This window comes from Hydrogenophaga aromaticivorans (assembly GCF_013387465.1).
In the GTDB taxonomy this organism is placed as follows: domain Bacteria; phylum Pseudomonadota; class Gammaproteobacteria; order Burkholderiales; family Burkholderiaceae_C; genus Hydrogenophaga; species Hydrogenophaga aromaticivorans.
Window position 1 is genome coordinate 1 of sequence record NZ_VYGV01000026.1, and the last position, 110,039, is coordinate 110,039.

106 protein-coding genes, 3 tRNA genes and 3 pseudogenes (1 of these 112 running past the window's edge) are annotated in these 110,039 nt (G+C 67.5%); 58 read left to right on the forward strand and 54 right to left on the reverse strand.

Annotation, left to right across the window (positions count from 1 at the left end; genetic code table 11):
- Positions 1 to 70: 70 nt before the first annotated feature.
- The 3 genes and pseudogenes from F3K02_RS23635 to F3K02_RS23645 all read right to left on the reverse strand — a co-directional run.
- A pseudogene (locus tag F3K02_RS23635) lies at positions 71 to 1,006 on the reverse strand (2,3-epoxybenzoyl-CoA dihydrolase); the annotation flags it as partial.
- A gap of 144 nt (positions 1,007 to 1,150) precedes the next feature.
- Positions 1,151 to 1,891: pseudogene (locus F3K02_RS23640) on the reverse strand (enoyl-CoA hydratase-related protein); the annotation flags it as partial.
- Positions 1,892 to 2,029: 138 nt separating this feature from the next.
- The gene (locus F3K02_RS23645; protein ID WP_177138665.1) at positions 2,030 to 2,971 is read right to left on the reverse strand and encodes a helix-turn-helix transcriptional regulator; all 942 of its coding nucleotides are present in this window, start codon (positions 2,969 to 2,971) and stop codon (positions 2,030 to 2,032) included.
- A 154-nt stretch (positions 2,972 to 3,125) separates the two neighbouring features.
- Here F3K02_RS23645 and F3K02_RS23650 point away from each other — a divergent pair, with 154 nt between their 5' ends.
- The 3 genes from F3K02_RS23650 (at position 3,126) to F3K02_RS23660 (ending at position 7,588) form a co-directional block, all read left to right on the forward strand.
- Positions 3,126 to 4,703, forward strand: a complete 1,578-nt coding sequence (locus F3K02_RS23650; RefSeq protein ID WP_177138666.1) for a 3,4-dehydroadipyl-CoA semialdehyde dehydrogenase — start codon at positions 3,126 to 3,128, stop codon at positions 4,701 to 4,703.
- A 34-nt stretch (positions 4,704 to 4,737) separates the two neighbouring features.
- Complete coding sequence (locus F3K02_RS23655) at positions 4,738 to 6,318, forward strand: benzoate-CoA ligase family protein (RefSeq protein WP_177138667.1); 1,581 nt, start codon at positions 4,738 to 4,740, stop codon at positions 6,316 to 6,318.
- Between the two features lie 133 nt (positions 6,319 to 6,451).
- The gene (locus tag F3K02_RS23660) at positions 6,452 to 7,588 is read left to right on the forward strand and encodes an ABC transporter substrate-binding protein (RefSeq protein WP_177138668.1); all 1,137 of its coding nucleotides are present in this window, start codon (positions 6,452 to 6,454) and stop codon (positions 7,586 to 7,588) included.
- Here F3K02_RS23660 and F3K02_RS23665 read toward each other — a convergent pair.
- Positions 7,582 to 8,025, reverse strand: a complete 444-nt coding sequence (locus tag F3K02_RS23665; protein ID WP_177138670.1) for a PACE efflux transporter — start codon at positions 8,023 to 8,025, stop codon at positions 7,582 to 7,584. The genes F3K02_RS23660 and F3K02_RS23665 overlap by 7 nt on opposite strands.
- Positions 8,026 to 8,250: 225 nt before the next feature.
- Here F3K02_RS23665 and F3K02_RS23670 point away from each other — a divergent pair, with 225 nt between their 5' ends.
- The 3 genes from F3K02_RS23670 to F3K02_RS23680 are packed head-to-tail and all read left to right on the forward strand — an operon-like array spanning position 8,251 to position 13,226.
- Positions 8,251 to 10,101, forward strand: a complete 1,851-nt coding sequence (locus F3K02_RS23670; RefSeq protein ID WP_177138964.1) for a type I secretion system permease/ATPase — start codon at positions 8,251 to 8,253, stop codon at positions 10,099 to 10,101.
- 42 nt (positions 10,102 to 10,143) lie between these two features.
- On the forward strand, positions 10,144 to 11,490 hold the full coding sequence (locus F3K02_RS23675) for an HlyD family type I secretion periplasmic adaptor subunit (RefSeq protein ID WP_177138671.1): 1,347 nt from the start codon (positions 10,144 to 10,146) through the stop codon (positions 11,488 to 11,490).
- 5 nt (positions 11,491 to 11,495) lie between these two features.
- Positions 11,496 to 13,226, forward strand: a complete 1,731-nt coding sequence (locus tag F3K02_RS23680) for a TolC family protein (protein ID WP_177138672.1) — start codon at positions 11,496 to 11,498, stop codon at positions 13,224 to 13,226.
- An 80-nt stretch (positions 13,227 to 13,306) separates the two neighbouring features.
- Here the strand turns inward: F3K02_RS23680 and apbC are convergent, their stop codons facing one another.
- Positions 13,307 to 14,398 carry an iron-sulfur cluster carrier protein ApbC gene (gene apbC / locus F3K02_RS23685; RefSeq protein ID WP_177138673.1) on the reverse strand — a complete coding sequence of 364 codons (1,092 nt, stop codon included), beginning with the start codon at positions 14,396 to 14,398 and terminating at the stop codon, positions 13,307 to 13,309.
- 183 nt (positions 14,399 to 14,581) lie between these two features.
- Between apbC and metG the strand changes: the two genes are divergently transcribed.
- Positions 14,582 to 16,636 carry a methionine--tRNA ligase gene (gene metG, locus F3K02_RS23690; protein WP_177138679.1) on the forward strand — a complete coding sequence of 685 codons (2,055 nt, stop codon included), beginning with the start codon at positions 14,582 to 14,584 and terminating at the stop codon, positions 16,634 to 16,636.
- A gap of 6 nt (positions 16,637 to 16,642) precedes the next feature.
- Positions 16,643 to 17,383 carry a YoaK family protein gene (locus F3K02_RS23695; protein ID WP_177138681.1) on the forward strand — a complete coding sequence of 247 codons (741 nt, stop codon included), beginning with the start codon at positions 16,643 to 16,645 and terminating at the stop codon, positions 17,381 to 17,383.
- Positions 17,384 to 17,389: 6 nt separating this feature from the next.
- On the opposite strand, the gene bamE is transcribed toward F3K02_RS23695, so the two are convergent.
- Positions 17,390 to 17,902, reverse strand: coding sequence for an outer membrane protein assembly factor BamE domain-containing protein (bamE, locus tag F3K02_RS23700; RefSeq protein WP_177138683.1), 513 nt, complete (start codon positions 17,900 to 17,902; stop codon positions 17,390 to 17,392).
- 110 nt (positions 17,903 to 18,012) lie between these two features.
- On the opposite strand from bamE, the gene F3K02_RS23705 reads away from it, so the two are divergent.
- The 6 genes from F3K02_RS23705 (at position 18,013) to F3K02_RS23730 (ending at position 25,167) form a co-directional block, all read left to right on the forward strand.
- Positions 18,013 to 19,656 (forward strand): SulP family inorganic anion transporter, encoded by a 1,644-nt coding sequence (locus F3K02_RS23705; protein WP_177138685.1) that lies wholly within the window; start codon positions 18,013 to 18,015, stop codon positions 19,654 to 19,656.
- A 181-nt stretch (positions 19,657 to 19,837) separates the two neighbouring features.
- Positions 19,838 to 19,993: a hypothetical protein gene (locus F3K02_RS23710; RefSeq protein ID WP_177138688.1), complete on the forward strand. Its 156-nt coding sequence runs from the start codon at positions 19,838 to 19,840 to the stop codon at positions 19,991 to 19,993.
- Between the two features lie 40 nt (positions 19,994 to 20,033).
- Positions 20,034 to 20,246, forward strand: a complete 213-nt coding sequence (locus tag F3K02_RS23715) for a DUF3460 family protein (protein WP_177138690.1) — start codon at positions 20,034 to 20,036, stop codon at positions 20,244 to 20,246.
- Positions 20,247 to 20,275: 29 nt separating this feature from the next.
- Positions 20,276 to 21,130, forward strand: a complete 855-nt coding sequence (locus F3K02_RS23720; protein WP_177138692.1) for a segregation and condensation protein A — start codon at positions 20,276 to 20,278, stop codon at positions 21,128 to 21,130.
- An 81-nt stretch (positions 21,131 to 21,211) separates the two neighbouring features.
- On the forward strand, positions 21,212 to 22,816 hold the full coding sequence (gene nadB / locus F3K02_RS23725) for an L-aspartate oxidase (RefSeq protein ID WP_177138694.1): 1,605 nt from the start codon (positions 21,212 to 21,214) through the stop codon (positions 22,814 to 22,816).
- Positions 22,817 to 22,917: 101 nt separating this feature from the next.
- On the forward strand, positions 22,918 to 25,167 hold the full coding sequence (locus F3K02_RS23730; RefSeq protein WP_177138696.1) for a RelA/SpoT family protein: 2,250 nt from the start codon (positions 22,918 to 22,920) through the stop codon (positions 25,165 to 25,167).
- Between the two features lie 13 nt (positions 25,168 to 25,180).
- Here the strand turns inward: F3K02_RS23730 and greB are convergent, their stop codons facing one another.
- The 4 genes from greB to hrcA form a co-directional block, all read right to left on the reverse strand.
- Positions 25,181 to 25,744 carry a transcription elongation factor GreB gene (gene greB / locus F3K02_RS23735; RefSeq protein ID WP_177138698.1) on the reverse strand — a complete coding sequence of 188 codons (564 nt, stop codon included), beginning with the start codon at positions 25,742 to 25,744 and terminating at the stop codon, positions 25,181 to 25,183.
- Between the two features lie 74 nt (positions 25,745 to 25,818).
- Positions 25,819 to 25,895 (reverse strand) — tRNA-Arg (locus F3K02_RS23740).
- Positions 25,896 to 25,924: 29 nt separating this feature from the next.
- A tRNA-Ile gene (locus F3K02_RS23745) sits at positions 25,925 to 26,001 on the reverse strand.
- A 34-nt stretch (positions 26,002 to 26,035) separates the two neighbouring features.
- On the reverse strand, positions 26,036 to 27,061 hold the full coding sequence (gene hrcA / locus F3K02_RS23750) for a heat-inducible transcriptional repressor HrcA (protein WP_177138701.1): 1,026 nt from the start codon (positions 27,059 to 27,061) through the stop codon (positions 26,036 to 26,038).
- A 214-nt stretch (positions 27,062 to 27,275) separates the two neighbouring features.
- Here hrcA and F3K02_RS23755 point away from each other — a divergent pair, with 214 nt between their 5' ends.
- The 4 genes from F3K02_RS23755 to rapZ all read left to right on the forward strand — a co-directional run bounded on the left by F3K02_RS23755 (position 27,276) and on the right by rapZ (position 31,931).
- On the forward strand, positions 27,276 to 28,271 hold the full coding sequence (locus F3K02_RS23755) for a porin (RefSeq protein WP_177138703.1): 996 nt from the start codon (positions 27,276 to 27,278) through the stop codon (positions 28,269 to 28,271).
- Between the two features lie 77 nt (positions 28,272 to 28,348).
- On the forward strand, positions 28,349 to 29,266 hold the full coding sequence (locus F3K02_RS23760; protein WP_177138705.1) for an NAD kinase: 918 nt from the start codon (positions 28,349 to 28,351) through the stop codon (positions 29,264 to 29,266).
- Positions 29,267 to 29,322: 56 nt separating this feature from the next.
- Positions 29,323 to 30,966 carry a DNA repair protein RecN gene (gene recN / locus F3K02_RS23765; protein ID WP_177138708.1) on the forward strand — a complete coding sequence of 548 codons (1,644 nt, stop codon included), beginning with the start codon at positions 29,323 to 29,325 and terminating at the stop codon, positions 30,964 to 30,966.
- Positions 30,963 to 31,931 (forward strand): RNase adapter RapZ, encoded by a 969-nt coding sequence (gene rapZ, locus F3K02_RS23770; protein ID WP_177138710.1) that lies wholly within the window; start codon positions 30,963 to 30,965, stop codon positions 31,929 to 31,931. Before recN ends, rapZ begins: the two co-directional genes overlap by 4 nt.
- A gap of 25 nt (positions 31,932 to 31,956) precedes the next feature.
- Here rapZ and mutY read toward each other — a convergent pair whose 3' ends face one another.
- The 3 genes from mutY to mutM form a co-directional block, all read right to left on the reverse strand.
- On the reverse strand, positions 31,957 to 33,054 hold the full coding sequence (gene mutY / locus F3K02_RS23775) for an A/G-specific adenine glycosylase (RefSeq protein ID WP_177138712.1): 1,098 nt from the start codon (positions 33,052 to 33,054) through the stop codon (positions 31,957 to 31,959).
- Positions 33,055 to 33,115: 61 nt separating this feature from the next.
- Positions 33,116 to 35,050 carry a dynamin family protein gene (locus F3K02_RS23780; RefSeq protein ID WP_177138714.1) on the reverse strand — a complete coding sequence of 645 codons (1,935 nt, stop codon included), beginning with the start codon at positions 35,048 to 35,050 and terminating at the stop codon, positions 33,116 to 33,118.
- Between the two features lie 46 nt (positions 35,051 to 35,096).
- Positions 35,097 to 35,912 carry a bifunctional DNA-formamidopyrimidine glycosylase/DNA-(apurinic or apyrimidinic site) lyase gene (mutM, locus tag F3K02_RS23785; RefSeq protein ID WP_177138716.1) on the reverse strand — a complete coding sequence of 272 codons (816 nt, stop codon included), beginning with the start codon at positions 35,910 to 35,912 and terminating at the stop codon, positions 35,097 to 35,099.
- Positions 35,913 to 36,005: 93 nt separating this feature from the next.
- On the opposite strand from mutM, the gene F3K02_RS23790 reads away from it, so the two are divergent.
- From F3K02_RS23790 to pth, 7 genes are all read left to right on the forward strand, one after another.
- A complete protein-coding gene (locus F3K02_RS23790; protein WP_177138718.1) occupies positions 36,006 to 37,832 on the forward strand; it encodes a tetratricopeptide repeat protein in 1,827 nt (608 codons plus the stop codon).
- The gene (locus tag F3K02_RS23795; protein WP_177138720.1) at positions 37,829 to 38,341 is read left to right on the forward strand and encodes a lipoprotein insertase outer membrane protein LolB; all 513 of its coding nucleotides are present in this window, start codon (positions 37,829 to 37,831) and stop codon (positions 38,339 to 38,341) included. The genes F3K02_RS23790 and F3K02_RS23795 overlap by 4 nt, the downstream gene beginning before the upstream one ends.
- Entirely contained in the window at positions 38,338 to 39,243 is a 906-nt protein-coding gene (gene ispE / locus F3K02_RS23800) for a 4-(cytidine 5'-diphospho)-2-C-methyl-D-erythritol kinase (RefSeq protein WP_177138722.1), read from the forward strand. Before F3K02_RS23795 ends, ispE begins: the two co-directional genes overlap by 4 nt.
- 97 nt (positions 39,244 to 39,340) lie before the next feature.
- Positions 39,341 to 39,417, forward strand: a tRNA-Gln gene (locus F3K02_RS23805).
- A gap of 85 nt (positions 39,418 to 39,502) precedes the next feature.
- Complete coding sequence (locus F3K02_RS23810) at positions 39,503 to 40,477, forward strand: ribose-phosphate pyrophosphokinase (protein ID WP_177138724.1); 975 nt, start codon at positions 39,503 to 39,505, stop codon at positions 40,475 to 40,477.
- Between the two features lie 100 nt (positions 40,478 to 40,577).
- Positions 40,578 to 41,204 (forward strand): 50S ribosomal protein L25/general stress protein Ctc, encoded by a 627-nt coding sequence (locus F3K02_RS23815; RefSeq protein ID WP_177138741.1) that lies wholly within the window; start codon positions 40,578 to 40,580, stop codon positions 41,202 to 41,204.
- Positions 41,205 to 41,297: 93 nt separating this feature from the next.
- A complete protein-coding gene (pth, locus tag F3K02_RS23820) occupies positions 41,298 to 41,945 on the forward strand; it encodes an aminoacyl-tRNA hydrolase (protein ID WP_177138743.1) in 648 nt (215 codons plus the stop codon).
- Here the strand turns inward: pth and F3K02_RS23825 are convergent.
- The 5 genes from F3K02_RS23825 to F3K02_RS23845 all read right to left on the reverse strand — a co-directional run bounded on the left by F3K02_RS23825 (position 41,909) and on the right by F3K02_RS23845 (position 46,313).
- The gene (locus F3K02_RS23825) at positions 41,909 to 42,193 is read right to left on the reverse strand and encodes a YfhL family 4Fe-4S dicluster ferredoxin (protein ID WP_177138745.1); all 285 of its coding nucleotides are present in this window, start codon (positions 42,191 to 42,193) and stop codon (positions 41,909 to 41,911) included. The genes pth and F3K02_RS23825 overlap by 37 nt on opposite strands.
- 10 nt (positions 42,194 to 42,203) lie before the next feature.
- Positions 42,204 to 42,722 (reverse strand): pantetheine-phosphate adenylyltransferase, encoded by a 519-nt coding sequence (gene coaD, locus F3K02_RS23830; RefSeq protein WP_177138748.1) that lies wholly within the window; start codon positions 42,720 to 42,722, stop codon positions 42,204 to 42,206.
- A gap of 50 nt (positions 42,723 to 42,772) precedes the next feature.
- Positions 42,773 to 43,378 carry a 16S rRNA (guanine(966)-N(2))-methyltransferase RsmD gene (gene rsmD / locus F3K02_RS23835; protein WP_177138749.1) on the reverse strand — a complete coding sequence of 202 codons (606 nt, stop codon included), beginning with the start codon at positions 43,376 to 43,378 and terminating at the stop codon, positions 42,773 to 42,775.
- A gap of 127 nt (positions 43,379 to 43,505) precedes the next feature.
- Entirely contained in the window at positions 43,506 to 44,855 is a 1,350-nt protein-coding gene (locus F3K02_RS23840; RefSeq protein ID WP_177138750.1) for a M16 family metallopeptidase, read from the reverse strand.
- A 27-nt stretch (positions 44,856 to 44,882) separates the two neighbouring features.
- Positions 44,883 to 46,313, reverse strand: coding sequence for a M16 family metallopeptidase (locus F3K02_RS23845; RefSeq protein ID WP_177138751.1), 1,431 nt, complete (start codon positions 46,311 to 46,313; stop codon positions 44,883 to 44,885).
- Positions 46,314 to 46,342: 29 nt separating this feature from the next.
- On the opposite strand from F3K02_RS23845, the gene ftsY reads away from it, so the two are divergent.
- Complete coding sequence (gene ftsY / locus F3K02_RS23850; RefSeq protein ID WP_177138752.1) at positions 46,343 to 47,398, forward strand: signal recognition particle-docking protein FtsY; 1,056 nt, start codon at positions 46,343 to 46,345, stop codon at positions 47,396 to 47,398.
- 2 nt (positions 47,399 to 47,400) lie between these two features.
- Here ftsY and F3K02_RS23855 read toward each other — a convergent pair whose 3' ends face one another.
- Positions 47,401 to 47,619 (reverse strand): zf-HC2 domain-containing protein, encoded by a 219-nt coding sequence (locus F3K02_RS23855; RefSeq protein ID WP_177138753.1) that lies wholly within the window; start codon positions 47,617 to 47,619, stop codon positions 47,401 to 47,403.
- Entirely contained in the window at positions 47,616 to 48,200 is a 585-nt protein-coding gene (locus F3K02_RS23860; RefSeq protein WP_177138754.1) for a sigma-70 family RNA polymerase sigma factor, read from the reverse strand. The genes F3K02_RS23855 and F3K02_RS23860 overlap by 4 nt, the downstream gene beginning before the upstream one ends.
- A 202-nt stretch (positions 48,201 to 48,402) precedes the next feature.
- Between F3K02_RS23860 and F3K02_RS23865 the strand changes: the two genes are divergently transcribed.
- Complete coding sequence (locus F3K02_RS23865; RefSeq protein WP_177138755.1) at positions 48,403 to 49,008, forward strand: CDP-alcohol phosphatidyltransferase family protein; 606 nt, start codon at positions 48,403 to 48,405, stop codon at positions 49,006 to 49,008.
- Between the two features lie 9 nt (positions 49,009 to 49,017).
- Here F3K02_RS23865 and F3K02_RS23870 read toward each other — a convergent pair whose 3' ends face one another.
- The 3 genes from F3K02_RS23870 to F3K02_RS23880 are packed head-to-tail and all read right to left on the reverse strand — an operon-like array spanning position 49,018 to position 50,929.
- Positions 49,018 to 49,722 carry an SDR family NAD(P)-dependent oxidoreductase gene (locus tag F3K02_RS23870; RefSeq protein WP_177138757.1) on the reverse strand — a complete coding sequence of 235 codons (705 nt, stop codon included), beginning with the start codon at positions 49,720 to 49,722 and terminating at the stop codon, positions 49,018 to 49,020.
- Positions 49,719 to 50,618: a phenylalanine 4-monooxygenase gene (gene phhA / locus F3K02_RS23875; RefSeq protein WP_177138759.1), complete on the reverse strand. Its 900-nt coding sequence runs from the start codon at positions 50,616 to 50,618 to the stop codon at positions 49,719 to 49,721. Before phhA ends, F3K02_RS23870 begins: the two co-directional genes overlap by 4 nt.
- Before the next feature lie 2 nt (positions 50,619 to 50,620).
- Positions 50,621 to 50,929, reverse strand: a complete 309-nt coding sequence (locus tag F3K02_RS23880; protein WP_177138761.1) for a 4a-hydroxytetrahydrobiopterin dehydratase — start codon at positions 50,927 to 50,929, stop codon at positions 50,621 to 50,623.
- Between the two features lie 134 nt (positions 50,930 to 51,063).
- On the opposite strand from F3K02_RS23880, the gene F3K02_RS23885 reads away from it, so the two are divergent.
- A complete protein-coding gene (locus tag F3K02_RS23885) occupies positions 51,064 to 51,561 on the forward strand; it encodes an Lrp/AsnC family transcriptional regulator (RefSeq protein WP_177138763.1) in 498 nt (165 codons plus the stop codon).
- A gap of 15 nt (positions 51,562 to 51,576) precedes the next feature.
- On the opposite strand, the gene fahA is transcribed toward F3K02_RS23885, so the two are convergent.
- The 5 genes from fahA to F3K02_RS23910 form a co-directional block, all read right to left on the reverse strand.
- Positions 51,577 to 52,857, reverse strand: coding sequence for a fumarylacetoacetase (gene fahA / locus F3K02_RS23890; RefSeq protein ID WP_177138765.1), 1,281 nt, complete (start codon positions 52,855 to 52,857; stop codon positions 51,577 to 51,579).
- 13 nt (positions 52,858 to 52,870) lie between these two features.
- Positions 52,871 to 53,413: a VOC family protein gene (locus F3K02_RS23895; protein WP_177138966.1), complete on the reverse strand. Its 543-nt coding sequence runs from the start codon at positions 53,411 to 53,413 to the stop codon at positions 52,871 to 52,873.
- A 128-nt stretch (positions 53,414 to 53,541) separates the two neighbouring features.
- A complete protein-coding gene (locus tag F3K02_RS23900; protein ID WP_177138767.1) occupies positions 53,542 to 54,531 on the reverse strand; it encodes a Bug family tripartite tricarboxylate transporter substrate binding protein in 990 nt (329 codons plus the stop codon).
- A 35-nt stretch (positions 54,532 to 54,566) separates the two neighbouring features.
- Complete coding sequence (locus tag F3K02_RS23905) at positions 54,567 to 55,739, reverse strand: CaiB/BaiF CoA transferase family protein (protein WP_177138769.1); 1,173 nt, start codon at positions 55,737 to 55,739, stop codon at positions 54,567 to 54,569.
- A 34-nt stretch (positions 55,740 to 55,773) separates the two neighbouring features.
- Complete coding sequence (locus F3K02_RS23910) at positions 55,774 to 56,730, reverse strand: hydroxymethylglutaryl-CoA lyase (protein ID WP_246309762.1); 957 nt, start codon at positions 56,728 to 56,730, stop codon at positions 55,774 to 55,776.
- Between the two features lie 93 nt (positions 56,731 to 56,823).
- Between F3K02_RS23910 and F3K02_RS23915 the strand changes: the two genes are divergently transcribed.
- The 8 genes from F3K02_RS23915 (at position 56,824) to F3K02_RS23950 (ending at position 64,594) form a co-directional block, all read left to right on the forward strand.
- Positions 56,824 to 57,744: a LysR substrate-binding domain-containing protein gene (locus F3K02_RS23915; RefSeq protein ID WP_177138772.1), complete on the forward strand. Its 921-nt coding sequence runs from the start codon at positions 56,824 to 56,826 to the stop codon at positions 57,742 to 57,744.
- A gap of 156 nt (positions 57,745 to 57,900) precedes the next feature.
- Complete coding sequence (locus F3K02_RS23920) at positions 57,901 to 58,545, forward strand: methyl-accepting chemotaxis protein (RefSeq protein WP_246309764.1); 645 nt, start codon at positions 57,901 to 57,903, stop codon at positions 58,543 to 58,545.
- Positions 58,546 to 58,549: 4 nt separating this feature from the next.
- Positions 58,550 to 59,029: a hypothetical protein gene (locus F3K02_RS23925; protein WP_177138776.1), complete on the forward strand. Its 480-nt coding sequence runs from the start codon at positions 58,550 to 58,552 to the stop codon at positions 59,027 to 59,029.
- A gap of 32 nt (positions 59,030 to 59,061) precedes the next feature.
- Positions 59,062 to 60,633, forward strand: coding sequence for an extracellular solute-binding protein (locus F3K02_RS23930; protein WP_177138779.1), 1,572 nt, complete (start codon positions 59,062 to 59,064; stop codon positions 60,631 to 60,633).
- 16 nt (positions 60,634 to 60,649) lie between these two features.
- Positions 60,650 to 61,519: a hypothetical protein gene (locus F3K02_RS23935; protein WP_177138781.1), complete on the forward strand. Its 870-nt coding sequence runs from the start codon at positions 60,650 to 60,652 to the stop codon at positions 61,517 to 61,519.
- Positions 61,520 to 61,553: 34 nt separating this feature from the next.
- Positions 61,554 to 62,264 carry a PspA/IM30 family protein gene (locus tag F3K02_RS23940; protein ID WP_177138783.1) on the forward strand — a complete coding sequence of 237 codons (711 nt, stop codon included), beginning with the start codon at positions 61,554 to 61,556 and terminating at the stop codon, positions 62,262 to 62,264.
- 11 nt (positions 62,265 to 62,275) lie between these two features.
- Entirely contained in the window at positions 62,276 to 64,117 is a 1,842-nt protein-coding gene (locus F3K02_RS23945) for an ATP-binding protein (protein WP_177138785.1), read from the forward strand.
- Positions 64,118 to 64,141: 24 nt separating this feature from the next.
- Positions 64,142 to 64,594, forward strand: coding sequence for a hypothetical protein (locus F3K02_RS23950; protein ID WP_177138787.1), 453 nt, complete (start codon positions 64,142 to 64,144; stop codon positions 64,592 to 64,594).
- A gap of 7 nt (positions 64,595 to 64,601) precedes the next feature.
- On the opposite strand, the gene F3K02_RS23955 is transcribed toward F3K02_RS23950, so the two are convergent.
- Positions 64,602 to 65,930, reverse strand: a complete 1,329-nt coding sequence (locus F3K02_RS23955) for an ATP-binding protein (RefSeq protein ID WP_177138789.1) — start codon at positions 65,928 to 65,930, stop codon at positions 64,602 to 64,604.
- Positions 65,927 to 66,649, reverse strand: coding sequence for a response regulator transcription factor (locus tag F3K02_RS23960; protein ID WP_246309766.1), 723 nt, complete (start codon positions 66,647 to 66,649; stop codon positions 65,927 to 65,929). Before F3K02_RS23960 ends, F3K02_RS23955 begins: the two co-directional genes overlap by 4 nt.
- 181 nt (positions 66,650 to 66,830) lie before the next feature.
- Between F3K02_RS23960 and F3K02_RS23965 the strand changes: the two genes are divergently transcribed.
- Positions 66,831 to 67,121, forward strand: coding sequence for a hypothetical protein (locus F3K02_RS23965; protein WP_177138791.1), 291 nt, complete (start codon positions 66,831 to 66,833; stop codon positions 67,119 to 67,121).
- A 36-nt stretch (positions 67,122 to 67,157) separates the two neighbouring features.
- Here the strand turns inward: F3K02_RS23965 and F3K02_RS23970 are convergent, their stop codons facing one another.
- Positions 67,158 to 69,881, reverse strand: a complete 2,724-nt coding sequence (locus F3K02_RS23970; protein WP_177138793.1) for a cation-translocating P-type ATPase — start codon at positions 69,879 to 69,881, stop codon at positions 67,158 to 67,160.
- 45 nt (positions 69,882 to 69,926) lie between these two features.
- The gene (locus F3K02_RS23975) at positions 69,927 to 70,688 is read right to left on the reverse strand and encodes a YiiX/YebB-like N1pC/P60 family cysteine hydrolase (RefSeq protein WP_177138795.1); all 762 of its coding nucleotides are present in this window, start codon (positions 70,686 to 70,688) and stop codon (positions 69,927 to 69,929) included.
- Between the two features lie 64 nt (positions 70,689 to 70,752).
- Here F3K02_RS23975 and F3K02_RS23980 point away from each other — a divergent pair, with 64 nt between their 5' ends.
- Both F3K02_RS23980 and F3K02_RS23985 read left to right on the forward strand, forming a co-directional pair.
- The gene (locus tag F3K02_RS23980) at positions 70,753 to 72,921 is read left to right on the forward strand and encodes an FAD-dependent oxidoreductase (protein ID WP_218179566.1); all 2,169 of its coding nucleotides are present in this window, start codon (positions 70,753 to 70,755) and stop codon (positions 72,919 to 72,921) included.
- Between the two features lie 31 nt (positions 72,922 to 72,952).
- Positions 72,953 to 73,765 (forward strand): DUF547 domain-containing protein, encoded by an 813-nt coding sequence (locus tag F3K02_RS23985; RefSeq protein ID WP_177138797.1) that lies wholly within the window; start codon positions 72,953 to 72,955, stop codon positions 73,763 to 73,765.
- 33 nt (positions 73,766 to 73,798) lie between these two features.
- On the opposite strand, the gene F3K02_RS23990 is transcribed toward F3K02_RS23985, so the two are convergent.
- Positions 73,799 to 74,695 carry a hypothetical protein gene (locus F3K02_RS23990; RefSeq protein ID WP_218179567.1) on the reverse strand — a complete coding sequence of 299 codons (897 nt, stop codon included), beginning with the start codon at positions 74,693 to 74,695 and terminating at the stop codon, positions 73,799 to 73,801.
- Here F3K02_RS23990 and F3K02_RS23995 point away from each other — a divergent pair.
- From F3K02_RS23995 to F3K02_RS24020, 6 genes and pseudogenes are all read left to right on the forward strand, one after another.
- A complete protein-coding gene (locus F3K02_RS23995) occupies positions 74,661 to 75,533 on the forward strand; it encodes a DUF3047 domain-containing protein (protein WP_246309768.1) in 873 nt (290 codons plus the stop codon). The genes F3K02_RS23990 and F3K02_RS23995 overlap by 35 nt on opposite strands.
- Before the next feature lie 23 nt (positions 75,534 to 75,556).
- Entirely contained in the window at positions 75,557 to 76,750 is a 1,194-nt protein-coding gene (locus tag F3K02_RS24000; RefSeq protein ID WP_177138799.1) for an FAD-dependent oxidoreductase, read from the forward strand.
- Positions 76,728 to 77,963, forward strand: a pseudogene (chrA, locus tag F3K02_RS24005) (chromate efflux transporter). The gene F3K02_RS24000 and the pseudogene chrA overlap by 23 nt, the downstream one beginning before the upstream one ends.
- A 69-nt stretch (positions 77,964 to 78,032) precedes the next feature.
- Positions 78,033 to 78,590, forward strand: a complete 558-nt coding sequence (locus F3K02_RS24010) for a hypothetical protein (protein WP_177138802.1) — start codon at positions 78,033 to 78,035, stop codon at positions 78,588 to 78,590.
- Between the two features lie 50 nt (positions 78,591 to 78,640).
- Positions 78,641 to 79,033: a VOC family protein gene (locus F3K02_RS24015; protein WP_177138804.1), complete on the forward strand. Its 393-nt coding sequence runs from the start codon at positions 78,641 to 78,643 to the stop codon at positions 79,031 to 79,033.
- A 412-nt stretch (positions 79,034 to 79,445) separates the two neighbouring features.
- Entirely contained in the window at positions 79,446 to 80,798 is a 1,353-nt protein-coding gene (locus F3K02_RS24020; RefSeq protein WP_177138806.1) for a ferritin-like domain-containing protein, read from the forward strand.
- 49 nt (positions 80,799 to 80,847) lie between these two features.
- Here the strand turns inward: F3K02_RS24020 and F3K02_RS24025 are convergent, their stop codons facing one another.
- On the reverse strand, positions 80,848 to 81,228 hold the full coding sequence (locus tag F3K02_RS24025; protein WP_177138808.1) for a COG4315 family predicted lipoprotein: 381 nt from the start codon (positions 81,226 to 81,228) through the stop codon (positions 80,848 to 80,850).
- A 183-nt stretch (positions 81,229 to 81,411) separates the two neighbouring features.
- On the opposite strand from F3K02_RS24025, the gene F3K02_RS24030 reads away from it, so the two are divergent.
- Together F3K02_RS24030 and F3K02_RS24035 are read left to right on the forward strand one after the other, a co-directional pair.
- Positions 81,412 to 82,125 carry a hypothetical protein gene (locus F3K02_RS24030; RefSeq protein ID WP_177138810.1) on the forward strand — a complete coding sequence of 238 codons (714 nt, stop codon included), beginning with the start codon at positions 81,412 to 81,414 and terminating at the stop codon, positions 82,123 to 82,125.
- A 79-nt stretch (positions 82,126 to 82,204) separates the two neighbouring features.
- Positions 82,205 to 82,522, forward strand: coding sequence for a hypothetical protein (locus F3K02_RS24035; RefSeq protein ID WP_218179568.1), 318 nt, complete (start codon positions 82,205 to 82,207; stop codon positions 82,520 to 82,522).
- Here the strand turns inward: F3K02_RS24035 and F3K02_RS24040 are convergent.
- Together F3K02_RS24040 and F3K02_RS24045 are read right to left on the reverse strand one after the other, a co-directional pair.
- Positions 82,515 to 83,615, reverse strand: a complete 1,101-nt coding sequence (locus F3K02_RS24040) for a CaiB/BaiF CoA transferase family protein (protein WP_177138812.1) — start codon at positions 83,613 to 83,615, stop codon at positions 82,515 to 82,517. The two genes, F3K02_RS24035 and F3K02_RS24040, sit on opposite strands and share 8 nt — an antisense overlap.
- Positions 83,615 to 84,613: a Bug family tripartite tricarboxylate transporter substrate binding protein gene (locus F3K02_RS24045; protein WP_177138814.1), complete on the reverse strand. Its 999-nt coding sequence runs from the start codon at positions 84,611 to 84,613 to the stop codon at positions 83,615 to 83,617. The genes F3K02_RS24040 and F3K02_RS24045 overlap by 1 nt, the downstream gene beginning before the upstream one ends.
- An 84-nt stretch (positions 84,614 to 84,697) precedes the next feature.
- On the opposite strand from F3K02_RS24045, the gene F3K02_RS24050 reads away from it, so the two are divergent.
- Positions 84,698 to 85,705 (forward strand): LysR substrate-binding domain-containing protein, encoded by a 1,008-nt coding sequence (locus tag F3K02_RS24050; protein WP_177138816.1) that lies wholly within the window; start codon positions 84,698 to 84,700, stop codon positions 85,703 to 85,705.
- Positions 85,706 to 85,732: 27 nt separating this feature from the next.
- On the opposite strand, the gene F3K02_RS24055 is transcribed toward F3K02_RS24050, so the two are convergent.
- The 13 genes from F3K02_RS24055 to senB form a co-directional block, all read right to left on the reverse strand.
- Positions 85,733 to 86,719: an MBL fold metallo-hydrolase gene (locus tag F3K02_RS24055; RefSeq protein WP_246309769.1), complete on the reverse strand. Its 987-nt coding sequence runs from the start codon at positions 86,717 to 86,719 to the stop codon at positions 85,733 to 85,735.
- A 38-nt stretch (positions 86,720 to 86,757) separates the two neighbouring features.
- Complete coding sequence (locus F3K02_RS24060) at positions 86,758 to 87,222, reverse strand: rhodanese-like domain-containing protein (RefSeq protein ID WP_177138818.1); 465 nt, start codon at positions 87,220 to 87,222, stop codon at positions 86,758 to 86,760.
- A 114-nt stretch (positions 87,223 to 87,336) separates the two neighbouring features.
- Positions 87,337 to 88,209 (reverse strand): sterol desaturase family protein, encoded by an 873-nt coding sequence (locus F3K02_RS24065; protein ID WP_177138820.1) that lies wholly within the window; start codon positions 88,207 to 88,209, stop codon positions 87,337 to 87,339.
- A 9-nt stretch (positions 88,210 to 88,218) separates the two neighbouring features.
- A complete protein-coding gene (locus tag F3K02_RS24070; RefSeq protein ID WP_177138822.1) occupies positions 88,219 to 88,878 on the reverse strand; it encodes an ArsR/SmtB family transcription factor in 660 nt (219 codons plus the stop codon).
- A 109-nt stretch (positions 88,879 to 88,987) separates the two neighbouring features.
- Complete coding sequence (locus tag F3K02_RS24075) at positions 88,988 to 89,686, reverse strand: haloacid dehalogenase type II (protein ID WP_177138824.1); 699 nt, start codon at positions 89,684 to 89,686, stop codon at positions 88,988 to 88,990.
- Between the two features lie 21 nt (positions 89,687 to 89,707).
- The gene (locus tag F3K02_RS24080) at positions 89,708 to 90,169 is read right to left on the reverse strand and encodes a methyltransferase family protein (protein ID WP_177138826.1); all 462 of its coding nucleotides are present in this window, start codon (positions 90,167 to 90,169) and stop codon (positions 89,708 to 89,710) included.
- Positions 90,169 to 90,798 (reverse strand): LysE family translocator, encoded by a 630-nt coding sequence (locus F3K02_RS24085; protein WP_177138828.1) that lies wholly within the window; start codon positions 90,796 to 90,798, stop codon positions 90,169 to 90,171. Before F3K02_RS24085 ends, F3K02_RS24080 begins: the two co-directional genes overlap by 1 nt.
- A 57-nt stretch (positions 90,799 to 90,855) precedes the next feature.
- Positions 90,856 to 91,524, reverse strand: a complete 669-nt coding sequence (gene lepB / locus F3K02_RS24090; RefSeq protein WP_177138980.1) for a signal peptidase I — start codon at positions 91,522 to 91,524, stop codon at positions 90,856 to 90,858.
- A 191-nt stretch (positions 91,525 to 91,715) separates the two neighbouring features.
- Entirely contained in the window at positions 91,716 to 92,789 is a 1,074-nt protein-coding gene (gene selD, locus F3K02_RS24095) for a selenide, water dikinase SelD (RefSeq protein ID WP_177138830.1), read from the reverse strand.
- Positions 92,790 to 92,824: 35 nt separating this feature from the next.
- On the reverse strand, positions 92,825 to 94,042 hold the full coding sequence (locus F3K02_RS24100; RefSeq protein ID WP_177138832.1) for a ferritin-like domain-containing protein: 1,218 nt from the start codon (positions 94,040 to 94,042) through the stop codon (positions 92,825 to 92,827).
- Entirely contained in the window at positions 94,026 to 94,889 is an 864-nt protein-coding gene (locus F3K02_RS24105; RefSeq protein ID WP_177138834.1) for a phosphate/phosphite/phosphonate ABC transporter substrate-binding protein, read from the reverse strand. Before F3K02_RS24105 ends, F3K02_RS24100 begins: the two co-directional genes overlap by 17 nt.
- 26 nt (positions 94,890 to 94,915) lie before the next feature.
- Complete coding sequence (locus F3K02_RS24110; protein WP_177138836.1) at positions 94,916 to 96,052, reverse strand: acyl-CoA dehydrogenase family protein; 1,137 nt, start codon at positions 96,050 to 96,052, stop codon at positions 94,916 to 94,918.
- A gap of 189 nt (positions 96,053 to 96,241) precedes the next feature.
- Positions 96,242 to 97,222: a selenoneine biosynthesis selenosugar synthase SenB gene (gene senB, locus F3K02_RS24115; RefSeq protein ID WP_177138838.1), complete on the reverse strand. Its 981-nt coding sequence runs from the start codon at positions 97,220 to 97,222 to the stop codon at positions 96,242 to 96,244.
- On the opposite strand from senB, the gene senA reads away from it, so the two are divergent.
- Entirely contained in the window at positions 97,221 to 98,516 is a 1,296-nt protein-coding gene (senA, locus tag F3K02_RS24120) for a selenoneine synthase SenA (RefSeq protein WP_177138840.1), read from the forward strand. The two genes, senB and senA, sit on opposite strands and share 2 nt — an antisense overlap.
- Here senA and egtD read toward each other — a convergent pair.
- On the reverse strand, positions 98,491 to 99,492 hold the full coding sequence (egtD, locus tag F3K02_RS24125; protein ID WP_177138842.1) for an L-histidine N(alpha)-methyltransferase: 1,002 nt from the start codon (positions 99,490 to 99,492) through the stop codon (positions 98,491 to 98,493). The genes senA and egtD overlap by 26 nt on opposite strands.
- Before the next feature lie 164 nt (positions 99,493 to 99,656).
- On the opposite strand from egtD, the gene F3K02_RS24130 reads away from it, so the two are divergent.
- The 7 genes from F3K02_RS24130 to F3K02_RS24160 all read left to right on the forward strand — a co-directional run bounded on the left by F3K02_RS24130 (position 99,657) and on the right by F3K02_RS24160 (position 105,770).
- Positions 99,657 to 100,520, forward strand: coding sequence for a putative selenate ABC transporter substrate-binding protein (locus F3K02_RS24130; protein WP_177138844.1), 864 nt, complete (start codon positions 99,657 to 99,659; stop codon positions 100,518 to 100,520).
- Positions 100,521 to 100,535: 15 nt separating this feature from the next.
- Complete coding sequence (locus F3K02_RS24135) at positions 100,536 to 101,366, forward strand: phosphonate ABC transporter ATP-binding protein (protein ID WP_177138846.1); 831 nt, start codon at positions 100,536 to 100,538, stop codon at positions 101,364 to 101,366.
- Positions 101,367 to 101,376: 10 nt separating this feature from the next.
- Positions 101,377 to 102,210 carry a PhnE/PtxC family ABC transporter permease gene (locus tag F3K02_RS24140; protein ID WP_177138848.1) on the forward strand — a complete coding sequence of 278 codons (834 nt, stop codon included), beginning with the start codon at positions 101,377 to 101,379 and terminating at the stop codon, positions 102,208 to 102,210.
- Complete coding sequence (gene phnE / locus F3K02_RS24145) at positions 102,207 to 103,034, forward strand: phosphonate ABC transporter, permease protein PhnE (protein WP_177138849.1); 828 nt, start codon at positions 102,207 to 102,209, stop codon at positions 103,032 to 103,034. Before F3K02_RS24140 ends, phnE begins: the two co-directional genes overlap by 4 nt.
- A 105-nt stretch (positions 103,035 to 103,139) precedes the next feature.
- Positions 103,140 to 103,772 (forward strand): class I SAM-dependent methyltransferase, encoded by a 633-nt coding sequence (locus F3K02_RS24150; RefSeq protein WP_177138850.1) that lies wholly within the window; start codon positions 103,140 to 103,142, stop codon positions 103,770 to 103,772.
- Positions 103,769 to 105,064: an ergothioneine biosynthesis protein EgtB gene (gene egtB, locus F3K02_RS24155; protein WP_177138851.1), complete on the forward strand. Its 1,296-nt coding sequence runs from the start codon at positions 103,769 to 103,771 to the stop codon at positions 105,062 to 105,064. The genes F3K02_RS24150 and egtB overlap by 4 nt, the downstream gene beginning before the upstream one ends.
- 514 nt (positions 105,065 to 105,578) lie before the next feature.
- Positions 105,579 to 105,770, forward strand: coding sequence for a hypothetical protein (locus F3K02_RS24160; protein ID WP_177138852.1), 192 nt, complete (start codon positions 105,579 to 105,581; stop codon positions 105,768 to 105,770).
- Positions 105,771 to 105,786: 16 nt separating this feature from the next.
- Here F3K02_RS24160 and F3K02_RS24165 read toward each other — a convergent pair whose 3' ends face one another.
- Positions 105,787 to 105,951 (reverse strand): hypothetical protein, encoded by a 165-nt coding sequence (locus F3K02_RS24165; RefSeq protein ID WP_177138853.1) that lies wholly within the window; start codon positions 105,949 to 105,951, stop codon positions 105,787 to 105,789.
- Positions 105,952 to 105,974: 23 nt separating this feature from the next.
- Here F3K02_RS24165 and F3K02_RS24170 point away from each other — a divergent pair, with 23 nt between their 5' ends.
- Together F3K02_RS24170 and F3K02_RS24175 are read left to right on the forward strand one after the other, a co-directional pair.
- Positions 105,975 to 106,292, forward strand: coding sequence for a hypothetical protein (locus F3K02_RS24170; RefSeq protein ID WP_177138854.1), 318 nt, complete (start codon positions 105,975 to 105,977; stop codon positions 106,290 to 106,292).
- Positions 106,292 to 106,675, forward strand: coding sequence for a VOC family protein (locus F3K02_RS24175; protein ID WP_177138855.1), 384 nt, complete (start codon positions 106,292 to 106,294; stop codon positions 106,673 to 106,675). The genes F3K02_RS24170 and F3K02_RS24175 overlap by 1 nt, the downstream gene beginning before the upstream one ends.
- Positions 106,676 to 106,778: 103 nt before the next feature.
- Here F3K02_RS24175 and F3K02_RS24180 read toward each other — a convergent pair whose 3' ends face one another.
- The 3 genes in view from F3K02_RS24180 to F3K02_RS24190 are tightly spaced (at most 50 nt apart) and all read right to left on the reverse strand, a layout consistent with a single transcriptional unit that may run on beyond the window.
- Complete coding sequence (locus tag F3K02_RS24180) at positions 106,779 to 107,660, reverse strand: patatin-like phospholipase family protein (RefSeq protein ID WP_177138856.1); 882 nt, start codon at positions 107,658 to 107,660, stop codon at positions 106,779 to 106,781.
- 50 nt (positions 107,661 to 107,710) lie between these two features.
- Complete coding sequence (locus tag F3K02_RS24185; RefSeq protein ID WP_177138857.1) at positions 107,711 to 109,099, reverse strand: ATP-grasp domain-containing protein; 1,389 nt, start codon at positions 109,097 to 109,099, stop codon at positions 107,711 to 107,713.
- A 21-nt stretch (positions 109,100 to 109,120) separates the two neighbouring features.
- Positions 109,121 to 110,039: the 3' portion of a PQQ-dependent sugar dehydrogenase gene (locus tag F3K02_RS24190; RefSeq protein ID WP_177138858.1), read on the reverse strand. It continues 206 nt past the right edge of the window; only the last 919 of its 1,125 coding nucleotides appear in the window; its start codon lies beyond the right edge, outside the window; its stop codon occupies positions 109,121 to 109,123.

The following is a 110,039-nucleotide window of genomic DNA, read 5'->3' on the forward strand; positions in this document are numbered from 1 at the left end:
GTGGAACCGGCTTCGCCGGGCCACTCGCATCGCCCCCTGGGGGGTGACGCGCGCAGCGCGGCGCGGGGGGTCACACCCTGTTCATATCAAACTGGGCTTTGTCGCCTTTGCCGTAGACCTTCAAGGCCCCTTTGTCGCCGACGGCGTTGGGGCGCTGGAAGATCCAGTTCTGCCAGGCGGTCAGACGACCGAAGACGCGGGTGGCCATGTTTTCTTTCTGGGCGAAGCGCAGGTTGGCTTCCAGGCCGGTCAGGGCGTCGGGCGACATGGCCGCGCGTTCTTCCAGCGCCATGCGCACCTCGTCGGCCCAGTCGATGTCGTCGGGCGCGGCGGTGATCAGGCCCAGGGCCAGCGCGGCGTCGGCGTCCAGGGCCTGGCCGATGGCGCCGCGCGCGGCTTCCATCGGACCCGCCTCTTCGTAGAAGCGGCGCTGCAGGCGCGACTGGTCGTTGACCATGGGCAGGACACCGAAGTTGAATTCGGAGAGTTGCAGCTGGGGGGCTTTGTCGGCGTCGTCGGGCAGGGCGAGCATGTAGGCGCGGTCGGCGCAGAAGGCCAGTTCGGCCAGGGTGCCGGCGAAGCAGGAACCTTCTTCGATCAGGGCGAACAGGCTGCGCGAGGACACATCCAGGCGGGCGAAGCTGCGGCGCAGGGCGCCGATGGTCTCGCGCACGAACCAGTGGCCTTTGTGCGCCAGCATCAGGGCGTCGTTGGCCAGCACGGCGGCGGCGTCGCCTTCGGTCTTGAGCACCCAGGTGCCGATGTCGAGTTCGTTGGTGCGCAGGTGGAGGATGGCGTCGTCGAGTTCGCGCGCCATCTGCAGCGGGTACCAGGCGGCACCCGCGGCTTCGATGCCGGCGATGTCGGTCGGCTGCGTGCCGCTCGGGGCTTTCAGGGTGAGGGTGGCGTTGCGTCTGGCGCGGTCGATGGCCACGTTGACGTAGGTGTAGGCGATGCCGTCATCGCTGTCGGTGCGCTCGATGCGCGGCAGTGCCACGCCCTTGGCGCCGGCCGGGCGTTCCCTCTGGGGCTATCTCGTATAAACATCTGGGCGCCAAGGAGCTTTCCAGGAACTGCAACCGCTTCTGCGGCAGACCCAGACCGGGTGGCGGAACGTGCACCAAGCGTGCGCGTCGGTGCGCTCGATGCGCGGCAGTGCCACGCCCTTGGCGCCGGCCGGGCGGTCGCTCTGGGCGGCCAGCTTGGCGGCGCGCTCGCTCACGGCGGCGGCGAACTGCTGGGGTTTGGCCACGGCGTCGACCAGGCGCCAGTCCACGGCTTTGCTGCCACGCACGCCTTCGCTGGTGGTGCAGAAGATGTCGGCCAGGTCGTGGCGCACGTGGCGCTTGTCGGTGACGCGGGTCAGGCCGCCAGTGCCGGGCAGGACGCCGAGCAGCGGCACTTCGGGCAGGCTGACCGCGCTGGAGCGGTCGTCGACCAGCAGGATCTCGTCGCAGGCCAGGGCCAGTTCATAGCCGCCGCCGGCGCAGGCGCCGTTCAGGGCGGCGAGGAATTTGAGGCCGCTGTGTTTGCTGGTGTCTTCGATGCCGTTGCGGGTTTCGTTGGTGAACTTGCAGAAGTTCACCTTCCAGGCGTGGCTGGAGACGCCGAGCATGAAGATGTTGGCGCCGGAGCAGAACACGCGGTCTTTGCCACTGGTGACGACCACGGTGCGCACTTCGGGGTGTTCGAAGCGGATGCGGTTCAGCGCGTCGTGCAGTTCGATGTCCACGCCCAGGTCGTAGCTGTTGAGTTTGAGCTTGTAGCCCGGGCGGATGCCGCCGTCTTCGTCGATGTCGATGGACAGCGTGGCGATGGCGCCATCGAAGGTGAGTTTCCAGTGGCGGTACTCGCTGGGGGCGGTGCGGTAATCGACGGCGTTCGGGTTCATGGCGGTCTCCTGTTGGCATGGCTGCAGGCTGCAGCGGGAACTGAAGGGGCGCCGACCGTCGTTCAAATCACCGGTGGGCACCGCGTGATATGAATAATATTGCACATTTTCAAAACCGTCAATGCATTTTTATGCATGTTACAAAATCCCGAGCACCTCCCGCACCTGGGTGCGCAAGGCGTCAAAGGCATCGTCCACGCTCTGCCCGCTGGTATTGAAATGCAGGTCGGCCTTGGAATAGAAGGCGGAGCGCCCGGCCAGGATGCGCTTCAGATCTTCCATGGCCTCGCGGCTCGCGGCCATGGGCCGCATGTCGCCCTGGGCCGCGACGCGGCCCATGTGGTCTGCCGGGTCGGCCTGCAGCCAGACAGTGGTGCAGTGCGTGAGCAGCAGGTTGAAGTTGGCCGCGTCCGACACCAGGCCGCCCGGCGTGGCGATCACCACCTCGGGGTAGATCTGGATCGCTTCTTCCAGCGCGCGGCGCTCGTAGCGGCGGTAGGCCGGTGTGCCATAGAGCGCGTGGATCTCGTTGATGCTGCAGCCGGCGAATTTTTCGATCTCGCGGCTGAGCTCGATGAAGGCGTAGCCGAGGTCGTCGGCGAGTCGTTGCCCGAGGGTGGACTTGCCCGCACCGCGCAGGCCGATCAGGGCGATGCGGGCCTGGCGCCCGGCGTCGTTCACCGGCGCGGCATGCCCGTCCAGCAGGCCGCCGATGGCCACGCGCACACGGCGCAGATCGGCCTCGTTGCGCTTCTCCAGCAGCTCGCGGATCAGCAACCATTCGGGCGACGAGGTGGTCACGTCGCCCAGCAGCTCGGTGAGCGAGCATTGCAGCGCCTGCGCCACCTGCAGCAGCACCAGGATGGAGGCGTTGCCGGTGCCGTATTCGAGGTTGGCCAGGTGGCGCTCGGACACGTCGGCCGCCAGCGCCACGGCCTTGCGCGTCATGCCGCGGCGCGAACGCAGGGTGCGCACCCGCTCGCCCAGCGCCACCAGAAACGGGTGGCGCGGTGGCTCGTCGGCCTCGGCGGATGGTGGTGTGGCTTCGGGCGCCAGGTCCAGGGTGGCCGGTTCTTTCATGGGCATCGGTATTTAAGGGTTATCCCTGCAGGGGCTTGCTTTTCGCCAGAACATGCACTTTAATGCATGAATCGCAAGACGCAAGATAGTGCATTTATAGCGTCAATCCCGCGCGGCGACCAGCCCTGTTGATCAACCCTCATCCCGACCCGACATGAACGCCACCCCTCTGCTTCCCAATTTCCTCGCCGGCCGCTGGCAAGACGGCTCCGGCAACGGCAGCACGCTGCACGACCCGGTGCTGGGCAAGCCCCTGGTGCGCGTGAGCAGCGCCGGGCTGGACCTGGCCGAAGGTTTTTCCTTCGCCCGTGAACAGGGCGGTGCCGCCCTGCGAGCACTCACCTACAGGCAGCGCGCCGCGCTGCTGGGCGAGATCGTCAAGGTGTTGCAAGCCAACCGAGACGCCTACTACGAGATCGCCACCGCCAACTGCGGCACCACCACCAAGGACTCCGCGGTGGACATCGACGGCGGCATCTTCACCCTGGGCTACTTCGCCAAACAGGGTGAGGCCCTGGGCGACGCGAAGCTGCTGCTCGATGGCGAGCGCATCCGCATGGCCAAGGACCCGATTTTCCAGACCCAGCACATCATGAGCCCCACGCGCGGCGTGGCGCTGTTCATCAACGCCTTCAACTTCCCGAGCTGGGGTCTGTGGGAAAAGGCCGCACCGGCCCTGCTCTCGGGCGTGCCAGTGATCATCAAACCCGCCACCGCCACCGCCTGGCTGACCCAGCGCATGGTGAAAGACGTGGTGGACGCCGGCATCCTGCCCGCGGGCGCACTGTCGGTGGTCTGCGGCACTTCCGCCGGGCTGATGGACCAGCTCGGTCCGTTCGACGTGGTGAGCTTCACCGGCTCGGCCGAGACCGCGCGCATCATCCGCAGCCACCCGGCGGTGGCGCAGCGCTCGGTGCGCTGCAACATCGAGGCCGACAGCCTGAACAGCGCCCTGCTCGACCCGGCCGCCACCGCGGGCGACGAAGCCTTCAACCTGCTGGTGAACGAGGTGGTGCGCGAGATGACGGTCAAGAGCGGCCAGAAGTGCACCGCGATCCGCCGCATCTTCGTGCCGCGCGCGCTGTTCGACGCCACCGCCCAGGCCATCGGCGCCAAGCTCGCCAAGACCACCGTCGGCAACCCGCGCAATGAAGCCACCCGCATGGGCGCGCTGGTGAGCCGCGAGCAGTTCGACAGCGTGGTGGCCGGCATCGCTCACCTGAAGACCGAAGCCGAAGTCTTGTTCGACGGCAGCGCCGCCGCGCTGGTGGACGCCGACCCGGCCGTGGCCGCCTGCGTGGCACCGGTGCTGCTGGGCCATCGCCAGCCGGCGCAGGCCAAGGTGCTGCACGAGATCGAGGTGTTCGGCCCGGTCGCCACCCTCATGGCCTACGACAGCCTGGAGCAGGCGCTGGAGCTGATCCGCCGCGGCGAAGGTTCGCTGGTGAGTTCGGTCTACAGCAGCGACCCGGCCTTCATCGCTCACGCCGCCGCCGAGCTGGGCTCCAGCCACGGCCGCGTGCACGCCATTTCGCCCGACGTGGCTGCGGTGCAGAGCGGCCACGGCAACGTCATGCCCATGAGCCTGCACGGCGGCCCGGGCCGCGCCGGTGGCGGCGAAGAACTCGGCGGCCTGCGTGCGCTGGGCTTCTACCACCGCCGCAGCGCAGTGCAGGGCAGCACGGCGGTGCTCGACATGCTCGCCGCGACAGCCACCCCACTGAAATACTGAAGTCCGACAGAGACCACAAAACAGGAGACACACCATGAGCCACACCGACACCGCCGCCCCACCCGAGCGCTTCAACTTCGCGCGCCACCTGATCGCGCTCAACGCCGGCCGCGCCGGCAAGACCGCGCTGATCGACGACGCGGGCACGCTCACCTACGGCCAGCTCGCCGACCAGGTGCAGCGCTTCTCGGCCGCGCTGCAGGCGCTGGGCCTGAAACGTGAAGAGCGCGTGCTGCTGCTCATGCACGACTGCAGCGACTGGGTGGTGAGCTTTCTGGGCGCGCTGCACGCGGGCGTGGTGCCGGTGTGCGTGAACACCTTGCTGACGGCCAAGGACTACGCCTACATGCTGGCCGACAGCCGCGCGCAGGCGGCCTTTGTCTCGGCCGCGCTGCTGCCCACGCTGCAGACCGCGCTGGAGACGGGCGGCCACGAGGTGAAGCACCTGATCGTCTCGCGCGCGAAAGACCCGCTGCCCGCGGGCGCCCACGACTTCGCGGCGCTGGCCTCCACCCAGGCCCCGGGCCAGGACGCCGACACGCACGGCGATGAACCCGCGTTCTGGCTGTACTCCTCGGGCTCCACCGGTGCGCCCAAGGGCACGGTGCACACACAGTCCAGCCTGTACTGGACAGCCGAGCTCTACGGCAAAGCCGTGCTGGGTCTGAAGGAGAGCGACACCGTGTTCTCCGCCGCCAAGCTGTTCTTCGCCTATGGGCTGGGCAACGGCTTGTCGTTTCCGCTGAGCGTGGGCGCCAGCGTGGTGCTGATGGCCGAACGGCCCACGCCGCAGGCCACGTTCAAACGGATGGTCGACCACCAGCCCACGGTGTTCTACGGCGCGCCCACCGGTTACGGCGGCATGCTCGCCTCGCCCGAGCTGCCTTTGAGGAGCGCGGTCGCGCTGCGCCTGTGTTCGTCGGCCGGCGAGGCGCTGCCGCGCGACATCGGCGAACGCTGGACCGCACACTTCGGCTGCCAGATCATCGACGGCATCGGCTCCACCGAGATGCTGCACATCTTTCTCTCCAACCGCCCGGGCGACGTGCGTTACGGCACCACCGGCAAGCCCGTGCCGGGCTACGAGGTGCAGCTGCGCGACGAAGACGGCAGCGTCATCACCGGCCACAACATGATCGGCGACCTCTACATCCAGGGCCCGAGCGCCGCTCTGCTGTACTGGAACAACCGCGCCAAGTCGCGCGACACCTTCCAGGGTGCCTGGACCAAGAGCGGTGACAAGTACACCCGCGACCCCGACGGCTACTACACCTACGCCGGCCGCAACGACGACATGCTCAAGGTCAGCGGCATCTACGTGAGCCCGTTCGAGGTGGAGGCCACGCTGGTGCAGCACCCGGCCGTGCTCGAAGCCGCGGTGATCGGCAAGACCGACGACGACGGCCTGGTCAAGACCAAGGCCTATGTGGTGCTGAAGGCTGGCGCGCAGGCGACGGAAGCCGAGCTGCAGGCCTTCGTGAAGGAAAAGCTCGCGCCCTACAAGTACCCGCGCTTCATCGAGTTCATGACCGAACTGCCCAAAACGGCCACCGGCAAGATCCAGCGCTTCAAGCTGCGCGAACTGGAGAACCAGCGCCTGTTCGTGCGCCGCTGATTCCGCCTGAAACGCCGCTCGTCCCATGCCGGACCCAAGCCCCGGGAAAACCCGGGTGTCACCGCCTTGATCTGGTTCTGAAACATAACGAAACTCGCAACCCATCGGAGACAACAGAACACAAGGGTTCAACATGGTTCACAGATGGGGACGGGGACTGGCACTGGGATTCGCGCTCGCGGCGGCGGCACACGCGGGCGACGAAGGCGTCACATCCACCGAGATCCGCCTCGGCGCCTCGCAGGTGCTCTCGGGCCCGCTGGGGCCACAGACCGTGCAGTATGGCGAGGGTGTGCGGCTGCTGTTCGACGCGGTCAACGCGGCCGGCGGCGTCCACGGGCGCAAGATCAGCTTCACCACCCTGGACGACGGCTTCGATCCCAAGCGCGCGGTAGAGAACTCCCGCAAGCTGCTGGACGAACACAAGGTGTTCATGTTCTTCAACAGCACCGGCACCGCCCAGACGGCGGCCGTGCTGCCGATGCTCAAGGAAACAAAAACCATCCTGTTCGGCCCGGTCACGGGTGCGTCCGCCCTGCGGGACACCGTCAACCCCCACGTGTTCCACGTGCGCGCCGGTTACGCCAACGAGTCCACCCGCATCCTGTCCCAGCTCAAGCAGATAGGCGTCACCCGGGTCGCCTTTTTCTACCAGGACGACGGGTTGGGAAAGGCCCTGCTGGCCGAAGTCAGGAAGTCCTCTGCAGCGGAGAATCTGCCGCTGGCCGTCGAGGTCAAGGTCGATCCGGCCGCGCCCGATTTCGCGGCCGCTGCGGCCGCCACGGCACAGGCCAGTCCCCAGGCGGTCATCGTCGGCACCGCGGGACTGACGTTCACGAACTACGTCCAGGCGGTGCAGGCGACCGCCACCCGCCCGGTGTTCTACGGCTTCTCGGTCGCCAGCTTGGACGGCATCAACCGGGTGCTGAAAGACAAGGCGCGCGGCATCGTGCTTGCGCAGATCATGCCCTCGCTGCGCAACAACGCGGTTCCCGTGGTGGCCGAGTACCTGAAGCTGCAGGCCGCCAAGTCGCCCGACACCCCACCCTCGGCCTCCCAGTTCGAAGGTTTCGTGCACGCCCGCCTGCTGATCGAAGGCCTCCGGCGCACGGGTCGGGACCTGAGCACCGCCAGCTTCATCCGGGCCATGGAAGGCGCGGGCGAAATCGCGTTCGGCCGTTTCACGGCCCAGTACTCGCCCCGATCACACAACGGCTCGAACTACGTGGAGCTGGCGATCATCGACGGCGAAGGCCACTTGCGTTACTGAAGGCGTACCTGCGCCGACGCGGGCAGGCCAAACACGCGGTCGAAGAGCCAGGTGAAAACCACCGTGTAGACCAGGAAAAACAGCAGCAGGCCCAGGTTGGCCACCAGCGCCGCCCACCACGAGAGGCCCAGCCAGGCGGCCATCACCGGCACCAGGATCATCGCCAGCCCACCCTCGAAACCGATGCCGTGCGCCGCCCGCCGCCACCGCGAGCGGCCCTTGACCACCTGCCGGGCTTCCCAGCGCTCAAAGAGGGCGTTGAACCCGTAGTTCCAGGCCAGCGCGATGCTCGACATGGTGAGCGTGAGCCCGAGCGACGACAGCGGCGCCTGATCAAAAACGATCATGAGCACCGGCGCGACAAAGGCGATGGCGAAGCTTTCGTAAAGGACCGCCTGGACGATCCGGCGGGCGCGGGGGGCAAGATGAAGTGGCATGAGGGCGCGATTGTGCCGCCTCCCGCAACCCTTGCCCGAACGCCCGCCCCCCAAAACCTGGAAAGACCGCCCGTCAAGGGGCCACCGAACAACAAGGCATTCTCATTTCAGCCAAAGTGGTGATGCATTTGACCGCATGGGGTTTACGACACAAACATGAGCAAGCATGTTGGATTAAAGTGATTGAACACGAAAGACTTCCCCGGTGAGGATCCGCTGCTGACCATGTTTTCCAGCCTGAAATTGCCCAACAACGAGATCGGACAGGCCCTGGCGGGTTTTCGGGGCGCTTTTCGCAGCGTGGGTGTGTTCAGCGCCATCATCAACCTGCTGATGCTGGTCCCGTCGCTCTACATGCTGCAGGTGTACGACCGCGTGCTCTCCAGCCGCAACGAGACGACGCTCATCATGCTCACCGTGATGGTGCTGGGCACCTACATGCTCATGAACGGGCTGGAGTTCGTGCGCAGCTTCGTGCTGATCCGCGTCGGTGCCCAGCTCGACATGAAGCTCAACAAGCGGGTGTACACCGCCTCCTTCGAGCAGAACCTCAAACGATCGGGGGGCAACGCCGGCCAGGCGCTGCAGGACCTGACGACCATCCGCCAGTTCGTCACCGGCAACTCGCTGTTCGCCTTTTTTGACGCCCCCTGGTTCCCGGTCTACCTGCTGGTCATCTTCATGTTCGACTGGGTCCTTGGCGTGTTCGCCGTGGCGGGCACCCTCATTCTGGTCATCCTGGCCTACGTCAACGAGGTGGTGTCGCGCAAACCGCTGGCCGAAGCCAACGGCATGGCCGTCACCGCCGGCACGCTGGCCACCAACAACCTGCGCAACGCCGAGGTCATCCAGGCCATGGGCATGCTGCCCAACCTCATGTCGCGCTGGTTCAAGCTGCACGGCCGCTTCCTGCAACTGCAGGCCGAAGCCAGCGAAAAGGCCGGCATCGTCACCGCCACCAGCAAATTCGTGCGCATCTCGCTGCAATCGCTGATCCTGGGCCTGGGTGCCCTGCTGGCGCTCGAAAACCGCATCACCCCCGGGATGATGATCGTCGGCTCCATCCTCATGGGCCGCGCGCTGGCGCCGGTCGACCAGTTGATCACTGTCTGGAAGGGCTGGTCGTCCACCCGCAGCGCCTACCAGCGTCTGAGCGAACTGCTGTCCAGCAACCCGGCTCGGCGCGAAGGCATGCCCCTGCCCAAGCCGCTGGGCAACCTGGCGCTGGAGTCGGTGACGGCTGTGCCGCCCGGCTCCAACGTGCCCGCCCTGCGCAACCTGAGCCTCACCATTTCAGCGGGCGACGTGGTGGGCGTGATCGGCCCGAGCGGATCGGGCAAATCCACACTGGCACGGCTGCTGGTGGGTGTCTGGCCCGCCGCGGCCGGCAAAGTCCGGCTCGATGGCGCCGACGTCTACCTCTGGAACAAGGCCGAACTGGGCCCCCACATCGGCTACCTGCCCCAGGACATCGAGCTCTTTGGCGGCACCGTGGCCGAAAACATCGCCCGTTTTGGTGAGGTGGACTCCGACAAGGTGATCCAGGCCGCCCAGCGCGCGGGTGTGCACGACATGATCCTGCACTTCCCGCAGGGCTACGACACACCGCTCGGCGACGGCGGGGCCGGCCTCTCGGGCGGCCAGAAGCAGCGGCTCGGTCTGGCCCGCGCGATGTATGACGACCCGTCGCTGATCGTGCTGGACGAACCCAACTCCAACCTCGACGACACCGGCGAACAGGCCCTGCTCTCGGCCATCAACGACCTGCGCAAGCGCGGCAAGACCCTGATCCTCATCACCCACCGTACCAACGCGATCGGCATCACCAACAAGCTGCTGTTCCTGCGCGACGGTGTCCCCCAGATGTTTGGCCCCACCAAGCAGGTGCTCGCCGATCTGGCCAAGCTCAGTCAACAGGCTCAGCAAGGTGCCAACGGCGCTGCGCTGCCGCGTCCGGCGACGCCGCCTGGGGCTGCCGCCTCCCGGGCTCCAGCTGCGGCACCCTCCACCGACCCATCTACAGACCACCCGGCTCCCACCGCCCCGACAGCGCCCACCGCAGGCGAAACCGCCTGAACCCGCTGCAGCAGACCCGAACGCTTCCAGAGTGAACACAAGATGACGACAGACGCCTTGGCCGTGACCGACGCCACCATCCGGCAGGAAGACGAAAACCCCGTCAAGACCGACGCCAGCTCCCATGCCCGTCTGGGCTGGTGGCTCGTGCTCGTGGGGCTGGGCAGCTTCCTGATCTGGGCGTTTTTTGCACCCCTCGACAAAGGCGTTCCCATGGGCGGCACCGTCACCGTGGCGGGCAACAAGAAGGCGGTGCAACACCTCACGGGCGGCACGGTTGAAGAAATCTTCGTGAAAGAGGGCGACACCGTCACCGCCGGACAAGCGCTGGTGCGCATGAACAGTGTGCAGGCCCGGGCGAACGCCGAAATCACCCGCATCCAGTTTCTGGCCGCGCGCATCACCGAAGCCCGACTGCTGGCCGAACGCGACGGGCGCCCCAGCCTGGTGTTTCCGCCCGACATCCAGGCCAGTGGCAGCGATCCGCGCGTGGCCACCACGCTCGCGGTGCAAAAGCAGCTCTTCGAGTCCCGCCAGGGCGCGCTGCGCAGCGATCTGGCCGCCACCGAGCAGAACATCTTTGGTCTGACCGCCTACGCCGCAGGGGTCGAAGAGTCGCGCCAGGGCAAGCAACTGCAACTGCGGCTGCTCAAACAGCAGATCGACGGCATGGCCGACCTGGCCAAAGACGGCTACATGCCACGCAACCGTTTGCTGGAACTGGAACGCAATGCCGCCCAGATCGAAGCCTCCATCGCGGAAGACACGGGCAACCTGGGCCGCAACCAGAGCCAGGTCAGCGAACTGCGCCTGCGGGCCCTGCTGCGCCAGCAGGACTACCAGAAAGAAGTGCGCACCCAGCTGACCGAAATCCAGCAGCAGGTGGATGCGCTGCGCAACCGGCTGGAAGGGCTGGACTACGAACTGAACAACGCCGAGGTGAAAGCCCCGGTCAGCGGCATGGTGGCCGATGTCAGCATCTTCACCGAAGGCGGTGTGGTATCGCCCGGCTTTCGCATGATGGACATCGTTCCGCTCGACGAACCCCTCGTGGTCGAGGGTCAGGTGCCGGTGCACCTGATCGATTCGGTGCACCCGAAGTTGCCGGTCGAACTGATCTTCTCGGCCTTCAACCAGAACACCACGCCGCGCATCCCCGGCATCGTCACGCAGGTCTCGCCCGACCGCCTGGTGGACGAACAGACCGGCATGCCTTACTACCGCATGCGCGCCGAGGTCACACCCGAAGGCCGCAAGATGCTGGCCGAACTGCAGGTGCGCCCGGGCATGCCGGTCGAACTGTTCGTGCGCACCGGCGAGCGAACCCTCATGAACTACCTGTTGCGCCCCCTGCGCGACAACTTCCGCATGTCCATGACCGAGGAGTGAGCACCGTGGAAGTCAATCCCATTCGCCCAAGCACCCGATCCGCGCAGCGGCGGATGCGCCTGATCTGCCTGAGCGTGGCGCTGGCTTGGGTCGCCCCGGCCGGCGCCGAAGCGCTGGACCTGGCCCGGGCTTACGAGGCCGCGCGCCTGAACGATCCCACCTTCCGCGCCGCGATCGCAGCGCTCGATGCCGGCAGGGAAGAAAAAATACTCGGACGGGCGCAACTGCTGCCCAGCATCGCCGCCACCTACACCACCAACCGGAACACCACGCGATCGACCCAGGGTCAGGTCACCGCATCCACCGAAGCCACCCAGACCAGCACGGCCACCAGCACCAGCACCATCACCAACGACCGGCTGCAGACAGCCAGCGCGTTCACTGGCCCGCTCTCCGGCCAGCCCCGGGAATCGCAACGCCGTGTCACAGATTCGGACGCCGCCACCCAAACGGACAGCACCGGGCACTCGACCGTTGACGAAACCGAGATCGAAACCAACAAGTTTCGAGACACCACCACTGCCCTGCAGCTGCGCCAGCCCCTGATCAATTTCGGTGCCATGGCCGGCTACCGCCAGGGCAAGGCCCTGAGCGCCGCCAGCGAGGCCCGGTTCCGGAGCCAGCAGCAGGAGCTCATGGTCCGCGTGGCGGAGGTCTACGCGGGCGCCCTTTTTGCTGAAGAGAGCCGGCGGCTCGCACTCACCCAGCTCGTCACCCTGAACGAACAGCAGACCACCAACGAGCGCATGCTCTCGAGTGGCGAAGGCACCCAGACCGATGTGCTCGAAACCCGGGCCAAGCGCGCGCTCGCAGAGGCTCAACTCATCGAAGCTGAAGATGCGCTGCTGGTCGCGCGCAACCGCCTGATCGCGATGACCGGCGTGCGGGCGACCTCTTTTGCTCCCCTGAAAACCGACATCGTCACCACGTCGACCCTGGCCTCCACCCCTGAAGACTGGCACGGACTGGCCATGACGCAGAACGGTCTGCTGGAAGCCCTGCGCTACCAGGTCGAAGCGGCCCACCAGGAGGTCAACAAGGCTGAGAGTGGCCACTACCCCCGGCTGGACCTGGTGGCCTCCGTCAGGCGCGAAAACTTCCGCTCCAACGTCAACCCGATCTCGAACACCACCACGAGCGTCGGCGACTCCAGCAGCACGAGCACCACCACCGGCTCCACGTCCAGCGTGTCGACCGGCTCGGCCCCCCTCCTGAACGAGAGCTCCAACTCGAACTTCACCACCACCTCCAATTCCGCCGCGACCTCCAGCTCCCGGTTCAACGCCGAACAGAATCTCGCCACCCGTCGGCGGACCACCAACCATGTGGTGGGCGTGGAGCTCAACGTGCCGCTGTTTTCGGGTGGTGCGGTGTCGGCCAGAACCCGGCAGGTGGCAGCCCGCCTGATCCAGGCGCAGGCCGAGATGGACGCCCGCGTGGACGAGGTGTTGCTGGAACTGAACCGCCAGCTCCGTCTGCAGCAATCCACCACCTTGCGTGTGCAGGCGCTTGAACAGGCCGTGGAATCCGGTCGCATCGCCGTCGACGCGACCATCAAGAGCACGGCCGCCGGGGTGCGCACCAACCTCGACGTGCTCAACGCCCGCGAGCGCCTGGTGACGGCCGAACGCGAGCTGGCAGACGCCCGCTACGCCCACCTGCTCGCCTTCCTGCGTTTGCGCTTCAACGCGGGCGTGCTCACCGAAGACGACCTGATGCAGCTGGCCGGTCGGTAGGCACCGGGCGCCAGCGCTCCCCCAGCAAAAAGGGCCCGCAGATGCGGGCCCTTTTTGCTGGAAGTGATACCCGACCGGGCTCAGGTTTCTTTGGAGATCTTGATGCTCGGAAATTTCGACGAGAAGTCCTTGGCCTGCTTCGCGATCTTGATCGCCACCTGGCGAGCCACGGACTTGTAGATCTCGGCGATCTCGCCATCGGGGTCGGACACCACCGTGGGCATGCCGCTGTCGGCCTGCACCCGGATCGACATGTTCAGCGGCAGTGCACCCAGGTAATCCATGCCGTACTCGGCCGCCATCTTCTTGCCACCGTCGGCGCCAAAGATGTGTTCGGTGTGGCCGCAGTTCGGGCAGCAGTAGACCGCCATGTTCTCGACGATGCCGAGGATGGGCACGCCCACCTTTTCAAACATCTTGATGCCCTTGCGCGCGTCGAGCAAGGCAATGTCCTGCGGCGTGGTCACGATCACCGCACCGGTGAGCGGCACGCGCTGGGATAGCGTGAGCTGGATGTCGCCGGTGCCGGGAGGCATGTCGACGATCAGGTAGTCCAGGTCTTTCCAGTTGGTCTGGCGCAGCAGCTGCTCCAGCGCCTGCGTGGCCATGGGGCCGCGCCAGATCATGGCTTCATCCTTGTCCACCAGGAAACCGATCGAGATCACCTGCACGCCGTAGTTCTCCAGCGGCTCCATGGTCTGGCCATCGACGCTTTCGGGCCTGCCTTCCACACCCATCATCATGGGCTGGCTGGGGCCGTAGATGTCTGCGTCCAGGATGCCGACCTTGGCGCCCTCGGCGGCCAGCGCCAGCGCCAGGTTGACCGCCGTGGTGCTCTTGCCCACGCCGCCCTTGCCCGACGCCACGGCAATGATGTTCTTCACGCTGGGCAGCAGCTGCACGCCGCGCTGCACAGCGTGCGGAATGATCTTGCTGGTCATGTTGACCGACACGTTTTCCACACCGGCCACCGTCTTGGCGGCCGCGATCAAAGCGCGGCGCAAGGCCGGCATCTGGCTCTTGGCCGGGTAACCCAGCTCGACATCGAACGACACGTCACCGTATTGTTCGCTCAGGTTTTTCAGCGCCTTGGTGGACACGAAGTCCTTGCCCGTGTTCGGATCGGTCACCGCCTGCAGGGCGGTGAGCAGCGCTTGGGAGTCGACGGCCATGAAAAAAATCTCCGGTGTGGGGTATGTCTGGGTGTGCAGAAGCCGCCCGAAGTCTAACGCTCCGCCGGCAGGTCGGCCGGTGGTCGGGCATAGACACAGCGGGCGTGAGGACTTGGCCCCCATAGGCGCAGCCCGCCCGGCCCGCCTAAAATCAAGGGTTCCCCCGAAAGAAAGCCCCCTGCCATGAGCCCGCGTCGCCTGTTCGTCACCACCGCCCTGCCCTACGCCAACGGTCATTTCCACATCGGCCACATCATGGAGTACATCCAGGCCGACATCTGGGTGCGGTTCCAGCGCATGCAGGGCCACGAGGTGCACTTCGTCTGCGCCGACGACGCGCACGGCGCGCCGATCATGATCGCGGCCGAAAAGGCCGGCAAGACACCGCAGCAGTTCGTGGCCGACATCGCCGCCGGCCGCAAGCCCTACCTGGACGGGTTCCACATCGGTTTCGACAACTGGCACAGCACCGACGGCCCGGAAAACCACCAGCTGGCGCAAGACATCTACCGAGCGCTCAAGGCCAACGATCTGATCGAGACCCGCACCATCGAACAGTTCTTCGACCCCGAGAAGAACATGTTCCTGCCCGACCGCTTCATCAAGGGCGAGTGCCCCAAATGCGGCACGAAAGACCAGTACGGCGACAACTGTGAAAACTGCGGCGCCGTCTACGCACCCACCGATCTGAAGAGCCCCTACTCGGCGCTGTCGGGCGCGACGCCGGTGCTGAAACAATCGGACCACTTCTTCTTCAAACTCTCCGACCCGCGCTGCATGGCCTTTCTGGACCAGTGGACGCAGAGCGGCGCGGTGCAGCCCGAGGTGCTGAACAAGATCAGCGAGTGGATCGAGCCCGGTGAAGACGGCAAGCCCAAGATGGGCGACTGGGACATCAGCCGCGATGCGCCTTACTTCGGCATCGAAATCCCGGACGCGCCGGGCAAGTACTTCTACGTCTGGCTGGACGCGCCGATCGGCTACCTCGCCTCGCTGAAAAACTATTTCGACAAAACTGGGCGCGACTACGACGCCTTCATGGCCGACCCGGGCACCGAGCAGTTCCACTTCATCGGCAAGGACATCATCACCTTCCACACCCTGTTCTGGCCCGCGATGCTCAAGTTCAGCGGCCGCAAGGTGCCCAACGCGGTGTTCGTGCACGGCTTCCTCACCATCAACAACGGCGAGAAGATGAGCAAGAGCCGCGGCACCGGCCTGAACCCGCTCAAGTACCTGGAACTCGGCATGAACCCCGAGTGGCTGCGCTACTACCTGGCAGCCAAGCTCAGCGGCAAGAACGAAGACGTGGACTTCAACCCCGAGGACTTCATGGCCCGGGTCAACAGCGACCTGGTGGGCAAGTTCATCAACATCGCCTCGCGCGCGGCGGGCTTCATCGCCAAACGCTTCGACGGGAAGCTGGGCGAAGTCTCGGCCGATGGCGATGCGCTGCTGGACCACCTGGAAGTGGCCGCCCCCAGCATCACCGAGCTCTACGCCGAGCGTGAATACGGCAAGGCGCTGCGCGAGATCATGCTGCTGGCCGACCGCGTGAACGCCTACGTGGACCAGAACAAACCCTGGGAACTGGCCAAGAAGGAAGGCATGGAAGGCCGCCTGCACGACGTGTGCACCACCTGCATCGAAGCCTTCCGCCTGCTCACGCTCTACCTCAAGCCGGTGCTGCCCGCGCTGGCGAAAGACGTGGAAGCTTTCCTGAACACCGAGCCGCTGCAGTTCGCCGACGCCAACCGCCTGCTCGGCGCCGGCCACCGCATCGGCGCCTACCAGCACCTGATGCAGCGCGTGGACGTGAAGCAGCTCGACGCCCTGTTTGAGCCGCCCCCGGCACCCGCCGTGGAACTGGTGGTGCCCGGCGGCGAACCGATCGCCGACACCATCTCGATCGACGACTTCAGCAAGATCGACCTGCGCATCGCGTTGATCGTCAACTGCGAAGCCGTGGAGGGCTCGACCAAGCTGCTGCGCCTGACGCTCGACGTGGGCGAAGGCAAGACCCGCAACGTCTTCAGCGGCATCGCCAGCGCCTACCAGCCCGAAGACCTGGTGGGCAAGCTGACCGTGATGGTGGCCAACCTGGCGCCGCGCAAGATGAAGTTCGGCGTCAGCGAAGGCATGGTGCTCGCCGCCAGCCATGCCGACGACAACGCCGAACCCGGCATCCACATCCTCAACCCCTGGCCGGGCGCCACGACCGGCATGCGGGTGCGCTGACACCCGATGTTCGAACCGATCCGCGGCTTCACCAGCCTCAAGCGCACACCGCAGGCCGACCTGAAGCTCGGCACGGTACTGGCGTTTGTGGCCGGCGCGACCAACGCGGGCGGTTTTCTGGCCGTGGGCCAGTACACCTCGCACATGACGGGCATGGTCTCTTCACTGGCCGACAACCTGGTGCTCGGCCAGTTCGTGCTGGCCGGCGCCGCACTGGCCGCGGTGCTGGCCTTTCTGCTGGGTGCTATGAGCACCGCCTGGCTGGTGAACTGGGGCATGCGGCTGCAGCTGCGCAGCGCCTACGGCCTGCCACTGCTGATCGAAGCGGCGCTGCTGCTGGTGTTCGGCATCTTTGGCGCCGCCATGAGCCTGTGGCACACGGTGTTTTTGCCGGTCACGGTGGTGCTGCTCTGTTACATCATGGGCCTGCAGAACGCCGTGATCACCAAGATCTCGCAGGCGCGCATCCGCACCACGCATGTGACCGGTCTGGTCACCGACCTGGGCATCGAGCTGGGCAAGCTGCTGTACGTGAACCGCCACCCGGACATGCAACCGGTGCGCGCTGACCGCGAACGCCTGCGTGTGCATGCCCAGCTGGTGATCAGTTTCCTGGTGGGCGGCATCGCCGGTGCACTCGGCTTCAAGCACCTCGGCTACATCAGCACCGTGCCGCTGGCGATCACGCTGCTGCTGCTGGTGATGCGCCCGGCGCTGGACGACTGGAAGCGGTTGCGCGCGGCCTGAACGGGCTCAGCGGCTGCGATCGAGATCCGGGTCGCGCACCGACATCGTGGAGACCACCCGCAGATCGGGGCTGAAGACCACCGTGAACAGTTTGGTGTCGCCCTCGTTCGGGCCATCCCGGTAACGCCAGTCGTAGTGGGTCTCCTGCTTCAGCGCGTAAGGCGTGATCTTCATCGGCTTGCCCAGCATGCGCCGCACCTGCTCCATCGGCATGCCGGGCTGGATGCGCTCGAAGTTGTGCGGTGCGAGCACCTGGCGCAACGCAGCCATCTTGCCGTCGGCCCCGATGGTGATCTGGTAGTTCTGGTAGCCGGCTGGCTGCCGGTTGTATTCATAGATCTGCGCCCCATCGTCGCCCTCCCACACCGCTTCGGGCGCACCGAAACGCTCGCGCACGTCGGCCTCGGTGGAGACCCCTTCCTCCAGCTCGCTGATGTTCTGCCGATCGCAGGCCGCGAGTCCCAGCAGGAGGCCCAGCGCGAGGGTCAGCGCAGCGAATCGGTGTGCCTGGCTTTTCATGTTCGTTCGCCTGTTGATGCCGTTTGCGACGGAAAAATCAGTGTAAACCCCCATCCGGAAGCGTTCTGTCTGTAAGTTCCGGTCATCGTCGCCAAAGGTAACATTTGCACATGCTGAAAAACCTGCCTCCGCTGGCGCCGTTCCGTCCCCGGCTGCTGAACGACCTCAAGGGTTACAACGGCGAGAAACTGGTCAAGGACATGGGGGCCGGTGCCACCGTGGGCATCGTGGCGCTGCCGCTGGCCATGGCGTTTGCCATCGCCAGCGGGCTCAAGCCCGAGGCGGGTCTGTGGACCGCCATCATCGCGGGCTTCCTCATCTCGGCGCTGGGCGGCACCTCGGTGCAGATCGGCGGCCCGGCGGGCGCCTTCATCGTCATCGTCTACGGCATCGTCGAACGTTATGGCGTGGCCAACCTGCTGATCGCCACCGCCAGCGCGGGTGTGCTGCTGTTCCTGCTGGGCCTGTTCCGGCTGGGCAACCTGGTGCGCTACGTGCCGGTGAGTGTGGTGATCGGTTTCACCAACGGCATCGCGGTGCTGATCGGGCTGTCGCAGGTGCGCGACTGGCTCGGGCTGGACATCGCCAAGATGCCGGGCGACTTCTTCGGACAGATCGGTGCGCTCAGCCAGCACCTGCACAGCTTCAACGCCTACGCCTTCGGCCTCGGCGCCCTCTGTGTGATCGGCCTGTTCATCTGGCCCCGCCTGTGGGCGGTGGATTCGCAGTTCCGCCGCCAGCTGGACCAGATCGACACCGTGAGCGCGCTCAAGGCCACCTCGCGCCTGCCCGCCCCGGTGGTGGCACTGGTCACGCTCTCGCTGCTGGCCTGGGCCCTGAGCATGCCGGTCGAGACGATCGGCTCCCGCTTCGGCGGCATCCCGCAGGGCGTGCCGGCCTTCGAGCTGCCCGATTTTTCATGGGAAACCGTGCGCCTGCTGGTCACGCCCACCCTCACCATCGCCATCCTCGGCGCCATCGAGTCGCTGCTGTGCGCCCGCGTGGCCGACCAGCTGAGCGACACCCCCAAGCACGATCCCAACCAGGAACTCATGGCGCAAGGCGTGGCCAATGTGGTGGTGCCTTTCTTTGGCGGCATGCCCGCCACCGGCACCATCGCCCGCACCGTGACCAACATCCGCTCGGGCGCGGTGTCGCCCGTGGCGGGCATCGTGCACTCCGCCACCCTGGCCGCGGTGGTGCTGATCGCCGCGCCGCTGGCGGCGCACATTCCGCTCGCGGTGCTGGCCGGCGTGCTGCTGTTCGTGGCCTGGAACATGGGTGAATGGCGCGAGTTCGGCCGCCTCAAGCAGTTCACCAACCACTACCGGCTGATGATGGTGTCCACCTTTCTGGTGACCATCATCTTCGACCTGACAGTGGCGGTGGAGCTCGGCTTGGTGATGGCCTGCTTCCTCTTCGTGCGCCGCCAGAGCGACATCTTCCGGGCCGATCCGTTGGCCAGCAACGAACACCAGCTCACCTACCGCCTCTACGGCTCGCTGTTCTTCGGCGCGGTGGCCAAGATCGACCCGATCGTGAACGCCGTGGAGCGGGGCCCCGCCGGCCTGAATGTGATGCTCGACGCCACCCAGCTGATCTCGCTCGACACCACCGGGCTCGACGCCCTGGAGCAACTGCACAAGGCAGTGGCAAAGCGCGGCGGGCACCTGGGCATGGTGGGCGTGAACCCCCAACCACGATCGCTGATTGAGCGCTCGGGTTTTGCCGCCCACCTGCACACCTTCCACTGAGGGTTTCAGCCGCAAGGTGACCGCCACGCCCAGGCGTGCGCCAGTCCCGACGCCTCTCAGGCCGGGCTGCTCCACCTGGCCCGCCACCCGACGGCCAGTCTGGTGCTCAAGTGCATGGGACGGGCGCATCCCGGACGACGGTTTCCTGCTCTTTTCGTCGGTGCCCTATGAAGACATCGGTGTGGACCGTGCCCGCGCGGTGCTCAAATCGCACTTCATGGCCCGGTTTGCCGCCGCCGTGCTGCGCGAATCCCATCCGGACCTGGTGGCACGGATGACGGTGCGTCAGACGGTGCTCAACTGGCACAGCCGGGCGGTGGAGGCCCTGGACCGCTAAAATCGCCGGTCCAGCCCAAACCCACCCACCGACGAACACCATGTCCTTCTTCGCCCGCCCGCACTACTCGTCTGACGCGACACAGTTCCTCGACAAGCTCAAGGCCGACAAGCCGCAACTGGAGCAGGAGCAGCGCGAGGGCCGTTCGCTGCTGTGGGACAAGCAGATCGACCGCGACTTCCAGTCCCAGGCCACCGCCTCGACCGTGCCCCAGCAGCCCTACGTGTACCAGACCGGTTCCGATCACACCTGAGCGCTGATCGCGCCCGCGGGTCCCACCCCATGAGCAACGAGGCCAGCACACTCGAAGCAGTCCCTGACGGGCTCGACGCGATGATGCCCGCTGTGGTGGACCAGGTGGCGCTGGCCCGCCTGTACGGTGAACCGCTGTTCACCATGCCGCGCGACCTGTACATCCCGCCGGACGCGCTGCAGGTCTTCCTCGAAGCTTTCGAGGGCCCGCTGGACCTGCTGCTCTACCTGATCCGCAAGCAGAACTTCAACATCCTCGACATCCCGATGGCGGCGGTGACGCGCCAGTACCTGAGCTACGTGGACGAGATCCGCGCCAGCAACCTGGAGCTGGCGGCCGAATACCTGCTGATGGCGGCGATGCTGATCGAGATCAAGTCGCGCATGCTGCTGCCGCCCAAAAAGACGGCCGAAGGCGAAGAAGCCGAAGACCCGCGCGCCGAACTGGTGCGCCGCCTGCTCGAATACGAGCAGATGAAGCTGGCCGGCCAGCGGCTGGCCGAGATGCCGCAGTACGGCCGCGACTTCCTGCGTGCGCAGGTTTTTGTCGAGCAGGCGCTGGCACCGCGTTTCCCGGACGTGGCTGTGCTCGACCTGCAAAGCGCCTGGCGCGACATCCTCAAACGCGCCAAGCTGGTCCAGCACCACAAGATCAGCCGCGAAGAGCTTTCGGTGCGCGAACACATGAGCATCGTGCTGCGCCGCCTGCAGGGCAAGAAGTTCGTCGAATTCGGCGAACTTTTCGACCCGTCCAGGGGACAGCAGGTGCTGGTGGTGACCTTCATTGCCATGCTCGAGCTGGCCAAGGAAACCCTGATCGAACTCACCCAGGCCGAGGCGTTTGCCCCGATTTATGTGCGCCTGGCCTACACCCCCACACCATGAGCCGCCCCGCTCCGCCGCTTCGCGGGTCGCTGACCCTGAAGACCGGCAGCGACCCGGCCGTGGCTCTTTGATCGCTCCCCCATGACCACCACCCATTCGTTCGACGTCATCATCATCGGCAGCGGTCTCGCGGGCCTCACGGCCGCCCTGCGTCTGGCGCCCACCCACCGCGTGGCGGTGGTGACCAAGCGCGGCATCTCCGACGGCTCCAGCAACTGGGCCCAGGGCGGCATCGCCGCCGTGCTGGCCGAAGGCGACAGCTACGCCTCGCACGTGGACGACACGCTGGTCGCCGGTGCGGGCCTGTGCGACCTCGAAGCCACCCGCTTCACGGTGGAAAACGCACCGGCCGCCATCGCCTGGCTGCAGGAGCTGGGCGTGCCCTTCTCCACCGAGAACGGCGCCCTGCACCTCACCCGCGAGGGAGGCCACACCCACCGGCGCATCGTGCACGCCACCGACGCCACCGGCGCGGCCGTGCAGACCACGTTGAGCGAGCTCGCCCGTTCGACACCCGGCATCACGTTCTTCGAGAACCACATGCTGGTCGACCTGATCACCGACAGCAAGCTGCCCGGCCACGAGCCGGGTGCTGCAGCCTTGCGCTGCCACGGTGCCTATGTGCTCGATGTGGACCGCGACGAGGTCGAAACCTTCAGCGCACCGCACACCATCCTGGCCACCGGCGGCGCGGGCAAGGTCTACCTGTACACCACCAACCCCGACACCGCCACCGGTGACGGCATCGCGGCCGCCTGGCGCGCCGGCTGCCGCGTGGGCAACATGGAATTCATCCAGTTCCACCCCACCTGCCTGTACCACCCCAACGTCAAGAACTTCCTGATCACCGAGGCGGTGCGGGGTGAAGGCGGTCAGCTCAAGCTGCCCCCCCATCTGGGCAGCCACCGCTTCATGCCCGACCACGATCCGCGCGCCGAACTGGCTCCGCGCGACGTGGTGGCCCGGGCCATCGACTTCGAGATGAAGAAACATGGCCTGGACTGCGTGCACCTGGACATTTCGCACCACAGCCCGGAGTTCCTGCAGGAACACTTCCCGAACATCCTGGCCCGCTGCGCCGAACTCGGCATCGACATCACCCGTGAACCGATCCCTGTCGTGCCGGCCGCGCACTACACCTGCGGTGGTGTCGTCACCGACCTCGAAGGTCACACCGACCTCAGCGGCCTGTACGCCGTGGGTGAAACCACCTGCACCGGCCTGCACGGCGCCAACCGCCTGGCCAGCAACTCGCTGGTGGAATGCATGGTGTTCGCCCAGGCTGCCGTGGGCGCGATACGCGCAGCCGACGCACCGCGGCCTCCCGAACTCCCTCAGTGGGACGAAAGCCGCGTCACCGACGCCGACGAACAGGTGGTGATTTCCCACAACTGGGACGAACTGCGCCGCTTCATGTGGGACTACGTCGGCATCGTGCGCACCGACAAGCGCCTGGAGCGTGCCGCGCACCGCATCACGCTGCTGCAACGCGAAATCCACGAGTTCTATTCGCAGTTCCACGTCACCCGCGACCTGCTCGAACTGCGCAACCTGGTGCAGGTGGCCGACCTGATCGTCATGTCGGCCATGCTGCGGCACGAAAGCCGCGGCCTGCACTTCAGCCGCGACTACCCCGATCTGCTGCCCGAAGCCAAGCCGACCATCCTGGTGCCCCCCGCCCGCTGAACACGCAGGTCCAGGCGGGCTTTCGGGCCCGCACGCCCCCTCCTGGAGCTCCCGTAGCACCAGCGCCGACCACGATATGGTTCTCGCGCTAAAGTACTGGGATGCCAACCGCCGCCGATCCGGTCATCGTCAAACCCGCTAATGGCCAGGCCAGCCCTGCGGCCAGTGCGGCTGCGGCCAGCTTTGCCGCACTGGTCGGCAAGCTGGATTACCTGAGCGCGGGCGAGATCGAAAACGTGCGTCAGGCCTACCGTTTTGCCGATGAAGCCCACCTGGGCCAGATGCGCAAGAACGGCGACCCTTACATCACCCACCCGATCGCCGTCGCCGCCCAGTGCGCCGAATGGAAGCTCGATGCCCAGGCCCTGATGGCCGCGCTGATGCACGACGCCATCGAAGACTGCGGTGTCACCAAACAGGACCTGGTGGAACGGTTTGGCGCGCCGGTGGCCGACCTGGTCGACGGACTGACCAAGCTCGAAAAGCTGGAGTTCGACACCCGGGAACAGAACCAGGCCGAATCGTTTCGCAAGATGCTGCTGGCCATGGCCAAGGATGTGCGCGTCATCCTGATCAAGCTGGCCGACCGCACCCACAACATGCGCACCATGGGCGACATGCCGCGCAGCAAATGGAAGCGCATCAGCAGCGAGACGCTGGAGATCTACGCCCCGATCGCGCACCGCCTCGGCCTGAACTTCACCTACCGCGAGCTGCAGGACCTTGCCTTCCGTTTCCTGAACCCCTGGCGCTACGAAGTCCTGTCCAAGGCGCTGAACAAATCGCGCAACCGCCGCAAAGACCTGATCGCCCGCGTCCAGGGCGAGGTGGACACCGCGTTCCGGCAATTTGGCCTCTCCGTGCGCATCATGGGTCGCGAGAAGACGCTCTATTCCGTCTACCGCAAGATGGACAGCAAACACCTGTCGTTCTCGCAGGTGACCGACATCTACGGTTTTCGCATCGTCGTGCCCGAGCTCTCCGATTGCTACACCGCCATGGGCGTGTTGCACCAGCTCTACAAGCCCTTGCCCGGCAAGTTCCGCGACTACGTCGCCATTCCCAAGGTCAATGGCTACCAGTCGCTGCACACCACGCTGATCGGCCCCTTCGGCACCAACATCGAATTCCAGCTGCGCACCCACGCCATGGACGTGGTGGCCGAATCCGGCGTGGCGGCCCACTGGCTCTACAAGGCCAGCGAGCCCAACAGCGACACCTCGCAACACCTGGGCACGCAGTGGCTGCAGTCGCTGCTGGACATCCAGCAGGAAACCCACGACGCCAGCGAGTTCTGGGACCACATCAAGATCGACCTGTTCCCCGACGCGGTCTACGTGTTCACCCCCAAGAGCAAGATCATGGCGCTGCCGCGCGGTGCCACCGTGATGGACTTCGCCTACGCGATCCACAGCGGCGTGGGCAACCGGGCGGTGGCCGTCCGGATCAATGGCGAACAGCGGCCCCTGCGCACCGAACTGAACAACGGGGACATCGTCGAAATCATCACCAGCGACAGCGCGGAGCCCAATCCTGCCTGGCTCTCGTTCGTGAAGACCGGGCGCGCGCGCTCCAAGATCCGCCACCACCTCAAGACACTGGCGCAGGAAAAATCGAACGAACTGGGCGAACGCATGCTGGGTCAGGCCCTGCGCTCCGAAGGCATCGCACCCCTGCCGACCGAAGACGGCCCCTACAAGGCCACCTGGGAAAAGCTGCTGCGCTTCACCGGCAACAAGACGCGCAGTGAACTGCTATCGGACATCGGCATGGGCAAGCGCATCGCCAGCATGGTGGGCAAGAAACTTGCGGTGCTGCTGGCAGAAACCGGGCTCAAACCCGACGCCTTGCTGATCAGCACCGAACGCTACGCCAGCGGAGAAGACGAATCGGTCTCCCAGGGCGTGGTCAGCCTGGACGGCAGCGAAGGCCTGTCGGTGCAATACGCCCCGTGCTGCAAACCCATTCCGGGGGACCGCATCGTGGGCTATCTGGGGCGCGGCGAAGGCCTGACGGTGCACGCCGAAGACTGCCCCACGGGCAAACGCCTGCTCGCGCGCGACAGCGAGCGTTTCCTGCAGGTGGAGTGGGCCGACGAACCGGTGCGCCCGTTCGAAACCATGGTGCTCGTCACCGTGACCAACGGCAAAGGCGTGCTGGCGCGCGTGGCTTCGGCCATCGCAGCGGCCGAAGCCGACATCACCCACGTGGACATGGGCGACGAACCCGCCCAGACCGCCACCGACATCCGGTTCTCGATCTCGGTGCGCGACCGCCAGCACCTGGCCGACGTGCTGCGCAGCCTCAAACGCACCACCTCGGTCCTCAAGGCCCAGCGCTACAAGCCCTGACACCCCGCTGGGCTCAGGGTGCCGCCGGGTATTCCACCGACAGTATCTCCAGTTCCTGCACCCCGCCCGGCACGACCAGACGCACCACGTCGCCCACACGGGCCTTGAGCAGGGCCCGCGCCACCGGTGAAACCCAGCTGATCTGGCCCTGGGCGCTGTCGGCCTCATCCACGCCCAGGATGGTGACGGTGGTTTCAGCGCCGGTCCCGTCGGCATAGCAGACCGTGGCGCCAAAAAACACCTGTTCACCCCCGTGGTGCATCGACGAGTCGACCACCTCGGCGATCTCCAGGCGCTGGGTCAGAAAGCGGATGCGGCGGTCGATCTCGCGCAGGCGCTTCTTGCCATAGAGGTAATCGCCGTTTTCGGAGCGGTCGCCGTTGCTGGCCGCCCAGTGCACGATCTCAACGATCCTGGGGCGCTCGTCGTCGATCAGGGTGAACAGTTCGCTGCGCAGCCGCTCGTAGCCCGTGCGGGTGATGTAGTTGATGCCGCTGGGTGCCGGGGCTGGAGCCGGCAGGTCGTCACCGTCCTGCCCGTCCTGGGAATCGGACTCGCGGGTGAAAGCCTTGCTCATGAATGCGGGGCTCCTGGTCGATGGGTGCGACAGAAACGAAAAAGCCTGCAGCTTTTGGCTGCAGGCTTTCCATTTGGTGCGGCTGGCAGGAATTGAACCCACGACCCCTTGGTTCGTAGCCAAGTACTCTATCCAGCTGAGCTACAGCCGCTAAGCTTTGAATTATAGCACGGGTTTTTTTGGTAGGCCGTGTTGGACTTGAACCAACGACCAAAGGATTATGAGTCCTCTGCTCTAACCAACTGAGCTAACGGCCCACAAGGCGACGATTGTAGGGGTTGGCTACCGGCTTCAGCCGGGCTTGCCATGGCTCAGGGCGTTGCTCACCAGCTTGGCCGTCACGTCGACGATCTGGATCATGCGGTCGTAGGGCATGCGCTGCGGTCCGATCACACCCAGTGTGCCCACCACCTGGCCATCCACCTCGTAGGGTGCGGTGACCACCGACAGGGCTTCGAACGGCACCACCTGGCTCTCGCCACCGATGTAGATGCGCACGCCGTCGGCCTGCGCCGAGACGTCGAGCAGGCGGATGAGTTGCGTCTTCTGCTCGAACAGGTCGAACATGCGCCGCAGATTGCCCATGTCGCTGGAAAACTCGCTCACCGACAGCAGGTTCCGTTCACCCGAGACCACCACTTCGTCCTGCTCTCCCTTGGCGTCCTCGCCGATGTCCACCGCGGCCTGCATCAGCGAAGCGATCTCGCCCCGCAGGGCATCCACTTCCACCTTCAGGCGCGCCCGCACCTCTTCCATCGTCAGCCCCGAGTAGTGGGCATTGAGGAAGTTGGCCGCCTCCTGCAACTGGGTCTGGCTGAAGTTCACCTGGGTGTGGATGATGCGGTTCTGCACATCGCCATCGGGCGACACCAGGATCACCAGCACGCGGCGTTCGGACAGGCTCAGGAATTCGATGTGCCGGAACACCGAGGCGCGCCGCGGCGCCATCACGACGCCCACAAAGTGCGACAGGCTGGACAGCATCTGGGCCGCGTTGCTGATGACGCGCTGGGGCTGCCCGGCTTCGATGCCGTGCGTCCCCATGTCGCTCACCGGGGGGAATCCTTCCCGCCGCACCGTGAGCATCGTGTCGACAAAAAGCCGGTAGCCCCGCGCCGTGGGAATGCGGCCCGCCGAGGTGTGCGGACTCGCGATGAGACCCAGTTCTTCCAGGTCGCTCATGACGTTGCGGATGGTGGCCGGCGAAAGCTCCAGCCCCGCGGCCTTGGCCAGCGTGCGCGAACCCACGGGCTGCCCGTCGGCGATGTATCGCTCGACGAGAGCCTTGAGCAGCAGTTTGGCGCGGTCATCCAGCATGCAGCCATTCTAAGGATGCGCAGCGACCCAACACGGTCCGGTGCGTTTTGTACACAACAACTGTATTCACTGGCACACGAATTGCTGAAAGCAACGCTAGGTCATCTGTAGCGCCGTTTCGTGCACCAAGGGTTTCCAAACGCCCTTCCCTGGTGCAGCAAGCAGATGGCTTTTGACGTATTCCCAACCTGTTGCTCATCTGGAGAAAAATCTCATGCAATCTGCTTTCAAACACCTGGCCCTGGGCTCGGCCGTTTTCCTGACCGCACTCGGCGCGCAGGCCCAGAGCTCGGTGTCGGTCTATGGCCTGCTCGACCTCAGCATGGGCTCGACCAAGGCGCCGGGTGGCTCCTCGGTCAAGACCGTGGACAGCGGCAAGATGACCACCAGCTATTTCGGTTTTGGCGGCAAGGAAGCTCTGGGCGGCGGCCTGTCAGCGGTGTTCAAGCTGGAGAGCTTCATGCGCGCCCACACCGGCGCCCAGGGGCGGTTCGACGGCGACACCGCCTTCGCACGCTCCGCCAATGTGGGCCTGTCCCACACGGACTACGGCACGATGACCTTCGGGCGCAACACCACGGCGCTGTTCGTGTCCACGCTGATGTACAACGCCTTCGGCGACTCGTTCGGCTACTCCCCCAGCATCCGCCACTACTTCACCAGCGGCACCACCACCGGCGACACCGGCTGGAGCGACTCCTTCGCCTACGCCAGCCCGACCTTCGGCGGTGTGCGTTTCGGCCTCGCCGGTGCCAACAAGAACAGCGGCTCGACCGTCAGCAACGGCGGCAACTGGAGCGCCAACGTTGGCTACGGCGCAGGCCCCGTGTCGGCCTCGCTCGTGATCCAGCGTGTGAAGAAAGACGGCGCCACCCCGGTGGCCGACACCCGCACCACCCAGCTCGGCGGCTCCTACGACTTCGGCGTGGTCAAGGCATTCGCGCAGTACGGCGAAGTCGAAAACCTGAGCACGCCCAACACCTACAAGATTAGCGGCCTGGGCGCGCGCATTCCCATCGGCGCGGGCGCGCTGCTGGCGCAGTGGGGTCAGATCAGCCCCGAGAGCGGCGCAGATCGCAAGACCCTGTCGCTGGGTTATGTGCACGCGCTGTCCAAACGCACCGAGCTGTACGCCGTGGGCATGAACGACAAGGTCGAAGGCCTGTCCAGCGGCTCGGGCTACTCGCTGGGCATCCGCCACCGCTTCTGAGCCGGGTCGCTGCACAGCGCCTGAAGACAAGGGTTTTCAGGCGCTGCCCGCCTGTGAGGCTATGTTGTAATTTGCTCATGAGCCTGCACCCCGATACCCGTTCTGCGCCCGCCGCGGTCGCGCCGAACCTGCGTTTTTCGCACGTGGCCATCATTGGCAAGTACCAGGCTCCCGGTTCACGCGACGTGGTGGACGAAGTCGCCCACTTCCTGCACGACGAAGGCTGCGATGTCTCGCTGGAGCGCGATACCGCGCTCAACACCGGCCTGATGCAATACCCCGCACTGGACGTGCCCGCCATCGGTCAGGCCTGCGATCTCGCGCTGGTGGTCGGTGGCGACGGCACCATGCTGGGCATCGGTCGACAGCTCGCACGCTACGGCGTTCCGCTGGTGGGCATCAACCAGGGCCGTCTGGGCTTCATCACCGACATCCCCTTCGGCAGCTACCGAGAAAAGCTGCACGCCATCCTGCACGGCGCATACGAAGAAGACCCCCGCGCCCTGATGGCCGCCAGCGTCTGGCGCGACGGTCGCTGCGTGTTCGAGGCCACCGCACTCAACGACGTGGTGGTCAACCGCGGTGGCGTGGCCAGCATGATCGAGCTGCGCGTGGAAGTGGACGGCCATTTCGTGGCCAACCAGCGCGCCGACGGCCTGATCATCGCCACCTCCACCGGCTCGACCGCCTACTCCCTGTCGGCCGGCGGTCCCCTGCTGCACCCGGCCATCGGCGGCTGGGTGATGGTGCCGATCGCCCCGCACACGCTGTCCAACCGCCCCATCGTGTTGCCGGCGCACTGCGAAGTGGCGGTCGAGATCGTGTCGGGCAAAGACGCCAGCGCCAATTTCGACATGCAATCCCTCACCAGCCTGCTGCACGGTGACCGCATCGTGGTGCGGCGCTCCGAGCACACCCTGCGCCTGCTGCACCCTGCGGGCTGGAGCTACTTCGACACGCTGCGCAAGAAACTGCACTGGAACGAAGGCGGCTGAAATACCGGTCAAAATACGACCGCTTCATCCACCGTTGTTCCTCTCCATTTCATGCCATGAGCCTCAGACGCATCGTTTTGCGCGACTTCGTCATCGTGCAGTCGCTGGACCTGGAACTGAACCCGGGCTTTTGCGTGCTCACGGGGGAGACCGGCGCCGGCAAGTCCATCCTGATCGACGCCCTGCAGCTGGCCCTGGGTGCGCGGGCCGACAGCGGCGTGGTGCGAGAGGGTGCCTCGCGGTGCGAGATTGCTGCTGAATTTGATCTGCCGCCCCATCTGGCGCCCTGGCTGGACGAGCAAGGCTTCAGCCGCGAAGACAGCCTGCTGGTGCGGCGCACCGTGGACACCGATGGCCGCAGTCGCGCCTGGATCAACGGCAGCGCCGCCACCATGGCGCAGCTCAAGGCCCTGGCGAACGACCTCGTGGACATCCATGGCCAGCACGCCTGGCAAAGCCTGACCCGGTCCGATGCCGTGCGGGCCCTGCTCGACGGTTATGCCGGCATCGACTCCACGGCCGCCACCCAGGCCTGGACCCAGTGGCGCCTGCGCCGCAAGGCGCTGGAAACGGCCACCGAGCGCCAGAGCACCCTGCAGCAGGAGAGCGAACGGCTGGCCTGGCAGATCGCCGAACTCGACAAGCTCCAGCCCGCGGCGGGCGAGTGGGAAGAACTCAACAGCCAGCACAGCCGCCTGGCCAATGCGCAGGCCTTGCTGGACGCGGCCAACGCGGCCACGCTGGCGCTGGAAGAAGAAGAGTCCAGTGCCGCAGCGTTGATCCACCGGGCGCTTTCAGCCTTGCAGGCCCAGGCCGGCATCGAGCCGCAGTTCAGCGCGCCGGTGGAAGCGCTGGAAGCCGCCCTCGCCCAGGTGCAAGACACCGTGCACAGCCTGCACCAGTACAGCCGCCGCACCGACCTGGACCCCGCCAGCCTGGCCGTGCTGGACGAACGGCTGGGGCTCTGGATGTCGCTCGCCCGGCGCTACCGCCGGCCCCCCGAAGAACTGGCCGCGCTGCATGCGCAGTGGAAGTCGGAACTCGCCGGCGTGGACCAGGCCCTGGATCTGGCCGCCCTGAACGCGGCCGAGCGAGGGGCCTGGCAGGCTTTCGCAGCCGAACTGCAGACGCTGAGCAAACGGCGACAGCAGGCCGCCCCCAGACTCTCCAAAGCGGTCACCGAAACCATGCAGACCCTGGGCTTGCAGGGCGGCCGCTTCGAGGTGGCGCTGCAAAAGCTCGACGAGCCCCAGGCCCACGGCTGGGAACAGGTGGAGTTTCTGGTGGCGGGCCACGCAGGCGTGAGCCCGCGCCCGGTGGGCAAGGTGGCGTCGGGCGGCGAGCTCTCGCGCATCGCGCTCGCCATCTCGGTCGTCACCAGCCAGCTGGGCCAGGCGCCCACCTTGATCTTTGACGAAGTGGACTCCGGCATCGGTGGCGCCGTCGCCCACACCGTGGGCCAGTTGCTGCGCCAGCTGGGGCAGGACCGCCAGGTGCTCGCCGTGACCCACCTGCCCCAGGTCGCCGCCTGTGCCGACCACCACCTGCTGGTGAGCAAACAGCAACAGGGCCAGCAGACCCTGAGCACGGTCGCCCCCATCACCCGCGATCACCGGGTGGTGGAGCTCGCGCGCATGCTCGGCGGCAGCGAACGCTCCGAAGTTTCGCTCGCCCACGCCCGCGAGTTGCTCACCCCATGATCGCCACCGTACGCCCGCCCACCGCAGAACCCGCCGAAGCGCCCCTCGTGATCGAGCTGGTGCTGATCACCGGCATGTCGGGCTCGGGCAAGTCGATCGCGCTGACCGCACTGGAAGACCTGGGCTTCTATTGCGTGGACAACCTGCCGCCCGAGTTGCTGGTCCCGTTCATCGCGCTGGAGCAAAGTCACCGGGCCAGCAAGGTCGCCATCGCCATGGATGTGCGCAGCGCGGCCTCGCTGCCGGGACTGCCTGACCGGCTGGAACAAATCAAGAACCAGGCTGGACAGGACGTGCACCTGCGCACCGTGTTCCTGGACGCGACCACCGACACCCTGGTGAGGCGTTTCTCCGAAACCAGGCGCCTGCATCCGCTCTCGCTCAAACAGACCGACGACCAGTACCGCGCGCTCACCGACGCCATCGAACACGAACGCGAACTGCTGTCCGAGTTGCGCGAACGTGCACTGGTGCTCGACACCAGCCTCATCCGGCCGGCCCAGCTGCGCAGCCACATCAAGGACCTGCTGGGCACGGGGCAAGCCCCGCTCACCCTGGTCTTCGAATCCTTCGCGTTCAAACGGGGCGTACCGATGGACGCCGACTTTGTCTTCGACGTGCGCATGCTGCCCAACCCGCACTACGAACCCGAGCTCAAGCCACTGACCGGGCGCGACGAACCGGTGGCGCGCTACCTGGCCGAACAGGCCGAGGTGTTGACCATGGAACAGCAGATCGGCGCATTCCTGCGCCACTGGCTGCCCCACATGCTGAGAGACCACCGCAGTTATGTCACCGTGGCCATCGGCTGCACGGGCGGGCAGCACCGCTCGGTCTACCTGGTCGAGCGTCTGGCGCAGGTCTTTGCGACCGACTGGGCCACCCGCTTGCGCCATCGCGAGATCGATGGCTGGCCGGCTCCCGCGAGGTCCGCAACACCCGAAGCGAAGACGCGCCAGACCTGAACGCGCGTTGGTTCAGCGCTGTGGTTCAGTCGGGCAATTGCACCAGCAACTGCCGCACGGGCGCCGGCAACCCCAGGGCATCGATGCCCCCCAACGCCACCCAGCGCCCGTCGGCACCCGCTGGCGACACCGATGGCGGCAGGTCCAGCAGCAGCGGGTGCAGGCGCAGTTCACGGTGCGTGAGGCTGTGGGCCACCGGCGACAGGGCCCGCATGCGGGCGGTGTTCGGGGGCAGCGTCGCCAGGGCCGCGGCTTCGTCAGCAAACACAGGCGTGCAAAACAGTCCGGCCCAGATGCCCTGGTTCGGACGCCGTTCCAGCCAGACCCGGTGTGTCCCGTCGTCCGACGGTGAACGCAGCAACAGCAGCCACCAGCTTTCGTGCCGCCGCTTGAGGGTCCGGGTCTTGACGGGATAGCGGCTGGCCGTGCCGTCCTGGCCCGACCGGCACAGGGCCAGCACCGGGCACGCCGCACACGACGGCCGGCTGCGCGAACACAGCGTGGCGCCCAGGTCCATCAGTCCTTGCGTGTAGGCCACCATGTCGCCCGCTGCGGGTTGCTCAGGCAACAAGGTCTGCGCGATCTCCCACAGACGGCGCTGCTGCGCCGCCTGCGCCAGATCACCGTCAAACGCCAGCAGGCGCGTGAGCACGCGCCGCACATTGCCATCCAGAATCGACACCCGCTCGCCATGGCAGAACGCCGCAATGGCTGCCGCCGTCGACGCGCCAATGCCCGGGAGGGTCTGCAGCTCGCTGGACGTTGACGGAAAGACCCCGGCGTGCTGCGCCACCACCACCTGGGCACATCGGTGCAGGTTGCGCGCCCGGCTGTAGTAACCCAGGCCACTCCAGAGCGCCATCACCTCATCGGGCGTTGCGCGGGCCAGGGCCTGCACATCCGGAAACCGGGACAGGAAGCGCGGGTAGTAGTCCAACACCGTGCTGACCTGTGTCTGTTGCAGCATGACTTCGGACAGCCACACGCGGTAGGGATCGTGCGTGCCCTGCCAGGGCAGCCCATGGCGCCCGCTGTGGCGCTGCCACCGCATCAGCACCGTTGCAAATCCGGTGGGCAGGGCGGCGCTGGCAACCGCAGGCTCCTGGCCCGGCGTGCCGCTCATTGGACGACCCTCCGTGCTGCGCACTGCGGGGCTGAGCGCCTTCGGAACGGCCGGGCGGCGCTCATGCCGCAATGGCTTCGGCTTCGGGCTCGGCGAGCAGGTGGTTGGTCAGTTCGGCCAGCTTGGCGTCGGTCAGGTTCAGCTGGCTCTGCTGGCTCTGCAACTCACGGATGCGCTCATCCAGCCCGCCCGCAGCCTGCTGGATGCGCGAGACGGCTTCGATGCGGCGGGTGAAGTTGCGCCGACGCTCGCGCAATTGCGCATCAAGCTGGGCCGCGGCCGACTTGTTCCAGAGCTCCACTTCGTTGACCGCGGTGTCGTACACCACGCGCAGACGGCTCATGAGCGCGCGCGCCAGCCGCTCGGCAAATTCCGGTTGCGCCAGTCGCAAGGCGTTGCCCAGGCTCAGGTATTGCAGGTGGCTTTTTTCGATCAGCGCGAGGTCTTTGTGGTAGGCCGAAAGCTGGGGCGGCGTGGGCGGTTGCAAAGAAAACCCGTATTCCGCGTTCAGGTTCTTGAAGCTGCCCTCCAACATGGACTGGATCTCTGCCGCCAACTGATCCGCCCGGTTCAGATCAACGGCCAGCCGCTCGAAGGTCTTGCCATAGGCGCGCCGCACACCGAGCTTGATGCCTGGCTGCTTGAGCGCACGCGCCAGCTCCGACACGCGGCTCTTGAGGTGTGTGTTGCCCAACTGGGCAAACAGGTCTTTGAGCAGGCGCAGGTGCACCGAACGCACCGCCTGGATCTTGGCGCCGCTGGCATCAAAGTCGGCCTGCTCCTGCTCGATGCGCAGCCGCATCTGCTTGATCACGCTGGTGTTCTTGCCACGCAGACCGTCGAGTTCCTGAACCTGCTCCAGGATGTCGCGGGCCCGCGTGTGCACCAGACGCCCGGTTTCCTGGCGCAGCGACTGGATGCCTTTGGACACCGCATCGGCCAGGATGCGCCGGCGCTGGCCCAGCAAACCTTCGCCCAGGGCGGTTTCGAGTTCCATCAGGTTGCTCGCCTGCAGCAGTTTGTCGTCCCGGCTGACCTTGGCCAGCAGACCTTTTTGCGCCGACACCGCCAGCACCTGTTGTGGCGACAGGCCCAGTATCTCGGCCGAATCGGAGCGCTGCGACGCAATCTGCAGCTGCACCTGCTCGGGTGAGCTCAGCGCGTCCCACATGGTGTCGATCTTGTTGAGCACCACCAGGCGCGTCGCCTTGTCCTCGCCCACCACGGAAAGGTGCTCCCGCCAGATGCCGAGATCGGACTTGGTCACACCGGTGTCGGCCGCCAGGATGAAAACCACCGCGTGCGCCTGGGGCAGCAGGCTGACAGTCAGCTCGGGCTCGGCACCGATGGCGTTGAGTCCCGGGGTGTCCAGGATCACCAGACCCTGCTTGAGCAGTGGATGCGCCATGTTGATCAGGGCATGGCGCCACTTGGGAACTTCGATCAAGCCGTCCGAACCGACCAGGGGGTTTTCGTTCGGCGTCTCGTCGTTCCAGAAACCCAGGGAAGCGGCCTCAGCCTGGCTGACACGGCGCACTTCGGCAACCTTCTGGATCGCACGCGCGAGTTGCTGGGGATCGTTGACGTCCAGGTCCACCCGCTCCCATTTGTCGGGCGCATTGCGCCAGTCCAGCAGCGACTGGGGTTGCAACCGGGTTTCGATCGGCAGCAGCCGCAGGCAGGGCGGTACTTCAGCGTCGTAGCCCAGTTCGGTGGGGCACATGGTGGTGCGCCCTGCGCTGGCCGGCATGATGCGCCGCCCATAGCCGGCGAAAAACACCGCATTGATCAGCTCGGACTTGCCACGCGAGAACTCGGCCACGAAGGCCACCATCATCTTGTCGTTCTTGACCTGGGCGTGCAGCTGGTCGAGCCGCTCGCGCACCCCCGCCTCCAGCAGGTCGTGGTCGCTCAGCCATTCGGACAGGAGCTTGAGTCGCAGGGCAAACTGCTTGCGCCAAACACCGTGCTCGTCAAATTCCTGATTGAAAGTCATGTAACTTTTTTTCTGCGTATTGGGCAATATAGCATCGGCCTGGCTGTCAGGAGCGCTGGCATTGTGGGCAGAAAAAAGTGGAACGCTGGCCCTGCCGGATGGCCCGGATCGGCGTCGCACAAACCCGGCAGGCCTGCCCCTCCCGACCGTACACCATGGCGTCGAGCTGGAAATAACCGGTCTGCCCCTCGGCGCTGGAAAAATCACGCAATGTGCTCCCGCCCAGGGCCAGCGCGCGCTGCAACACCGCCACGATGGCGCCATGCAGGCGAACCGCCCGGGGCCGGCTGATCCGGTCAGCCCTCAGCGTGGGGCGCAAACCCGCCATGAACAGCGCTTCCGACGCGTAGATGTTGCCCACGCCCACGACGATGTCGCCCGCCAACAGCACCTGCTTGACGCTGGCGCGGCGTTGCTGCAGGGCCTGATGGAACATGACGGGATCAAACCCGACTTCCAGGGGCTCCACACCCAGCCCGCCCAGCAACTTGAGCGCCCGCGGATCGGCCAGCGACTCGGCATGCACCACAGCGCCAAAGCGCCGTGGATCGTGCAGCCGCAGCGTGCCGCGGCTGGTCTGCAGCTCAAAATGGTCGTGCACCCCGCGGGGCGCCAGCGCCGGCGCAAACTGCAGGCTGCCCGACATGCCCAGGTGCAACAGCAACAAACCCCGATCCAGGTGCAGCAGCAGGTATTTGCCACGCCGCGTGACACTGCCCACGTTTTGCCCGATCAGTGCCTCGGGCGCACACCCCAGCGGCCAGCGCAGGGGCTTGCCCACCTGCACCCCCAGCACCCGGGCACCCGCGATGCGATCGGCAAAACTCCGGCGGGTGACTTCAACTTCGGGCAGTTCGGGCATGGAGCGAGGTGCTTTTTTCGGTGGATACCGGAACGGTTCAAAGGCCTTCGGATCAGACCCCGTACCGATCCACCCTTCCATTATCATGAACGAATGAATACCCTGCACAGCCCCGTCGCCACCCTGGCCCACGGGCGCCTGAAACCCCTCGTCTGGTGGCTTCGCGGCCTGTTGGGCGCATCGCTGCTGGCGGGCGCCTTTGCCTCTCTGGCCCAAGGCACACCGGCCCCCGTGGATCCCGCCCCTGCGGCCACCGAAACACCCGAGGTGCGCAATTCCGACCTGGATGCGCCGTTGTTCTACCAGCTGTTGCTGGGTGAACTCAACGTCGGTGCCGGTGACCCCGGCACCGGCTATTCGTACTTCCTCGACGCGGCGCGCAAACAGCATGACGCCCAGCTGTACCGGCGGGCGGTGGACATCGCCCTGCAGGCCCGCTCGGGCGAAGCGGCCCTGACTGCGGCCCAGGCCTGGTCCAAAGACCTGCCCGATTCGCTGGACGCAGACCGCTTCGTGCTGCAAATCCTGCTGGCGCTCAACCGACCCGGCGAAACCGGCCCGGTCCTGCGCTCCCTGCTCGCCCGCTCGCCAGTCGCCGAACGCAACGACACCATCAATGCGATTCCACAAACCTATGCCCGCGTCGCCGACAAAGCCCTCGCGCTGAAAGTGGTGCGCGAAGCACTGACGCCCTCGCTCAAAGTTTCCGAAAACGCAGCGGCGGCCTGGACCACGCTGGGGCGCATGGAACTGGCGCAGGACCAGCTCGCCCCGGCGCTGGAGTCGGTCCGTCAGGCACAAGCGGCCGAGCCCGGATCGGTGTTTCCTGCCCTGCTCGCGCTGGAGTTGATGGAACGGGGTCAGAAAGACGCCGAGGCCTTGGTGCGCGTGCAACTGCAGGCCAGCCCACCCTCCGCCGCCAACGGCACCACGGTGGCCCTGACCTACGCGCGCATCCTGCTCGACCTGCAGCGCAACGCCGAAGCCCGTGCCCTGCTGGAGCGCCTGACCCAGGCCCAACCCGACCTGCCCGAACCCTGGCTGCTGCTGGCCTCGCTGCAGGTGCAGGACAGCACCTCCCACGCAGCCGCCACCGCTTCGCTGCAGAAATACATGGCCCTGGCCCGCCAGTCCGGAGACGAGCGCAGCGCCCGTGGCCTGACCCAGGCCTATCTGCTGATGGCCCAGATGGCCGAGAAGCAGAAAGACTTTGTGGCCGCCAACGCCTGGCTGGACCGGATTGAAAATGCCGACGAAATCATGGCGGCCCAGATGCGCCGCGCTTCGTTGCTGGCACGCCAGGGACAGATGGCCCAGGCGCGCGCCCTGCTGCGCAACCAGCCCGAGCGCCGCCCAGAAGATGCGCGCCTGAAGCTCGTCGCCGAGGCCCAGCTGCTGCGCGACTTCAAGGACTGGCAGCAGGCCTACGAGGTGTATGGCGAAGCCGTCACCCGCTTCCCGAACGACAACGACCTGATCTACGACCAGGCCATGATGGCCGAGAAGGCGAACCGGCTGGACGCGATGGAAAGCCTGTTGCGCCAGCTGATCGCCACCAAGCCGGACCACCACCACGCGTACAACGCGCTGGGCTACTCGCTGGCCGATCGCAGCGTGCGCCTGCCCGAAGCCAAACAGCTGATTGAAAAGGCCGTCGAACTCGCACCCGAAGACGCCTACATCCAGGACAGCCTGGGCTGGGTGGAGTTCCGGATGGGCAATGTCCGTCGCGCACAGGACATCCTCCAGAGCGCCTATGTCAAACGCCCCGATGCCGAGATCGCTGCCCATCTGGGCGAGGTCCTGTGGGCGCAGGGACAACGGGAACAGGCCCTGAAGATCTGGCGCGAAGGCCTGCTGCTGTCGAGCGACAACGAGACCCTGCAAGGCACCCTCAAACGCCTGCGTGTCCAGCCATGAACCTGGACGCGGGTCGGGGCGCGTGGTCACGCCGCCACGCGGTGCTGGCGGGCCTGGTCACGGCGATCCTGTTGACCGGTTGCGCCACCCCCCAGCGCAGCGCCGCCCCGGGTGAAGCTTTCTGGAGCGGGCGGCTGGCCCTGAACGTCGAGAGCGACCCTCCCCAGTCGTATTCCGCCAGCTTCGATCTGCGTGGTTCACCCGATGCGGGCGAACTGATGCTGAACTCGCCACTGGGCAACACCCTGGCCCGGGTGCAGTGGCAGCCGGGCAGCGCCGTGTTGCACCAGGGAGAACGCGTCACTCAGCGCCAGAGCCTTGACGAACTGACCACCGAGTTTGGTGGCACGGCGCTGCCCGTGGCGGCCCTGTTTGCCTGGCTCCAGGGCCAGGCCCGCGAGGCCGATGGCTGGCAAGCCGATCTCTCGCGCCAGCCCGAGGGGCGGGTGAACGCCCGCCGCCGACTGCCGCTGCCCGCCGCCGAACTGCGCATCATTTTCCAGCCATGACACCGGTCCACACCCGCACGGTGCAGCAGCACCTGCACGGCGTTCCCGCGCCGGCCAAGCTCAACCTGTTCCTGCACATCACGGGCCGCCGCGCCGACGGCTACCACCTCCTGCAGTCGGTGTTCATGCTCATCGACTGGTGCGACCGGCTGGATGTCGAGCTGCGCACCGACGGCGGCATCAGCCGCCAGGACCTGCAGCCGGGTCTGTTGCCCGCCGAAGACCTGACGCTGCGCGCCGCCCGGGCCTTGCAGCAAGCCACCGGCTGCACCCTGGGCGCACACATCACGCTGGACAAGCGCATACCAGCCGAAGCCGGCATGGGCGGCGGTTCATCGGACGCGGCGAGCACGCTGCTGGCGCTCAACCGGCTCTGGGGCCTGGGCCTGAAGCGACACGAGCTGTCCGCCATCGGTCTTCAGCTGGGGGCCGACGTCCCCTTTTTCCTCGGCGGTCACAACGCCTGGGTCGAGGGTGTCGGCGAACAGATCACGCCCATTTCATTGCCCCCTGCGCGGTTTCTGGTGCTCAAACCGGCTGGCGGCGCGTCCACGCAACGCATTTTTGCTTCACCTTTGCTGAAGCGCGATACAAAAACTGCTACAATCCAAGGCTTTGCTGCAAACGACACACAAGATCTGCCGCGGCTCGATATCCAGAGCATTCTGGACTTCGGCCACAACGATCTTCAGCCCGCAGCCCAGGCGATCTGTCCCGAAGTGGGGCAATGCCTGGACTGGTTGTCCGCTCAGGGCCTGCAAGGCCGCATGACCGGATCGGGCACCGCGGTGTTTGCGCAAATGCCGCATCCGCTGGATGAGCATCCTGTCCCTGGTGACTGGACTGTCCGCGAATGCAGCAACATGGATGCACATCCATTGCTTGACTGGTGCAGCGATTAGAATATCGGCTTGCGCACAGCCCAGGCAGTTGATGCGCAACCTGCGACATGTTTTTGGGTTGTCTGTCCGGCTTCATCGCCAAACAGATGACCTGCGTAGGGGAGTCGCCAAGTTGGTAAAGGCACTGGATTTTGATTCCAGCATGCGAGGGTTCGAGTCCTTCCTCCCCTGCCAGATTTTTTGAAACACGTACCGGCCGGGCCGCTTCGACACACGTTAAGCGGCCACTTTTTTTGCCGTTGATGCAGCTGGGAACACCATGCAAGTTCAGCCCCCGGATTTCATGATCTTCACCGGCAATGCCAATCCGGTATTGGCCGCCGAAATCGCCCAGCACCTCGGTACCCAGCTCGGCTCGGCCAACGTGGGTCGCTTTTCCGACGGTGAAGTCACCGTGGAAATCACGCAGAACGTGCGTACCCGCGAAGTCTTTGTGATCCAGTCGACCTGCGCGCCGACCAATGAGAACCTGATGGAACTCATCATCATGGTCGATGCGCTCAAACGGGCCTCGGCCTCGCGCATTTCGGCCGTCATCCCCTATTTCGGCTACGCCCGCCAGGATCGCCGCCCGCGTTCGAGCCGCGTGCCGATCACGGCCAAGGTCGTGGCCAACATGCTGCAAGCGGTCGGTGTCGACCGCGTGCTCACCATGGACCTGCACGCCGACCAGATCCAGGGTTTCTTCGACATTCCGGTGGACAACATCTATGCCTCGCCGGTGCTGCTGGGCGACCTGCGCGCGAAGAACTACACCGACCTGCTGGTGGTGTCGCCCGACGTCGGCGGCGTGGTGCGCGCCCGTGCGCTGGCCAAGCAGCTCAATTGCGACATGGCCATCATCGACAAGCGCCGCCCGAAGGCCAACGTGTCTGAAGTCATGCACGTGATCGGTGACATCGAAGGCCGCAACTGCGTGATCATGGACGACATGATCGACACCGCCGGCACGCTGGTGAAAGCCGCCGAGGTGCTGAAAGAGCGTGGTGCCAAAAGCGTCTACGCCTACTGCACCCACCCCATTTTTTCGGGCCCCGCCATCGAACGCCTGGCCAAAGGCAATGCACTGGACGAGGTTGTGGTGACCAACACCATCCCCCTGTCGCAGGCCGCTCAGGCCTGTTCCAAGATTCGCCAGCTCTCCGTGGCGCCGCTGATGGCCGAAACCATCGCGCGCATCGCCTCGGGTGAGTCGGTCATGAGTTTGTTTGCCGATCAGGACAACCTTTTCTAAGGCCTGACAGCAACAAAAAGCAGGCCGCCCTGCACATTCAGCAAGCGGCCTTTTTCAACCGAGGCGTTCTGGTCGCGGAACCCCTCTACAGGAGTCAGTTATGCAATTTGTCGCTTTTGAGCGCGCCAAGCAGGGTACGGGTGCGAGCCGCCGTCTCCGCATCACCGGTCGCACGCCCGGTATCGTTTTCGGTGGCGAAACGCCCGCCGCCACGATCGAACTCGATCACAACGCCTTGTGGCATGCCCTGAAGAAAGAAGCTTTCCACGCTTCGATCCTCGACATGGAACTCGCCGGCACGACCCAGAAAGTGCTGCTGCGCGACGTGCAGTACCACCCCTTCAAGCCCCTCGTGCTGCACGTGGACTTCCAGCGCGTGGACGACAAGACCCGCCTGCACAAGAAGGTGCCCCTGCACTTCGTGGGCGCTGAAGAGTCGCCGGCCGTCAAGACCGACAAGTGCGCTGTCAGCCACGTGATGACCGAAATCGAAATCGAGTGCCTGGCCACCCAGCTGCCCGAGCACATCACCGTGGACCTGAGCAACGTCACCACGGGTTCGACCGTTCACACCGGCGACATCGTGCTGCCCAAGGGCATCAAGCTCGTGCTTCACGGCCGCACCAACCTGACGGTGGCCACGCTGGTCGAGCCGGTCAAGGAAGTGGTTGCCGCTCCCGTCGTGGCCGCAGTCGACGACAAGAAAAAGGGCAAAGGCAAGAAGTAAGTTCTGCCTTGGCGGCCCGGCACCGGATCGCTTTGCCCCTCGAAGGCCCGCTCACGCGGGCCTTTTTCATTCCTGCCACCCGATAATCTGCGCATGATCAAGCTCATCGCCGGCCTGGGCAATCCAGGTCCTGAATACGAACATACCCGCCACAACGCCGGTTTCTGGTGGGTGGATGAAGCGGCGCGCCTGCTCAAGGTGTCGCTGCAGATGGAGCGCAGCCACTTCGGCCTGGTCGCGCGCACCTCCGTGGGCGGGCAAAGCGTCTGGCTGGTCGAGCCGCAGACCTTCATGAACCTCTCGGGCAAATCGGTGGGCTCGCTGGCGCGGTTTTTCAAGATCGCGCCGGAAGAAGTGCTCGTGGTGCACGACGAGCTCGACCTGCCACCCGGCGAAGTGAAGCTCAAAAAGGGGGGCGGGCACGCCGGCCACAACGGTCTTCGCGACATCCACGCCCAGCTGGGCAGCGCCGACTACTGGCGGCTGCGCGTCGGCATCGGGCACCCGGGCAACAAAAATGAAGTGGCGAACTGGGTGCTGAAAAAGCCGTCGCCCGACGACCGCATCGCCATCGCCCAGGCGCTGGACCGCAGCCTCAAGGCACTGCCCCAGCTGATCGCCGGTGAAATGGACAAAGCGACAGCGCTGATCCACACCAGCAAGCCCCCGCGCCCGAAACCGCCGCGCCCTGCCCCAGCCGCAGATCAGGCCGAAGGTCCACCCTCGGCCGTCAAGGACTGACCCGCTTTCTGCAGGCGCTGGTATTTTTGCCAGAGCGTTTCGTGGCTCTCGATGTGTTCCGGGTTCACCGGGATGCAGCTGACGGGACACACCTGCATGCACTGGGGCTCGTCAAAATGTCCCACGCACTCGGTGCACTTGGCGGGATCGATCTCGTAGATCTCCTCGCCCATGTAGATGGCCTGGTTCGGGCACTCGGGTTCGCAGACATCGCAATTGATGCACTCGGCGGTGATCATCAGGGCCATAACCGGGTCCTCAGGCCTGCAAGGGCCGCGGTGCCAGGCGCTGCGCCACCGCCGGGCTCACCATCTGCGACACATCGCCACCCAGGGTGGAAATCTCGCGCACCAGCGTGCTGGAAATGCACTGCAGTTCCGCCTGCGGCAGCAGGAACACCGTCTCCACGGCCGGGTTGAGCTTGCGGTTCATCGCGGCCATCTGGGCCTCGTAGTCGAAGTCGGTCAGGTTGCGGACGCCGCGCACCACGGCACGAGCGCCCTGCTGGCGGCAGAAATCCATGATCAGGCCTTCGAACGGGAGCACACGGATGTGCCCACCCGTGCTGGCCATGGCTTCGGCGGCCATGTCCATGCGTTCCCGCAGGCTGAAGCGGGTCTTCTTGTGGTGGGCCACCGCCACGGCGATGATCACTTCGTCGAACAGCAGCGCGGCTCGGCGGGCCACGTCTTCGTGACCCAGGGTCAGCGGATCGAAGGTGCCGCTGTAGACCGCGATGCGGGAGTTTTTAGCTGCCAGAGAGGACTCGGAATTCATCCGGGAATTATGCGCGAGGGGTCTGGCCGCCGTGGGACCGCCGACGAAAGTCACTGAGGCGGCAGGGGGCGCAGCAGATGGTAGGCCACGACGCCGGCCTTGCCCTGGCGGTGCAGCTGCAGGCCCAGTTGCGCGAGCTCGTCGTCGCTCCAGACGCGCGGCGCCTCCAGGTAGATCAGGCCATCGTCGCGCAAGCACTGCCGCGCGGCCTGCAAGGCAGCGGTGAACAGCGCGTCGTTGCCCTCCTCACCAAAGGGTGGATCGAGAAACACCAGATCCAGCCCCTGGCCACGGCGTTGCTGCATAGCCGTCACCCCGTCGCCCCGCTCCACGCGCACGGCGTCGGCTTTCAGCCTGGACTTGAGGGCGCTCAGGGTCTTGATCAGGTGCGCGTCCTGCTCGACCAGCACCACCTCGGCCGCACCGCGGGATGCCGCCTCCAGGCCCAGGGCGCCGGTACCGGCAAAGGCGTCCAGGCACCGAAAGCCGGTCAGGTCCTGGCCCAGCCAGTTGAACAGGGTTTCGCGCACACGAACGGGCGTGGGCCGCAGCCCCGGGCGGTCGGCCACCGGCAGCGGCGTGCGCTTCCACAGACCACCGATGATGCGGACTTCGTGCGGCGCGTTGACGGTGGGACGGGGTACGGACTTTTTCATGCAGAGAGCTTACCAAGCCGGTGTGACCGGCGAGAAATGCCCAACCCAGGATGCGGCGGAACCGGCTCCGCCGGGCCGCACCGCATCGCCCCCTGGAGGGGGTCGCGCGCAGCGCGGCGGGGGTGGGTCATTGTCCAGCTCCGACCACCACCGTCACCATGCGATCGGGCTGCAGCACACGCGCAAAGGCGCGGCGGATGTCGGCCACGCTGACGCGCTGCACCTGGTCGGTCCAGGTGTCGAGGTAATCCAGCGGCAGCCCGTTCCACGCGATGTTGGACACGTTGTCGAGCAGCTTGCGGTTGCTGTCGATGCGCAGCGCGAAACCGTTGATCAGGTAGTCCTTGGCGGCCTGCAGTTCGGCTTCGGTCGGCCCCTGCTCCACGAACTGGCGCACGACATCCCGCGCCACACCGATGGCCTGATCGGCCTGGTCGGGCCGGGTGGTCAAGCCCAGCTGGAAAGCGCCCGCGTGCAGACCGGGCGCAAAGTAGCTGTAGACGCTGTAACTCAGGCCGCGCTTCTCGCGCACTTCGGTGGTCAGGCGGGACACGAAACCACCGCCGCCCAGGATGTAATTGCCCACAAACAGCGGGAAGAAGTCGGGGTCGTTGCGCGGCACGCCCGGCTGCCCGATCAGCACCTGGGCCTGGGCCGCCGCAAACGGCAGGCGCAGCGTCTGCTCGCGGGTCAGCGCTTGCACCTCGGGCACCGGCGGCAATGCCACACACCCGTGCGGCTGCACCGCGGTCATGAATTGCCCGACGATGCGTTCGGCCCCGGCGCGGTCGATGGCACCCACCAGCGTCACCTGCGCCCGGCAGGTCGCCACATGGCGCCGGTAAAACGCGCGCATGTCGGCCACGCCGATGGCCCCCAGGGTCTTGGCGTCGGGCTCGAAACCATAGGGGTGGTCGCCGAACACCGCGCGGGAAAATGCGCGCCCGGCGTGGGTGCCCGGGCGGTTCTCGGCCTCTTTGAGTGCCGCGATGGACCGCTCGCGGTCACGCTGCCAGACCTTCTCGGGCCAGGCCGGCGCCGCGAGCTGGCGCGCCGCCAGAGCCACCGCTCGCGCCAGCAGGTCGGGCTCGGTGAGTGAGCGCAGGGACAGGCTGAAGCGGTCGCTGCTGGCTTGCGCGCTGAACTGGGCACCCAGGTCGGCCCAGGCCTCGCCGAGCTGGTTTTCATCGAGCGCCGGCTGGCCATCGCGTGCCTGCACGCCGGCCAGCAACATCCCGGCCGTGGCGCCGGCCAGGCCGGCCTGACGGGCGGGATTGCGGCGACTGCCACCGTCAAAATTCAGCTGCACATCCAGCATCGGGATCGACGGACTCGCCACGAGGTAGACGCGCGCGCCGCTGGCATGCGTCCAGTGTTCAATTGGGATCGCGGCGCGGGCGCCGGTGAGCGCCCCCAGCCCGGCGAGCAGCAGGGGCAACCATCGGGTGCGGGTCAGGAAACGGGTGAAGGTCGGCATGCGTGGGGATCGTTCAGGTGGGACGGCTCAATGGCGCGAGAGCGCGGGTCGGGGCGTGGCCGGTGGCGCTGCCTCGCGGCGCGAGGGATCGGGCACCAGCACCGCGGTGCTGAGCTGCTCGTCGCTGAAGTAGCGCTGGGCCACCGCCTGCACCTGCGCCGCCGACACCTGACGCAAGCGGCTCATGAGGCGCTCGCCGGTGTCCACATCCATCCCCTGAACCCAGTAGCTGCCCAGCTCCTGCGCCTGGTTGAACACCGAGTCGAGTTTGTAGATTTCGCCGGCCATCCATTGCGTCTTGACGCGCTGCAGCTCGGCTTCGCTGATACCTTCCCGCGCGATGCGGGTCACCTCGGTCCGGAGCGCGGCCGCGGCGGTGTTGGCGGACACCCCCTGGGCCGGCACGGCGACCAGCATGAACAGCTGCGGACCGCGGCCCATCAGGCCATACGAAGCACTGGCGCTGTCAGCGATGCGTTTGCCGCCCCTGCCCGTGCCCTGCACCAGCGAACGCTCCAGGCGGGCACCGCTGTAGCCATCGAGCACGGCCGAGAGCACGGTCAGCGCCAGCGCGTCCTGGCTGGCGGCATCCTCACCACCGCTCCAGCGCGGCACCTTGAAGCTCAGCGCCACCAGGGCCTGGTCAGCGGCCGCCCGGTAGTCCAGCCGTCGCGGCCCGGCCTGCGCAGGCTCTTCGCGCGGCTTGCGCGGCGGCACCGCGCGCGCCGGGATGCGGCCGTAGATGCGCTCGGCCATCGCATGCACCTGAAGCGCGTCCACATCGCCGGCGATCACCACGGCCGCGTTCGACGGCGTGTACCAGCGCTGGTAGAAGTCGCGCACGTCCTGGGGCGTCATGGCCTCCAGATCGCTCATCCATCCGACCACGGGCCGGCGGTATGGGCTGGCCTGGAACACCATGGCGTTGAGCGCTTCGAACATGCGGGCGCGCGGTGACTCTTCGGTGCGCTGACGGCGCTCTTCCTTGATGACCTCGATCTCGCGAACGAATTCGTCGTCGGCCCACTGGTTGCGGGCAAAGCGGTCGGCCTCCAGCTGCATCATGGCCTCCAGCCGGCTGGCGGGCACCTGCTGGTGGTAGGCGGTGGCGTCGCGGCTGGTGAACGCGTTTTCACGCCCGCCCAGTGCCGCCACCTGGCGCGAAAACTCGCCGGGCTTCATGTCGGGCGTGCCCTTGAACATCATGTGTTCCAGCGCGTGCGCCACGCCGCTGGTGCCGTCCACCTCGTCCATCGCGCCCACGCGCACCCAAAGCATGTGGGCCACCGTGGGCGCACGCCGGTCCGGTTTGACGATCAGCGTCATGCCGTTGGCGAGCGTGAAGCGCTGCGCCTTGGATTCAGCCGGAGGCGCGGCGGCACCGGCCCAGCCCACCGGAACGGCGAGCACCAGCAAGACCAGCGCACGGCCCCAGAGAGAGTGAAAGCTGCGTTTCATAGAATGGTGAAGATACAAGAGATTCCCAAATGTTCTCGTTCTTCCGAAAAAAGCCCCCCACCCCTCCCGAACCCGCTCCTGTACCCGCTGCTCCGGCGCCCGTCACCGCCGCCGCACCGGTTGCAGCGCCAGCGCCCACCCCGGTGGTCGTGGTGCCGGCCTCGGTGGCGCCCCCAGCTGCGGAGCCCCGCAAGGGCTGGCTCGACAAGCTCAAGGCCGGTCTGCGCAAGACCGGTTCGAGCATCGCCACGGTCTTCACCGGCACGCAGATCGACGATGCGCTCTACGAAGAGCTGGAAACCGCGCTGCTGATGGCCGACACCGGCGTCAAGGCCACCGAGCACCTGCTGGCCGACCTGAAGCGGCGCGTCAAGGACAACAAGACCACCGACCCGGCCGCCGTCAAAGGACTGCTGGCCGAAGCGATTGCCGACCTGCTCACGCCGCTGCAGAAGCGGCTGGTGATCGGTGAACACAAGCCCACGGTGATCATGGTCGCGGGTGTCAACGGTGCGGGCAAGACCACCTCCATCGGCAAGCTCACGCGCCACCTGGCCAACGAAGGCGCCACGGTGCTGCTGGCCGCGGCCGACACCTTCCGCGCCGCGGCGCGCGAGCAGCTCGCCGTCTGGGCCGACCGCAACACGGTGGAGATCATCACGCAGGAAGGCGGCGACCCGGCCGCGGTGAGCTTTGATGCGGTCAGCGCCGGCAAGGCGCGCGGCAGGGACGTGGTGCTGGTGGACACGGCCGGCCGCCTGCCGACTCAGCTGCACCTCATGGAAGAGCTCAAGAAGATCAAGCGCGTGGTGCAGAAGGCCGACGCCACCGCGCCGCACGAGGTGCTGCTGGTGATCGACGGCAACACCGGGCAGAACGCGCTCATGCAGGTGAAGGCGTTCGACGAAGCGCTGGGCCTGACCGGCCTGGTGATCACCAAGCTCGACGGCACGGCCAAGGGCGGCGTGATCTGCGCGATTGCGCGTGAGAAGCCGGTGCCGATCTACTTCATCGGCGTCGGTGAAAAGCTGGAAGACCTGGAAACCTTCGACGCGAAAGAGTTCGCGCAGGCGCTGCTGAACTGAAGTCAGGACGCGGTGTCGTCGTCGGCGCTGTAGTTGCGCCACTGCTTCATGGCGTTGCGCATGGTCAGCACCTGCCGCTCGAAGCGCGGGCAGGCCTGGCACATGGCCAGGTGCAGGCGCAAGGCCAGCCGCTCGCCCAGGGGCAGTTCACGGTCCTCGCGCGCGATCAGCAGCGCGGACACTTCCTTGCAGGTGCGGCGGAACGGGTAGGCGGCTTTCATGGCGTCGGGGCTTGGGCAAACCAGTTGAGGTCCAGGCATTCGCGCAGGCGCAGACGGGCACGGTGCAGCTGGACGTAGAGGTTGGTCGGGGTCAGCGCGAGTTCCTTACAGATCTCGTCGCTGGAGAGCTCCAGCCACTCGCGCATCAGGAACAGGCGGCCCTGCACCGCGGGCAGCTTGTCGGTGCAGGCCTCCAGGATGGCAAAAAACTGGCGACTTTTCAGGTCCTGCTCGGGGTTGCCCCAGTCGGCGGGTTTCTCCGCAAAATGCCCGTCGGCCTTGAAGGCCATGTGTTCCAGCGGGTCGGCGCTGTCGTCGTCCGAGCCGCTGTCGAGTGTCACCTCGCGCTGGCGCTGGCGCATCGAGTCGATGATCTTGTGCTTGAGGATGCCGACCAGCCAGGTCTTGAGCTGTGAACGCGCCTCGAAGGCCTGCGGCCGGGCCAGCGCGGCGAGCATGGTTTCCGACACCGCGTCCTCGGCCCAGGCGTCGTTGCGAAGCTGCAGGCGAGCGAAGCGCATCAGGTAGCTGCGCTGCTCGACCAGTTGCTGTTCGAAGTCGGTGGGGATCTGGGGTGGCATGGTGGTGTGGGTTGCCCGCCAGTGTAAGGAGTGGAGCCACCGGTCGACCAAGGGGTTCTCACCGAAGCAACCCGAGGTCACTGGTTAACATCCCACCGGCCACCCGCCCACGACGCCCTCCCTCCAGACGACCAGCCCATGCACACCGCCCCCCTGCTGTACAGCGCCCGCACACCGTCAGCACCGACGGAGGCATTGCCCGATGCTGGATAAGCCCGTCCAGCAGGCGTTGCGCCCGCTCATGACACACGCCGCGCGCGGGCTGGTGCGCCTGGGCATCGGCGCCGACGCGATCACATTCACCGGCTTCGCCCTCGGCATGGCCGCCGCCGCGGCGATCGCTTTCCAGCACTTCCTGCCAGGCCTGGCGCTGCTGTTGCTCTCGCGCCTGATGGACGGCCTGGATGGTGCCGTCGCCCGCGCCACCCGGCCCACCGACCGCGGCGGGTTTCTCGACATCACGCTCGATTTTTTGTTCTACGCCGCCATCCCGCTGGCCTTTGCCATCGCGGACCCGGCCGCCAACGCCCTGCCCGCCGCGGTGCTGCTCGCGGCCTTCATCGGCACCGGCAGCAGCTTCCTGGCCTTCGCCATCGTGGCGGAGAAGCGGCGGCTGCAATCGGTCGCCTTCCCGGACAAGAGCTTCTACTTTCTTGGCGGCCTGACCGAAGCCACCGAAACCATCGCCGCCTTCGCCGCCATGTGCCTGTGGCCCGGCCACTTCGCACTCATCGCCTACGGCTTTGCCGTACTGTGCGCCTTCACCATCGCGCTGCGCATAGCCTGGGGCTGGCAGCGGTTTCGCTGAGCCTGCGCCTCAACTCAGACCAGACACCGGGATGCACGCGCCATGGATCGCGCGCGCCGCATCGGATGCCAGGAACTGCATCACGTCGGCCAGCGCCTCCGGCGCCACCCACTGCGCGGGATCGGCGTCGGGCATGGCGGCGCGGTTTTCGGGGGTGTCGATGATCGAGGGCATCACGCAGTTGACGTTGATGCCCTGCGCCTTGAGTTCGGCCGACATGGACTCGGTCAGGCGCATCAGGGCGCTCTTGGACGCCGCATAAGCCCCCATCTGCGCACCGCCTTTCAGCGCGCCCATGGCGCCGACCGTGACGATCTGGCCGCCACCGCCCGCCACCATCCGCGGCACCACGCTGGCCGCGATGGGCATCAGCGCGCGCACGTTCAGGTCGAGCAGGAAGTCCAGCGTCTGCGCGGTGGTGTCGTGCACGGCCTCGCCCATGCGGAAGCCGCCCGCCAGATGGCACAGCACGTGCACACCGCCGAAGCACTTGGCGGCATGGGCCACCGCCTGCTCCACCTGGGCCGCGTCGAGCAGGTCGAGCTCGGTGCAGCTCAGCACTTCGGTGTCCGGCCCGTACACGCGCCGCAGCGCCTCGCCGTTGCGGTCGAGCAGCACCAGGTGGTCACCGCGCGCCGCAAAGGCGCGGGCCACGGCCTGCCCGAGGTTGCCGGCTGCGCCGGTGATGAGAACGGTTCGGGCCTTCGGGTTCATGGGGTTCCTCCTGTGCGCCGGGCGCGGTGGTAGCTGCCGTCACCGCGGCTGAACACCTGGTCGGTGGGCAGCACGTCGCCGGGCTGCAGCTCGGGCGCCTGCGCGGCGCTTTCGTACAGCGGCGCGAAGTCGATGCGGGTGAATTCGAGCAGTTCGTCGAGGTCGCGGATCACAAAATAGCTCTCCTGGAAATCGTCGATGCGGTAGTTTGTGCGCATCACGCGCTCCAGCCCGAAGCGTATGCGGTTGGGCGAGGGGCTGTCCAGACAAAACTGCGACTCGGTGTAGGACGAGGCGATGCCCGAGCCGTAAAGCCGCAGGCCATCGCCCTGCTGCAACAGGCCGAACTCCACCGTGTACCAGTAGACGCGCGCCAGCTGCGCGAGTTTGCCAAGTTGCTGCGCGCGCAGGCCGCCCTGGCCATAGGCCTGGATGAAATCGGCGATGGCCGGGTTCATCAGCATGGGCACGTGGCCGAACACGTCGTGGAACACGTCGGGCTCTTCGAGGTAGTCCAGTTCGTGCGGCTGGCGGATGAAATTGCCGGCCGGGAAGCGGCGGTTGGCCAGGTGGTCAAAGAACACCTCGTCGGGCACCAGACCGGGCACGGCCACCACCTGCCAGCCGGTGCGCGGCATCAGCACCTCGCTCAGGCGTCGGAAATCGGGGATTTCATCGGCGCCGATCGGCAGGTCGCGCATGCCCTGCACGAACTCGTCGCAGGCGCGCCCGGGCAGCAGTTTCGTCTGGCGCTGAAACAGCGTCTTCCAGGTGGCGTGGTCGGCGGCGGTGTAGTGCTCCCAGCCCTGCGAGATGGTCCAGTCGGCGCTCTCGGGCTGTGCGGCGGCGCCAGCGGCCAGGCCGTGTTTGGTGGATTCGGGTGTGGTGGTTGCCATGTTCACTCCGCTCGGGGGGCCACCGGGGCGTAGGCGGCGTCGGCGCGCGTGGCCCAGGCGATGTCGCGGGTGGACAGACCGCCCGCGTCGTGCGTGGTCAGCGTGACCTCAACCCGGTTGTAGACGTTGAACCACTCGGGATGGTGGTCCATCTTTTCCGAGACGATGGCCATCTGCGCCATGAAGCCGAAAGCCTGGGCGAAGTCGGGGAAGTGGAAGGTGCGCCGGATCGCACCGCCCTCACGGTTCACCGTCCATTCGGGCAAGCCGGTCATCAGCTCGCGGGTCGTCTGCGCATCCAGGGGGGTCATGAAAGGTCTCCTTCGTTGTGGTGTTCCAGGCGCCCAACCAGCGGATCTGGACCGGTTGTGCAGTTTGCGCCGCATCGCAGACAATTTGCTCTCGTATTCACCGCCCGACCGGCGCCTTTTCAAGAAACCCTTTCATGAACACCGACATGAGCGAAGATTCCTTGCATCCGTCGTCGCTGGACCGCCTGGACCGCCGCATCCTGTCGGCCCTGCAGGCCAACGGGCGCATCAGCAACCAGGAACTGGCCCAGACGGTGCACCTTTCGCCAGCGCAAAGCAACCGGCGCCACAGGCGGCTCGAAGAGGCGGGCTACATCCAGCGCTACGAGGCGCGGCTCGACGCGCACCGGCTCGGCCTGGGTGTGACCGCGTTCGTGCATGTGTCGATGGAGCGTGGGCAGCACAAGGAGGTGCTGAAGTTCCAGCGCACCGTGGGCAAGATGCCCGAGGTGCTGGAGTGTTACGCCGTGACCGGCGATTTCGACTACGTCTGCAAGATCGTTGCGCGCGACCTCAAGGGCCTGTCGGACTTTCTGCTTGGCACGCTGGCGCAACTGCCGGGCGTGAGCGGTGTGCGTTCCAGCATCTGCCTGAACGAGCTCAAGTGCACCAGCGCGCTGCCGCTGGATTGAAACGGCACCCGAAGATCAGATGGCCCCGAGCGGTGGCAGCACGGTGGCCGTGCATTCGCCAAAGCCGATGCTCTGAAACCCGGTGCGTGTGCAGCGGCCGCGCAGTGTGATGCTGTCGCCGTCTTCCAGAAAAGTGCGGCGCTCGCCGTTGCCCAGGGTGATGGCCTGCTTGCCCCCCACGGTGAGTTCGAGCAGCGAGCCGGCCTGCTCGGGCTTCGGGCCGGAGAGCGTGCCCGACCCGAACAGATCGCCCGCAGAGAGCGCGCAGCCGTTGACCGTGTGGTGGGTCACCAGCTGGGCCAGCGACCAGTAAGCGGCCTGCGCGGCGTTGGAGCGGCTGATGACCTCGGGCTCATGGCCTTCGGCGCGCATGCGCGCGGTCTGCAGCAGCACGTCGAGATCAATGTCGAACGCACCAGCACGCTCGCTGGCTTCGGCTCGCAGGTAGGGCAGCGGCGGCGGGTCGCCCGCGGGCCGCTGCAGGGCCTGGCGGAACGGCGCCAGCGCTTCGAGCGTCACCATCCAAGGCGAGAGCGTGCTGGCGAAGTTTTTCGACAGGAAGGGGCCGAGCGGCTGGTACTCCCAGGCCTGGAAATCGCGCGCACTCCAGTCGTTGAACAGGGTCACACCGAACACATGGTCTTCCGCCTCGGCCAGCGGGATCGGGTGGCCCATGGCGTTGGGCCGGCCGATCACGTAACCGAGCTCCAGCTCCAGGTCCAGCCGCTTGGTCGGCGCGAGCATGGGTGCGTCGGTGTCGGGGCCCTTGATCTGCCCCAGTGGGCGGTGAAAGCTGTGTCCGCTGGGCTGAATGGTGGAGGCGCGGCCGTGGTAGCCAATGGGCACCCACTTGTAGTTGGGCAGCAGCGGGTTGTCGGGCCGGAACAGCTTGCCCACCGCCGTGGCGTGGTGGATGCCGACATAGAAGTCGGTGTAGTCGCGGATGTCGCAGGGCAGGCCCAGCTCCACGGCGCCCTGCGGATGCAGGTGCCGCGACCACCGGTCCTGCTGCGGACTGCCGGCGGCCAGGCCGGCGCTGATCTGCGCGCGCAGTTCGCGCCGGGTCTCGGGCTTGAGCCGGATCAGGCGGTTCATGTCGCTGAAGTGGATCAGACCGGCCGCCCGCAGGTCCAGCACCTGGTCGCCGATGGCCACGCCGATGCGCCACTCGGGATCGTCCTCGACCTTGAAGCGGCCAAACGGCAGATTCTGGACCGGGAAATCGCTCGCGGGCTCATTGGCCGTCTCGACCCAGCTGCGCAAGGCCGGGTTGTGGGTGTTGTCGATGGCGTTCATGGCGTCACCAGCTTCAATCCAGGGCCTTGAATTCCCTGTCGTGCATCCAGGCGGCGTGCTTGGGTGCGCGCTTGGTCTGCGCCCACTCGTTGAGCATGTCCCACTTCACCTCGTCGAGGTCCTTGTGCATGCGCGGCGTGCCCACGTCGGCGCACAGCTCCAGCCGGTGGCCGTTGGGGTCGAAGAAGTAGATGCTTTTGAAGATGGTGTGGTCGGTCGGCCCCAGCACCTCAACACCCGCGGCCTGCAGGCGCTCTTTGGTGGCTTCGAGCATGTCCAGGCTGCCGATCTTGAAGGCGATGTGCTGCACCCACTCGGGCGTGTTGGCATCACGACCCATCGCCGGCGCGTTGGGCAGTTCGAAGAAGGCCAGCACATTGCCTTGGCCCGCGTCGAGGAACACGTGCATGTACGGGTCGGGCGCTTTGGTGGACGGCACCTGGTCTTCGGCGATGGCCAGCACAAAGTCCATGTTCAGGTGCTTGACGTACCACTCGACGGTTTCTTTGGCGTCCTTGCAGCGGTAGGCCACGTGGTGGATGCGGTCGATTTTCAAAGTGCTCATGGTCGGTCTCCGGTGGATGCACCCTTTGTAGACGTTGTGCGTCATGGGGTCAATCAGTTTGAAGCCCTGCCACAGGGAGCGTTCAGACTGATCGACCATGGCGGTGAAAGCTCAGCCTCTCAGTCCAACTTGATGTTGGCTTTGCTCACCAGGCGCGCGTAGCGATCCTGTTCGGACTTCAGGAATTTGACCGCGGCATCCGGCGTGGTGGGATGGATGACGTTGTCCTGCTTGGCCATGGTGGCCTTGACGTCGGGGTCATTGAAGGCGGCGACCACGGCCTTGTGCAGGCGGTCCACCTGCGCGGATGGCAGGCCCTTGGGGCCGATCATCGCGAACCAGCCGGCCACGTCCACATCCGGGAAGCCCTGTTCGGCGATGGTGGGCACATCGGGCAGCGACGCCACGCGCTCCTTGCCCATGACGCCGATGGCCTTCATGCGCCCAGAAGCCAGGTGGCCCTGGGCGGCGGCCACGGCGGCCACACCGAACTCGACCTGTCCCCCGATGATGTCGGCCATCATCGGACCCATGCCCTTGTAGGGGATGTGTTGCACCTGCACGCCGGCTGCGTCCACAAACATCTCGCCCGCCAGGTGGATGATGGTGCCGTTGCCCGACGATCCCATGTTGAAACCACCCGGTTTGGCCTTGAGCAGCGCCTGCATTTCCTTGGCGTTTTTCGCCGGCACCTTGGCCGGGTTGACCACCAGCACGAAGGGCGAACCACCGACCACGGTGATGGGCGTGATGTCGGTGAGGCTGTCGTAGGGGATGGTTTTGAACACGCTGGGGTTGACCGCGTGGTTGTTCGAAATGAAGGCCACCGTGTTGCCGTCGGGCGCGGCCTTGACCAGCGCCGAGGTGCCGGTGATGCCGCCCGCACCGGGCAGGTTTTCGATCACCACGGACTGGCCGCCGAGCGCCTTGGACAAGGCGTTCTGCGCGGCGCGCACGATGGTGTCCACACCCGAGCCGGCGCCCACCGGCAGGATCACGCGCAACGGCGCACCGGACTGCGCCCAGGCCGGCGCCGAGGCAAAAAGGCACGAGGCGGCCACGGTGATGAGGGTGCGGCGGCTGACGGTCTTGGTGAAGGTCTTGGTCATGGTTGTCTCCTGGTTCTGGTGGAAATAAGCGGGGGTCAAACGGCAGCGGGAACAAAGGCGGGGGTCAGGCGGGTGAGCACTTCTTCGGTGTGCTCGCCGATGGCGGGCAGCGGGCTGCGCACGCCGGGACGGCGCCCACCCATCAGCAGCGGCAGCAGCACGACCTGCGTGGTGTCACCGGTTTCGGTGGTCATGGGCACCAGGCCGCCGGAGGCGATCAGGTGCTCGTCGTGCACCAGCTGGTCGGGGCGCACCACCTTGGCGTAGGGCAGGCCGGCAGCCTGCAGCTTCGCGCACAGGGTTTCCAGGTCCTGGTGCTGCAGGGTTTCGCCCAGTTTTTGCAGCAACTCGGGGCGCACGGCGACGCGCTGGGCGTTGGTGGCCAGGGCCGGGTCGCTGGCGAGGTCGGGACGCTCAATCACCTGGCACAGCGTGGCGAACTGCTTGTCGCTCACCGCGCCGACGAACAACTGCTCGCCACCGGCCACCGTGAAGGTGTCGTAGACGCTCCAGGCGGAAACGCGCGAGGGGAACGGCGGCGGCACCTCGCCCGTCATCTGGAACTGCTGCATGTGCTGCGAGGCCAGCAGGCAGCAGTTTTCAAACAGCGCGCTCTGGATCTCCTGGCCCTGGCCCGTGCCCCCCACGCGGTCGCGTTCGCGCAGCGCGGCCAGCACACCAATGGCGCCGAACATGCCGCCCATGATGTCGTTGACCGACGAGCCCGCGCGCAGCGGACGGCCCACCGGGCCGGTCATGTAGGTCAGGCCGGCCATGTTCTGCACCACCTCGTCCAGCGCCAGGCGGCTCTCATACGGCCCGGGCAGAAAGCCCTTGTGCGACACGTAGATGAGCCGGGGGAACAACTCGCGCAGTGCGGCACTGCCCAGGCCGAGCTTGTCCATCAGGCCGGGGCGGAAGTTCTCCAGCAGCACGTCGCACTGGCCAATGAGTTCCTTCGCCGTGGCCAGACCCTCTTCGGTCTGGATGTCGAGCACCACGCTCTTCTTGTTGCGGTTGAAGCTGCGGAAGAAGCCGATGCCCAGGCCCGGCAGGGTGCGCGTCTTGTCGCCGCCGGGCGGCTCGACCTTGATGACCTCGGCGCCGAGGTCGGCCAGGATCATGCCGCAGGTCGGGCCCATGACCATGTGGGTGAACTCGATGACGCGCACGCCTTCGAGGGGGAGTCCGGTGGATTCGGTTGGCATGGCTTGTGTTCGGTTCGTTGAATGGAAAAGGCCTTCAGTGGGCGGCCGTGGCGGCTTGCGCCGTCTTGGGCAGACCGGCGCGCCAGAGCGCACCGTGGGTGGGTTCGCCCGGCAGCCAGCCCACCACCTTGGCGCGCAGCGCCAGCAACTTCTCAATGTGAATGCCGGTCCTCACGCCGCAGGCCTGCAGCATGAAAGCGAGGTCTTCGCTGGCCGCATTGCCACTGGCACCGGGCGCGTGCGGGCAGCCGCCGATGCCGGCCAGCGAGGCGTCGAAGCGGCTCACGCCCACTTCGAGCGCCGCGTACACGTTGGCCAGGGCCAGGCCGCGCGTGTCGTGGAAGTGGCCGCAGCAGAACCGGTCACCGGCGATCTTCAGCGCCTGTTCGGACAGCTCGCGCACCGAATGCGGGTCGGCGTAGCCCACGGTGTCGGCCAGGCTCACGCGGTCGGCGCCGGCGTCGAGCAGGGCCTGCATCAGGCGCAGCACTTCGCTGGTTTTCACCTCGCCCTGGATCGTGCAGCCGAAGGCCGTGCCCACGCCGCCTTCGATCAGGGTCTGGCTGCCGGCAGCGTCGCGCGCGGCACGGATGCGCTTCATCTCGTCCACCACTTCGTCGGGCGTCTTGCGCAGGTTGGCCAGGCTGTGCGCGTGGCTGGCCGAGAGCGGCAGGATCATCAGGTGGGCGCCACCCTCGATGGCGCGCTCGGCCCCTTTGAGGTTGGGCACCAGCACGCTGGCCTTCAGGCCCGGCAAGGTCCTGGCGAAGGCCAGCACCTCGGCGGTGTCGGCCATCTGCGGCAGCAGCCTGGGCGGCACGAAAGAGCCCACCTCGATCTCGCGCTGCCCGGCGGCAAAGGCGTCGGTGATCCACTCGCATTTGTGCGCGGTGGACACCCGGGTGGGGATGCTCTGCAGACCATCACGAAGGCCGACTTCGCGGATCACGGCCTGGGCGGGCAAGGTGGAAAAATCGGACTTGTTGCTCATGGAAGCGGAGTTTATGATTTCCACAAACAACATCAAGTGACCATATGGAAGGCTATAGATTCCATTTTGGAACTCAAACACAGGGTTTCCCCCATGCGCGACCTCGACCTCAAATCCCTGCGGCTGCTGGTGGCCGTGTGCGACCTCGGCAACATGAAAGACGCCGCGGCGCAGGAGCACATCGAGCCCTCGGCCATCAGCAAGCGCATCGCGCAGCTGGAAGACGCGATCGGCACCCAGGTGCTGGTGCGCGGGCGGCGCGGCGCCGAGCCCACCCCGGCCGGCCGCGCCCTGCTGGAGCACGCCCGCAACGTGCTCTTCACCATGGACCGCATCGAGGCCGACATGGCCGCCTTCAAGGGCGGCATCAAGGGCCAGGTGCGCGTGGTGGCCAGCGCCTCGGCGATCGCCGAATCGCTGCTCGACGACCTCACGGCCTTCATGCGCGCGCCCGAGCACCTGGACATCAAGGTGGACATCGAAGAGCGCTTCTCCAGGGACATCGTGAGCATGGTGCGCGAGGGCGTGGTGTCGCTCGGCGTGTGCTGGAGCAACATCGATTTCGGTGGTCTGGAGCACCGGCCCTACCGCCGCGACGAGCTGACGCTGGCGGTGCCGCTGGACCACCCGCTGGCGCAGCACGAGGCGCTGCACTTCGAGGACACGCTGACCCACGAACACGTGGGCCTGCCGCCTTCCACCGCTGTCCACACCATGCTGGGCCGCGCGGCCGCCAAGGCCGGGCGCCACATGAGCTACCGCGTGGTGGTGTCGAACTTCGACGCCGCTTTCCGCGTCGTGGCTGCGGGCCTGGGCATCAGCGTGGTGCCGCGGCAGGTGAGCGAGATCTACGTCTCGGCAGGCCAGGTGCGCATCATCCCGCTGCTGAACGACTGGGCCCACCGCGAGTTCGCGATCTGCTACCGCCGCCACGGCGACCTCACGCCCGCGGCCGGGCGGCTGCTGGAATTTCTGGTCGATCAGGCCGCGCAGGCAGACACGCCGGCCGCCTGAGGGGCCCTTGGCTGCGCACCGGCAACGGGGTCGCGGCCTTGCCTTAAACTCCCTGCGAGTTCCCACAGACGGCCCCGTCCTGCGGCGGGAAGGGGGCTCCTGTACGGAGGCATTGCGTATGGACACCAAGCTGGAGAAGAAGAGATGAAGGGTGTGATGGGTTTCCTTGAAAAAGCGGGACTGGTTCGCATGGAGGTGCCGCACGAAGACGCCGCACCCGCGCCGCCTCCGGTCACCGAAACCACCGCCGCCCTGCCGCCCGCCGCCGCGCCCGTCCCGATCGGCGCCCCCCTGAAACTCGACGAGATCTACGCCCAGGCGGGTGTGCCGGCGTCGCTCTACCCCGCCGAGCGCCTGCTGCGGTTGATCGAGGGCCTGAGTGCGATGGACCCCGGCACCCGCTTGATGGCCATCCAGGCCATGGACGCGGCCGACGAGTCCTGGACCATCGCCGACCCGCTGGCCGACGCACAGACCAAGGACCAGGCCCTGTCCATGCACGCCGAACTGCTGCAGCTGAACCTGCAGGCGCTGGAACGCGACACGCTGGCGCGTATCGAGACCATGACCGCCCGGCGCGACAAGGTGGTGGACGACATCCGCCGGCAGATGTCCGAACTCGACGCCCTGATGAACCGCGAGGTGTCGCGCGCCGCCCAGGACATCGCCGGCCAGGAAGCCCAGCTCCAGGCCGCGCGCGAACACACCGCCGTCCAGCTGGCCAGCCTGTCGCAGCTCGGCCAGCAGCTGCAGAACCTGTCGGCGCAGTTCGGTGCGCCCGCCACCACCCCCAAGGAATGACCCCATGGCCAGCCTGACTCCCCTCTCCAAAGGCCTGATCGGTCTGGCCGTGGTCGGTGCCATGGCCTCGGCCGTGTGGCACCTGGTGCTCAAGGAACGCTTTGGCGCAGCGCCGACCTCGTCGACCGCGCCCAGCACCAGCCCGGACACGCCCACCTCCAGCGTCATCTCGACGCCGCCGAGCACACCGCCGACCGCGAGCGAACCGGCCGCCAGCGAGCCCGTCGTCGCGACCGGCGGCAACGACCTGTCCGCTGCCGAACACGCCGAACTCGGCCGCCAGCTGCTGGAAAGCGGCGACTTCGCCCAGGCGCGCGCCCACCTGTTGCTGGCCGTGCAAGGGGGCAACGCCGGCGCGGCCTGCCACCTGGGTGAGATGACGCTCAAAGGCCAGGGCGGCATCCCCGCCGACCAGGAGGCCGCCGCCAAACTCTTCCAACTGGCCCAGTCCCGCAACACCATCTGTTTCGCGCCCGGCCAGTGAACCCGCACCCACCCGCTTTCCAAGGACACCCCATGCAACTCCGCCACATCGCCCTGGCCGCCGCCCTGATCAGCGGCCTCTGGATCACCGGCACCACCCAGGCCCAGGGCTTCGTCTTCGGCACCGCCGAGCCCAAAGCCCCGGCTGCCGCGCCGGCTGGCGCGCGCAACGCCAAGGTCGAGTCCGCGCAGCGCCTGCTGGCCCGCATCGGCCTGCTGCGCGAAACACCCTCGGGCACGCTGACGCCGGCCACGCTGGACGCCATGCGCGCTTTCGCCGCGCGCACCGGCACAGCGCCCGCCAGCGAGGTCAACGACGCGCTGCTCAACGCCATCCGCCGCCACATCTGGACCAGCCAGAACTGGTCCAGCGGCAACTACAAGGGCAAGGAAAAGATCGTGGACGCCCAGGGCCTGCGCGAGGCGCAGATCCTGCTGGGCAAGCTGGGCTTCAGCGCCGGGCCACTGGACGGCACCTTCGGCCCCCAGACCCAGGTCGCGACCGAAGCCTTCCAGGAGTCGCAGGGCGTGAGCGTGGACGGCCTGATCACCTCGACCGTGCTGATGAACCTGCGCCGCGCGGTGAACGGCGCAGGCGCGGGCGCCAAGGAGACCCTGCGGGTGCTCAACTGGCCCGACTACATCGAACCCAGCGTGCTGCAGGACTTCGAGAAGGAATTCAACATCCGCGTGATCTACGACATCTTCGCGGACAACGACGACCTGCAGGCCCGCCTGGGCGCGGCCGGCACGCCCTACGACGTGGTCTTCCCCACGGCCAACGCCGTGCCCGGCATGGCGGCCAAGGGACTGCTCGGCAAACTCGACAAAGCCAGCCTCAAGAACCTGAACAACATCGACCCGCGGGTGGACGCGACCCTGCGCGCCTGGGACAAGGACGGCGCCTACAGCCTACCCTACATGTGGTACACGGTCGGCATCGCCTGGAACCCCAAGCTCACCAGCAAGGCCTTCCCGGGCCACAGCGTGGACACGCTGGCCACCGTGTTCGATCCGGCCATCGCGAAGCGCTTCCAGTCCTGCGGCATCGGCGTGGTCGATTCGGCGTCCGACGTGATCCCGCTGGCCGCCATGGCCGGTGGCCAGACCAAGTGGGCCGGCCGTTCCTCGATCGCGGCCGCCGAGAAGGTGATGGCGGGCATCGCCGGCACGGTCAAGGTCATTCCCACCGACCAGTTCATCGACTCGCTGGCCAACGGCAAGCTCTGCGTCGCCATCGGCTTCTCGGGCGACGCGGTGCAGGCGCAGGGCAAGTCGCGCGGCGCGGTCGAATACCGGGTGCCGGCCGACGGCGGCCTGCTCGCCATCGACGCCATGGCCGTGCCGGCCAACGCGAAAAACAAGCGCGGTGCACACCAGTTCATCGACTACCTGATGCGGCCCCAGGTGATCGCCAAGGTGTCCAACACCGTGGGCTACGCCAACGCCAACCTGAAGGCCGGCGAATTCATGAGCGCGAGCGTGAAGTCCAACCCGGCCGTGGTGCCCAGCACCACCTCGCTGAGCCGGTCGTCGCCGATCCCGGTGTTGTCCGAGCAGGACGAGCAGGAGATCACCCGCATCTGGTCGCGCTTCGCCAAGTGACCGCAGCGCCATCCCCTTGAACCCCAAGCCCTCCTACCTGGGCGCGTTCCTGCGCCACCCGGCCAACCGCACCGCCCTGCTCGCGGCCGGTGTGGTGGCCATCTTCGCGTCCATCCCCATGGGGCTGGCGGGGCTGGCGCTGGTCGGCACACTGGCCGTGGGCACCGAAATCCTGGCGGCGCTGATGGTGCCCAGCCTGCCGTCGTTCAAGGCCTGGGTCGACCGCGAGGCGCACCACCAGGGTCTGAGCCAGCGCCGCAAGCTGCTGATCGACGAACTGAGCGCACGCGGCGAGTCCGGCGCACTGTCCACCTACCAGCACATGTGGGAACGCGTGCAGGCGCTCTACGAAACGGCGGGTGACCGGCAGACCACGCTGACCCGGCAGGATGTGGAAAAGCTGGAGGCCCTCACCGTCGACTACCTCGGCCTCTGCTCGGTCAATGCCTCGCTGCGCCGGCGCAAGGAGCAGATCAGCGAAGACCAGGTGAACCGCCGCATCGCCAGCGTCGAGGCCCAGCTGCGCAACCCCGCGCTCGGCGACGAGGAGGCGCGGCAGCTGCGCGCCACGCTCGCCGAATACGCCGAGGTGCTGAACCGTGCGCGCCGCCTCGCGGTCCGCCGCAGCGCGCTTGAAGCCACGCTGCTGGCCATGCCCGACAAGATGGAAGAGGTGTACCAGCTGGTGATCACATCGCCCTATGCCACCGACATGGGCAGCAAGCTCGAAGACTCGCTGTCCCGCCTGCGCATCGCCGAAGAGGTGGCCGCCGAATTCGACGACGCCGATCTCGCCGCCTTCGGCAACAATGCCCCACGCGTCAGCGCCTCCGGCAGCGCAGCGAACGCGGCCGCCCGCCAGGCCTCGCAACGCCAAAGAACCTGAACCCCAACCCACCGCATTCAACCAGGAGTCCCCCATGGCCAACAACGCAATCTTCGCCCGCCTCGCCAACCTCTGGACCGGCTTCATCTCCCTCTGGGTGTCGGACATCGAGAAGGAGCACCCTGAGATCGCGTACCAGAACGCGATCGCCTCGATGATCCAGAAATACACCCAGCTCAAGGCGGCCACCGGCGCCATCATCGCGCGCCGCCAGGACATCACCTCGCGCCTGGAAGCGCACGAGCGCGAGCTCGCCGCCGTGACCACCGACCTGGAAGCCGCCCTGGCCACCAACCAGGACGACCTCGCCGTGGTGCTGATCCAAAAGAAGAACACGCTGGACGCGGCGCTCACCGAGCTGCGCGCCGACGCGGCCCAGGCCACCGCCGACGCCGACAACGCCAAGGACTCGCTGATCCAGGTGAAGTCCGAAATCGACAAGCTCAAGGCCGAGAAAGAGCGCATGCTGGCCCAGATGCACAGCGCGCAGGCCCGCATCAAGATCCAGGGCCAGCTCGACGGCCTCTCGGTGGACGCCGAAGTGCAGGCGCTGGGCGCCGTGCGCGAGCACATCAAGGGCCAGGTGGCACAGGCCAGCCTGGGCGCCGAGCTGCAGAACTCCGACCTCGACGTGCGCCTCAACAAGCTGCGCCAGAGCAGCGGCAGCGTGACGGCCAAGGCCCAGCTCGAAGCCATGAAGCAGGCCCGCGCCGCCGCGCAGGCCGCTCCGACCAAGACCCTCTGAGCCGCCCGCGCATGAACGCACCCGCATCCCCCCGTCACGATCTGCCGCGCTGGGCCGAGGTCCTGCGGCAGAAGTACCTGGCGGGCGAAGCGTCCACCTTCGTGCTCTACCGCAACGTCTTCGACAACTACCTGGTCGGCGACAAGCTGCACAACCTCGGCGCCTTCCTGGTCGAAGAACTGTTCAAGGACACCAAGCAGCACGTGTGCGAGGTGAGTCTGGAGCGCGGCATCCGGGTGCTGTCGGGGACGAACGAAGACAAGCAGCGCGCGCTGCTGCGCCAGGTGGAGGAAGGCACCGAGCCCGACCTGCTGGCCTCGCTGCACGCGCTGGAGCAGCGCATGCGCGCGCAGCCGTCCACCGCCGTCATCGTGCCCTACGCCGACGCGCTGCTGCCCGCCGGCGATCCGAGCTTCATGGCGCAGACCGACCGCCAGACCTACCTGGTGTTCCACCGCTGGTCGCTGGACCAGACGCTGACCCAGGGCGACAACATCGTCGTGCTGATCACCGAGTCGCTCAACGCGATCAACCCGGGCCTGCTGTCCAACCCCAAGGTGGCGGCGATCGAAATCCCGATGCCCGACCTGCCGCTGCGCCAGAAGGTGATCGGCTTTTTCGCGCCCAAGCTCACCGCGCACCAGGTCGAGCTGTTCTCCGAACGCACCAGCGGCCTGCGCACCGTGCAGCTCGCCAACATCCTGGCCGGTTCCAAGGGCCATGGCCTGAGCGAGGCCGAGCGCCGCGCGCTGATCGGCCGGCTGCTCGAAGGAACACCCGACGCCGCCGCCCGCGCCGACACGCTGGCCACCATCACCGCCGGCATGACGCCGGCCGAGATCACGCGGCTGATCGAGCCCGGCAAGACCCTGCCCGAAGGCGACGCCGACCAGGAGGTGCTGAAGGTTATCCACGCGCGCAAGCGCGAGATGATCGAGAAGGAATGCGCGGGCCTGATCGAGTTCATCGAGCCCAAACACGGCCTCTCGGCCGTCGGTGGCCACGAGCACATCAAACACGAGCTGATGGCGATCGCGCAGAACCTCAAGGCCGGCGAAACCACGCTGACACCCATGGGCCTGCTCGCGGTCGGTCCCATGGGATCGGGCAAGACCTTCGTCATCAAGGCCTTCCTGAAAGAGGCCGGCCTGTCGGCCGTGGCGCTGAAGAACTTCCGCTCCAAGTGGGTCGGCTCGACCGAGGCCAACCTGGAGCGCGTGCTCGCCACCGTCAAGGCCATGGGCCCCATCGCGGTGATCATCGACGAAGGCGACCGCAGCTTCGGTTCGGGCGGCGGCGAAGACAGCGACGGCGGCACCAGCTCGCGCGTGATCGCACGGCTGAAAGAGTTCATGGCCGAGCCCGAGAACCGCGGCCAGGTGCTGTTCGTCATGATGACCAACCGCCCCGACAAGCTCGACACCGACATCAAGCGGCCCGGTCGGCTCGACCGCAAGATCCCGTTCTTCTACTGCGACACCGCGGCCGAACGCGTGCAGGTGCTGCAGGCCGTGCTCTCGCGCTACGAAGAGCCCTGCGTCGCGAGCACCGAAGAACTGCTGACCCTGTGCGACACCCTGACCGGCTACTCCAACGCCGACCTCGAAGCGCTCTCGCTGCTGGCCGTGGAGCTGGCGCGCAATCAGGCCACGCCGCTGAACGCCGACGCCCTCACCCAGGCCGCGGCCGACTTCATGCCGCCACAGGAGCGCGACATGATCGAGTTCATGGAGCTGCTCGCGGTGTCCGAGACCTCGCGCCGCTCCATGCTGCCCAAACGTTTCCGCGACATGGCCATCGCCGACATCCAGAGCAACCTGGTCGCCGCCAAACGGCGCGCCCTCACCCGCTGACCCACCCCACACAAGGAGCCATTCATGCAAGCGATCCAAGACCAGAACCTGAGCGCCACCCAGGTCATCCAGCTGACCCAGGCCATGTTGTCGGTGGCCCTGGTGGACGGCATGCACCCTGCCGAAGCGGCCCTGATCGGCCAATTCTATGAAAGCTCACGTTCGGCCGACATGCCCACCACGTCGGCGATGCTGTCGGGCACCCACGCCTTCGACGCCCAGGCCATGGCCGGTTGCCCGGCGGACGTGGCCGACACCGTGGTGCTGATGTGCCTCATGACCGGCCACGCCGACGGCCGCCTGAGCGACGGCGAGCGCGCGCTGGTGCAATCGTTCGCCACCGCCCTGAACGTGGACGCCGCGCGCTTTGATGCCCTGCTGGGCCAGGTGCGCGACGAACTCATTGGCGCCCTCTCGCACCTGCCCGACGCCGGATCGGTCGCCAACGTGGTGCGCGAACTGGGCGCTGGCGGCTGAATTTTCGCTAGACGGAAGGCGGGCGACCCGCCAACGGGAACCGCAGGCGCACCGCCAGGCCCGGTGCGGCGTCGAGCAGCTGCATCTCGCCCCCGTGCCGCCGCACGCAGCGCTCGACCACCGGCAGCCCCAGCCCGGTGCCGGGCACACCCCGGTCGCTCGCACCGCGGTAAAAAGGCCTGAGCAGGGTTTCGCGCTGCTCCGGCGCAATGCCGGGGCCGTGGTCGCGCACCGTCAGCGTGGCATGGGAATCATCGGTTTGCAGGCGCACGACCACCGGTGGGCGGCCGTGGTGGCGCGCGTTGTCCAGCAGGTTGGTCAATGACCGTTGCAACAGCACGCCTGAAGCCGGCTCCAGCCAGACGGGCCCGGCGGCCTGCAGCTCCAGCGTGACGTCGCCGTGGTCCCCATGGCCCAGCAGGTCGCGCACGAGGGCGGCCAGGTCCACGCGCTCTTCCAGCGGCTCGGTCGCCGAACGCACCAGCGACAGAAAGGAACCCACCAACTGGTCCGCAACCTGCGCGTTGCGCACGATACTCTCGCGCCGGGCCGCCACCCCCGGGGCATCGGGCAGCAGCTCGGCCGCCATGCGGATGCGGCCCAGCGGGGAACGCAGGTCGTGTGAGATGCCGGCCAGCATCATCTGCCGTGCGTCGTCCTGCTGCACCCGCTGCGCCGCGAAATCGTCGAACTGTTGCGTCAGCTGTCGCACCTCGATCGGCCCGCGCACGGGCGGTGCCGCTGGGCGCTCACCCGTCTCGGCGAAGGTCTTCACGCTGGCCTGCAGATCCAGCAGCGGCTTGACGATGATCCGGCTCAGCCACGCCGCCGCACCCAGGAACACCAGCACCGCCAGGGCGATGCCCAGCGCGCCACGCCCCCGCAGACCGGTGCCCTCCAGCGCACCGTTCACGCCGACCCAGGTGGGTGGGTGGCCGGCTGGCAAGAGTTCCAGCCAGGTCACGCCCCCGCCAGGCTCGCCGCTGACGGCCATGCGCCCGACGCCGATGCCCTCGTCCCGCAAAGCGGCTTTCAGCGCGACATAACGCGGCGCCAGCGGCGTGGCGGCGATGTGGCGCGCCCGGGCCGGCGGCGGGCCCGGCTCCAGATGCACCGACGTGGCCACACCCACACTGCGTGGCAGCTGCGGCAGCACGCCCTGTGCCAGCTGCGCCTGCACCGGACGCAGCGCACTGGCCCAGCCCGGCGCGACCGAACGCGCGAACACGCTCGCCTGGCCACTGAACAGCAACAGCAGGAACAGCAGCGACAACAGCAGCGCCACCGCGACCTGCAGCAGGAAGATGCGGGCGAACAGGGTATCGAACCACTTCATAGGCTGGGACCCGGCAGCCCACCGGTGAACACATAGCCTTCGCCCCGCACGGTTTCGACCCATTCGCGCCCGCCCGGTGCGGCCTCCAGCTTCTTGCGCAGGCGGGCCACCTGCACGTCCACCGCACGGTCCATGGGCTTGTAGTTGCCCGGCTGCACCGCGGCCGAGAGCGCCTGGCGCGAGACGCAGATCCCGGGCTGGCTCGCCAATGCGACCAGCAGCTTGAACTCGATGGAGGTCAGCGGCAGCACCTCGTTCTGGCAGACCGCCCGGCGCGCCAGCAGGTCCAGCGTCAGGCCGTCGAAGCGCAGCTGCCGGCGCCGGGTGGCCGCCTGCAGGCGCCGGGCCAGGGCGCGCACGCGCGCCACCAGCTCGCGCGGTTCGAAGGGTTTGCCCAGGTAGTCGTCGGCCCCCAGCTCCAGGCCGAGCACGCGGTCAAACGGGTCGCCACGCGCCGTGAGCATGAGCACCGGCACATCGTTGCCGGCCTCGCGCAGGCGCCGGCACAGGTCCAGCCCGTTGGCGTCGGGCAGCATCAGGTCCAGCAGCAGCACATCGGGCTGCAGGCGGGTCAGCGCCGCCATCCCCTGCGCCGCGGTGCCGGCGCTGTGCACCTGCATGCCCTGGGCCTGCAACAGCTCGACCACCATGGCCGCCAGCTCGGCGTCGTCGTCCACCATCAGCACGGTGACCATTTCGGGGGAAAACAGGGCGTCCATGGCGGCAGTGTACGCAGTGGCGGCGGCGGGGCGCCCCATGTTTCAGCGCTGACATGTTTCGTCGCAGGACGACAGACACGGACGCGCCGCGCCGGCCTGTAATCCCACCGTGCCGGCCCATTCCGGGGCGCACAGGCCGCACCCACGGCCTTCCGCTGTCACACCCTCACAGGAGTTCCTCATGAACAAGGCTTTCAAATCCGGCACCGCCGTGACCGCCGTGCTGCTCGCACTGACCACGCTGTCCACGCCGGCCATGGCCCGCGACCGCAGCTCCAGCTTCACCGGCCCCAAAGGTCAAACGGTCACGCGCAACGTGAGCCGCTCGCACGGCGATGTGTCGTCCACCACCACCGGCCCGAACGGCAAGTCCACCTCGCGGGTGGTGGACCGCTCGCCAGAAGGCACCCAGGCGGTCCTGACCGGCCCCAACGGCCAGACCATCGTCCGCCAGACCACCCGCCAGCCCTGAAGCCGACCACCCCGCCGGGCATGGCCACCGCGGGACTCACATGCGCTGGATGCCCATCCGACGCAGCACCGCCTTCTCGATCTCCACCACCCCGAACTTCGCGCTCGCCAGCGCGGTGATCAGCAGCCACGACCACGCATCGAGCGGCGCGGTGCCGAACAGCGCCTGCATCGGCGGCGCGTAGGTGAACAGCGCCTGCAACCCCAGCGTGATCACGCAGGCCCAGACCGCGATGCGGTTGCCCGCCAGGGTCTCCCACCGGAAGGCGCTGGCGGTGAAGTGGCGCACGTTGAACAGGTAGAAGATCTCGCTCATCACCAGCATGTTGACCACCGCCGTGCGCGCCACTTCGATGGAGTGGCCGCGCGAAAGCTCCCAGCCGTAGACCACGAAGGTCGCCGCCACCATCAGCACCGTGATGTAGGCGATGCGCACGAACAGCAGCCGCGTGATCAGCGGTTCACTGGCCGGGCGCGGCGGGCGCCGCATCACGCCGTCTTCGGCGGGCTCAAAGGCCAGCGCCATGTCCAGCGTGATGCTGGTGACCATGTTGACCCAGAGGATCTGCCCGGCCGTGACCGGCAGCGCCAGGCCGGCGAACACCGCGATCAGGATCAGACCGGCCTCGCCGCCGTTGGTGGGCAGGATGAACAGCAGCGACTTCTTGATGTTGTCGAACACGCGGCGGCCTTCGCGCACCGCGTGGGCGATGGTGGCGAAGTTGTCGTCGGTGAGCACGAGGTCGGCCGCCTCGCGCGCCGCGTCCGTCCCCCGCTGGCCCATGGCCACGCCGATGTCGGCGGCCTTGAGCGCGGGCGCGTCGTTGACGCCGTCGCCCGTCATGGCCACCAGCTGGCCACCGGCCTGCAGATTGGCCACCAGGCGCAATTTGTGTTCGGGGCTGGCGCGGGCGATCACGTCGGTCTGGCCCAGGCGGGTGCGCAGTGCCGCGTCGTCCAGCGTGTCGATCTCGGCGCCGGTGATCGGGTTGCCGTCGCGCAGGCCCAGGCTGGCGCCGATGGCGGCGGCGGTGGTGGCGTGGTCGCCGGTGATCATGAGCACGCGCACGCCGGCCTGCTGGCACTCGGCCACCGCGGCCACCGCCTCGGGGCGCGGCGGGTCCATCAGCCCCACCAGGCCAAGCAGGGTGAAGCGCGGCGTGATGTGTTCCAGCGTGAGTTCGCTGGTGCGTGCGGGCAGCTCGCACTCGGCCAGCGCCAGCACACGCTGGCCCTGGCTGGCGGCCCCGTCCATGCGCGCCTGCCAGGCCGCAGCGTCCAGCGGCAAGCCGGCCGCGTCGCGCACGCACAGGCCCAGCACGCGCTCGGGCCCGCCCTTGAGCAGGGCGAACACGCGACCCCGGTGATCGTGGTGCAGCGTGGCCATGTAGCGGTTTTCCGACTCAAACGGCAGGCTGTCGGTGCGCGGCGTGCGCGCGGTTTCTTCGGCCAGGTCCAGCCCGGCCTTGAGCGCCAGCGTGAGCAGCGCGCCCTCGGTCGGGTCGCCGGCCAGCGTCCAGCGGCCCGCCGCGTCGCGGTGCAGCTGCGCGTCGTTGCACAGCAGGGCGCAGCGCGCCAGGCCCAACAGCTCCGTGTGGCGATCGGTCGCCACGGGTCGGCCATCCGCATGGAAACCGCCCTCGGGCGCATAACCGGCGCCACTCACGGTCAGGCTGTCGCCCGGCAGCATCACGCCCACCGCGGTCATCTCGTTCTTCGTCAGCGTGCCCGTCTTGTCGGTGCAGATCACGCCCACCGAGCCCAGCGTCTCCACCGCGGGCAGGCGGCGCACGATGGCGCGCTGCCCGGCCATGGCCGCGGTGCCGATGGCGAGCGTGATGGTGACGATGGCGGGCAGGCCTTCGGGGATCGCGGCCACGGCCAGGCCCACCACGGCGAGAAAGATGTCGAGCGCCGGCAGGCCGCCGACCCGGCTGCCCCACAGGAAGGTGGCCACGCTGACCAGCAGGATGAAGAAGGTGATCTGGCGCGCGAACTGGTCGAGCCGGCGCGTCAGCGGCGTGGCCAGGGTCTGCAGTTCCGAGACCATGCGCCCGATGCGGCCGATCTCGGTGGCGCTGGCCGTGGCCACCACCAGGCCGGTGCCCTGCCCCACCGCCGCCACGGTGCCGGCGTAGGCCATGCCGGTGCGCTCGGCCAGCGGCGCCAGCGGGGCCACCGGCGCGCTGTCCTTGTCCACCGGCAGCGACTCGCCGGTGAGCGCGGCTTCGTCGATGCGCAGGTTCTTCGTGGCCAGCAGGCGCAGGTCGGCCGGCACACGCGTGCCCGATTCGATCAGCACCACGTCGCCGGGCACCAGATCACCGGCGTCGATCTCGTGCCGCTCGCCGTCGCGCAGCACCGTGGCGTGGCTGGCCAGCATGGCGTGCACGGCTTCGAGCGCGCGTTCGGCCTTGCCCTCCTGGATGAAGCCGATCACCGCGTTGATGAGCACCACGCAAAAGATCACGGCGGCGTCGATGAGGTCTTCCAGCCAGAGCGTGGTGAAGCCCGCAGCCAGCAACACGTAGATCAGCACGTTGTTGAACTGCCCCGCAAAGCGCCGCAGCCAGCCCGGGCGCGCGGCCGCGGTCAGTCGGTTGGGGCCGTGGGTGGCCAGGCGAACGGCGGCTTCGGCGGGGGTCAGCCCGGTGGCGCTGCTGTCCAGGGTCTGCAGCGCCTGTTCTGCGGCCTGTGCGTGCCAGGGCGGCTGTTGGTCATCGATGGCAGGGCGGGGCAAGGGATGGGTGTCGGGGCGCATGGAACAACCATAACCCGAACACCATGGCGCCCGCCACCGGCGTGGTCAGGCTTCCAGTGAAGCCATGGCCGACGGCGACCATTCGAGCGCGTGGTGGTCAAAGCCCGCGGCCAGGGTGGGCTTGACCACCTCGAAATAGGGCGACACGTCAAAATCGCGCGGCGTGAACAGGCTGTGGTGGCGCACGTGCAGTACCTGGCGCACGCAGTCGTCGCAGCTCGGGTCGTCGGTCGCGGTCTCTTCGACGATGGGCAGGATGGGGTAGAGCACCGTCTCGAAGGCCTGCGCGATCAGGGTGGAGCAGATCGCGCGCGTGGGGTCACCGCTGCCCACGGCCAGCAGGCGGCGGCGCCAGCGCACCGGCACCGGCGGCGTGGGCAACAGGTAGCGCGCGAGGTCCAGAATGTTCTTGAGGTCGTAACGGTGGCCGATGCGCTGCACCGCGAAACGGCAGACCGCCTGGGCCTCGTCGATCCGCAGGCTGGCGGGCCGGCAGATACGGCAATGCAGCCCCGCGTAGGTGCTCAGCGGCACGGCGCGCACGCCCTCGCGAATGTCCGCCTCCACCACCATCAGCGGGCCACCCGGCTGCAGAGGCCCGACACAGAGCGCCGCGTGCGACCAGGTGGACTGCGTGAGGTACTTGATCGCCGTGCTCACGCGCGTGGTGCCTTCCACCAGCACCACATCGGCAGGGCGCAACGCCGCGGCCAGCAGGCGCTGGTCGGTCGGAAAGCCGATGGACGCCGACCGGCCCGGCTTGGTCAGGTAGCGCGCCAGCGCACGCCCGATGGCTTGTCTGATCATGAGGTCCTCCCGGTGTAAGAATGGCGCAGTTTCGGCGACTCCATCCGAACAACTCCAACAAGGAATGGTCGTGAACATCCGGAAAATCTTGCTGCTGCTGGTGGTGCTTCTGGGCATTGTGGCCTTCTTCGCCTTCGGGCTGGACCGCTACTTCAGCCTCGCGTTCCTCAAGGAGAGCCAGGCCAGTCTCGCGGCGCTGCGGGAACAACAACCGCTGCAGCTCGCCCTGGGCTATTTTCTGGTCTACATCGCGGTCACGGCGCTCTCGCTGCCCGGCGCCACCATCGTCACGCTCGCGGGCGGCGCGATCTTCGGCCTCGGCTGGGGCCTGCTGATCGTGTCGTTTGCGTCCAGCATCGGTGCCACGCTGGCCTTTCTCACCGCGCGCTTCCTGCTGCGCGACAGCGTGCAGGCGCGCTTCGGCCAGCGCCTGGCCGACATGGACAAGGGCATCCAGAAAGACGGTGCGTTCTACCTGTTCACCCTGCGCCTGATCCCGGTCGTTCCGTTCTTCGTGATCAACCTGCTGATGGGCCTGACCCAGATGAAGGCCTGGACGTTTTACTGGGTCAGCCAGCTCGGCATGCTGGCCGGCACCGCCGTGTATGTGAACGCGGGCACGCAGCTGGGCCAGCTGGAATCGCTGCAGGGCATCCTGAGCCCCGGCCTGCTGGGCAGCTTCGTGCTGCTGGGCCTGTTTCCCCTGATCGCGCGCAAGGTGGTCGAGGCGGTGCAGAAGCGCAAGGTGTATGCGAAGTGGGCCAGCGTGCGGCCGGCGACGTTCAACCGCAACCTGATCGTGATCGGCGCGGGCGCGGGTGGCCTGGTCTCGGCCTACATCGCCGCCGCCGTCAAGGCCAAGGTGACGCTGATCGAGGCGCACAAGATGGGCGGCGACTGCCTGAACTACGGTTGCGTGCCGAGCAAGGCCCTGATCAAGAGCGCCAAGCTCGCGCACCAGATGCGCCACGGATCAAACTACGGCCTGAGCGACACCACGCCCACGTTCAGCTTCAAGGCCGTGATGCAGCGCATCCACGGCGTGATTGCCGCCATCGAGCCGCACGACAGCGTGGCGCGCTACACCGGCCTGGGTGTGGAGGTGCTGCAGGGCTACGCCAGGCTGGTGAACCCGTGGACGGTGGAGGTTGCGCTCAACGGCGGTGGCACCCAGCGCCTCACCGCGCGCAGCATCGTCATCGCCGCCGGCGCCCGGCCTTTTGTGCCACCGCTGCCCGGGCTTGACGAAGTCGGCTACGTGACCAGTGACACGATGTGGGACGCGTTCGCCAAGCTCGACGAAGTGCCGAAGCGCCTGGTGGTGCTGGGCGGCGGCCCCATCGGCTGCGAACTGGCGCAGGCCTTTGCGCGTCTGGGCGCGCAGGTGACGCAGGTGGAGATGGCGCCGCGCATCATGCTGCGCGAAGACGCCGAAGTGAGCGCGCTCGCCCAGGCTGCGCTGGCCGCCGATGGTGTGGCGGTGCTGACCGGCCACAAGGCGCTGCGCTGCGAGCAGGTGGACGGCGAGAAGATCCTGGTGGTGGAGCACGAAGGCGCGGAAAAGCGCATCCCCTTCGACCAGCTCATCTGCGCCGTGGGCCGCGTGGCGCGGCTGCAGGGCTACGGGCTGGAAGAGCTGGGCATCCCGACGAACAAGACCGTGGAGACCAACGAATACCTGCAGACCCTCTACCCCAACATCTACGCCGCGGGCGATGTGGCCGGGCCCTACCAGTTCACCCACGTGGCGGCCCACCAGGCCTGGTACGCGGCGGTCAACGCGCTGTTCGGCGACTTCAAAAAATTCAAGGCCGACTACTCGGTGATCCCCTGGGCGACCTTCATCGACCCCGAGGTGGCGCGCGTGGGCCTGAACGAGCAGGACGCGAAGGAAAAGAACATCCCCTACGAAGTCACGAAGTACGGCATCGACGACCTGGACCGCGCCATCGCCGACAGCGAGGCGCATGGTTTCGTGAAGGTGCTCACCGTGCCGGGCAAGGACACCATCCTGGGTGTGACCCTCGTCGGCACGCACGCGGGCGACCTGCTGGCCGAATACGTGCTGGCCATGAAACACGGCCTGGGCCTGAACAAGATCCTCGGCACCATCCACACCTATCCCACGCTGGCCGAGGCCAACAAGTACGCGGCCGGTGAATGGAAGCGCGCGCATGCGCCGCAGCAACTGCTGGCCTGGGTGGCGAAGTTCCACGCCTGGCGCCGGGGTTGAACCTCGGGGGCTGAAACGGAGTCCATACCTCATGCACCACCGCCGTCACTTCATCACCCTGCTCGCCGCCGCAGCCATCGCCCCGCTGAGCGCCCACGCCCAGACCACCTTCGACCACAACCACACCGCCTGGGACGCGCTGCTGAAAAAACATGTGCGCTGGCTGTCCGACGGCAAACAGTCGCGCGCGAATTACAAAGGCTTTGCCGCCGACCGCGCCGCACTCAAGGCCGTGCTCGACAGCCTGAGTGCCGTGCCCAAGGCCACCTTCGACAGCTGGAGCCGGCCGCAGCAGATGGCCTTTCTGATCAACGCCTACAACGCTTTCACGGTTGAGCTGATCCTCACCAGATACCCCGACCTCAAGTCCATCAAGGAGCTGGGCTCGTTCGTGCAGTCCCCCTGGAAGAAGAAGTTCTTCACGCTGCTGGGCGAACAGCGCCACCTCGACTGGATCGAGCACGAGCAGCTGCGCCCGCGCTACAACGAGCCGCGCGTGCACGCTGCCGTCAACTGCGCCAGCATCGGCTGCCCGGCCCTGCGCGACGAGGCCTTCACCGCCACCCGGCTCGAAGCCCAGCTCGAAGACGGCATGCGCCGCTTCATGGGCGACCGCACACGCAACCGGGTCAAGGGTGACAAAGTCGAAGCCAGCAGCATCTTCAAATGGTTCAGCGAAGACTTTGAGCAAGGCCACGGCGGCTTCAAACAGGTGGAAGACGTGTTTGCGAAATACGCCGAACAGCTGAGCGACCAGCCCGCCGAGCAGGCCGCACTGAAAGCGAAGACGCTGGGCGTGAACCACCTCGACTACGACTGGTCGCTCAACGACGCGGGGCGCTGAGCGGTGGACCGGGTGACCGCGGCCGGTCGTCCGTCAGTCGCCGGGGCGCGTCTCCTGCACATCGGCCAGCTGGTTCATGGTTTTCAGGATCACATCGGGCGCGTAGCGGATGTTCATGAACTCGCTCATGCTCAGGGAAGGCCAGGCCAGCGCGATGCGGTAGCGCCCCGGCAGCGAGTAGACCTTGTTGTCGACGATGAAGATCTCGTAGGGCAAAGCGGCCATGTGCTCCTGCCCCGCCGCCCCGAGCTTGCCGACCCACCAGCCCTCGCCGCGCGCCGCATCGTTCATCGCCACGCCGAACACCGCCAGCTTGCGGTCGGCCATGACCACCTCATACACCTTGGCGGTGGTGCCCACGCCGTTGGCCAGGCCCTTGCGCACCATCTGCAGGGCTTCGTCGAAGCTGCCGAATGCGCGCAGCTCGGCGCGGAAGGAATCAAACCGCTCCATGGACGTCATGTACTGGTAGTTCGCCAGCCGATCGGCCGGCACGTCACCACCGAAGCTGGCGCCCGTCCCCAGCGCCTTCGTCAGCCGCGCCTGCACCGAGCGGGCCGCTGCCTCGGCCTGCGGATACGCCTGACGCAGGTAGGCCCGGTACCAGTACTCCGGCGTCGTGTACGACACGCGGCCGTCGCGCTGCACGCCGACCCGGATCGCCGCCGCCACAATGCCGCTGCCGCCCGACGCGCGGATGGCCTGCAGCATGGCACTGTCGGTCACCAGCACCACGCCGCCCGCCTGCAGCCCCTTGGGCAGGTGGCGCCCCAGCAGGGTGAAACCCTCGGCCTGCAACTTTTTCTCTACAGCCCCCATCTGCGCCTGCAGTTCGCCCGCCGGCAGCGGCGCACCACTCGTGTAGGGTGACAAGGCCTGACAGGTCGAGACCACCATGAACAGCCATCCAGCCAGCAGCAGTTTTTTCATCTTCCAGGTCTCCTCCAGGGTTGACCCGAACCATAGCGCCGCTGCGGCAACGCCGCATCAGGGCTATTCCCATGCCGGTTGGGGTATTTGGGCTGTTCGCGGGCTCGTCGCCCTGACGCTGGCGGCGGTCGGCATGGCGCAGGCCGCGCCGACCCTGCCGCCGTTGCTGCTGGGCGAAGGCGCACTCAACCCGGCCTGGCGCTTCGTGGGCTTCCCCAAGAAACACGCCGACCTGCCCGCGACCCGCTTCGAGGCCGGCCGCGTGGACGGTCAGGCGGCGCTGAAGGTGGTCACCGCCTCGTCTTACGGCACGCTGGTGTTTGACGCGCCCGACACCGCGCCCACCCACCTGCAGTGGCGCTGGCGACTCGACCAGCCGCTCACCGGCGGCACGGCGCCGCCCAACCTGCTCACCAAGGCCGGCGACGACGCCGCGCTGAAGGTCTGCGTGATGTTTGACCACCCGTTGAGCCGTGTGCCCTTTGTCGAGCGCACGGTGCTGCGCTTGGCGCGCAGCATCAGCGGCGAGGCCCTGCCCGCGGCCACGCTCTGCTACGTGTGGGACAGCGGGCACCCCGCGCCGCTGCAGGGCGCCAACCCCTACACCCGGCGCGTGCGCTTCATCAGCCTGCAGGGCCAGGGCGCACCGCTGGACCAGTGGGTGAACGAAAGCCGCAACATGGCGCAGGACTTTGCAGAACTCTTTGGCGACGAGCTGCCCGCTGGCGCGGAAGTCCCCCGCGTGAGCACCGTGCTGATCGGCGCCGACAGCGACAACACCGCCAGCCGCAGCGTGGGCTGGGTAGCCGATTTGCGCTGGGCCAACGAACCACCCTGAAACAACCCGTAACATCGGGGCCCATGCACCACGGCATCGAAAAACTCCTGCTGCTCGGCGCCGGTCATGCCCACGTGCAGGTGCTGGCCCAACTGGCCCGGCAACGCCCCGCCGACCTGGACGTGACCGTGCTCACGCCCTACCCCTACCAGACCTGCAGCGCCATGGTGCCCGGCCTCGTCGCCGGCCGCTATAGCGAGGCCGACTGCCAGATCCCGCTCGACCCGCTGATCAGGGCCGCGGGCGCGAAATGGCTGCAGGGCCGCTGCACCGGCCTCGACGCCGCCGCGCAGACCGTGATGGCCGCGTCCACCGGAAAAAACAAGGAGCTGCCGCCCGAGCTGCGCTACGACCTGCTGTCCATCGACACCGGCGCCGTGATCGACCGCAGCCGGCTGGAGGCCGAGATGCCCGGCGCCAGCGAACGCGCGCTCATCGTGCGCCCGACCGAAGTCTTTGCCAGCCTGTGGCCGCGCGTGCTCGACATGGCCCGAGAAAAGCCCCTGTCCATCGCCGTGATCGGCGCCGGGGCCGCCGGCCTGGAGCTGCTGTTCGCCGCCGAGCAGCGCCTGCGCGAAGCGGGCTTTCAGGCCACGCAGTTCACGCTGCTGACCGGTGACGCCGACATCGCGGCCCACTACCCCGCGGGCGTGCGCCGCCGGGTGCTGCGGCGGCTCAAGCAGCGCGGCATCACCGTGCTGCGCGAAACCTGCACCGGCATCGGCCCGCAAGGCCTGCAACTCGGCAGCGGCGCCACGCTGCTGTGCGACGTGCCCCTGCTCGCCATCGGTGCACACGCACCCGCCTGGCTGCAAGGCAGCGGGCTGGCCCTGTCCGACACCGGGCAGGTGCTGGTCAACGCCTTCCAGCAGAGCCCCAGCCACGCCAACGTGTTCGCCGCCGGCGACGTGTGCACCCGCGCCGACCGGCCTCACGCCCAGAGCGGCGTCTACGCCGTGCGCGCCGGACCGCCGCTGGCGGCCAACCTGCTCGCCGCCCACGAGGGCCAGTCGCTGAAAGCCCACCACCCGCCAGCCAACACGCTCAACCTGCTGTCCTGCGGCGCCGGTCACGCCATCGCCACCTGGGGCCCGCTGCACGCCGAAGGCGCCTGGGCCTGGCGCTGGAAAGACCGCATCGACCGCGCCTTCATGGCCAGGTACACCCCGCCCGCCACGGCCCCGCGCGCCGACCATGCCCAGCCCCAGCCCCGCTGAGCCCAACCCGGCCGACCGCAGCGCCTGGGCGGTCTTCCTGATCTTCCTGCGCCTGGGCCTCACGTCCTTTGGCGGCCCGGTCGCCCACCTCGGCTACTTCCGCAGTGAATTCGTCGAACGCCGCCGCTGGCTCAGCGAAGCGGCCTACGCCGACCTTGTGGCCCTGTGCCAGTTCCTGCCCGGCCCGGCCAGCAGCCAGGTCGGTCTGGCGCTGGGCCTGGCGCGCGCGGGTTACGCGGGCGCCTTCGCCGCCTGGGCCGGCTTCACCCTGCCCTCGGCCATCGCGCTCATCGCACTCGCCCTGGGCCTCACCCAGGCCGGCGACGCCCTGCAGAGCGGTGCCGGCGCGGGCCTGCTGCACGGCCTGAAGGTGGTGGCTGTGGCCGTGGTCGCGCAAGCGGTCTGGGGCATGGCGCGCAGCCTCTGCCCCGACGCGTCCCGCCGCGCGCTGATGCTCGCCACCGCCACCCTGCTGCTGGCCTGGCCCGGCACCAGCACGCAGTTGCTCGCCATCGCGCTCGCCGGTGTGCTGGGCCTGCTGCTCATGCGCCCCGCGGCCGACGCGCCGCACGAACCCATGAGCGTGCCCGTGAGCCGCACAGCGGGCGCGGCCTGGCTCGCGCTGTTCTTCGCGCTGCTGCTGAGCCTGCCCCTGCTGCTGCAGGCCATGCCCTCGCAGGCGCTCGCGCTGGTCGATGCCTTCTACCGCGCGGGTGCGCTCGTGTTCGGCGGCGGCCACGTCGTGCTGCCGCTGCTGCAGGCCAGCGTGGTGCCACCCGGCTGGGTCAGCGCCGACGCCTTCCTCGCCGGCTACGGCGCCGCGCAGGCCGTGCCCGGCCCGCTGTTCACCTTCGCCGCCTTCCTCGGCGCGGCCATGCAGACCTCGCCCACCGCCTGAGCCGGCGGCGCGCTCGTGCCAGCCGCCGTCTCCGCGCCCGCCTTCCTGCTCATCGTCGGCGCCCTGCCGTTCTGGGAAAGCCTGCGCGCCCAGCCCCGCGTGCGCGCCGCGCTCATGGGCATCAACGCCGCCGTGGTCGGCCTGCTGCTCGCTGCGCTGTGGAACCCGGTGATCACGAGCGGGATTCGCGGGGTGGGCGATGGGCTGCTGGCCGGTGTGGCGCTGGTGGCGCTGATGAAATGGAAATGGCCACCCTGGGTGGTGGTGGCGGGGTGTGCGGGGGTGGGGTGGGTGATGGGGGCTGTCGGGGTCTAGTTCACGAACTCACCGTCTGCAAGCAAAACTCAGCCCCCGCGAAATTCATTTGAAATCCATGTGTTGCATATGAATGAACAATCTGCCCTGCCAGACTTGGTAACGATGCAAGTCCCTCCGGAGTTACAGCCGCAACTTCGCCTGTACCGCCGCCTTTACCTGGCACGTATTGACCTAGAAGAGGCTCGTGCAACCGTGGATGATCTGCTTTCAAGAAGAATTGCGCTTCCGAGAAGAAAATTACCAAGCCCACTACTGCTCGCGATGACTACTGCTTTGGTCGTAGCGTACGCGCGACCTTTCGTCCACTCGCGCGGGCACTCTGTCGTCGCTGATAAGTCGGTACCTGGTGCACTGCTTCGAGGTCTCACGTCAAAGGAACGTGAACTGCATGAATACCTGGTGAACTTGCGGAACAAAGAAGTTGCGCATTCAGATGCCGATGCATTGGAGATGTCTTTAAAACTCTACGCAGACGGCGACGGTGCCATTTTTCGCAATACACGATCACCGTTTCCACGCTCTGCTCTGACGGCAATCCTCCAAGTGATTGCAAAACTCGACAAAGCGTTGGATCAGAAATGCCAAGATCTCAGGCAAGAGCTCCCACTTGAGGTATGGATTTGAAACGCTCACCGTAAATCCCTAAACGTTCGATTGAAGCAACTGAAAATTCCATGAAACTCGGCTACACCATCATCTACGTCCCCGACGTCACCGCCTCGCTGGCCTTCTTCGAACTGGCCTTCGACTTGAGACGCAAGTTCCTGCACGAAAGCGGCACCTACGGCGAACTCGACACCGGCGAGACCACGCTGTCGTTCGCCGCGCACGCGCTGGGTGACATGAACTTTGCCGGCGGGCATGTGCACGCGGACACGTCCACACAGCCGCTGGGCTTCGAGATCGCGCTGGTCACGGACGACGTGCCGGCCGCGCACGCCAAGGCCATCGCGGCCGGCGCCCGCGAGATGGCGGCGCCTTTGCAGAAACCCTGGGGGCAGGTCGTGTCTTATGTGCGTTGTCCGGACGGCACCCTGGTGGAGCTGTGCACGCCGATAGCCGCCTGAAAAAAAATGTCCGAGGTCTGAGCCCCGCGAAGCGATTCGCGGGGCTTTTTCATGTCGCTACCCCGTTGCGCAGTGCTGTGGTGATCCGCAGGATTTGGCAATGGACGCGCCGTTCATTACAAAAAGCCACATTTGAAACGTTCAGAATCTACCGACTCATGGGTGCTGGTCGATCGGTCTATGCCCCTCCACTTTTGGGAACAGCGCGCCGAAAGGCCTTGAATAGAAAGTGGTTTTATAAGACAAAGTGCGTCATATACACCGCTTTGAGTACGTGTTTATAGGTACATGAGGCTCGGTATTGATACCCAAGACGGCTGTCGTGACACTGATCCCCATCGCGGCAACATGGAAACCAGTGTGAGTGCCGCGACCCTCCTGGCGGGCCAGCCAGGTCACCAAGGGGAGTCACATGAAACCACTCACAGACAACCATCTTCGCCCGTCCCGCCGCAACGCTTCCGGCGTCCGGGTTCTCGAACCGGGGGACGGGCTTGAACAGGCCGAACGACGGGCCTTCCTGCAGGCGCTGAGAAGCCACGGCATCACCCTGTCGGCGACTTGTTTGCTGACCGGGACAGGCGCTTTCTCGGCCGACGCCGCAACGCCGACCGGACCGACCAGCGAACGCCCGACGCCAACCCTGGCCGTCGGCCATATCGTGCGCGACTTTGCCGATGCCTATGTCGAACTCATCCGCCTGCTGCGCGAAGCTTCCGAAGTCGAACACGCCCTGATGGCCCAGTACCTGTACGGCGCGTTTTCACTCAAGCCCGCCTACGCCTCGATCGCCGGCTATGGCAGCCCGAATTCGAACGACCTGCTCGGCGTGGCCATCCAGGAGATGCAGCATCTTGGCCAGGTCAATGCGCTGCTGATGGCGCTGGACGCCTCGCCGCACCTGATCCGCCAGGATTTCCCCTACCAGCCGGACATCTACCCCTTCGAATTCAATCTCGAACCGCTCACCCAGGTCTCCCTGGCCAAGTACGTCTATACCGAGGCACCGGTGAATGGGCTGAAGCGCAGCAAGGTCTCGAGCCCGCGCGATCACCAGTTCCTCGATCAGCTGGATCGCGTCCTCGGTGGCAGCACCCGGCCCAACCACGTCGGCAGCCTGTACGACAGGATCATCCAGACCCTGCAGGAATACATCAGCACCACCCCCAAGCGCGCGGAGGAAATGAAACCGTGGCTCGCCAAGCTCGAAGAGATCAAGCGCGAAGGCGAAGACAACCATTTCCTGTTTTTCAAGAGCCTCTTTCTCGGTACGCACGAGGGGTTCAAGGGACACCAGAACATCTGGTCGCTGGCACCGAACGACCCGGCCTACCCGAGCCTGCCGCTGGCGATCAACCCGAGCGCCTTCGTCGGCCACCCCAACCAGATCAAGGATCCGCTCGCCCTCAGTCTGGCCTGGCTCGGCAACCTGCATTACTGGACCATCCTGTTGCTCACCGACGCGGCCTATTCGGACGCCGACCACACCTACATCGACCTCGCCAAGCAGCAGATGATGGGCCCCTTCCTGTCGCTGGCGCGCCACCTGCCAACGCTTGGCGTCGGCATGCCCTGCGAACCGCTGAGCACCGGTTATGCCCCTTGCCGAACCACGGCGGCCCGCCTGCGCTTCGTTTCCAGCATGGTCGGCGAGTCCAACCAGCTGGCGCAGCAGCTCAAGGACCGTTTGCCGGCCGATTACCCGCTCGCCGTCGGCGAGGCCATGATGAGCACCCTGACCGAGAAGCGGGCGCAATACGCTTGAATCCGTGTCCGGCGACGGAAGGGTGTTTCAATCGCTCGCGGTTGCCGCCTCAAGGCTTGGCCAGGTGCCAGACCCCGCCGCGGAAGCCGTCACCCGAGCGGTCCCCCGGCTTCTTGTCGTTCGCCCACCGGTACAGCGGCCGGCCTTTGTAGGCCCACTGCTGCTGGCCGTCTTCGCGAACGATCAGCGAATAGTCACCGGCCGCCTGGGCGCCTTCCTTGGCCAGCATGGGGGGCCAGCTCAGGATGCAGACACCCGTGCACACGCTTTTTCCCGGTGTGGTCAGGTCGTTGTCCCACCAGTAGAGGCTCATGCCCTTTTCGTCGGTGATGACGCCCTCGGTGGTCTGGGGCTGGGCCCCGGCGACCGACACCCACGCCACCAGGGCCAAGGCGGAGAGGGCTTTCAAAGAAGAAGGGAATGTGCTCATGTCTGTGTCTCCTGGGTCAAATGACCACTTGCACTGTAGGAGTGGCAGACCAGGCGCCATTGAGCAGAATCAAGAAACGGCCGTTCCTGCGCTCTGGCGTCGTGTGGCGCTTGGCAGGCGCGCCCTGCAGAGGGTCCCATCAGGCCCACCCGATCCTGCTGCGTTGCGCTGCAAAATGCCCTCATGAAATCCGGTAACACCTCCGTCTGTGCCTCTGACGCACCGGCGCCGCAGCACGCGCCCCGGTGGCCGGCCGAGGCCTGGCGTCTGGGCGTGATCTCGGGCGCGGCCGTCGCCGCCCTGTGCTTCGTCTATCTGGTGGTGCTGGTCATTGGCCTGGCCACGCTGCCCTCGCCCGATCACCCGGTGCAGCAGCCCTGGTTTGCGCTGCTGGAGCTGCTGATCCTGCTCATCGCGCCCGCGATGGTGGCGCTCGCGGTGGCCATCTGTTGCTCTGCGTCGCCCGGGCGTTTGCCGCTGGCGCTGGTCGGACTGGTGTTCTTCGCCATGTGTGCGCTCACCACCAGCGCGGTGCACTTCGTCATCCTCCTGCTGGGCGGGCACGCGGCGTTCGCTGGCGAGCCCTGGTCCACCCTGGTTTTTTCGTTCCGCTGGCCGTCGCTGGTGTATGCGCTCGACATCCTCGCCTGGGATGTCTTCTTTCCCCTGGGCGCCCTCTTCCTCGCGCCCGCCGTGCAGGGCACGGGGCTGGCCAGAGGCGTGCGCGTACTGCTGGTGATCAGCGCCGTGCTGGCGCTGGCGGGCCTGGCGGGTGTGGCGCTGGGCGACATGCAGGTGCGCCTGATCGGCGTTGTCGGTTATGCGCTGTGTTTCCCGGTTGCGGCTGCGATGCTGGCGCTGCGGTTCCACCGGGAAGGCCGCGAGGTCGCGGGCTGAGACATTGGCGCCGGTTTGGCCGATCATTGCCGCGGGCATTCTGCTCACCACCCCATCCGAAACGCACCAGGAGGACACCGTGCAAACCGTCACCATGCCTTTGCAGCTCGCGCCGACCAGCCTGACCCAGCCCATCTTGCCCAACTGGTCGTTTCACCTGTTCAACGTGAACCTCGGCTCGTCGTCGAACCCGGCGGTGGAACAGGCCGCGCTGGACAAGGTGGGCAGCTATGGCCGGCAGATCGGCCACCTGGCCGAGGCGCTGGAGCTGATCGTGAAGAAGGCGAAGCTGCTGGAGAACCAGGACCTCACGCAGGACGAGAAGGACGTGCTGCAGGTGTTCCTGGGCGACGTCTCGGTGATCCGGCAGATCAAGGCGTCGCAGCCGTTCAGCTGAGCACGCGCCAGCCCAGCCCGGGTGTGACCGCCCGCGCTTCGCCCTCGCCCAGAACCACCGGTTGCAGCAGCCCCGTTTCAACCGCTTCCCGCGTGAACTCGCGCAGCGTGCGCACCTTCGCACAGGGCACGCCCACGGCGTTGAGGCGCTGCTCCAGGTCGACGGCGGACCGGTCCGCCAGGCGCGCGGCCAGGGTGTCGCGGAAGGCCTTGGGGTCGCGTGCCCGCGCAAAGCGGGCGCCGGCCTCGGCGTCCTCCGGCTCCAGCATCGGCGCCACCTCGGCGGGCGGAATCTCCAGCACGGCCAGCAGCCGCGCGACGTGCGCGGGTGTGTTGGCGCCGATGGCGAGCCAGCCGTCGCGGCAGGCAAAGGTGTCGGCGGCGGGGCTGCCCGAGTAGCCCTTGTTGCCCACGCGCGCGATGTCGTGGTCCAGCGTCATCGCGTCGCAGGCGAAGGGGTACATGAGCTGCAGCGCGCTGGCCCACATGCTCACGTCCAGGAAGCTGCCCACGCCGGTGTGCTCGCGCTCACGCAGCGCGGCCACAATGGCCAGCGCACCGATGACGCCGGTGGCGGCATCAACGACGGGGAAGCCGACCTTGACCGGTGGATCCCCTTCCTGCCCCGCCAGCATGGTCATGCCGGTCAGGGCCTGGATGACGTGGTCGTAGGCGCCGCGCCCGGTGCGCTGCGGATCGGCGTAGCCATAACCCGAGATCGCGCAGTAGACGATGCCCGGATTGAGGGCCTTGAGGTCGTCGTAGCCCAGGCCGTGACGCTGCAGCACCCCGGGGCGGTAGTTGTCGACCAGCACGTCGGCCTCGCGTGCATAAGCCAGCAACGCGGCCCGGCCTTCGTCGCTGCCCATATCGATTTCGCGGGTGATCTTGCCGGCGTTGAGCGCCGTGAAGGCGCTGGCGCCCGAGGCCGAACGTCGCATGACGTCGCCTCCCCCGGGCTTCTCCACCTTGATCACCTCGGCGCCCATCTGCGCGAGATGGAAGGTGGCAAAGGGCCCGGCGATCACATGGCTGAAGTCCAGCACGCGCACGCCGCGCAGCGCCTGCGGCGGAAGGGAGAAGCCCGGCGGCATCAGTTGCTCACCCCCAGGCGCGCGGCCTTGACCAGCTGGTTGAATTTCAAGGTCTCGCTCTCGATGAAGCTTCTGAACTCTTCCGGTGAGCGGCTGAGCGCGACGATGGAGCCAGCGGCCTCGGCATCGGCGCGCAGGACCGGGTCTTCGTAGGTTTTGGTGACCGCCTTGAACAGCAGGTCCACCACCTGCGGTGGCGTGCCGGCCGGCGCCCAGAGGCCGAACCAGGCGTCGAGCGCGAGGTCGGGCGTCTTGAACACCTCCACCAGCGTCGGCACGTTCGGGAATCCGGCCATGCGCTGGGCGCTGGTCACGGCCAGTGCGCGCACCTTGCCGGCCTGCACATGCGGGATCGCGGTCGAGGCGATCGGAAACGCGAAGTGCGTGGTGTTGGAGAGGATGGACGGCACGATCTCCACCGAGCCCTTGTAGGGCACGTGCACCGCGTCGATCTGCGCCTGCAGCACCATGGCAGCGCCCGCCAGATGGGCCGCGCTGCCGATGCCGCCCGACGCGTAATTGAACTTGCCGGGTTTTTTGCGGGCCTCGGCCACCAGGTCTTCGACGGTTTTGAAGGGCGAGTCGGCGTGGACCACCAGCATGGACGGTGAGAAGGCGGTGCGGGTGACGAAGCTGAAGTCTTTGAGCGGGTCGAACTTCACACCGGGCTGCATGGCCTTCTGCGTGATGTGCGACGAGGCGCCCATGAGGATGCTGTAGCCGTCGGGCGGCATGCGCGCGACGTTCTGCGCGGCCAGGATGCCGCCCGCCCCCACGACGTTCTCGACCACCACGCCGCCCTTGCCCAGCACCTCGCCCAGCTTGACGGCCATCTTGCGCGCCAGCAGGTCCGGGCCCCCGCCGGCCGCGAAGGGCACGATGATCTTGATGGGCCGGTTGGGGAAGTCGCTGGCCTGCGCGAAGCCCGTCAGCGGGAGGCCCAGCAGGGCGCCGGCCGTGGCGAGCGATTGGCGGTGGAACTGGCGTCGGGTGGTCATGGCTTGTCTCCTGTTGTGTTTGAACGCATGGTAGGCAGCGCGTACCATTCCTTCAATTGAAATAACGTACTCACAAATTAACCCATGGTTAACAAAGAACCCTCCCCGAACAAGGCCCCGTCCGTGGCCCGGCGCTTGCGCCTGCCCCAGCTGCAGATGGTTCGCATGGCCGGGGACGGCGCCAATTTCCGCGAGATGGCGCAGGCCTTGCACGTGACGCAACCAGCCATCACCAAGATGGCGCAGGAGCTGGAGCGGACCCTCGGCGCCGAGGTGTTCGACCGCAGCGCCTCGGGCCGGCGGCTCACCGCCATCGGTCTGGCGGTGCTGCCCCATGCACAGCGTTCGCTGGCGGCGCTCGGACAGCTGGAGGAAGAGCTGCCGCGTTACCGGGACGGCGGCCAGCCCGCGCTGCGCATCGGCTCGCCTTCGTTCACGGCCGCGGTGCTGCTGGCGCGACCGGTGGCGCGCTGGCTGCAGCAGACACCCGGCGCCCGGGTGCAAATGAGCGACGGGGTCAGCGTCCAGCTGCTGGCGGCCCTGCAGGCGGGCGACCTGGACTGCGTCATCGGCAGCTTCGACGAGGGATCATCGAGCGACGTCGACCTCGCGCAACTGCACTTCGAAGGGCTCTACGACGATCACGTCACCTTCGTCGTGCACCCGGACACGCCGGGGCGAACCCGGCTCAACAAGCTGGGGCAGCTGCTGGACCTGCCCTGGGTGATTCCGCCTCGCGACTCACAGGTCTGGAAGGTGTTGCGGCAGGCGTTCACGGCCGCCGGCCTCGCCCTGCCCTCGGGGGTGCTCGAAACCAGCTCGGTGCAGGCCATCGGCGCCATCCTGAGCGAGGCGCCGGGCACCGTCGGCGCCATGCGCGTGGACGCCGGGCGCTACCTCGTGCGCCACGACGGTCTGGAGATGCTGCCGATCACACCGGTCATCAAGCTGCCCCAGATCGGCATCCTGCGGCTGCACTCGGCCCAGCCGTCGGTCGCGCTGGACAGCCTGCTCACGCTGGTGCGCGCCGAGGTCTCGACCCTGATCGCTCAGCGGCCGCGCCGAGCGCGGGCGGCGACCGCTGTGAAGTGAACCGGTTGAAGTGAAGGGTGAACGGCTTCATTTGCCGCGCAGGCCCTCCTGCTCCATGAGCAGGTAGGTGTTGTAGGCGTTCATGCGGTTCGCAAACTGGAACATGGGCATGTTTTCCCAGGCACTCCAGTTGGTGCTGGCGTAGGCCTCTTCAAACGGCACCATCTCTTCCGACGCCTTGCCCATGGTGCTGCGCAGGTAGCCGAGGTAGTCGCGGATGACGCCGATGTCCTTGCGCGGATCGGTGGACGCCGCGCCGTGACCGGGCACCACGGCCAGCGCGTCGAAGGCGAGCAGGCGGCTGAGCGCGCTGATCCACTGGTCGCTGTTGGCCTTGCCCACAAAAGGCAGGCGCCCGCTGAAGATGAGATCGCCCGCAAACAGCACGCGCTCACCGGGCACGTAGATCGCCAGGTCTTCCGGCGTGTGCGACGGCCCCACCTGCTCGATCACGAAGCGCGCGCCGGCCAGCTCCAGCGTGGTGGAACCGTCCAGCCAGCGGTCGGCGGGCACGAGCCGGGTCTGGGCATTCACCCAGGGCGCCAGCTCGGTGCGCGAGGCCTCCAGCCGCTGCTGGGCCGTCTCCGAATGGAGGTACTCCCGTGCGGCGCTGTGGGCAATGATCTGCGCGCCCTGGGCCTTGAAGGCCTGCAGGCCGTAGATGTGGTCGGCGTGGTAATGGGTCACCAGCACGTGTGTGACCGGTTTCGGGGTGACTTCGGCGATCTTGTTCAGCAGGCGTTGCGCCAGCGCGGGCGAGCCCAGTGCGTCGATCACCACCACACCCTGCGGCGCCACCACGAAGGCGGCGTTGCTGATGAAGTTCTGGTTGGCGGGCGTGCCCAGCGCGGCCAGCCCTTGCACGTAGTAGGTGTTGGGGCCGACCTTCTGGAGCGTCATGTCGGACGCTGACTGTGCGCCCACCGCTGAAGCCGTCAACAGCAGCAGCGCCGAAGCGCCCCGGGCCAAGGAGCGTGAGAGCCGCCGCACCGCGGCCAACAACGGGTTCAACATGATCGGCTCCTTGGGTGTTTCAGCAGACGCTCAGCCTCTCAGTGCTTGGCCGGCGCGGTGGCTTTGGCGGCGGCGTCGAAGCCGCCCTTGGCCTTCCATTCTTCCATGCCGCCTTGCAGGATGCGCAGGTTGTCCCAGCCTGCCACGCGCATGGCGAAACCGGCCTGTGCCGAAAGCGAACCGGTGTTGCAGTAGATCAGCACGGGTTTGTCTTTGGGGATGGTGTTGCGCTTGGCCAGCACCTGGCGCCAGTCCATGTTGATGGCGCCGGGGATGTGGCCCTTGGCGAACTGGCCGGCGTCGCGCGCGTCGATGACCAGCATCTTCTTCCACTCGTCGGCCGGGATCTGCTCGGCAAAGATCACGCCACCGCCATAGTCCACGAATTCGAGGTACGCCTCCATCTCGTCGACGGCGATGGCCTTGTTGTCGGCGTGGGCAGCGGGGGTCAGCAGCAGGGTGCTGGCGGTGAGGGCGGCAAGCGCCAGGCGGGACAGTTTCATGGGGTTTCCAGCGGGGTGGTTATGGATAAAGTTGTTTATCAGCATTGACTGATATTTTCTCAGCAGAGCGGGGGTTGCGGACAGGTGTTTCCCCTCCCCTGCGCAGGTAGACGCTCAGTGGCTGGCTCCGGCGTCGGGTTCGGCGAAGGGTCGGCGGTTGATCGCGTAGTCGGTGATCTGGCCCTTGAAGGGCAGCGTCAGCATGCCCCCCAGGTGGGCCACTTCGTGCGGGTCGGTGTGGCCGTGGATGCCGATGATCATGCCGAGCTGGCCGGCGCGCGGCTGCTCGCGGTAGGTGCCGAACAGGCGGTCCCACAAGGTGAGGTTGAAGCCGAAGTTGGAGTTGCTTTCGTCGTCTTCCACCGAATGGTGCACGCGGTGCATGTCGGGTGTGACGAGGAACCAGCGCAAAGCGCGGTCCAGCGCGGCCGGCAGGCGGATGTTGCCGTGGTTGAACATGGCGCAGGCACTGAGCAAGATTTCAAAGATCACCACCGCCAGCACCGGCGCGCCCAGCAGCGCGATGGTGGCGAACTTGATGCCCATGGACAGCACGATCTCCAGCGGGTGGAAGCGTGTACCGGTGGTGAGGTCGTAATCGAGGTCCGCGTGGTGCACCCGGTGCAGCCGCCAGAGAGCAGGCACGGCGTGCACCATCACGTGCTGCAGCCAGATGACGAAGTCCATCGCCACCACGGCCAGCGGCACGGCGAGCCAGAATGGCACGCTGAAATAGTGCAGCAGTCCCCAGCCCTGTTCGGCGCTGAGCGCGGCCATGCCGACGGCCGCGAGCGGGAAGAACAGCCGCACCAGCGCGGTGTTGATGAGCACGATGGCGAGGTTGCTGCGCCAGCGCAGCGCGCGCGGCAGCAGGCGCACGCGCCGGGGCGACAGCGTTTCCCACAGCGCGACGAGGGCGAACACGCCGACGAACGCGCCGGTGCGGATCATCCATTCGTGCGCCAGCACCCAGGCTTCGAGGTCCATCGCAGAGCCTCAGCTTTCGAGCGGCAAGCCGGCGGCCTGCCACTCGCTCACGCCGTCGGACACCTTGCGGGCGCGGTAACCGCGCGCCCGCAGCAGCGCCACGGCTTCGTCGGACAGCAGGCAGAACGGGCCGCGGCAGTAGGCGACGATGTCCTTGTCGCGCGGCAGCGAGGCCAGGTGCTTTACCACTTCGGCCAGCGGCATGGAGCGCGCGTAGGGCAGGTGCGCCACGGCGTATTCGTCGCTCGGGCGCACGTCGATCACCACCACCTCGCCGCGGCGGGCCTGCTCCATCAGCGCCCGCCGGTCCACCGGTGCCAGCTGGCCCGGGTGGGCGGCCATCTGGTCGAGCGCCAGGCGCAGCTCCAGCAGGTGTTCTTCGGCCACCTCGCGGAGCTTCACGCCCAGGCCCGCCACGTCGGGGCCGGTGAGCCGGTAGTGGATGAACTTGCCCTCGCGCCGGCTGGTGACCAGCCGCGCATCGCGCAGCGCTTTCAGGTGGGCGCTGGCGAGCTTGATGTCGATCGACAGCTCGCCCGCAAGCGCATCCACCGACTTTTCGCCCTGCGCGAGCATTTCCAGCAGTTCCAGCCGCTTGGGGCTGGCCAGGGCTTTGCCGATGCGGGCGACCTGTTCGTACAGCAGGTCTTTGAGTTGGCGGCTTTTCATGCCTTCATTCTAACGATCATTAGACTGATGACCAAAACCCGATGGCTTGTGGGGACATGGGCGTACGGCTGCAGGATGCGGAACGGCCGGTGGCGGCCCTGGCGGCCGGTCAGCAGCCGAGCTGGTCGGCAAGGTGCAGCAGGTCGCGGGCGTGCAGCGTGTTGGCCGGGTCGGGCGACACGTCTTTCGGCTGCCCGGCGCCGAACTCCAGCGGGCGTTCGATGTACGCGGTCATCAGGCCGCAGGCGCGGGCGGCGGCGAGGTCGTCCTGGTGGGCCGCGACCAGCATCACCTCGGCTGGCGCGGCGTCGAAGGTCTGCGCCACGCCGAGGTAGGTGCGCGGGTCGGGCTTGTAGGCGCGGAACACCTCGGCCGAGAGGATGCAATCCCAGGGCAGGCCGGCGCGCTTGGCCATGTCGGTGAGCAGGCCGATGTTGCCGTTGGAGAGCGTGCAGATCAGGTGTTTCGATTTCAGGCGGGTCAGCCCGGCCACGCTGTCGGGCCAGGCATCGAGCCGGTGCCAGATGTGGTTGAGGTGCTGGCGCTGCGCTTCGCCCAGGTGGTCCAGGCCGAAGCGCAGCAGCAGCTCGTCGAGGATCAGCCGGTGCAGTTCGTCGATGCGTGTCCAGCCGAGTTCGCCCGATCGCACGCGCGCCATGGCGGGCTGGTAACCCGCGCGCCAGGCGAGCGCGAAGGCGTTGGCGTCGATCTGCGGATGGCGTTCGCTCACTTCGCGCACGATGCTGCCGTGCCAGTCGACCACGGTGCCGAAGATGTCGAAAGCGAGGATGCGGGGCACGGGGTTCATGGGCGGGCGCCTTTCAGTCGCTCAGAGCCAGCGGCGCACGCGCCGGGTGTAGGCCGTGTAGGTATCGCCAAACAGCGTGGTGAGCACACGTTCCTCTGGCTGGATCTGGAAGCGGGTGATGTAGAGCACGAACACCACCGGCCCGGCAAAGGCCAGCCACGCGCCCAGCCACACGGCCCAGGCCGTGAGGAAACAGACCAGGCCCACGTACATCGGGTTGCGCGTGACGCGGTAGATGCCGCTGGTGACCAGCGCGCTGGCGTTGGCCGGGCGCAGCGGGTTGATGGTGGTGTGCCGGCGCAGGAAGGCGACCAGGCCCGTCACGTCGAAGCCCGCACCGACCACGACCAGGCCCATGGCCAACCACGGGCGCAGGGTATCGGCGCTGTCGAGACGCGGGCCCATGGGGGCGAGCCACCACATCGCCGCGGCGACCAGCAGCGCCACCACCGGCGGCGGTAGCTTGAGCTCCAGCCAGTTCATCAGGCGGGCTGCCGCTTGCTGCTGGCCAGCAGGCCCGCTGCGAGAAGGAACACCACACCGGTCAGCCGGTTGAACTGGCGCGCGCGGTGCGGCTGCTGCAGCCAGCGCTGGGCGCGCGAAGCGGTCAGCGCATAGACCGTGAGCCAGCCCAGTTCGAAGAACACGAAGGTCGCGCCCAGCACCAGGAACTGCGGCAGCTGCGGTGCGGCCGGGTCAAGGAACTGGGGGAACAGCGCACCGAAGAACAGCAGGGCCTTGGGGTTGCTCAGGCCCACCAGAAAGCCCTGCGCCAACAAACGCTGTGTGCCCACAGCAGCGGCACCCCCCGCGACGCGGATGTCCGACGCCGGCGCGAGCAGCGCGCGCACGCCGAGGTAAGCCAGGTACGCAGCGCCGGCCCATTTCAGCGCGCTGAACAACAGCTCCGACGCCGCGAGCAAAGCCCCCAGACCGAGCGCCGACAAGGCCATGAGCCCGACCACCGCCGAGGTGCTGCCCAGCGACGTGATCAGCGCCTTGCGCGGCCCGAGGTTCACCGAGGTGGACACGCACATGAGCACGGCCGGGCCGGGTGTGACGGTGAGGACGAAGACGGCGGCCACGTAGAGCAGCCAGGTGGAGAGGGTCATGAAAAACTCCGAAGAAACCAAGCGAGCGAAAGGCCTGCGAGCGGGGATGTCAGCCCCTCAATGCAATCGCGAAGCGAAACGCTCCAGACGGGGCATCCAGTTGCCCGTGATGTCGGCCGACACCAGCACGCCTTCGGCCCGCGCGATCAGCAGCGCGCGCGGCACGAAGCCGATGTAGCGCGAATCCGCGCTGTTGTCCCGGTTGTCACCCAGCATGAAGTAGTGGCCCGGCGGCACCGTCAGCGGCCCGAAGGTGTGGCGGCTGTTGGCGCCCTGCAGGCTCTGCACCACGCGGCTGTGGCCAGCCACCCGCTCGGTGGCCCGCAAGGCCGGCACCAGCACACCGGGCGCCAGGGCTTCGCTGACCTCGGTGACGTCCGAGTAGTCGGCGGCCAGGCCGTTGATGACCAGCACCCCGGCCCGCATGGCCACCACATCACCCGGCAGCGCCACCAGGCGCTTGATCAGCCGCGTGCCGTCGGTCGGCGAACTGAAGGTGACGATGTCGCCACGCTGCGGTTCACCCAGCCGCGCCAGCGACACATCGGTGAGTGGCATCTTGAGGTCGTAGGCGAGACGGTTCACCAGCACCACGTCGCCTTCCAGGATGGTCGGTCGCATGGAGCCTGAGGGCACGGGGTTCCAGTCGGCGATGGCGGTGCGGAAGACGCCAAAACACAGCAGCAGCACCAGAAAACCGCGGTTGTCACGCAGCCATTTCTTCATGTTCATGGGTTCCTCCTGAAACCGTTGATTCAGAGGCTGGGAGGGAATTGGGCGTGGCCGAAAGGGCGTCCCAAAGCGCTGCCGGCAAGGCGCAAAGCACAGCCGTAGCTCGGGCTACGGCGCGCATTTGCAACGCCGCTGGCGGTGGTTTGGGGCGTCAAGGCGGGCATGACCGATTTCCTCTCAGCCTCTCAGGCCACCCGCAGGCGCACGCCGTCGGCTTCGGCGGCAACGATCTCGCCCACCTCGGCCGCCGCCGCAAAGCCGTGGCGCTCAAAGATCGCCAGCACCTCGGTCACCGCCTCGGGCGCGCAGGCCACGAGCAGGCCACCGCTGGTCTGCGGATCGCTCAGCAGGGCCTGGTCCACCGGCTGCAGGCCGGCGCCCAGACGCACTTCGTGGCCGTAGGCGGCCCAGTTGCGGCCGCTGGCGCCGGTGACCATGCCTTGCGCGGCGAGCCCGCGCACGCCGGTGATGAGCGGCACGCTGGCCATCTCAATCCGCACCGTGGTGTTGGAGCCGCGCGCCATTTCCAGCACGTGGCCGGCGAGGCCGAAGCCGGTGATGTCGGTCAGCGCGTGCACGCCGTCGAGCTTCGCCAGATCGGGGCCGGGCGTGTTGAGCTTCGTGGTGTTGGCGATCATCTGCGCGTAGCCTTCGGCGGGCAGCGCGTCCTTCTTCAGCGCGGCCGAGAGCACGCCCACGCCAATGGGCTTGCCGAGGATCAGGCGGTCGCCCACTTGCGCGTCGGCGTTGCGCTTGACGCGTTTCGGGTGCACCAGGCCCATGGCGACCAGGCCGTAGATGGGCTCGACCGAGTCGATGGTGTGGCCACCTGCGATGGGGATGCCGGCGGCGCGGCACACGTCCTGCCCGCCTTGCAGGATCTGGCCGATGGTCTCGGTGCTGAGCACGCTGATGGGCATGCCCACCAGGGCCAGCGCCATGATGGGTGTGCCGCCCATGGCGTAGACGTCGCTGATGGCGTTGGTGGCGGCGATGCGGCCGAACTCGTAGGGGTCGTCCACGATCGGCATGAAAAAATCGGTGGTGGCGATCAGCGCCTGCTCGTCGTTGAGCTGGTAGACGGCCGCGTCGTCCGCCGTTTCAATGCCGACCAGCAGCTCTTTGGGCATGGGCATCGCGGCCGTGCCCTTGAGGATTTCGCTCAAGACGCCGGGTGCGATCTTGCAGCCGCAACCGCCGCCGTGCGAGAGGCTGGTGAGGCGGGGCTGGGTCTGCTGGGGGGTGGTGGGTGCGTTCATAAGCTCGGAGGCGGTAGAAGAAGGAGCGCGTCGGCTCACATGAAGTTGCGGGTGTGCCGCTCGGCCAGGGCCTGCGCCGCTTCGGGCGCGAAGCCCAGCTTGGCCAGGCGCGCGCGCCGGCCGTCGGCCATTTCCTGTTTCAGGCGCTGCACCCGTTCGTAGCCCGTGGCCACGGCCTCGGGCGTGAAGGCGCCGGCGGCCAGCACGATGAGTCCGTCGAACACCTCTTCGTTCAGGCCGTCGGTGCTGGCGAGTTCGTCGTAGCGCCGCTCCACCGCCGCGTTCAGGCGGTATTTCAGATCCGGGTCCTGCGCCATCTGCCAGGCCAGGTGCGACATGCCGAAGGCCACATGGCGCGCCTCGTCGCGGCTGGCCAGGCGGCAGATCTGGCGCGTGACCGGATCGGGCGCATAGGTGTTGAGGAAGTTCAGCAGGTTCACGAACGTGCCTTCGCCCAGCACCGACAGCAGGAACGACGCCACCGAAAACTCGGGCTCGTCGAACAGGGTCTTGAGCGAGGCCTGCGCCCCGGCGGTGGACAAGGCCGGGCCGCGGCCCTTGAGCGCGATGCGCCGCGTGAACACCTCAACGTGCCGTGCTTCGTCGGCGATGGTGATGGCCAGGCACTGCAGCACCTCGCGGAAGTGCGGGTGCATCTGGCCGAGAAAACGCGCCGGCACCAGCAGGGCTGCGTTCTCGTTCTCCACCAGATAGGTCATCACCTGGACGACGGCGTCTTCCACTTCGTCGGGCAGTTCGAACGGGGCCGCCCAGTCGATGGCCTCGTTCGGGTCCCACTGGGCAGCCAAAGCGGTGGCGTAGAGGCGCGCCGCATCGTCGGCCCAGAGCGCGGCTTTGTCGGACAGCGGGAAGTAGAACTCGGGCGCGCCGGCTTCCACCAGCGCGCCGCGCGCGGCCACGCCCCAGCGGGCGCTGGGCTGGGCCACCACGGCACCGGGCGCGCCCGGGTCGGACGCGCCGGCCCGCTGCGCGCCACGCCAGCGCTGTGCTTCACCTGGACCGGGCGCGATGCGGTGTTCGCCGTCCTGGCTGGTCACAGTCAGGCCGCGCTTGCGGCACCAGCCGCTCAGGTGCACACCCAGCTCGGGGTGGCTGCCGCGCACGCGCAGCGCCAACGCCGGGTCGCGCTGGCGCAGGGCGTGGGCCACCAGCACGTGGGCGCCGGTGTCCATGCCCAGCGCGCCCAGCTCCAGCACCGGGCCGCCGGTGGCGGTGTCAGTAGCGGTAGTCATGGGCGGTGATGTTCCCCTGTGCGTCGTAGAAGCCGCTGGCGTCGATCGCGCGATCCAGCCAGGCGTAGCCGCTGGTACGCCCGTCCTTCCATTCGCGCAGGCCTTCGAGCTCCAGCAGCGGGCGCACCTGCGGGTCGTCGAACGACATCGCGCGGATCAGGGTCTCGAAGCGCGCCATCAGGTCGGCGGGTGCGCCCGGGCTGGTGGTGAAATTGCAGTGGTCGAAGGCGGGCGTACGCGCCAGCACCGTGCTGCGCCCGGCGGGCAAGGTGCCTTCCTGCGTGAACTGCAGGTGGTTGCCGTCGATCATCACCGCCGCGTCGACCTCACCCGCGATCAGGGCGCGCGCGGCGTCGCGCTCGCCGCCGACGTGGTCACCGTGTTTGCCGCCCAGCACGTCGTGGCGCACCACGGTGAGCGCGGTGTCGGGGGCCATGCCTTGCTCGCGCAGCCACTGCAGCGGGATCAGCGTGGCCTGGGGCGAATCGATCGCGCCGACGCCGATGCGTTTGCCGCGCAGGTCGGCCAGGGTGTTGATGCCGGCACCGGTGCGCACCACGATGACGGAGGTGAGGTCGCAGTCGGTGTCGCGCATGGCGATGGCGCGCACCTGGTCCGACACGCCACGCGCACGCGCCATGCGCTCGGCGCGCAGCCAGGCCAGCGGCGAGTTCCAGGCCACGTGCACCTCACCGCTGAACTGCGCCTCGACCTGGCGCTCGTAGTTGGAGTACAGGATGAAGTCGAAGGGCAGGCCGTTGCGGACGAAAAATTCCTTGAAGCCTTCCCAGATGGTGACGACCTTGGGCGCGTAGGCGACGGCGCCCAGAACGAGGGTTTGCGACATGTGGTGTCCTTTTCAGTGGGGGGTGTTCAGAACAGGTCCATGCCCAGCGTGGCCTTGCCGATGAAATCGTAGAGCACATCGGAGGTGGGCGCCATCACGGAGGCCGCGCGCGCATCGCGGAACAGGCGCTCGACGCCCACCTCTTTGCGGAAGGCCGCGCCGCCGCACACGCGCATGGCCAGGTCGGTGACCTGCATGGCGGACTCGGCCGCGTGGGCCTTGACCTGCAGCACGCGCAGCATGGCGTCGGCCCGTGCGCCGGCGATGGCGGCGATGGTGTCGTCCAGCAGCACGGCGGCGCTGTCGGCCTGGATCTTGGCGCGGGCGATGTAGGCACGGGCCGTGGGCAGGTCGGCGATGCTGGTGCCCAGGTGGGCGAAACGGGTGGCGTTGACGTGGGCGGCGGCGCGGGTGATCGCGCCGTCCATCATGCCCACCGAGCCCGAGGCGTTGAGCACCGAGAACCACGGCAGCACCGTGCCCATCATGACGTCGAAGCCGGTGCCGTCGGCGCCCAGCATCGCCGTCAGCGGCAGACGCACACCCTCGGCGCGCACCGGCGACGAGGCGTTGCCGCGCAGGCCCATGCCGTCAAACGGCGCCACGGTGCTCAGGCCCGCGGTCTCGCGCGGCATCAGCCAGATGCTGCTGGCGCCGCTGGCGGCCAGGGGCTGGCTGGACCACACGTACGAATCGGCATGGCCGGCGGCCGTGACCCAGCTCTTGGCCGCGTCGAGCACTGCGCCGCTGCCGTCGGCGCGGGCGGTGCTGGTGGGCGCCCAGAAGTGGCTGCGCGAACCGGCTTCGGAAAACGCCAGCGTGCTCAGGTGCTGGCCGGCGGCGATGGCCTTGCGGGTGGTCTCGTCGCCGAATTTTTCGATCACGGCCGTGGCGCTGTAGTGCATGGCCAGGATCATGGCGGTGGACGGGCAGGACTGCGCGATGCGGCGCACCGCGCGGCTGGCGTGGCCCATGTCACCCCCGGCGCCGCCGACGCTGGCATCGCTGATGAGGCCCAGCAGGCCGGCGCTGCGCAAGGCCGCCAGGCTGGTGGCGGGGAACTGGCCGAGCTTGTCGGTCTCGATCGCCGCGGCGTCGATGACGGCGGTGACAACGCCGTCAAGGGCGTTCAGCAGGGCTTGGGCGGGGGTGGTTTGGGTCATGGCGCAGATCCAGATAAAGAGTGGATGGGGTGGTGGGTGGAAACGTGTCTTGAGCGCACCCGCGGAGAAGGGACAGGTGGTGGGGCGCTCGCGGACCGGCGGTGGGGGCCGGGAGTGGCGCTGCACTCGAAGAACTGTGAGAGCGTAATGCATCCGGGTTGCGCCGGGATGGGCACCACAAGCGCTGGTTCAGCTCAGCTCGGCCAGCAGGGACAGCAAGGCCGCGCGCTCGGCGGCCGGTTCAAAGCGGGCAGAACGCAGCTGGCATTGCGTTTGCAGGTCGGCGAGCCAGGCACCGCCGCGCAACTGGCCATCTCGCGCGGTTCGCAGCAGGGCCGCCAGCGCAGCGGCGTCGCCAGGCGGAAAGTAGCCCCCGTAGTCGGCGCCCAGCATGCCCACGTTGCCCGCGATGCGCGAGGCCAGCACCGGCGTGCCGCTGAGCGCGGCTTCCATGATGACGTGGGCACCGCCTTCCATGCGGCTGGTGTGCACCAGCACGTGGGCGCGCTGGATGCGGGCGCGTGTGGCGGCGTGCGGCTGGTTGCCGAGCCAGCGGTAGTGCGGGCAATCGGCCGCGGTCTGGCGTGCGGCTTTGCCCAGCGCCGGGTCCAGCGCTTCGCCGATGTGGTCGATGAAGATGCCTTCGTCGGGGCCGATCAGGCGCGCGGCTTCGAACAGGGTTTGTGGTGACTTTTCATCGCGCAGATGGCCCACCATGACCGCACGCAGGTGGGCCTGGGTCTTGGGCAGCGTGGCGCGCCGCGTGCTGGACTGGAACACCACGCGGCATTTGGCGCGCAGCGCTTCGGGCAAGGCCTGCGGCCCTTGTTCCTGCAGCACGATGAGCCGCTGCGCCAGCGCCAGCGAGCGCTGCGCGCTGGCGTCGCTCAGGATGTCGCGGTAGAGATCGGTGCCGGTGAGCGCCAGCACCAGCGGTTTGTGCGGGTGCGCCTGCGCCCAGGCGGTCACGCTGGCGGCCGAGCGGCGCGCGTGCAGCGCGAGCAGGATGTCCGTGCCGTCGTCGGTGCTTTGCGCGTCGGGCCATGCCTTCACCAGGCGGACCGCATAATGCCCGCGAAGCATGTGAGCCCAGCGTCGCGCGGTCTGCCAGTTGCCGTTGTTGGCATCGGCCAGGGCCGGGGTGACGATGCACAAAGAGGGTTTTTTCATGGGTGTGAAGCTGAGCTCAGCGATTGTGTCCGATGCCGAATCCGCGCGCTGCGGTGGCAAGGCGTGGCTGGCAGAAGCGCTGCGCGATGCGCGCGCACGCAGCCTGGCGCTGTTTGATGCCTACGAGGCCGCGCTCGGCCCGGGCCTGCGTGTGCCCAACACGCCCGAGCTGAACCCGCCGCTCTGGGAACTGGGCCACATCGGCTGGTTCGCCGACTGGTGGCTGGCGCGTTACCCGCAGCGCCACCGGGGCGTCCACGCCGATCCGCAAGCTGTGCGCAGCCCGGCGCGCCAGGCAGCTCGCGGTGTGAACGCCGATGCGCTCTACAACTCCAGCGACGTGCCGCACGACGCGCGCTGGCGGCTGGATCTGCCCGGTGCCGACGCCGTGCGCGCCGACCTTGCAGCCAGCCTGGCCGACACCTTGGCCGTGCTCGCAGACGCACCCGAAGACGACACCGGCCTGTATTTCTTCCGCCTCGCGCTGTTCCACGAAGACATGCACGCCGAAGCCGCGGTCTACATGGCACAGACGCTGGGCTTCGACCCGCTGCACCACCTTCCAGCCGACACGACCACGGTCCAGCGGCCGACAGCGCTGCGCGTCGCCGCAACCGACTGCACGCTGGGCCGCAGCGGCCCCGGCTTCGCGTTCGACAACGAACTCGGCGCGCACGCGGTGTCGGTCGGCGCCTTCGAGATCGACGCACAGCCCGTCACCTGGGCGCAGTTCCTGCCTTTCGTCGAAGGCGGCTCGTATGTGCAACGCCAGTTCTGGAGCGCCGCGGGCTCGATCTGGCGGCTCTCGCAGGAACGGCAGGCGCCGCGTTACCTGCGGCAAACCCCGCAAGGCTGGGAACAGCAGGTGTTTGGCCGCTGGCAGCCGCTGGACCCGGCCGCAGCGGCCAGCCACCTCACGGCATTCGAGGCGCAGGCCTGGTGCGCCTGGGCCGGGCGGCGCCTGCCAACCGAGGCCGAATGGGCGGTGGCCGCGCAAGAGGCGGGCTTCGAATGGGGCAGCGTGTGGGAATGGACCGCCAGCACCTTCGCGCCCTTCCCCGGCTTTGCGCCGCACCCTTATGTGGACTACTCGCGCCCATGGTTCGACGGCCGCCCGGTGCTCAAGGGCGCCAGCCCCGCCACCGTGCCGCGCATGCGCCACCCGCAGTACCGCAACTACTTCACGCCCGAGCGCAACGACATCGTGGCGGGTTTCCGCTCGGTGGCTGCCTCACGCCGGCCCCCAGAGGGGGAAAGCGCTGGTCCGTTCAGGCCGGCGCGAAGAACACGCTGAACCAGCCCCTCGTATCGCTCCAGTGGGTGGACGGGCCGAAGCCCGCTTCGCGCAGCAGCGCGTCGAAATCGGCCGGTTGCCACTTGTAGGAGTTCTCGGTGTGCACCCGCTCGCCGTCGGCAAAGTGGCGCTCGCCGCCGGGCCAGCGCACCGTCTGCGCGCCATCGGACTGCAGGTGCATCTCGATGCGCGAAACGGCCTCGTTGAAAAAGGCCACGTGCTGCCAGCGCGCGGGCGCGAAGTCGGTGCCCAGCAGGGCGTTGGTGTGCAGCAGCAGGTTGCGGTTGAAGGCCGCCGTCACGCCCAGCGGATCGTCGTAGGCGGGCTCCAGGATGGCCTTGTCTTTCACCCGGTCGACGCCGATCAGGATGCCGCCGCCCGGCCCGCCCGCGGCGCACACGGCGTGCGCTTGGCGCAGCAGGGTCAGCGCCTCGGCGGGGGCGAAGTTGCCGATGCTGGAGCCGGGGTAGAACACGCAGACCGGCGCGGTGCTGAGGTCGTGCCGCGCCAGCCAGTCGGTGGCGGCGGGCGGCAGGGCCAGCTCGGCCGAGAAGTCCATGCCCAGCCCCAGCATGGGTATCGCGCGGTGGCGCTGCCGCAGCTCGCTCATGGTCTCGCGCAGGTAGTCCACCGAAATGTCCACCGCCACATAGGCGCCCGGCCGCAAGACCGGGAACAGCCCCGCGGCCTTGGCGCAGCTGCCCGCGCCCAGATCGACCAGCACCGCGCCCGTCGGCACCTGCTGCGCCATGGCAGCGCCATGCTCGCGGAAGATGGCGGCTTCGGTGCGCGTGGGGTAGTACTCGGCCAGCTCGGTGATGGCGTCGAACAGGCGCGAGCCCAGCGCGTCGTAGAAGAACTTGGGCGCCACGCGTGGCGGCGTCTGTTTCAGCCCCGCGGTCAGCTCGGCCTGCACGGCCGCCAAGTCTTCGCGGTGGATCTGCACAAAATGGGCGGTGGGTGTGTCGAGGGGCATGCGTGTTGGTTTCCGTTCAGACCGGGTTATACCGGGTGGACCGCCTCAGCGGTCGCCTGAATCCGGCTTTTCTTACAGGGGAATCCCCGCATGGCCCCACCCGGCGCACCGGCACCGTATCGCGGTTTAATACGCCTCCCCATCCCTCTTTACCGGATACCACCATGAACCCATTGTCTTGTTCACGCACCGTTCGCGCACTCTTGACCTGCGCCGTGCTGGGCCTCTGCACCCTCGCGCAGGCGCAGCAGGTGTTCCGCGTCACCGCCATCCCCGACGAGTCGCCCACCGAGCTGGCCCGCAAGGCCGGCCCGCTGATGCAATACCTCGAAGCCCGGCTGGGCATGAAGGTCGAATACATCCCCGTGACCGACTACGCGGCCTCGGTGGAAGCCCTGGTCAACAAGAAGGTCGACATGGCCTGGTTCGGCGGCTTCACCTTCGTGCAGGCCAATGCGCGCTCGGGCGGCAAGATCATCCCGCTGGTGCAGCGCGCGGAAGACGAAAAGTTCAAGTCGGTCTTCATCACCAGCGACCCGGCCGTCAAGACCCTGGCCGACCTCAAGGGCAAGGACGTGTCCTTCGGTTCACAAAGCTCCACCAGCGGCCACCTGATGCCGCGCAGCTTCCTGATGGAAGCCGGCCTCAACCCCGACAAGGACTTCAGGCGCGTGGCCTACAGCGGCGCGCACGACGCGACCATCGCAGCCGTGGCCTCGGGCAAGGTGCAGGGCGGTGCGCTCAACATCTCGGTGTGGGAAAAGTTCGTCGCCGACAAGAAGGTCGACACCACCAAGGTGCGCGTGATCTACACCACCCCGCCCTACTTTGACTACAACTGGTCGGTGCACGCCGACATGCCCGCCGCCACGCGCCAGAAACTGTCCGACGCCTTCCTCGCGCTGAGCCCGGCCACACCGGAAGGCAAGCAGATCCTCGACCTGCAGCGCGCCAGCAAGTTCGTGCCGACCAAGGCCGAGAACTACAAAGGCATCGAAGCCGCCGCCCGCAGCGGCAGCCTGCTCTGACCCGGAGTCCCGCGCTTGAACATCGACCTGCAGGGCGCCAGTGCCCGCCACCCCGCCGCACGACCGGGCGCAGCGCCAGCCCTCAAGGGGTTGACGCTGCGCGTGACCCACGGCGAGCAGGTGGCGGTGATCGGCCCCTCGGGCGCGGGCAAGACGACGCTGCTGCAGGTGATCGCCTGCGCCATGCCGCTGCGGGCCGGCACGCTGCAGCTGGATGGCGCGTCGCCCTGGCAACTGCCGCGCAGTGCCCTGCAGCGCTTGCGTGGACGCCTCTTTCTGGCGCCGCAGGTGCCGCCGCTGCCGCCGCGCCAGCGTGTGGTGACGGCCGTGCTCGCCGGTCGCCTGCCGGCCATGGGCCTGTGGCAGAGCCTGCGCTCGCTGTTCTACCCGGTCGATATTCCGGCGGCGTTCGAAGCGCTCGACCGCTTCGATCTCGCGGACAAACTCTTCGAACGTGTCGACCGCCTCTCCGGTGGCGAACGCCAGCGTGTGGGTCTGGCGCGGGCACTGCTCGCGCCCGCCTCGCTCTGGCTCATTGACGAGCCCTTGTCCGCGCTCGACCCGGCGCGGGCGCGCCAGGCCATCGACACGCTGCTGGCGGGCGCGCGCGAGCGCGGCGCCACGCTGGTGACCACGCTGCACCAGGTGGAAGTCGCCCTTGAACATTTCCCCCGCATCGTCGGTCTGCGCGACGGCGCGCTGGCCTTCGATCTGCCGGCGGCGCAGGTCACGCGCGAGCACCTGGCCCGCCTGTACGAGCAGCACGAAGACGAGCTGCACGGCCCTGCCCCGCTCGATGTGGCACCGCTGCCCGTGCCGCAACCCGTCGTCATGCACTGCCGGTGAGCGTGTGAGCATGAACACCTCATCTGTGCGCCCACCGACCCGCGACCCGGCCTGGCTCGGCCGCGTGTTCTGGAGCCTGGCCGCACTGGTGCTGCTGTGGCCGCTGCTGGTGGCGACCGAGTTCAGACCCTGGGTGCTGCTGGCGCCCGAGAGCCTCCAGGTCAGCGGGCATTTCATCGGCAGCTTCTGGCCGCTGGCCCACGGCGCCGAGTTCCTGGCCATGGTGGCGCGCGAGACCTGGCGCACGGTCGCCATGGCCACCGCCGGCATGACGCTGGCGCTCATCATCGCGCTGCCGCTGACCCTGATGTCCACGCGCGTGCTGTCGATTTCGGCGCTGGCGGGTCCGATGGCCCGCGGCCCTTTCTGGCTGCGCCAGAGCGTGCGCTGGCTGCTGGTCGTGTTGCGCAGCATCCCCGAGCTGGTGTGGGCGCTGGTGTTTGTACGCGTGGTCGGCCTGGGGCCCACGGCCGGTGTGCTGGCGATCGCGCTCACCTACGGCGGCATGCTGGGCAAGGTGTATGGCGAGATCCTGGAAAGCGGCGAAACCGATGCCACGCAGAACCTGCTGCGCAACGGCAGCGGGCGCCTGCAGGCCTTCTTTTACGGTCTGCTGCCGGCCAGTGCGGCCGAGCTCACCAGCTACACGGTCTACCGCTGGGAGTGCGCGATCCGCTCGTCGGTGGTGCTGGGTTTCGTGGGCGCGGGTGGTCTGGGCCAGCAGATGGACAACTCGATGAAGATGTTCAACGGCGGCGAGGTCGCCACCATGCTGCTGGTGTTCATGGCGCTCGTCGCGCTCGCCGACCGCGTGAGCGCAGGGCTGCGCAAGGCACTCGGATGAACAAGCCCCAGGCCGCCAACCAGACCTACCGGCTGCCACCGCCGCTGTTCAGCGCGCGCTGCAAGGCCTGCTGGTTCAGCGCCGGCTTGCTGGTGCTGGTGGTGGCGAGCTTCTGGTCACTCGACCTGCAATGGGCCCAGTTCCTGTCGCTCGAAGCGGCGCAGAGCATGGGCCGCTTCCTGGCCGAGTTCGTGCCGCCCGACACGGCGCCCGAGTTCCTGAAAAAGGTCGCACTCGGCACCTGGGAAACGCTGGCCATGTCGGCGCTCGGCACGCTGCTGGCGGCGCTGGCCGGGCTGGCGCTGGCGCTGCCCGCCAGCCGACTGCACGAGGGTGATGCCGCGCACGGTCGCACGCCCACGCGACTGCTGCTCAACGCGCTGCGCAGCATCCCCGAGCTGGTGTGGGCCGCGCTGCTGCTGATCTCCGCCGGGCTGGGCCCCTTTGCCGGCACGCTGGCGCTGGCGCTGCACACCACCGGCGTGCTCGGCCGGCTGTTCGCCGAAGCGATCGAAAACGCGCCGCCCGGCCCCGGCGATGCCCTGCGCGCGCAGGGCGTGGGCAACGGCCGCGTGTTCCTCTACGCCACGCTGCCGCAGGTGCTGCCGCAGCTCATGAGCTACACGCTCTACCGCTGGGAAAACAACATCCGCGCCGCTGCCGTGCTGGGCGTGGTGGGCGCGGGTGGCCTGGGCCAGCTGCTGGCCTTTCACATGGGTCTGTTCCACATGGGCAAGACCGCCACCATCCTGGCCGCCATGCTGCTGCTCGTGGCCTTCGTGGACGCCGCCAGCCACGGCTCGCGGCGCCTGCTCACGCGCTGAAGACCGCCCGGCACCGGATCCTCGTCATCGACGCCAAGGGCCTGTATCCTGACCCCCCGCGCAGGGTTCCGCAAGTTCCACGACGGCCCAACGAACAAGGTGGACATGACGACCGACAACGACCTCTCCATCGCGCTTTACCGCAGCAAGGCCGCGGGCTACGACGCCTCGGCCGAGTTCACCATGCCGCTGCGCCGGCGCACCATCGCGCTGCTGCAGCTGCAGCCCGGCCAGACCGTGCTCGACGTGGGCGCCGGCACCGGCCTGAGTTATGCGCTGCTGCGCGCGGGCGTGGGCGACACCGGCCGCGTGCTGGCCTTCGAGCAGAGCCCCGACATGTTCGCGCTGGCACGGCAACGCGTGCAGCGCGAAGGCTGGGCCAACGTGTGGCACGCCAACGCAGCGGCCGAAGCGGTGCAGCTGCCGGCGCTGGCCGATGCGGTGCTCTTCAACTACACGCACGACATCAGCCGCAGCCCGGCGGCGGTGGCCAACATCCTGCGCCAGGTGAAACCGGGGGCGCGCGTGGCGATGGCGGGCATCAAGTACTTCCCCTGGTGGACCGGCCCGCTCAACCTGCTGGCCTGGCTGAAGAACCGGCCCTACAACGCCCGGGCCGCCGACCTGTGGGAACCCTGGAGCCTCGTGGCCGCTCAATGCAAGGACTTCCGCTGGAACAGCACGCAATGGGGCATGGGCTACATCGCCAGCGCCACGCTGAAAGGACCACCCCGATGACCGCGACCCCGGCCCCCCAGACCGCACCCACCGACCTGGCCCGGCGCTTCGCCAGCGTGCGCGCCCAGACGCTCGCGCTGGCCGAGCCCTTGAGCGAGGCCGACTGCCAGGTGCAGTCCATGCCCGACACCAGCCCGACCAAATGGCACCTGGCCCACGTGACGTGGTTCTTCGAGACCTTCGTGCTGGAACGTTTTGAACCCGCCTTCCAGCCTTTCCACCCCGGTTTTCGTGTGCTGTTCAACAGCTACTACCAGGGTGTGGGGGAGCAGCACCCGCGCCCGCAGCGCGGCCTGGTCACGCGGCCCGGCCTGGCCGAAGTCAAGGCCTACCGCGCGAATGTGGACACGCGCATCGCCGCCCTGCTGTCGCGCACGGACAGCCCCGAGCTGCGCGAGCTGATGGAGCTGGGCCTGCAGCACGAGCAGCAGCACCAGGAGCTGCTGCTCACCGACATCAAGCACCTGCTGGCGATGAACCCGCTGAACCCGGTCTACCACCCGCAATGGCCGCTGAGCAGCGTGGTCGCCACGCCGGTGGACTGGGTGGAATACGCCGGCGGCATCGCCCAGGTGGGGCACGCGGGCGCCGGTTTCGGATTCGACAACGAAGCCCCGCGCCACGCCGTGCTGCTGCGGCCCTACGCCCTGGCCAACCGGCTGGTGACCCACGGCGACTGGCTGGCCTTCATGGACGGCGGTGGCTACCGCGACCCGCGCTGGTGGATGGCGGCGGGCTGGGACTGGGTGCAGGCCCAACAGGCCGTTGCGCCGCTCTACTGGCAGGCCACCGACGGCGGCTGGACCAACTTCACGCTGCACGGCCGCGTGCCGCTGGACCCGCACACCCCGGTGGTGCACATCAGCTGGTTCGAGGCCGATGCCTACGCGCGCTGGCGCGGTGCGCAGGACGGGCTGGCGCTGCGCCTGCCGACCGAAACCGAGTGGGAGTTTGCCGCGCAGGCTCTGGGCGACACCTGGCAGAAACAGGGCAACTTTCTGGAGAGCGGCGCCCTGCACCCGATGCCGCTGGCGCGCAGGACACCCGGCCCGCGCCAGATGGGCGGCGACGTCTGGGAATGGACCGCCAGCCCCTACACCCCCTACCCCGGCTACCGCCCCTGGGCCGGCGCGGTGGGCGAATACAACGGCAAGTTCATGGTCAACCAGATGGTGCTGCGCGGTGGCTCGTGTGCCACGCCGCGCTCGCACATCCGCGCCAGCTACCGCAATTTCTTCCCCACCGACGCGCGCTGGCAGTTCAGCGGCGTGCGCCTGGCGAAGGATCTTTGATCCACCGTCCATCCAGGCACCCCAGGGAACGACGACAGGCCCTGGGCTTTTCACCGCCGGCGCAACGCGGCTGCTGAGCGGTCATGCCCGTGTGGTCAACGCCGCCGGGCTGTGCGTGCTCCCCTTGTCTGCGGGCCGGTCGGCGCCTCAGCGCAGGCCGAAAAAGGACAGGACGAACAGAACGACCACGACCAGGCCGACGATGTAGATGATGCTGTTCATGAGAGTTTTCCTTCGCGTAGGTGGGATGAGATGCGGCGCATTCACCGCTCGGGCACGGCACCGCCACCCTCACATTAGCGGCGGCGCTGCATCTGATCTGTGCGCCAGCGCTCATACCGGCCAACCGGCGGCCGCAGGACCCTGATGGTTCGCTGGCGAACAGACAGGCGGCCCCGAATCTGCCCCTATGGGGACTCTGCGCCGGCTTGTCGCAGCTTCTGAAGACCTGGTCAACGGAAGCGCATTGCACAGCCGCCAAAGGCCCCGCTCCCCCAACCGAAAGGAAACCCCCATGACCCGCGAAAAAACGGCCCACATTGAGCCATCCAGGCACTCAACCGACGAAGTGGATGAGTTTCTCGACATGGTTGAAGACAACATCGAAGACGCTCCTGGCGCTGGTTCACCGGCCATCAAGCCCAACCCGGATCTCGATGACGACGGCAAGCCCACCACGGACACCCCGAAGAACCCCAGGATCTGAACCCGCCCACCGCAGATCAAACCGCGTGCAGCGCGCGCAGGGCACCGGCCTGCGCCAGCGTTTCGCGGTAACCGGCGTCGATAGCGCGCTCGCGGAATTCGCGCGACAAGCTGACCCAGTAGCCGAAGTCGGGCTTGAGCAGCCCATCGGCCATCTTCGCGTCGGCGTCCACCCTGTGCACGCGCTATATGCCCACGGCGCGTCATGCGCACCGGCAGCGGCGTGCTCCAGTCGGGCATGACTTGGCGCTTTACCAGAGAGGCGAACAAAGCGCACTTCTCGCATGAACCCAACAGCACATGCCGCAGTTCGGAGGGCCCGCTGCGTCACGCCATGCTGGCGCAGGAACGCATCGACCGAACGAACCCCTTGTCGCAAGGCGAAACCGACAGCCGCGAACTGGAAATGATCAAAGACCTCGCCGAAGCCAGTGATATCAGTCCGCAGCTCAGGCCTCAGCCGATCGGTTCGGACACGATGAGGGCTCAGGATGGCAGCGAACCCTTGCAAGGAGCCATGTGATGTCGATTGACCTCAACCACACGATCGTTCACGCCCGCGATCCGCTCGGATCGGCGACCTTTCTCAGCGAGGTGCTGGGCCGTTCAGCCCCGGTCCGGTTCGGTCCGTTCTGGGACGTCGAGCTCGACAACCACGTCACGCTGGCCTATATCCGCGCCGATCAGCATCTGACGATCGAGCACTACGCCTTTCTCGTGAGCGAGGACGAGTTTGACCAGATCTTCGAGCGCATCCAGGCCCGTGGACTGCCGTACTGGGCCGACCCGGCGCACCAGCGACCGGGCAGCATCAACCACCACGATGGCGGTCGCGGCGTCTACTGGAACGATCCAGACGGCCACTACCTCGAGATCATCACCCGACCCTATGGCGGTGACGGCTGAGACAACCCGATGGCAAGATGAAACAGAGGAAGATCGATATCGCGGCGATCGAAGCTGCGGTTCGCGAGGCGGTGTAGGGCTTGCGGTGCGTCATCGCGCCGCCTCAAACCACGTGCAGCGCGCGCAAGGCATCGGCCTGCGCCAGCGTTTCGCGGTAACCCGCCTCAATGGCGCGCTCGCGGAATTCGCGCGACAAGCTGACCCAGTAGCCGAAGTCGGGCTTGAGCAGCCCATCGGCCATCTTCGCGTCGGCGTCCACCAGCGCCTGCTTGCGCAGGTCGCTCTCGCGGTAACGCTCGGCGCCGGGCGGCGCGCGGTCGACATGGGCGCTGGCGTCCACCGCGAGCACGCGTTGCGCGCCCAGAGCGCGCGCCACGCGCACCGGCAGCGGCGTGGTCCAGTCAGCATCGACGTACTGTTCGCCCCGGATGCGCACCGGTGCGAAGCGGCCTTCGATGGCGGCCGAGGCCTGCACCGCCAGGCCCACGTCGCCCGCGGTAAAGGCCGTGGCCTCGCCGTCGCGGCGCCGGGCCGCCACGATGGCCATGGCGACCGGCATGTGTTCCAGGGACTTCACCGGCGAAGCGCGCCGCACGAAGTCGGCAACGGCCGTGCCGCTCAGGCGCTCATCGACCCCGATCGCCAGCCGGGCCAGCGCCCAGGGCTGCAGCTCGAGCGCGAGGGTTTCGATCGCGCGCGCGCCCAGCCCGGCGGCGCAGAGGCTGCCCAGCAATGCACCGGCCGAGACCCCGACGATCAGGTCGGGCTTCAGACCGAGCTCTTCCAGCGCCTTGATCACCCCCACGTGCACAAAGCCGCGCGGGCCACCCGAGCTCAGCACCCAGGCGGTGTTCACCGGGCGGCGCAGCGGTTCGGCGCGGGGCGCGTCGGGACCGGTGTGGTCGCGGTCGGGCTGGAGGGTGCAGCCGGCCAGCGCCGCCGCACTGGCGGCCAGCAGGTGGCGGCGCGTCAGGCCTGTGGACATAACGTGCCGGTGGCGGGTTCAAGCCGCGGCTGAGGGGGCAACGACAGGGGTCACGAAGCCACCTCCATCGAGCGGTTGCAGGCCGCCAGCGGGACCGGATCGCCAGCGGCGGGCAGCACCGGCGCGTGAGCGGCCGGCGGCGCGGCAACTTCGGCGTAGGGCGCGGGCCAGCCCAGCAAGGCGCTCGCCGCTTCGCAGCGCTGGCGCAGGTCGTCGGCGTCGCGCCCGCCGAGGTGGGTGATGCCGTAGCGGTAGCTGCCCAGCCATTTGAAATCGCGCTGGATGGAACCCCGCGACTTGGGGTAGCGGAACAGCAGCCCGTCGGGGAAGGCACTGGCGAAGGCCTGGCGTTGCGCCGCGTCGGGCAGCGTCACGCGGTCGGCCGGGTCAAAGGCGCGGTAGACGAAGCTGGCCGCGGCCCCCGCGGTGGGCGCGCTGCGCGGCGCCGTGTCGGGATCCTGCCCGTGCGCGAGGGCGATCTCGATGGCGTGCAGGTCCACACCGAGCACGCGCTGGTAGAGATCCGAATACTGCGAGGCCATGCGCGGGTTGAACTCGATCACGGTGAGCCGGTCGCTCGCGGCGTCGTAGAAGAACTCCATGTTGAACAGGCCGTGCGTGAAGCCCACGGCCAGCAGGAAACGGCGCGCCACGTCGAGCGCCCGCGCCTGCACCGCGGCCGGCAGCGCGCTCGGGATCTGGTGGCGCATGAAGGCCTGGGTGCCGGGGAACATGATGGCGTCGACCACGCCGATGGCGCGCACATCGCCGTTGAACACCACGCCATCGAGGTTGAACTGGTCGGCCGCCACCGGCGCCTCCAGCAGCATGCGGTGGGCGCTGGGCACCCCGGGCCCGAGCCGCTCGCGCACCAATCGCTCGAAGGGCTCCACCAGGCGGCGGATTACCCAGAGCTCCCAGGCGCCGAAGCGGGTGTGGCGGTGCAGCCCGGCGTGGTTGTCGACGCGGCGCGCGAGCACCGAGAACGCGGCCTTCACCGGCTTCACGAACAGGGGGTAAGGCAGGCCCGCGGGAATGGGCGCACCGTATTCGGCGTCCAGCAACTGGAAAGGCACGTTCGCCTCGGGCGCCACGCGCTGCAGCACCTGGCGCGCGTAGAACTTGTGCTGGCAGGCCAGGATGGCGGCCACCGGCGTGCCGGGCCAGCCCATGCGCTCGGCCAGCAGGGCCGCGGCCAGCGCGCCGAACTGTTCGTGGCTGGACACCACCGCGGACCAGCCCCGCGCCGGGGCGCGGCGGGCCAGGCCATCGACGAAACGGGCGATGTCAAACCAGGCCAGGCGCGCGTTGCTGGGAAAGGTGAACAGGTCAAAGCCGTCTTCGTCGAAGCGAAGGCCCTGCGTGCTGGCCAGGCGTTGGTGCGCCACGGCGTCCCAGTCGTGGTTGAAGAGCAGCAGGGTGCGGTCGGTGGGCGGCATGGGTCACCGGTTTTTGCTGCCTCAGCCTGGATGCAGCCGCAGCAGTCGCCCGTTGCGCTCGTCGGTCAGCAGGTAGATGAAACCGTCGGGGCCTTCGCGCACATCGCGCACGCGCGCGTTGAGGTCGGGCAGCAGGCGTTCTTCTTTCACCACGCGGCCGCCGCTGACCTCCAGCCGCGCCAGGTAACGGAACTTGAGTGAGCCCGCGAGCAGGTGGCCCTGCCAGGCCTTGCCGTAGCGCTCGCCCTTCACGAAGGCGAGGCCCGATGGCGCGATCGACGGTGTCCACTGGAACACCGGCTGCTCCAGCCCGGCCTTGGCGGTGATGCCCTCGCCGATAGCGCCGCCGCCGTAGTTTTCGCCGTAGGTGATGACGGGCCAGCCGTAGTTCTTGCCGGCCTCCGGGCGGTTGATCTCGTCGCCGCCCTGCGGGCCGTGTTCGCTGGTCCAGAGCCGCCCGTCGGGCCCGAGCGCGGCGCCCTGCAGATTGCGGTGGCCCAGGCTCCAGATTTCGGGCTTGGCCCCGGCGCGGCCCACGAACGGGTTGCCGGGCGGCACGCTGCCGTCCTTGGCGATGCGCACCACCTTGCCGTGGTGGTTGTCCAGCGTCTGCGCGTCGTCCTTGCGGCTGAAGCGGTCGCCCAGGGTGAGGAAGAGCAGGCCATCGGGCGCCTCGACGATGCGGCAGCCGAAGTGGGCCCGGCTGCTGAACTTCGGCGCCTGGCTGAAGATCACTTTCACCGCTTCGAGGCGTGTGGCATCGGCGGACAGCCGGGCCGAAGCGAGCGCGGTGGAGTTGCCGCCCGCGCCCGGCTCGGCGTAGCAGAAGTACACGGTGCGGTTGCGGGCAAAACCGCTGTCGGTGATGACGTCGAGCAGACCGCCCTGCCCGCCCGCATCCACGTCCGGCAAACCGGCCAGCGGTTCGCCCAGCCGGCCG

What these genes read in the sequence shown, in the direction of transcription:
- F3K02_RS23985 (WP_177138797.1), top strand. Translation starts at nt 72,953, where the DNA reads ATGCACCACCGCCGTCACTTCATCACCCTGCTCGCCGCCGCAGCCATC.
- F3K02_RS23870 (WP_177138757.1), bottom strand. Translation starts at nt 49,722, where the DNA reads ATGAACCCGAAGGCCCGAACCGTTCTCATCACCGGCGCAGCCGGCAAC.
- F3K02_RS23950 (WP_177138787.1), top strand. Translation starts at nt 64,142, where the DNA reads ATGCAAGCGATCCAAGACCAGAACCTGAGCGCCACCCAGGTCATCCAG.
- hrcA (WP_177138701.1), bottom strand. Translation starts at nt 27,061, where the DNA reads ATGCTGGATGACCGCGCCAAACTGCTGCTCAAGGCTCTCGTCGAGCGA.
- lepB (WP_177138980.1), bottom strand. Translation starts at nt 91,524, where the DNA reads ATGAAGAAATGGCTGCGTGACAACCGCGGTTTTCTGGTGCTGCTGCTG.
- F3K02_RS23905 (WP_177138769.1), bottom strand. Translation starts at nt 55,739, where the DNA reads ATGCCAACCGAATCCACCGGACTCCCCCTCGAAGGCGTGCGCGTCATC.
- F3K02_RS23815 (WP_177138741.1), top strand. Translation starts at nt 40,578, where the DNA reads ATGCAATTTGTCGCTTTTGAGCGCGCCAAGCAGGGTACGGGTGCGAGC.
- metG (WP_177138679.1), top strand. Translation starts at nt 14,582, where the DNA reads ATGAGCCCGCGTCGCCTGTTCGTCACCACCGCCCTGCCCTACGCCAAC.
- F3K02_RS23795 (WP_177138720.1), top strand. Translation starts at nt 37,829, where the DNA reads ATGAACCTGGACGCGGGTCGGGGCGCGTGGTCACGCCGCCACGCGGTG.
- egtD (WP_177138842.1), bottom strand. Translation starts at nt 99,492, where the DNA reads ATGCCCCTCGACACACCCACCGCCCATTTTGTGCAGATCCACCGCGAA.
- F3K02_RS24065 (WP_177138820.1), bottom strand. Translation starts at nt 88,209, where the DNA reads ATGGACCTCGAAGCCTGGGTGCTGGCGCACGAATGGATGATCCGCACC.
- F3K02_RS23810 (WP_177138724.1), top strand. Translation starts at nt 39,503, where the DNA reads ATGCAAGTTCAGCCCCCGGATTTCATGATCTTCACCGGCAATGCCAAT.
- F3K02_RS24040 (WP_177138812.1), bottom strand. Translation starts at nt 83,615, where the DNA reads ATGCCGCCGGGCTTCTCCCTTCCGCCGCAGGCGCTGCGCGGCGTGCGC.
- F3K02_RS24085 (WP_177138828.1), bottom strand. Translation starts at nt 90,798, where the DNA reads ATGACCCTCTCCACCTGGCTGCTCTACGTGGCCGCCGTCTTCGTCCTC.
- F3K02_RS23975 (WP_177138795.1), bottom strand. Translation starts at nt 70,688, where the DNA reads ATGATCAGACAAGCCATCGGGCGTGCGCTGGCGCGCTACCTGACCAAG.
- F3K02_RS23965 (WP_177138791.1), top strand. Translation starts at nt 66,831, where the DNA reads ATGAACAAGGCTTTCAAATCCGGCACCGCCGTGACCGCCGTGCTGCTC.
- F3K02_RS24150 (WP_177138850.1), top strand. Translation starts at nt 103,140, where the DNA reads ATGACGACCGACAACGACCTCTCCATCGCGCTTTACCGCAGCAAGGCC.
- F3K02_RS24070 (WP_177138822.1), bottom strand. Translation starts at nt 88,878, where the DNA reads ATGAAAAGCCGCCAACTCAAAGACCTGCTGTACGAACAGGTCGCCCGC.
- F3K02_RS24015 (WP_177138804.1), top strand. Translation starts at nt 78,641, where the DNA reads ATGAAACTCGGCTACACCATCATCTACGTCCCCGACGTCACCGCCTCG.
- F3K02_RS24055 (WP_246309769.1), bottom strand. Translation starts at nt 86,719, where the DNA reads ATGTTGAACCCGTTGTTGGCCGCGGTGCGGCGGCTCTCACGCTCCTTG.
- F3K02_RS24075 (WP_177138824.1), bottom strand. Translation starts at nt 89,686, where the DNA reads ATGAACCCCGTGCCCCGCATCCTCGCTTTCGACATCTTCGGCACCGTG.
- F3K02_RS23790 (WP_177138718.1), top strand. Translation starts at nt 36,006, where the DNA reads ATGAATACCCTGCACAGCCCCGTCGCCACCCTGGCCCACGGGCGCCTG.
- egtB (WP_177138851.1), top strand. Translation starts at nt 103,769, where the DNA reads ATGACCGCGACCCCGGCCCCCCAGACCGCACCCACCGACCTGGCCCGG.
- rapZ (WP_177138710.1), top strand. Translation starts at nt 30,963, where the DNA reads ATGATCGCCACCGTACGCCCGCCCACCGCAGAACCCGCCGAAGCGCCC.
- senB (WP_177138838.1), bottom strand. Translation starts at nt 97,222, where the DNA reads ATGAAAAAACCCTCTTTGTGCATCGTCACCCCGGCCCTGGCCGATGCC.
- F3K02_RS23980 (WP_218179566.1), top strand. Translation starts at nt 70,753, where the DNA reads ATGGTCGTGAACATCCGGAAAATCTTGCTGCTGCTGGTGGTGCTTCTG.
- senA (WP_177138840.1), top strand. Translation starts at nt 97,221, where the DNA reads ATGGGTGTGAAGCTGAGCTCAGCGATTGTGTCCGATGCCGAATCCGCG.
- F3K02_RS23720 (WP_177138692.1), top strand. Translation starts at nt 20,276, where the DNA reads ATGAGCAACGAGGCCAGCACACTCGAAGCAGTCCCTGACGGGCTCGAC.
- F3K02_RS23880 (WP_177138761.1), bottom strand. Translation starts at nt 50,929, where the DNA reads ATGACCCCCCTGGATGCGCAGACGACCCGCGAGCTGATGACCGGCTTG.
- F3K02_RS23705 (WP_177138685.1), top strand. Translation starts at nt 18,013, where the DNA reads ATGCTGAAAAACCTGCCTCCGCTGGCGCCGTTCCGTCCCCGGCTGCTG.
- rsmD (WP_177138749.1), bottom strand. Translation starts at nt 43,378, where the DNA reads ATGAAAAAGTCCGTACCCCGTCCCACCGTCAACGCGCCGCACGAAGTC.
- F3K02_RS23780 (WP_177138714.1), bottom strand. Translation starts at nt 35,050, where the DNA reads ATGACTTTCAATCAGGAATTTGACGAGCACGGTGTTTGGCGCAAGCAG.
- F3K02_RS23885 (WP_177138763.1), top strand. Translation starts at nt 51,064, where the DNA reads ATGAACACCGACATGAGCGAAGATTCCTTGCATCCGTCGTCGCTGGAC.
- F3K02_RS23990 (WP_218179567.1), bottom strand. Translation starts at nt 74,695, where the DNA reads ATGAAAAAACTGCTGCTGGCTGGATGGCTGTTCATGGTGGTCTCGACC.
- F3K02_RS23650 (WP_177138666.1), top strand. Translation starts at nt 3,126, where the DNA reads ATGAACGCCACCCCTCTGCTTCCCAATTTCCTCGCCGGCCGCTGGCAA.
- F3K02_RS23945 (WP_177138785.1), top strand. Translation starts at nt 62,276, where the DNA reads ATGAACGCACCCGCATCCCCCCGTCACGATCTGCCGCGCTGGGCCGAG.
- F3K02_RS23915 (WP_177138772.1), top strand. Translation starts at nt 56,824, where the DNA reads ATGCGCGACCTCGACCTCAAATCCCTGCGGCTGCTGGTGGCCGTGTGC.
- phnE (WP_177138849.1), top strand. Translation starts at nt 102,207, where the DNA reads ATGAACAAGCCCCAGGCCGCCAACCAGACCTACCGGCTGCCACCGCCG.
- F3K02_RS23645 (WP_177138665.1), bottom strand. Translation starts at nt 2,971, where the DNA reads ATGAAAGAACCGGCCACCCTGGACCTGGCGCCCGAAGCCACACCACCA.
- coaD (WP_177138748.1), bottom strand. Translation starts at nt 42,722, where the DNA reads ATGAATTCCGAGTCCTCTCTGGCAGCTAAAAACTCCCGCATCGCGGTC.
- nadB (WP_177138694.1), top strand. Translation starts at nt 21,212, where the DNA reads ATGACCACCACCCATTCGTTCGACGTCATCATCATCGGCAGCGGTCTC.
- ftsY (WP_177138752.1), top strand. Translation starts at nt 46,343, where the DNA reads ATGTTCTCGTTCTTCCGAAAAAAGCCCCCCACCCCTCCCGAACCCGCT.
- F3K02_RS23970 (WP_177138793.1), bottom strand. Translation starts at nt 69,881, where the DNA reads ATGCGCCCCGACACCCATCCCTTGCCCCGCCCTGCCATCGATGACCAA.
- F3K02_RS23900 (WP_177138767.1), bottom strand. Translation starts at nt 54,531, where the DNA reads ATGACCAAGACCTTCACCAAGACCGTCAGCCGCCGCACCCTCATCACC.
- selD (WP_177138830.1), bottom strand. Translation starts at nt 92,789, where the DNA reads ATGAACGCACCCACCACCCCCCAGCAGACCCAGCCCCGCCTCACCAGC.
- F3K02_RS23840 (WP_177138750.1), bottom strand. Translation starts at nt 44,855, where the DNA reads ATGCCGACCTTCACCCGTTTCCTGACCCGCACCCGATGGTTGCCCCTG.
- ispE (WP_177138722.1), top strand. Translation starts at nt 38,338, where the DNA reads ATGACACCGGTCCACACCCGCACGGTGCAGCAGCACCTGCACGGCGTT.
- F3K02_RS24100 (WP_177138832.1), bottom strand. Translation starts at nt 94,042, where the DNA reads ATGACTACCGCTACTGACACCGCCACCGGCGGCCCGGTGCTGGAGCTG.
- fahA (WP_177138765.1), bottom strand. Translation starts at nt 52,857, where the DNA reads ATGAACGCCATCGACAACACCCACAACCCGGCCTTGCGCAGCTGGGTC.
- F3K02_RS24175 (WP_177138855.1), top strand. Translation starts at nt 106,292, where the DNA reads ATGTCGATTGACCTCAACCACACGATCGTTCACGCCCGCGATCCGCTC.
- F3K02_RS23865 (WP_177138755.1), top strand. Translation starts at nt 48,403, where the DNA reads ATGCTGGATAAGCCCGTCCAGCAGGCGTTGCGCCCGCTCATGACACAC.
- recN (WP_177138708.1), top strand. Translation starts at nt 29,323, where the DNA reads ATGAGCCTCAGACGCATCGTTTTGCGCGACTTCGTCATCGTGCAGTCG.
- F3K02_RS24130 (WP_177138844.1), top strand. Translation starts at nt 99,657, where the DNA reads ATGAACCCATTGTCTTGTTCACGCACCGTTCGCGCACTCTTGACCTGC.
- F3K02_RS23995 (WP_246309768.1), top strand. Translation starts at nt 74,661, where the DNA reads ATGAACAGCCATCCAGCCAGCAGCAGTTTTTTCATCTTCCAGGTCTCC.
- F3K02_RS24170 (WP_177138854.1), top strand. Translation starts at nt 105,975, where the DNA reads ATGCGCACCGGCAGCGGCGTGCTCCAGTCGGGCATGACTTGGCGCTTT.
- F3K02_RS24185 (WP_177138857.1), bottom strand. Translation starts at nt 109,099, where the DNA reads ATGCCGCCCACCGACCGCACCCTGCTGCTCTTCAACCACGACTGGGAC.
- F3K02_RS23715 (WP_177138690.1), top strand. Translation starts at nt 20,034, where the DNA reads ATGTCCTTCTTCGCCCGCCCGCACTACTCGTCTGACGCGACACAGTTC.
- F3K02_RS24105 (WP_177138834.1), bottom strand. Translation starts at nt 94,889, where the DNA reads ATGTCGCAAACCCTCGTTCTGGGCGCCGTCGCCTACGCGCCCAAGGTC.
- F3K02_RS24080 (WP_177138826.1), bottom strand. Translation starts at nt 90,169, where the DNA reads ATGAACTGGCTGGAGCTCAAGCTACCGCCGCCGGTGGTGGCGCTGCTG.
- F3K02_RS23730 (WP_177138696.1), top strand. Translation starts at nt 22,918, where the DNA reads ATGCCAACCGCCGCCGATCCGGTCATCGTCAAACCCGCTAATGGCCAG.
- F3K02_RS23825 (WP_177138745.1), bottom strand. Translation starts at nt 42,193, where the DNA reads ATGGCCCTGATGATCACCGCCGAGTGCATCAATTGCGATGTCTGCGAA.
- F3K02_RS23665 (WP_177138670.1), bottom strand. Translation starts at nt 8,025, where the DNA reads ATGCCACTTCATCTTGCCCCCCGCGCCCGCCGGATCGTCCAGGCGGTC.
- F3K02_RS24180 (WP_177138856.1), bottom strand. Translation starts at nt 107,660, where the DNA reads ATGTCCACAGGCCTGACGCGCCGCCACCTGCTGGCCGCCAGTGCGGCG.
- F3K02_RS23695 (WP_177138681.1), top strand. Translation starts at nt 16,643, where the DNA reads ATGTTCGAACCGATCCGCGGCTTCACCAGCCTCAAGCGCACACCGCAG.
- F3K02_RS24020 (WP_177138806.1), top strand. Translation starts at nt 79,446, where the DNA reads ATGAAACCACTCACAGACAACCATCTTCGCCCGTCCCGCCGCAACGCT.
- F3K02_RS24025 (WP_177138808.1), bottom strand. Translation starts at nt 81,228, where the DNA reads ATGAGCACATTCCCTTCTTCTTTGAAAGCCCTCTCCGCCTTGGCCCTG.
- F3K02_RS23755 (WP_177138703.1), top strand. Translation starts at nt 27,276, where the DNA reads ATGCAATCTGCTTTCAAACACCTGGCCCTGGGCTCGGCCGTTTTCCTG.
- F3K02_RS23925 (WP_177138776.1), top strand. Translation starts at nt 58,550, where the DNA reads ATGGCCAGCCTGACTCCCCTCTCCAAAGGCCTGATCGGTCTGGCCGTG.
- pth (WP_177138743.1), top strand. Translation starts at nt 41,298, where the DNA reads ATGATCAAGCTCATCGCCGGCCTGGGCAATCCAGGTCCTGAATACGAA.
- F3K02_RS23655 (WP_177138667.1), top strand. Translation starts at nt 4,738, where the DNA reads ATGAGCCACACCGACACCGCCGCCCCACCCGAGCGCTTCAACTTCGCG.
- phhA (WP_177138759.1), bottom strand. Translation starts at nt 50,618, where the DNA reads ATGGCAACCACCACACCCGAATCCACCAAACACGGCCTGGCCGCTGGC.
- F3K02_RS24045 (WP_177138814.1), bottom strand. Translation starts at nt 84,613, where the DNA reads ATGACCACCCGACGCCAGTTCCACCGCCAATCGCTCGCCACGGCCGGC.
- F3K02_RS23960 (WP_246309766.1), bottom strand. Translation starts at nt 66,649, where the DNA reads ATGGACGCCCTGTTTTCCCCCGAAATGGTCACCGTGCTGATGGTGGAC.
- greB (WP_177138698.1), bottom strand. Translation starts at nt 25,744, where the DNA reads ATGAGCAAGGCTTTCACCCGCGAGTCCGATTCCCAGGACGGGCAGGAC.
- F3K02_RS24010 (WP_177138802.1), top strand. Translation starts at nt 78,033, where the DNA reads ATGAATGAACAATCTGCCCTGCCAGACTTGGTAACGATGCAAGTCCCT.
- F3K02_RS23760 (WP_177138705.1), top strand. Translation starts at nt 28,349, where the DNA reads ATGAGCCTGCACCCCGATACCCGTTCTGCGCCCGCCGCGGTCGCGCCG.
- F3K02_RS23930 (WP_177138779.1), top strand. Translation starts at nt 59,062, where the DNA reads ATGCAACTCCGCCACATCGCCCTGGCCGCCGCCCTGATCAGCGGCCTC.
- F3K02_RS23920 (WP_246309764.1), top strand. Translation starts at nt 57,901, where the DNA reads ATGGGTTTCCTTGAAAAAGCGGGACTGGTTCGCATGGAGGTGCCGCAC.
- F3K02_RS24060 (WP_177138818.1), bottom strand. Translation starts at nt 87,222, where the DNA reads ATGAAACTGTCCCGCCTGGCGCTTGCCGCCCTCACCGCCAGCACCCTG.
- F3K02_RS23845 (WP_177138751.1), bottom strand. Translation starts at nt 46,313, where the DNA reads ATGAAACGCAGCTTTCACTCTCTCTGGGGCCGTGCGCTGGTCTTGCTG.
- mutM (WP_177138716.1), bottom strand. Translation starts at nt 35,912, where the DNA reads ATGCCCGAACTGCCCGAAGTTGAAGTCACCCGCCGGAGTTTTGCCGAT.
- F3K02_RS23910 (WP_246309762.1), bottom strand. Translation starts at nt 56,730, where the DNA reads ATGAGCAACAAGTCCGATTTTTCCACCTTGCCCGCCCAGGCCGTGATC.
- F3K02_RS23670 (WP_177138964.1), top strand. Translation starts at nt 8,251, where the DNA reads ATGTTTTCCAGCCTGAAATTGCCCAACAACGAGATCGGACAGGCCCTG.
- bamE (WP_177138683.1), bottom strand. Translation starts at nt 17,902, where the DNA reads ATGAAAAGCCAGGCACACCGATTCGCTGCGCTGACCCTCGCGCTGGGC.
- F3K02_RS24050 (WP_177138816.1), top strand. Translation starts at nt 84,698, where the DNA reads ATGGTTAACAAAGAACCCTCCCCGAACAAGGCCCCGTCCGTGGCCCGG.
- F3K02_RS24030 (WP_177138810.1), top strand. Translation starts at nt 81,412, where the DNA reads ATGAAATCCGGTAACACCTCCGTCTGTGCCTCTGACGCACCGGCGCCG.
- F3K02_RS24110 (WP_177138836.1), bottom strand. Translation starts at nt 96,052, where the DNA reads ATGACCCAAACCACCCCCGCCCAAGCCCTGCTGAACGCCCTTGACGGC.
- F3K02_RS24160 (WP_177138852.1), top strand. Translation starts at nt 105,579, where the DNA reads ATGACCCGCGAAAAAACGGCCCACATTGAGCCATCCAGGCACTCAACC.
- F3K02_RS23855 (WP_177138753.1), bottom strand. Translation starts at nt 47,619, where the DNA reads ATGAAAGCCGCCTACCCGTTCCGCCGCACCTGCAAGGAAGTGTCCGCG.
- F3K02_RS23660 (WP_177138668.1), top strand. Translation starts at nt 6,452, where the DNA reads ATGGTTCACAGATGGGGACGGGGACTGGCACTGGGATTCGCGCTCGCG.
- F3K02_RS23955 (WP_177138789.1), bottom strand. Translation starts at nt 65,930, where the DNA reads ATGAAGTGGTTCGATACCCTGTTCGCCCGCATCTTCCTGCTGCAGGTC.
- F3K02_RS23940 (WP_177138783.1), top strand. Translation starts at nt 61,554, where the DNA reads ATGGCCAACAACGCAATCTTCGCCCGCCTCGCCAACCTCTGGACCGGC.
- F3K02_RS24000 (WP_177138799.1), top strand. Translation starts at nt 75,557, where the DNA reads ATGCACCACGGCATCGAAAAACTCCTGCTGCTCGGCGCCGGTCATGCC.
- apbC (WP_177138673.1), bottom strand. Translation starts at nt 14,398, where the DNA reads ATGGCCGTCGACTCCCAAGCGCTGCTCACCGCCCTGCAGGCGGTGACC.
- F3K02_RS23860 (WP_177138754.1), bottom strand. Translation starts at nt 48,200, where the DNA reads ATGCCACCCCAGATCCCCACCGACTTCGAACAGCAACTGGTCGAGCAG.
- F3K02_RS23675 (WP_177138671.1), top strand. Translation starts at nt 10,144, where the DNA reads ATGACGACAGACGCCTTGGCCGTGACCGACGCCACCATCCGGCAGGAA.
- mutY (WP_177138712.1), bottom strand. Translation starts at nt 33,054, where the DNA reads ATGAGCGGCACGCCGGGCCAGGAGCCTGCGGTTGCCAGCGCCGCCCTG.
- F3K02_RS24140 (WP_177138848.1), top strand. Translation starts at nt 101,377, where the DNA reads ATGAACACCTCATCTGTGCGCCCACCGACCCGCGACCCGGCCTGGCTC.